90 protein-coding genes and 3 tRNA genes (1 of these 93 running past the window's edge) are annotated in these 115,343 nt (G+C 59.0%); 63 read left to right on the forward strand and 30 right to left on the reverse strand.

The genetic code is table 11. The features are described 5' to 3' along the window. Nucleotides 1-369 precede the first annotated feature (369 nt). The 8 genes from HQL98_07510 to moaA all read left to right on the forward strand — a co-directional run bounded on the left by HQL98_07510 (nt 370) and on the right by moaA (nt 7,356). Nucleotides 370-570 (forward strand): hypothetical protein, encoded by a 201-nt coding sequence (locus HQL98_07510; protein ID MBF0271892.1) that lies wholly within the window; start codon nt 370-372, stop codon nt 568-570. A gap of 38 nt (nt 571-608) precedes the next feature. After that, nucleotides 609-1,046, forward strand: a complete 438-nt coding sequence (trxC, locus tag HQL98_07515) for a thioredoxin TrxC (protein ID MBF0271893.1) — start codon at nt 609-611, stop codon at nt 1,044-1,046. Nucleotides 1,047-1,481: 435 nt separating this feature from the next. Then, nucleotides 1,482-2,330: an MBL fold metallo-hydrolase gene (locus HQL98_07520; protein ID MBF0271894.1), complete on the forward strand. Its 849-nt coding sequence runs from the start codon at nt 1,482-1,484 to the stop codon at nt 2,328-2,330. Then, complete coding sequence (locus tag HQL98_07525) at nt 2,323-3,621, forward strand: HAMP domain-containing histidine kinase (protein ID MBF0271895.1); 1,299 nt, start codon at nt 2,323-2,325, stop codon at nt 3,619-3,621. The genes HQL98_07520 and HQL98_07525 overlap by 8 nt, the downstream gene beginning before the upstream one ends. A gap of 52 nt (nt 3,622-3,673) precedes the next feature. Further along, nucleotides 3,674-4,558 (forward strand): Dyp-type peroxidase, encoded by an 885-nt coding sequence (locus HQL98_07530; protein MBF0271896.1) that lies wholly within the window; start codon nt 3,674-3,676, stop codon nt 4,556-4,558. A gap of 75 nt (nt 4,559-4,633) precedes the next feature. Further along, nucleotides 4,634-5,845, forward strand: a complete 1,212-nt coding sequence (locus tag HQL98_07535; protein ID MBF0271897.1) for a molybdopterin molybdotransferase MoeA — start codon at nt 4,634-4,636, stop codon at nt 5,843-5,845. Next, on the forward strand, nt 5,838-6,350 hold the full coding sequence (gene moaC, locus HQL98_07540; protein MBF0271898.1) for a cyclic pyranopterin monophosphate synthase MoaC: 513 nt from the start codon (nt 5,838-5,840) through the stop codon (nt 6,348-6,350). The genes HQL98_07535 and moaC overlap by 8 nt, the downstream gene beginning before the upstream one ends. Nucleotides 6,351-6,357: 7 nt before the next feature. Then, nucleotides 6,358-7,356: a GTP 3',8-cyclase MoaA gene (moaA, locus tag HQL98_07545; protein MBF0271899.1), complete on the forward strand. Its 999-nt coding sequence runs from the start codon at nt 6,358-6,360 to the stop codon at nt 7,354-7,356. Nucleotides 7,357-7,455: 99 nt separating this feature from the next. Here the strand turns inward: moaA and HQL98_07550 are convergent, their stop codons facing one another. Beyond that, nucleotides 7,456-8,796 (reverse strand): sigma 54-interacting transcriptional regulator, encoded by a 1,341-nt coding sequence (locus tag HQL98_07550; GenBank protein MBF0271900.1) that lies wholly within the window; start codon nt 8,794-8,796, stop codon nt 7,456-7,458. Between the two features lie 338 nt (nt 8,797-9,134). Between HQL98_07550 and HQL98_07555 the strand changes: the two genes are divergently transcribed. Genes HQL98_07555 through HQL98_07580 form a run of 6 tightly spaced genes read left to right on the forward strand, consistent with a single transcriptional unit; the run spans nt 9,135 to nt 15,795 of the window. Further along, nucleotides 9,135-11,912: a molybdopterin-dependent oxidoreductase gene (locus HQL98_07555; protein ID MBF0271901.1), complete on the forward strand. Its 2,778-nt coding sequence runs from the start codon at nt 9,135-9,137 to the stop codon at nt 11,910-11,912. A 38-nt stretch (nt 11,913-11,950) separates the two neighbouring features. After that, nucleotides 11,951-12,550 (forward strand): 4Fe-4S dicluster domain-containing protein, encoded by a 600-nt coding sequence (locus tag HQL98_07560; GenBank protein ID MBF0271902.1) that lies wholly within the window; start codon nt 11,951-11,953, stop codon nt 12,548-12,550. 10 nt (nt 12,551-12,560) lie between these two features. Continuing rightward, on the forward strand, nt 12,561-13,517 hold the full coding sequence (nrfD, locus tag HQL98_07565; protein MBF0271903.1) for a polysulfide reductase NrfD: 957 nt from the start codon (nt 12,561-12,563) through the stop codon (nt 13,515-13,517). Between the two features lie 4 nt (nt 13,518-13,521). Continuing rightward, nucleotides 13,522-14,190 (forward strand): molecular chaperone TorD family protein, encoded by a 669-nt coding sequence (locus HQL98_07570; GenBank protein MBF0271904.1) that lies wholly within the window; start codon nt 13,522-13,524, stop codon nt 14,188-14,190. Continuing rightward, on the forward strand, nt 14,187-14,777 hold the full coding sequence (locus HQL98_07575; protein ID MBF0271905.1) for a DUF3457 domain-containing protein: 591 nt from the start codon (nt 14,187-14,189) through the stop codon (nt 14,775-14,777). The genes HQL98_07570 and HQL98_07575 overlap by 4 nt, the downstream gene beginning before the upstream one ends. 31 nt (nt 14,778-14,808) lie before the next feature. Further along, complete coding sequence (locus tag HQL98_07580) at nt 14,809-15,795, forward strand: ankyrin repeat domain-containing protein (protein ID MBF0271906.1); 987 nt, start codon at nt 14,809-14,811, stop codon at nt 15,793-15,795. Between the two features lie 76 nt (nt 15,796-15,871). Here HQL98_07580 and HQL98_07585 read toward each other — a convergent pair whose 3' ends face one another. Next, nucleotides 15,872-17,002, reverse strand: a complete 1,131-nt coding sequence (locus HQL98_07585; GenBank protein MBF0271907.1) for an FAD-dependent oxidoreductase — start codon at nt 17,000-17,002, stop codon at nt 15,872-15,874. Nucleotides 17,003-17,469: 467 nt separating this feature from the next. Between HQL98_07585 and HQL98_07590 the strand changes: the two genes are divergently transcribed. The 3 genes from HQL98_07590 to HQL98_07600 are packed head-to-tail and all read left to right on the forward strand — an operon-like array spanning nt 17,470 to nt 24,057. Then, nucleotides 17,470-18,291, forward strand: a complete 822-nt coding sequence (locus HQL98_07590; protein MBF0271908.1) for a substrate-binding domain-containing protein — start codon at nt 17,470-17,472, stop codon at nt 18,289-18,291. 8 nt (nt 18,292-18,299) lie between these two features. Beyond that, a complete protein-coding gene (locus HQL98_07595) occupies nt 18,300-21,296 on the forward strand; it encodes a response regulator (GenBank protein ID MBF0271909.1) in 2,997 nt (998 codons plus the stop codon). Then, a complete protein-coding gene (locus HQL98_07600) occupies nt 21,289-24,057 on the forward strand; it encodes a response regulator (protein ID MBF0271910.1) in 2,769 nt (922 codons plus the stop codon). The genes HQL98_07595 and HQL98_07600 overlap by 8 nt, the downstream gene beginning before the upstream one ends. Before the next feature lie 19 nt (nt 24,058-24,076). Here HQL98_07600 and HQL98_07605 read toward each other — a convergent pair whose 3' ends face one another. Together HQL98_07605 and HQL98_07610 are read right to left on the reverse strand one after the other, a co-directional pair. Then, on the reverse strand, nt 24,077-24,874 hold the full coding sequence (locus HQL98_07605; GenBank protein ID MBF0271911.1) for a DUF3050 domain-containing protein: 798 nt from the start codon (nt 24,872-24,874) through the stop codon (nt 24,077-24,079). Between the two features lie 415 nt (nt 24,875-25,289). After that, a complete protein-coding gene (locus tag HQL98_07610; protein MBF0271912.1) occupies nt 25,290-25,604 on the reverse strand; it encodes a hypothetical protein in 315 nt (104 codons plus the stop codon). Nucleotides 25,605-25,996: 392 nt separating this feature from the next. On the opposite strand from HQL98_07610, the gene arsC reads away from it, so the two are divergent. Together arsC and HQL98_07620 are read left to right on the forward strand one after the other, a co-directional pair. After that, nucleotides 25,997-26,359, forward strand: a complete 363-nt coding sequence (gene arsC, locus HQL98_07615; protein ID MBF0271913.1) for an arsenate reductase (glutaredoxin) — start codon at nt 25,997-25,999, stop codon at nt 26,357-26,359. A gap of 31 nt (nt 26,360-26,390) precedes the next feature. Continuing rightward, nucleotides 26,391-26,843, forward strand: a complete 453-nt coding sequence (locus tag HQL98_07620) for a YaiI/YqxD family protein (GenBank protein ID MBF0271914.1) — start codon at nt 26,391-26,393, stop codon at nt 26,841-26,843. 114 nt (nt 26,844-26,957) lie between these two features. On the opposite strand, the gene HQL98_07625 is transcribed toward HQL98_07620, so the two are convergent. Beyond that, a tRNA-Glu gene (locus HQL98_07625) sits at nt 26,958-27,033 on the reverse strand. Between the two features lie 358 nt (nt 27,034-27,391). Between HQL98_07625 and HQL98_07630 the strand changes: the two genes are divergently transcribed. The 4 genes from HQL98_07630 (at nt 27,392) to HQL98_07645 (ending at nt 32,193) form a co-directional block, all read left to right on the forward strand. Beyond that, a tRNA-His gene (locus tag HQL98_07630) sits at nt 27,392-27,467 on the forward strand. A gap of 230 nt (nt 27,468-27,697) precedes the next feature. Beyond that, nucleotides 27,698-27,781: transfer RNA gene (locus HQL98_07635), tRNA-Leu, on the forward strand. A 258-nt stretch (nt 27,782-28,039) separates the two neighbouring features. Further along, nucleotides 28,040-31,279: a response regulator gene (locus HQL98_07640; GenBank protein MBF0271915.1), complete on the forward strand. Its 3,240-nt coding sequence runs from the start codon at nt 28,040-28,042 to the stop codon at nt 31,277-31,279. Further along, nucleotides 31,276-32,193: a response regulator gene (locus tag HQL98_07645; protein MBF0271916.1), complete on the forward strand. Its 918-nt coding sequence runs from the start codon at nt 31,276-31,278 to the stop codon at nt 32,191-32,193. The genes HQL98_07640 and HQL98_07645 overlap by 4 nt, the downstream gene beginning before the upstream one ends. Nucleotides 32,194-32,278: 85 nt before the next feature. Here the strand turns inward: HQL98_07645 and HQL98_07650 are convergent, their stop codons facing one another. Further along, entirely contained in the window at nt 32,279-32,932 is a 654-nt protein-coding gene (locus tag HQL98_07650; GenBank protein MBF0271917.1) for a histidine phosphatase family protein, read from the reverse strand. Next, a complete protein-coding gene (gene cobT, locus HQL98_07655; GenBank protein ID MBF0271918.1) occupies nt 32,929-33,960 on the reverse strand; it encodes a nicotinate-nucleotide--dimethylbenzimidazole phosphoribosyltransferase in 1,032 nt (343 codons plus the stop codon). The genes HQL98_07650 and cobT overlap by 4 nt, the downstream gene beginning before the upstream one ends. A 200-nt stretch (nt 33,961-34,160) precedes the next feature. Between cobT and HQL98_07660 the strand changes: the two genes are divergently transcribed. Both HQL98_07660 and HQL98_07665 read left to right on the forward strand, forming a co-directional pair. Then, nucleotides 34,161-35,930, forward strand: a complete 1,770-nt coding sequence (locus HQL98_07660; protein ID MBF0271919.1) for an arginine--tRNA ligase — start codon at nt 34,161-34,163, stop codon at nt 35,928-35,930. After that, nucleotides 35,927-37,015, forward strand: a complete 1,089-nt coding sequence (locus HQL98_07665; protein MBF0271920.1) for an SPOR domain-containing protein — start codon at nt 35,927-35,929, stop codon at nt 37,013-37,015. The genes HQL98_07660 and HQL98_07665 overlap by 4 nt, the downstream gene beginning before the upstream one ends. 18 nt (nt 37,016-37,033) lie before the next feature. Here HQL98_07665 and HQL98_07670 read toward each other — a convergent pair whose 3' ends face one another. From HQL98_07670 to HQL98_07695, 6 genes are all read right to left on the reverse strand, one after another. Beyond that, on the reverse strand, nt 37,034-37,342 hold the full coding sequence (locus HQL98_07670) for a PilZ domain-containing protein (protein MBF0271921.1): 309 nt from the start codon (nt 37,340-37,342) through the stop codon (nt 37,034-37,036). Between the two features lie 241 nt (nt 37,343-37,583). Beyond that, nucleotides 37,584-39,827, reverse strand: a complete 2,244-nt coding sequence (locus tag HQL98_07675; GenBank protein ID MBF0271922.1) for a hypothetical protein — start codon at nt 39,825-39,827, stop codon at nt 37,584-37,586. A gap of 211 nt (nt 39,828-40,038) precedes the next feature. Then, nucleotides 40,039-40,923 (reverse strand): CoB--CoM heterodisulfide reductase iron-sulfur subunit B family protein, encoded by an 885-nt coding sequence (locus tag HQL98_07680; protein MBF0271923.1) that lies wholly within the window; start codon nt 40,921-40,923, stop codon nt 40,039-40,041. After that, complete coding sequence (locus tag HQL98_07685; GenBank protein ID MBF0271924.1) at nt 40,920-41,510, reverse strand: 4Fe-4S dicluster domain-containing protein; 591 nt, start codon at nt 41,508-41,510, stop codon at nt 40,920-40,922. Before HQL98_07685 ends, HQL98_07680 begins: the two co-directional genes overlap by 4 nt. Nucleotides 41,511-41,588: 78 nt before the next feature. Continuing rightward, nucleotides 41,589-43,811: a hydrogenase iron-sulfur subunit gene (locus HQL98_07690; GenBank protein MBF0271925.1), complete on the reverse strand. Its 2,223-nt coding sequence runs from the start codon at nt 43,809-43,811 to the stop codon at nt 41,589-41,591. Between the two features lie 5 nt (nt 43,812-43,816). Beyond that, entirely contained in the window at nt 43,817-45,076 is a 1,260-nt protein-coding gene (locus HQL98_07695; GenBank protein ID MBF0271926.1) for a CoB--CoM heterodisulfide reductase iron-sulfur subunit A family protein, read from the reverse strand. Nucleotides 45,077-45,384: 308 nt separating this feature from the next. Here HQL98_07695 and HQL98_07700 point away from each other — a divergent pair, with 308 nt between their 5' ends. From HQL98_07700 to HQL98_07725, 6 genes are all read left to right on the forward strand, one after another. Beyond that, on the forward strand, nt 45,385-48,300 hold the full coding sequence (locus tag HQL98_07700) for an insulinase family protein (protein MBF0271927.1): 2,916 nt from the start codon (nt 45,385-45,387) through the stop codon (nt 48,298-48,300). A gap of 216 nt (nt 48,301-48,516) precedes the next feature. After that, nucleotides 48,517-49,767: an ATP-binding protein gene (locus HQL98_07705; protein ID MBF0271928.1), complete on the forward strand. Its 1,251-nt coding sequence runs from the start codon at nt 48,517-48,519 to the stop codon at nt 49,765-49,767. Further along, nucleotides 49,764-50,450, forward strand: a complete 687-nt coding sequence (locus tag HQL98_07710; GenBank protein MBF0271929.1) for an RloB domain-containing protein — start codon at nt 49,764-49,766, stop codon at nt 50,448-50,450. Before HQL98_07705 ends, HQL98_07710 begins: the two co-directional genes overlap by 4 nt. A gap of 58 nt (nt 50,451-50,508) precedes the next feature. Next, a complete protein-coding gene (gene rfbB, locus HQL98_07715; GenBank protein MBF0271930.1) occupies nt 50,509-51,597 on the forward strand; it encodes a dTDP-glucose 4,6-dehydratase in 1,089 nt (362 codons plus the stop codon). A 105-nt stretch (nt 51,598-51,702) separates the two neighbouring features. Further along, entirely contained in the window at nt 51,703-51,972 is a 270-nt protein-coding gene (locus HQL98_07720) for a metal-sensing transcriptional repressor (protein MBF0271931.1), read from the forward strand. Between the two features lie 31 nt (nt 51,973-52,003). After that, nucleotides 52,004-53,437 carry a cation transporter gene (locus tag HQL98_07725; protein ID MBF0271932.1) on the forward strand — a complete coding sequence of 478 codons (1,434 nt, stop codon included), beginning with the start codon at nt 52,004-52,006 and terminating at the stop codon, nt 53,435-53,437. Nucleotides 53,438-53,707: 270 nt separating this feature from the next. Here HQL98_07725 and HQL98_07730 read toward each other — a convergent pair whose 3' ends face one another. The 4 genes from HQL98_07730 to HQL98_07745 are packed head-to-tail and all read right to left on the reverse strand — an operon-like array spanning nt 53,708 to nt 56,357. Continuing rightward, nucleotides 53,708-54,589 (reverse strand): metal ABC transporter substrate-binding protein, encoded by an 882-nt coding sequence (locus HQL98_07730; protein ID MBF0271933.1) that lies wholly within the window; start codon nt 54,587-54,589, stop codon nt 53,708-53,710. Nucleotides 54,590-54,608: 19 nt separating this feature from the next. Further along, nucleotides 54,609-55,478, reverse strand: a complete 870-nt coding sequence (locus tag HQL98_07735) for a metal ABC transporter permease (GenBank protein ID MBF0271934.1) — start codon at nt 55,476-55,478, stop codon at nt 54,609-54,611. Beyond that, the gene (locus HQL98_07740) at nt 55,465-56,244 is read right to left on the reverse strand and encodes an ABC transporter ATP-binding protein (protein ID MBF0271935.1); all 780 of its coding nucleotides are present in this window, start codon (nt 56,242-56,244) and stop codon (nt 55,465-55,467) included. Before HQL98_07740 ends, HQL98_07735 begins: the two co-directional genes overlap by 14 nt. Further along, nucleotides 56,208-56,357: a hypothetical protein gene (locus tag HQL98_07745; protein MBF0271936.1), complete on the reverse strand. Its 150-nt coding sequence runs from the start codon at nt 56,355-56,357 to the stop codon at nt 56,208-56,210. Before HQL98_07745 ends, HQL98_07740 begins: the two co-directional genes overlap by 37 nt. Nucleotides 56,358-56,498: 141 nt before the next feature. Between HQL98_07745 and HQL98_07750 the strand changes: the two genes are divergently transcribed. From HQL98_07750 to HQL98_07760, 3 genes are read left to right on the forward strand one after another with little or no spacing between them, the layout of a single operon-like run. Beyond that, entirely contained in the window at nt 56,499-57,074 is a 576-nt protein-coding gene (locus HQL98_07750; protein ID MBF0271937.1) for a transcriptional repressor, read from the forward strand. Then, nucleotides 57,059-58,183 (forward strand): permease, encoded by a 1,125-nt coding sequence (locus HQL98_07755; protein ID MBF0271938.1) that lies wholly within the window; start codon nt 57,059-57,061, stop codon nt 58,181-58,183. Before HQL98_07750 ends, HQL98_07755 begins: the two co-directional genes overlap by 16 nt. Nucleotides 58,184-58,204: 21 nt before the next feature. Continuing rightward, the gene (locus HQL98_07760) at nt 58,205-58,978 is read left to right on the forward strand and encodes a hypothetical protein (protein ID MBF0271939.1); all 774 of its coding nucleotides are present in this window, start codon (nt 58,205-58,207) and stop codon (nt 58,976-58,978) included. A gap of 77 nt (nt 58,979-59,055) precedes the next feature. On the opposite strand, the gene dnaE is transcribed toward HQL98_07760, so the two are convergent. The 5 genes from dnaE to HQL98_07785 form a co-directional block, all read right to left on the reverse strand. Continuing rightward, nucleotides 59,056-62,577: a DNA polymerase III subunit alpha gene (gene dnaE / locus HQL98_07765; GenBank protein MBF0271940.1), complete on the reverse strand. Its 3,522-nt coding sequence runs from the start codon at nt 62,575-62,577 to the stop codon at nt 59,056-59,058. Further along, nucleotides 62,574-63,407, reverse strand: coding sequence for a sel1 repeat family protein (locus HQL98_07770; GenBank protein MBF0271941.1), 834 nt, complete (start codon nt 63,405-63,407; stop codon nt 62,574-62,576). Before HQL98_07770 ends, dnaE begins: the two co-directional genes overlap by 4 nt. A 209-nt stretch (nt 63,408-63,616) precedes the next feature. Further along, entirely contained in the window at nt 63,617-65,458 is a 1,842-nt protein-coding gene (locus tag HQL98_07775; protein MBF0271942.1) for a protein BatD, read from the reverse strand. Further along, on the reverse strand, nt 65,452-67,272 hold the full coding sequence (locus HQL98_07780) for a VWA domain-containing protein (protein ID MBF0271943.1): 1,821 nt from the start codon (nt 67,270-67,272) through the stop codon (nt 65,452-65,454). Before HQL98_07780 ends, HQL98_07775 begins: the two co-directional genes overlap by 7 nt. Further along, entirely contained in the window at nt 67,269-68,267 is a 999-nt protein-coding gene (locus HQL98_07785) for a VWA domain-containing protein (GenBank protein MBF0271944.1), read from the reverse strand. The genes HQL98_07780 and HQL98_07785 overlap by 4 nt, the downstream gene beginning before the upstream one ends. A 274-nt stretch (nt 68,268-68,541) precedes the next feature. On the opposite strand from HQL98_07785, the gene HQL98_07790 reads away from it, so the two are divergent. Genes HQL98_07790 through HQL98_07805 form a run of 4 tightly spaced genes read left to right on the forward strand, consistent with a single transcriptional unit; the run spans nt 68,542 to nt 70,982 of the window. Then, nucleotides 68,542-69,171, forward strand: a complete 630-nt coding sequence (locus HQL98_07790; GenBank protein ID MBF0271945.1) for a class I SAM-dependent methyltransferase — start codon at nt 68,542-68,544, stop codon at nt 69,169-69,171. Further along, nucleotides 69,168-69,704 carry a cytochrome b gene (locus HQL98_07795; protein ID MBF0271946.1) on the forward strand — a complete coding sequence of 179 codons (537 nt, stop codon included), beginning with the start codon at nt 69,168-69,170 and terminating at the stop codon, nt 69,702-69,704. Before HQL98_07790 ends, HQL98_07795 begins: the two co-directional genes overlap by 4 nt. 48 nt (nt 69,705-69,752) lie before the next feature. Further along, entirely contained in the window at nt 69,753-70,346 is a 594-nt protein-coding gene (locus HQL98_07800; protein MBF0271947.1) for a YceI family protein, read from the forward strand. Between the two features lie 33 nt (nt 70,347-70,379). After that, on the forward strand, nt 70,380-70,982 hold the full coding sequence (locus HQL98_07805) for a nitroreductase family protein (GenBank protein MBF0271948.1): 603 nt from the start codon (nt 70,380-70,382) through the stop codon (nt 70,980-70,982). A gap of 90 nt (nt 70,983-71,072) precedes the next feature. Here the strand turns inward: HQL98_07805 and HQL98_07810 are convergent, their stop codons facing one another. Together HQL98_07810 and HQL98_07815 are read right to left on the reverse strand one after the other, a co-directional pair. Then, nucleotides 71,073-72,212: a SpoIIE family protein phosphatase gene (locus HQL98_07810; GenBank protein ID MBF0271949.1), complete on the reverse strand. Its 1,140-nt coding sequence runs from the start codon at nt 72,210-72,212 to the stop codon at nt 71,073-71,075. After that, nucleotides 72,209-76,123 (reverse strand): response regulator, encoded by a 3,915-nt coding sequence (locus tag HQL98_07815; GenBank protein MBF0271950.1) that lies wholly within the window; start codon nt 76,121-76,123, stop codon nt 72,209-72,211. Before HQL98_07815 ends, HQL98_07810 begins: the two co-directional genes overlap by 4 nt. Nucleotides 76,124-76,223: 100 nt before the next feature. Here HQL98_07815 and HQL98_07820 point away from each other — a divergent pair, with 100 nt between their 5' ends. The 4 genes from HQL98_07820 to HQL98_07835 all read left to right on the forward strand — a co-directional run bounded on the left by HQL98_07820 (nt 76,224) and on the right by HQL98_07835 (nt 85,021). Then, nucleotides 76,224-78,992 (forward strand): response regulator, encoded by a 2,769-nt coding sequence (locus HQL98_07820; GenBank protein MBF0271951.1) that lies wholly within the window; start codon nt 76,224-76,226, stop codon nt 78,990-78,992. Nucleotides 78,993-79,018: 26 nt separating this feature from the next. Then, on the forward strand, nt 79,019-80,383 hold the full coding sequence (locus tag HQL98_07825) for an extracellular solute-binding protein (GenBank protein ID MBF0271952.1): 1,365 nt from the start codon (nt 79,019-79,021) through the stop codon (nt 80,381-80,383). Nucleotides 80,384-80,402: 19 nt separating this feature from the next. Continuing rightward, complete coding sequence (locus tag HQL98_07830) at nt 80,403-83,237, forward strand: response regulator (protein MBF0271953.1); 2,835 nt, start codon at nt 80,403-80,405, stop codon at nt 83,235-83,237. Nucleotides 83,238-83,365: 128 nt separating this feature from the next. Further along, a complete protein-coding gene (locus HQL98_07835) occupies nt 83,366-85,021 on the forward strand; it encodes a diguanylate cyclase (GenBank protein MBF0271954.1) in 1,656 nt (551 codons plus the stop codon). A 35-nt stretch (nt 85,022-85,056) separates the two neighbouring features. On the opposite strand, the gene HQL98_07840 is transcribed toward HQL98_07835, so the two are convergent. Then, on the reverse strand, nt 85,057-85,683 hold the full coding sequence (locus HQL98_07840; GenBank protein ID MBF0271955.1) for a response regulator: 627 nt from the start codon (nt 85,681-85,683) through the stop codon (nt 85,057-85,059). A 388-nt stretch (nt 85,684-86,071) separates the two neighbouring features. Here HQL98_07840 and HQL98_07845 point away from each other — a divergent pair, with 388 nt between their 5' ends. From HQL98_07845 to HQL98_07875, 7 genes are all read left to right on the forward strand, one after another. After that, nucleotides 86,072-87,250, forward strand: coding sequence for a response regulator (locus HQL98_07845; GenBank protein MBF0271956.1), 1,179 nt, complete (start codon nt 86,072-86,074; stop codon nt 87,248-87,250). 23 nt (nt 87,251-87,273) lie between these two features. Continuing rightward, on the forward strand, nt 87,274-87,654 hold the full coding sequence (locus HQL98_07850) for a response regulator (GenBank protein MBF0271957.1): 381 nt from the start codon (nt 87,274-87,276) through the stop codon (nt 87,652-87,654). A 34-nt stretch (nt 87,655-87,688) separates the two neighbouring features. Next, nucleotides 87,689-88,087: a response regulator gene (locus HQL98_07855; GenBank protein MBF0271958.1), complete on the forward strand. Its 399-nt coding sequence runs from the start codon at nt 87,689-87,691 to the stop codon at nt 88,085-88,087. A 2-nt stretch (nt 88,088-88,089) separates the two neighbouring features. Continuing rightward, complete coding sequence (locus tag HQL98_07860; protein ID MBF0271959.1) at nt 88,090-88,500, forward strand: Hpt domain-containing protein; 411 nt, start codon at nt 88,090-88,092, stop codon at nt 88,498-88,500. A 30-nt stretch (nt 88,501-88,530) separates the two neighbouring features. Beyond that, on the forward strand, nt 88,531-89,463 hold the full coding sequence (locus HQL98_07865) for a diguanylate cyclase (protein ID MBF0271960.1): 933 nt from the start codon (nt 88,531-88,533) through the stop codon (nt 89,461-89,463). Between the two features lie 71 nt (nt 89,464-89,534). Next, a complete protein-coding gene (locus HQL98_07870; protein ID MBF0271961.1) occupies nt 89,535-92,012 on the forward strand; it encodes a response regulator in 2,478 nt (825 codons plus the stop codon). 4 nt (nt 92,013-92,016) lie between these two features. Next, nucleotides 92,017-93,957 carry a response regulator gene (locus tag HQL98_07875; protein MBF0271962.1) on the forward strand — a complete coding sequence of 647 codons (1,941 nt, stop codon included), beginning with the start codon at nt 92,017-92,019 and terminating at the stop codon, nt 93,955-93,957. A 12-nt stretch (nt 93,958-93,969) separates the two neighbouring features. Here HQL98_07875 and HQL98_07880 read toward each other — a convergent pair whose 3' ends face one another. From HQL98_07880 to HQL98_07890, 3 genes are read right to left on the reverse strand one after another with little or no spacing between them, the layout of a single operon-like run. Beyond that, entirely contained in the window at nt 93,970-94,755 is a 786-nt protein-coding gene (locus tag HQL98_07880; protein MBF0271963.1) for an ABC transporter permease, read from the reverse strand. After that, nucleotides 94,752-95,732, reverse strand: coding sequence for an ABC transporter ATP-binding protein (locus HQL98_07885; protein MBF0271964.1), 981 nt, complete (start codon nt 95,730-95,732; stop codon nt 94,752-94,754). Before HQL98_07885 ends, HQL98_07880 begins: the two co-directional genes overlap by 4 nt. Then, nucleotides 95,729-96,922, reverse strand: coding sequence for a hypothetical protein (locus HQL98_07890; protein MBF0271965.1), 1,194 nt, complete (start codon nt 96,920-96,922; stop codon nt 95,729-95,731). Before HQL98_07890 ends, HQL98_07885 begins: the two co-directional genes overlap by 4 nt. A 464-nt stretch (nt 96,923-97,386) precedes the next feature. On the opposite strand from HQL98_07890, the gene HQL98_07895 reads away from it, so the two are divergent. The 6 genes from HQL98_07895 to HQL98_07920 all read left to right on the forward strand — a co-directional run bounded on the left by HQL98_07895 (nt 97,387) and on the right by HQL98_07920 (nt 102,827). Further along, nucleotides 97,387-97,923 (forward strand): cytochrome C oxidase subunit II, encoded by a 537-nt coding sequence (locus HQL98_07895; protein ID MBF0271966.1) that lies wholly within the window; start codon nt 97,387-97,389, stop codon nt 97,921-97,923. A gap of 14 nt (nt 97,924-97,937) precedes the next feature. Continuing rightward, a complete protein-coding gene (locus HQL98_07900; protein ID MBF0271967.1) occupies nt 97,938-99,668 on the forward strand; it encodes a cbb3-type cytochrome c oxidase subunit I in 1,731 nt (576 codons plus the stop codon). A 111-nt stretch (nt 99,669-99,779) separates the two neighbouring features. Continuing rightward, on the forward strand, nt 99,780-100,682 hold the full coding sequence (gene cyoE / locus HQL98_07905; GenBank protein ID MBF0271968.1) for a protoheme IX farnesyltransferase: 903 nt from the start codon (nt 99,780-99,782) through the stop codon (nt 100,680-100,682). Between the two features lie 47 nt (nt 100,683-100,729). After that, nucleotides 100,730-101,590 (forward strand): SCO family protein, encoded by an 861-nt coding sequence (locus HQL98_07910; protein MBF0271969.1) that lies wholly within the window; start codon nt 100,730-100,732, stop codon nt 101,588-101,590. 127 nt (nt 101,591-101,717) lie between these two features. Beyond that, a complete protein-coding gene (locus HQL98_07915) occupies nt 101,718-101,909 on the forward strand; it encodes a hypothetical protein (protein MBF0271970.1) in 192 nt (63 codons plus the stop codon). A gap of 39 nt (nt 101,910-101,948) precedes the next feature. After that, the gene (locus HQL98_07920) at nt 101,949-102,827 is read left to right on the forward strand and encodes a uracil-DNA glycosylase (protein ID MBF0271971.1); all 879 of its coding nucleotides are present in this window, start codon (nt 101,949-101,951) and stop codon (nt 102,825-102,827) included. Between the two features lie 12 nt (nt 102,828-102,839). Here the strand turns inward: HQL98_07920 and map are convergent, their stop codons facing one another. After that, entirely contained in the window at nt 102,840-103,631 is a 792-nt protein-coding gene (gene map, locus HQL98_07925; protein ID MBF0271972.1) for a type I methionyl aminopeptidase, read from the reverse strand. A gap of 5 nt (nt 103,632-103,636) precedes the next feature. Continuing rightward, entirely contained in the window at nt 103,637-104,569 is a 933-nt protein-coding gene (locus HQL98_07930; protein ID MBF0271973.1) for a PDZ domain-containing protein, read from the reverse strand. A 196-nt stretch (nt 104,570-104,765) separates the two neighbouring features. Between HQL98_07930 and carA the strand changes: the two genes are divergently transcribed. From carA to HQL98_07970, 8 genes are all read left to right on the forward strand, one after another. Continuing rightward, nucleotides 104,766-105,914, forward strand: a complete 1,149-nt coding sequence (gene carA / locus HQL98_07935; protein MBF0271974.1) for a glutamine-hydrolyzing carbamoyl-phosphate synthase small subunit — start codon at nt 104,766-104,768, stop codon at nt 105,912-105,914. Nucleotide 105,915: 1 nt separating this feature from the next. Then, the gene (carB, locus tag HQL98_07940; GenBank protein MBF0271975.1) at nt 105,916-109,164 is read left to right on the forward strand and encodes a carbamoyl-phosphate synthase large subunit; all 3,249 of its coding nucleotides are present in this window, start codon (nt 105,916-105,918) and stop codon (nt 109,162-109,164) included. Between the two features lie 17 nt (nt 109,165-109,181). Further along, the gene (gene greA / locus HQL98_07945; GenBank protein ID MBF0271976.1) at nt 109,182-109,655 is read left to right on the forward strand and encodes a transcription elongation factor GreA; all 474 of its coding nucleotides are present in this window, start codon (nt 109,182-109,184) and stop codon (nt 109,653-109,655) included. Nucleotides 109,656-109,668: 13 nt separating this feature from the next. Next, complete coding sequence (locus HQL98_07950) at nt 109,669-110,349, forward strand: RlmE family RNA methyltransferase (GenBank protein ID MBF0271977.1); 681 nt, start codon at nt 109,669-109,671, stop codon at nt 110,347-110,349. An 8-nt stretch (nt 110,350-110,357) separates the two neighbouring features. Beyond that, the gene (guaB, locus tag HQL98_07955; protein MBF0271978.1) at nt 110,358-111,824 is read left to right on the forward strand and encodes an IMP dehydrogenase; all 1,467 of its coding nucleotides are present in this window, start codon (nt 110,358-110,360) and stop codon (nt 111,822-111,824) included. After that, nucleotides 111,825-113,387 carry a glutamine-hydrolyzing GMP synthase gene (gene guaA / locus HQL98_07960; GenBank protein MBF0271979.1) on the forward strand — a complete coding sequence of 521 codons (1,563 nt, stop codon included), beginning with the start codon at nt 111,825-111,827 and terminating at the stop codon, nt 113,385-113,387. A gap of 270 nt (nt 113,388-113,657) precedes the next feature. After that, nucleotides 113,658-113,870 carry a cold-shock protein gene (locus HQL98_07965; protein MBF0271980.1) on the forward strand — a complete coding sequence of 71 codons (213 nt, stop codon included), beginning with the start codon at nt 113,658-113,660 and terminating at the stop codon, nt 113,868-113,870. A gap of 511 nt (nt 113,871-114,381) precedes the next feature. Further along, a protein-coding gene (locus HQL98_07970) for a diguanylate cyclase (protein ID MBF0271981.1) crosses the window boundary here: on the forward strand, nt 114,382-115,343 show its 5' portion. It continues 784 nt past the right edge of the window; the window shows 962 of its 1,746 coding nt (coding positions 1-962); the start codon lies at nt 114,382-114,384; its stop codon lies beyond the right edge, outside the window.

Below are 115,343 nucleotides of genomic sequence, written 5' to 3' on the forward strand. Positions count from 1 at the left end.
TGATTGAAAACATTTTTGCAATTTCCGAAAGTCAAAGGCCAAAACCGGAACGGCCTTCATCCATGGACGAGGTGTAGCTTATTTCGGTCCGGTTCCTGTCCTTGATTTGGGGTCCACCTCAGCGTTGCGCGACATCCATGCATTGATCGCGCTTGGAGTGTTGCGCAAGAGGGTCGGTGGCGGGCGCGGCACGGCTTACGAGCTTGTTGATTGAACGGGCAAGAACGTGATCGTCGTGTTTTCAAATTTTCGCTTTGGTGTGTCGTCGCTGTCTGTGTAGAGTATGGGCGGGTTGTGGGTGCGGGTTTGTGGTTTTTGGCATGATGTTGACATCTCTCCAAATGAAAGGTTTTGCCGATGCCTGATCAGATGAACGCCAATGCGGCCTTGAATTTGACCCCTGAAGTCGTGCGGAAGCTGGAAAAGCTCAAGAAAGAGCTGACCATTCTGCAATCCGCCATACAGGACCTGAACGGCAAATCCCCCTATGAAATCGAGGGGAGAATTCGCCAGTATCAGGACAAGGAAGCCGAAATCAAACAACTTCTTCGTGAGATCGGGCTGGGTTGATTCCGGCTGCCTGATCGAGAAAAACAGGATCGATTGCCATGAACGAGACTTTTCAGATTGTCTGTCCCTCCTGTGCCGCGACCAACCGGCTGCGGCGTGACAAGCCCGCCATGCAGAGTACCTGCGGCCGTTGTCGGGAGCGGATTTTTCAAGGCGCTCCGGTCAACCTGACGGCGGAGAGCTTTCATCGTCACGTTTCCAATAACCACATTCCGGTTCTGGTGGACTTTTGGGCGGAGTGGTGTGGTCCCTGCAAGATGATGGCTCCGGTGTTTGCCCAGGCCGCCGCCCAACTGGAACCAAACCTGCGGGTCGCCAAACTTAATACCGAGCAGGAGCGGATGATTGCGACGGAGTTCGGCATTCAGAGCATTCCGACCCTGGTGCTGTTCCGGGATGGCCGGGAGATGGCGCGTCAGTCCGGTGCCATGCCCTTGAATGCCTTGTTGGCCTGGGTGCGACAGCATTTGAATTGATCGGTCAATGTGAACCCACCCCCGCAGGGGCCGGAGGCGTGGGTCGGTCGTAACGTTGCTGTGTGTGGGGGAGATCGCCGGTGGTGTCGTCTTATCTGGACGACCTGGGCCAGCGGGAGACACCACCAAGACCCCGCCTGCACATCCGCCCGCATCAAGCCCGGCAGAGCCATCTGTTTGTGTTTCCCGTCAGACCATCCTGAACCAAAATAAAGAGGACTCAATACGACCCCGCATGACAGGATTTCATCGCGGGAAGCGCGGGTTTTCTTTTGACGCGACTGTCGGTTGGAGGTAAAAAAGAGTATCCGGAAGGCGGTATTGGTCCGGAAGACAGCTATTGCATGATGAATGTTTGTCTGGGTTGATTGTTTTGGTTTCGTATGATCGGAAATATCAGTAAATGGTGATATGATGGTCAGAGGGTCATAAAAAATGATAAAAACAAACATTGATTACAATCGTCCAGTCATGTTGGCCGATAATGTGTATTGGGTGGGTCGTTATGATAAAGCCATTGGGTTTGCCAGCAACCCTTATCTGATTGTTGAGGATGGGGAGGCGGTTTTGATCGACGGGGGCAGTCGTCCGGATTTCAGTACGGTGATGCGCAAGATTTTACAGGCTGGCGCGGCGCCGGGTGCCATCAGTCATTTGATTTACCATCATTACGATCCCGATTTGTGCGGCAGTCTGCCCAATCTGGAAGACATGATTGATAATCCTGCATTGAAGGTGGTTTCCAAGCAGGAAAACAACTCTTTCATCAGGCATTACGGAGGCCGGTTGGAACCCCATTGCATCGACGAGATGGGGCGGGAATTGATTTTGAAATCGGGCCGGAGGCTGCGTTTTATACCAACCCCTTATGCGCATTCATCCGGCAGTTTCATGACCTGGGATGAAAAATCAGGAGTCCTTTTCAGCAGCGATTTGTTTGGCGGTCTTGGAAACGGTTCGGATTGGATGTTGTTTCTGAGTCTGGATGCGGTGTGTCATGACTGTCAGCAATCCATTCCCAAAGGTGCTCAAGATCTTTGCGCGACAGTCAACACCCCTTGTCCTTTGTCCGGGCTTGCCAATTTTCACCGGAAGGTCATGCCTTCAAATGCCGCCTTGCGGTTTTCGTTGGAAAAGGTGCAAGAGTTGGACCCGGAGATGATTGCATCTCAACACGGTTCTGTCTTGTGTGGGAAGGCCGTGATCGGGATTGTGATACGGAAATTGATGGCGTTGGATGATGTGGGAATTGATGGTGTGTTGAAGGAGATTGCCGGTGCTTGAACACCATGCTTTGCTGGTCGAATGCGCCAAACGGGAGGATCCTCTGATTGATCAGGTGTTGTCCCTGATCTTGGAGCAAAAGGCCACGTTGGCGGAAAAGCGTATCAGTGATGCCTTGTTGGTGGAACTGGTCAGGCAATTGGTGGAGTCGGAACGCCAGTTGAGCGAGCATAGAGAGTATTTATTAACAATTAAAGAGGTTTTGGAGCGACAGAACCAGGAATTGATTGAAGCCGACCGATTGAAACAGGATGTGGAATTGATCAGCCGGCACGACATGAAATCCCCTTTGAATGGATTGATCGGCTATTCGGATCTTCTTTTGGAGTCCGGCACGCTCTCCCCGGAACATCAGAACTATGTACGGATGATGCGGAAAGCGGGTGTCACGGTGTTGCATATGGTCAATCTGTCTTTGGGATTGTACCGCATGGAACAGGGCTCCTATCGATTGGAGGCTGAGGACATCGATTTGATTCCTGTGATCCGGGGGATTCGGGATGATTCCCAGGCCTTGATTTCTGGTCATCTGCTGAAAGTGGTCATCAGGATCCGGAATGGTGGGGGATCGGATGCTTTTTTTGTGCGGGCGGAAGAGGTTTTGTGTTACTCGATGCTGGCCAATCTGATCAAGAACGCTTTGGAGGCCTCCCCGGAAGGGGCATGGGTGACCATCGAGCTGAGTGTGGGTGATGACGGTATGGGGGTGATCGAGATTGGCAACCAGGGGATGGTACCGGAAAAGATCAGGGATCGATTTTTCGAGAAATATGTTACCATCGGCAAGAATGCGGGAACGGGACTGGGTACCTATTCCGCCAGGCTGATCGTGGAGACCTTGGGGGGGACGATCCGGATGGAGTCGTCCGCGGACAGAGGTACCCGCATAACGGTGACCCTTCCGTTGGCCGAGCGGACCCGGCGGGATCATGGGACGTGGAGTCGATTGCGGTCCGATGATGCCGAACGCATCGGGCCGGGTGGGGAGTCGCCAGGAGAGATGGAGTCCGGGAGTGTATCCGGGTTTCCGGATGCGGTTTCGCAACGCATGGAAAGGCTGCAAAAGGCTTTGGAGGATCGGCGGCTTGATGACGTGGTGCGCGAAATCATCTGGCTGAGGGGAGCCGCTTCTGAGGTCGGTGCCGGGCGTGTGGCCAGTCAGGCGGTGCGGTTACAGGGGATCGTGGAGATGGAGGCGTGGGATGAAGCCCATGCGGCCTTCTGGAGACTGGAAGCCATCGTGCAAAAGGCCGTCGCGACCCTGAGGGGGCGTGACGGGGGTGCGACGTGACGATTCACGGATATTCAAGTGCTGATGCGGAATTGTGAACAAGGAGACCGATATGGCTGTACCTTCTCAGACCGGCATTCTTGCTCCCTTGCCTGCGCATGGACGGGTTGTGGAGTTTGAATCCATTCCTGGCGCGGATGTCGGGCGTGCGTTGTGCGCCCTGAAGAGCTTGCCTCTGGATGGCTCCTGTGTGATCGGCCTGGGTCCGGGACTGGTGCAGGGTCTGCGACAGGGGATTCCCGGTTTGCACGCGTTTCCGGCCATGAGCGGTCCCGGTTGTTGTGTGCCTTCCACCCAGGCGGACTTGTGGTGTTGGGTGCGGGGCGAGGATCGGGGACATATTCTGCATCATGCCCGCGCGGTCACGGCCCTGGTGCAAGAGGCGTTTCAACCGGTGCGCAGCATCGATCTTTTCAAACACGACCGGGGATTGGATCTGACCGGTTATGAAGACGGCACGGAAAATCCGGATGGAGAGGAGGCCATGGCGGCTGGCATTCTCAGGGATGCCGGGCCTGGACTGGATGGTTCCAGCTTCGTGGCGGTGCAGCAATGGCGTCACGATCTGGCCATGTTCGGAACCTTTTCCAGGGAGACCCAGGATCACATCATCGGGCGGCGTCGGGAGGACAATGAGGAGATCGAAGAGGCTCCTTTGTCGGCCCACGTCAAACGCACGGCTCAGGAAAGTTTCGAGCCGGCGGCATTCATCGTGCGTCGTTCCATGCCCTGGGCGGATCAGTCCGGGGAAGGTTTGGTATTCATTGCCTTTGGACGCTCCCTGAATGCGTTCGAGGCGCAATTGCGGCGCATGACGGGTCAGGAAGATGGGATCGTCGATGGCATTTTCCGTTTTTCGCGTCCTCTGACCGGCAGCCATTTCTGGTGTCCTCCCGCGGGGCCTGACGGATTGGACCTTTCCGCCATCGGTCTTTGAGTGTAAACGTTTTCGGGTCGGGATTGGGGAGAATGATGGGGTGAGCGCCGGGTCCAGGAGAAGGATAGTGGTGAAATGATCTCGTTTCAGGAGGCGTGTTCCTGGGTGCTGGCTGAAACCCGGCCTGTGGAGGAGGGGGTCTGGGTCCGGGTGGAAGAGGCTTTGGGGCGGGTGTTGTCGGCTTCGGTGCTGGCCTCTGCCGACGTGCCCAACCATGACAATTCCGCCATGGATGGTTATGCGGTTTGCAATCAGTCCTTTTCCGATGCCGGGTCGGAGGTCACCCTGACGGTGGTGGCGGATCTGCCGGCGGGGGATCGGATGACCCGGCGGTTGGGGGTGGGAGAGGCGGTGCGGATCATGACCGGGGCGCCGATTCCTCCTGGCTGCGACGGTGTGGTGATGCAGGAGTTGGTGCAACGGGATGGTGATCGGGTTGTGGTGCCGGTGGCCGGTCGGAAGATCGGCGAGAACATCCGACCTGCGGGAGAGGATATTCCCGCCGGATCGGTGGTGTTGAACCGGGGATGTCGGTTGCGGCCCGCCCATTTGGGATTGTTGACCTCGTTGGGTTGCGAACAGGTGGAGGTGTACCGGCGACCGGTGGTGGCTTTGTTATCCACGGGCAACGAGGTGGTCAGGGCGGGGACGCCTCTGCAACCCGGACAGGTCTATGACAGCAACCGGAGCGCCCTGCGCGCCGCTCTGATGGCCCTGGGGGTGGAGGTGCTGGATTTGGGGCTGGTGCGGGACAATCGTGAGGCGATTGCCACCGCTTTGGCCCGGGGCGGGGCCGAGGCCGATGCGGTCATCAGCACCGGCGGGGTATCGGTGGGGGATTACGATCTGGTCAAGGAGGTGCTGCTGGACCAGGGGGCGATCCATTTCTGGCAGGTGGCCATGAAGCCCGGCAAGCCCCAGGCTTATGGCCAATTGGGCCGTGCCCGGTTTTTTGGGTTGCCGGGCAATCCGGTTTCGTGTCTGACGGTTTTTTTGTTGATTGTCCGTCCCGCCTTGTTGCGGCTGATGGGGGCGGCGGATGAGCCTCCGAAACGCATGCGCGCAACTTTTCGCGGCGCTTTGCACAAAAAACATTCCCGGATGGATTTCATTCGGGGGGTGGCCCATTTTGATGAAAACGGGGTCTGGGTGGAGACGACAGGACACCAGGGATCGGGCATTTTGACCAGTCTGTCCAGGGCCAATGTGTGGATTGTCCTGCCGGAAGCCCCGGCCAGACTGGTTGATGGGGATGATGTGACCATTCAATGGATCGAATATGAGTGACGCGGCGGAGTTGACCCATTTCGACGAGCGGGGTGCGGCCCGCATGGTGGATGTGTCGGCCAAGGGGGTCACGGAGCGGGTGGCGGTGGCCGGAGGCGAGGTGATCATGGCGCCGGAGACCTTGCGGCTGATTCTGGATCGGGGGTTGTCCAAGGGGGATGTGCTGGAGACTGCCCGACTGGCTGGGATCATGGCGGCCAAGCGGGTGGACCAGTTGATTCCCTTGTGTCACACCCTGGATCTGACCTCGGTGGCTGTGGCGTTCGAGCCGGATTGGGCGGGCAGTCGGATGCGAATTCGCGCCGAGGTCAAATCCCTGGGACGGACCGGGGTGGAGATGGAAGCCATGACCGCCGTATCCGTGGCCGGGTTGACCATCTATGACATGTGCAAGGCCGTGGACCGTTGGATGGTGGTCGGCGGCATCCGTCTGCTGGAAAAACGCGGCGGCAAGAGTGGACACGTGGTGCGGCGGGACGACAATCCGGCTCCAGAGACGGATTGAAAACGCCATGCCCCTGACCGATTCCTTTGGCCGCGTCATGCGTTATCTGCGGGTGTCGGTGACCGACCGGTGCAATTTGCAATGTGACTATTGCCGTCCGGCGGGCGAACCTTTGTTGCCCAATCACCAGCAGTTGTTGACCCTGGAAGAGATCGTGCGTCTGAGCCGCCTGTTTGTGGAGTTGGGCATCGACCGCATCCGCTTGACGGGAGGCGAGCCTTTGTTGCGTCGCAATCTGGTGATGTTGGTCCGGGAACTGGCGGCCTTGCCGGGATTGCATGAGCTTTCGTTGACCACCAATGCCCTGCTGTTGGACCGCTATGCCGACGCGTTGCGCCAGGCCGGATTGCAGCGGGTCAACATCTCCCTGGATACCCTGAATCCGGAAACCTTTACCCGCATCACCCGGGGCGGGGATGTGAGCCGGGTGCTGGCGGGAATCGAGGCCGCGGTGCGGACCGGGTTGAAACCCGTCAAGATCAATATGGTGGTGATGCGTGACATCAACGACCACGAAATCCCGGATATGATCGCTTTTGCGGTGCGGCATGGCCTGGTGTTGAGATTTATCGAAACCATGCCTGTGGGGCGGGCGGGATTGGGCGGGGCGGAACGTTATGTCCCGGCGGACGAGATTGTCAGCCGGGCCTGTCTCGGGGAAGGTCGGCATTGGATGCCGGTCGCCAACCCCCGGGAGGTGGGATCGGGTCCGGCGCGTTATTTTCGCATGGCCGGGAGCGAGGCGGAGGTGGGGATCATTTCGGCCCGTTCGCGCCACTTTTGCGACACCTGCAACCGCATGCGTCTGACCTCCCGGGGAGAGCTGGTATTGTGCCTCGGAGGCATGGAACGGGTGGATCTGAAAACCCTCCTGCGGGACGGGGCTTCGGATCAAACCCTGCTGGATGGGATCCGGGCCGGCGTAGCCCGTAAACCCCAACGTCATCACTTCGAGCTGGGCGAGGCGGGGGCTTCCTCCTGGAACATGTCCGGGCTGGGAGGGTGAAAGCGTCCGTTTCCTTGCTGGATCGCTGAAGTTTGCGCAACGGCGAGGCAATCTCTGGCCGTTTGCCTCGCATCCGTCCTGTTTTTCAGCCGTGACCCGTCATTCGGGCATGTTTTCGGCGATCCCTTCTCCCAGCTTGCGATACAAGGTGCGTTCGCTGATGCCCAGTCTGGAGGCCAACTCCTTTTTGTTGCCGCGAAAGGTATGGATGAGGTGTCCCAGATACAGAGCCTCCCAGGCTTCCAGGGTCATGATGTTCTCTTCGTGGAGGGAGGGAAAAAGATGTCCCAAGGCGTCGGCAGGTCCACGGGTGGGGGTGATGCCCATATGTTCGGGTAGAATATCGGTTCCGTCGCTCATCAGGCATCCCCGGGTCATCAGGTTGAGCAGTTCGCGTATGTTGCCGATGAAGGTGTGTCGGGTCAGGGCCTCCAGGGCGGCGGCGGTCAGGCGTTTACCCCGGCATTCGTCCAGGCGCAGGATCAGGGTCTGCGCCAGCACCGCGATGTCTTCCCGTCGTTCGTGCAGGGGCGGCAGCACAATGGGAAAGGTGCTGATCCGGTAAAACAGATCCAGACGGAACTCCCCTCGCTCCACCATGGTGGGCAGATCCCGATGGGTGGCGCAAATCAAACGGAAATCCGTGTGCAACGCATCGATTCCCCCCACACGTCGGAAGGTTTTGGTCTCCAGCAATCTCAGTAGCTTCACTTGCAACTGCAATGGCACATCACCGATTTCATCCAGAAACAAGGTGCCATGGTCCGCCAGTTCCACCAGTCCTTTTTTCTGGAGCAACGCTCCGGTGAACGCGCCTTTTTCGTGACCGAACAATTCCGATTCAAATAACGCCTCCGTCAGTCCGGAACACTCCACCGGGACAAACGACATGTTGGCCCGTGGACTCTCTTCGTGAATGGTGCGGGCAACCACCTCCTTGCCGGTGCCGGATTCCCCGGTGAGCAGCACCGATACCCGGCTTTTGGCGACCCGATCAATCAGCTTGAGCATGTTCTTGAACGCCGGAGAGTGACCAACCAGTCCAAGGGGTTTGGGTGACACGCTCGCGATGCGGGTTGGACTGAAGACCTCCAGCAGATGGCTGATTTGACCATCGCTGTCCATCAGGGGGCGCATTTCGACATGCACATACTGTCGTCCCTGGGGGGTGATGTGGATGTGCAGCATGCGTTGCGGGGTTTTGGTTTCGAGACAGGCGGACATCGGGCAAGGTTCCCCCACTTGATCGCAGGGGCGGTCGTATTGATGGGACAACTCGTAGCAATAACGGTGAATTTCCGTGTCGGGTTCATGGTATTGATGGGAATAGGCCCGATTCCAGGCCACGACCCGGTAATTCAGATCCATCAGCAGTGCGGGTGTGCTGTAGCTGTCGAGAAAAGATGATGCTTCTAATAATAGAGATGAATGACCTGACATGTTATCGTTCCTTTAACGTAATTTTGAAAAACTTCGGATGGATTTTGCCATAAATGACAAGCAAAAAGATCGGTCTGACATTTATGGCAGTTTAGCGCATGTCGCCTCCATAAACCAGACCTGGAAAACATGGATGCGGAACCGGAACGGTATTTGTTCAATCCATTGATTTTAATTGCGTTATTTTGGAGTATCCGGTGGGTGGAATCGGGAGGATTCGCCAAGAAAATTCAATTGGTACATTCGTTGCTCTCATGACTGACAAGACTAAGGATCCGGGCGACGGATTGGTCGTTCGTGAGCATGAATCATCCAGGAAACAACGGGAGAAAACGGTTATGACTTGGCGATTACCCAAACTGTCCAGACGTACAGTGATGCAGGCCGGACTTGGCGCGGCAGGTTTGAGTCTGCTTCAACCGGGACGTTGGATGGGGTCGGCGGAAGCCCGTCCCGAAGCCCAGCAGGCCTCACAAAAGACAGTCTACAGCATTTGCAATTTCTGTTCGTCCTTGTGCAATCTGCAAGTCACGGTCAAAACCGAAAACGGCACCAGCCGCATCACCAAACTGGACGGCAATCCCCACTCCACGTTGAACCGGGGCAAACTGTGCGCCCGGGGTCAATCGGGATTGCGTCAGGTCTACGATGTGGACCGCATCAAGACCCCCCTCATCCGGGTGGAAGGCAGCAAACGCGGGGAAGGCCGCTTCCGGGCCGCCACCTGGGAGGAGGCTTGGAGTTACATCGCCGACAAGGCCAAAAAGGCCGACATCAAACCCTGGGAATACACCATGGTGGGCGGCTGGACCTCTTGTGTCTTCTACATGAACTGGGCGGTGCCGTTTGCCCTGTCCAATGGCATTCCCAACATCATCGCCTCTCCCATGCAACACTGCGTGGCCTCGGGCCATCTGGGCACGGACTCGGTCACGGGCAATTTCAATATCCACGACGAGGTGTTGCCGGACTACGACAACGCCAATTACATTCTGTTCGTGGCCAACAATGCCTCCATCGGCGCGGTTTCCACCTCCCGCATGGTCCGTTTCGCCACCGGGCGCAAGAATGGTGCGCGGGTGGTGGCGTTGGACAGCCGTCTTTCCGAAACCGCCTCCAAGGCGGATGAATGGATCATGATCCGTCCCGGAACCGATCTGGATTTCATGATCGCGTTGATCCACGTCATTCTGGAAGAAAAGCTGTATGACGCCGAGTTCCTGAAACGTCACAGCAACATGCCATTCCTGGTCCATCGGGGCGAGGATGGCCAGTGGAAGATCTCCACGGATGAACAGGGCCGTCCCTACGCGATTCAGGCACTCACCGGTCAGGTGGTCACGCTGCCCGCCTACACCAACGACAACAGCCTGGACATCAACGGTCAGCCCACCGCTTTGGCGTTGTACGCCCCCAAGGATATGGTACTGGACGGCAAACCGGTGATGACGGTCCTTCAGGCCCAAGAGGCGGAAATCGCCAACCATACCCCCAAATGGGCCGAAAAGAGTACCGGCATTTCCGCCTTCACCATTCAGCGCATCGCCCGTGAGTTCGCCAGGGCCGGACGACCGATTGTCGATCCCGGTTGGCACGGGGCCCGTTACGCCAACATCAACATGTTGCGGCGTACCCAGGCGATGTTGCAGGCGTTGGTGGGGGGCATCGACCGGGAAGGTGGCTGGATCATGTCCGGGGAGTATCACCACAAGGTCGCCAACTGGCAGGAAGCCAAAAAGGCCGGAAAAGCCATGCCCGGTCCCTTGATGACTTCCATGGCGGGCATTCCGTTTGTCGGGGAGTTGATCAAGGCCTTGTCCAATGGCAAGACCTTTCCCCATGGCAAGCCGGCGTGGGCTTTCGCTTTTTCGGCGCAGGAGCGGGCGGCGGGTCGCGAAGGGGTGGCGGTGCCGGCTCTGGCGGATACCGGTTTCTGGGAATCCTTGAACGGTACGTTGACCTATGGGGGCGAGCCTTATCTGAGTCGGGCGGTTGTCATCAATGCCGCCAATCCGATCCGTCATTATTATCCGGACACCCGTTGGAAGGACATCCTGTCCCACAAAAACATGGAACTGGTGGTGGTGGTGGATGTGCTGCCATCGGATACCATTCTGTACGCAGATGTGGTACTGCCTAATCCCACCTATCTGGAACGGGACGAACCCACCTTGTATGGCAATGGGGTCAATCACGACCTGACCCTCACCACCCGTTTCGCGGCCATCGACCCCTTGTTCGATACCCTGGAAACCCCGGACATTCTGCTGCATCTGAGTGAAATCATCAGCGGCAGCCATGAGCCTTTCATGGGGGCGTTGGAGCAACTCAGTGGCATTCCGGGCAAGGAGACCTGGGCCGCCTATCAGAAATTCCGCAAGCAAAAGGCCCGCAGTCCATTTGCCAAGGCCTGTCGCGAGACGGCTTTTGAATCCACCGCCGCCCGTCTCCACACCCGACCGGAGGTGTTGGAGCAGGAACTGTCCAAACGGGGCATTTTCCTGGAACAAAATCGTGATGACATCCTGGCGCATCACGCCATGCCACGGAAAATGGCCCTGCCCACCACCAGTGGACGCTTGGAATTTTACGGCAATCTGTTTTTGTGGTTGCAGCAGATGGGTGGAAAAGGGCCGTCGTTCAACCTGCTGGCCGCTCCCATGGAGGTGCAATGCCGTTCCGGTCTTGCCATGTCGGATCCGCTGGAAGCCGACGAATTCTATTTCACCTATGGCAAGACTCCCACGGTCTCTTATGGATCCACCAACAGCAACAATCCGGTGTTGGCGGCCATCAACCGTTTCAAGAAGGACATCTATACCGGCATTTGGATCCATCCGGAACGGGCCACGACGTTGGGCATTCAATCCGGGGACCGGATTCTCATCAGCAACACGCTGTCGGGACAAAAAGCCGAGGGTGTCGCGTTTGTCACCCGCCTGCTCCATCCGGATACGATGTTCATGCACTCCTCGTTCGGGGTGGAAAACAAGGCGTTGCGGTTGAGTTACGGCATTGGCACGGCAAGCAACAAGCTGATTCCCAATACGGTGGAGCCCTTGGTGGGGGGATTCCGTTCCCAGGAATTCACGGTTCGCATCGCCAAACTGGCTTGAGGGTGGAGTCCCATGTCGTTTAATCAAGGAGTTTATTCATGACCCGTTATGCAATGGTCATCGACCTGAATACCTGTGTGGGATGCAACGCCTGCATGGCCGCCTGCTCTCTGGAAAATCAGACTCCGGTCTGGTCGGACCAGTGGCGTACCTATGTGCAGGACCGGGAGTTGGGAGAGGGGCGTAACGTATCCCGTCGCATCATGCCCAGATTGTGCAATCACTGTTCCAATCCCCCCTGCATGTCGGTCTGTCCCACGGGTGCGACCTATCAGACCGATACCGGCGTGGTGCTGGTGGACGAAACCTTGTGCATGGGTTGTCAGGCCTGTGCCATGGCCTGTCCGTATGATGCCCGTTACGCCTATACCCGTGAGGATATCAAGACGGGCAAGGAGTATTACGGCGTGCTGAATCGCAAGGCTCCCAGCATGGACAAGTGCACGTTTTGCAACCATCGCCTGGAACGCGGAGAACCGCCGGCTTGCGTGCAAACCTGTGTCGGGTATTCACGTATGTTCTGCGATTTGGACAATCCATCTTATCATGCCACGACTTTGGTAAAAAGTGGCAAGGCCAAACCATTGATGTCCCATCTCGGAACCCGGCCCAACGTTTACTATGTTCCGGAAAGATAAAGGAGATGTTATGGAAGTCATGACCTTCACGACGCAGAGCAACTGGACCTGGTGGTTTGCCATCTATCTGTTTTTGGGGGGGATGGGGGCTGCGGTCATCGCGGTCAGTTTTCTGACCCACATGTATTTGAGTAAGACCAAAGAACTGGTGATGTGGGGCGCTCTCTCCGGTGTGGCGATGATGGCGGTGGGTTCGGGCATGTTGTTTTTGCATCTGCTCAACAAATGGGCCGCCATCTACATCCTGACCCCCTGGGGGGTGTTCCACAAGCCGGACTCCTGGATCGCCTGGGGATCGCAGTTCATCATCTGGTTGCAAATCACGGCGTTGCTTTACGCGTTGCCCTTTATGGTGGAAAAACCCCGCCTGCTGAACTGGCCTTTGGTGGGTACGGTCCTGAAACTGGATCTGGTGCGGGCCGTGGCGGCGAAAGTGGCCCCAATCCAAGGTATTCTCGGTTGGGTTTCGATCCTGACAGGCATCGGCACGGTGGTGTATACCGGTCTGTTGTTGCAAAGTTTTCCGGCTGTGGCCCTGTGGCACAATCCGGCGGTGCCGATTCTGTTCACGGTTTCCGCTTTTTCCACGGCCATGGCGTGGTTGCTGATCGTGATGTATCTCTTTATTTATCACCGGGTGGATCACTCGATCCGCATTCTGTACGAGCGGGTGGACGTGGTGTTGATTACCGCCGAGTTGGTGATTCTGTTCTCGTTTTTCAACTATACCCTGTCCGGCTCCGAAGGGGGCTATCGTTCGGCGGCGATGCTGTGGGGATCCGCGGGCTGGGTGGTGGGCTTCATCGGTTGTGGGTTGCTGGTGCCTTTGGCGCTGGAGTTGAAGTGCGTCTTTGGAAACTGGGGTGGCAAACGGGTGATCGTACCGGCTTCGATGCTGGTGTTGACCGGTGGTTATCTGTTGCGGCACTACTTCATGGCCGCGGGCATCTACGCGTTTCCCTGGTGATGACATGAATGATCCGTGTGAACCCGCCTGTGGTGGTCCCGGAGCGTTGCGTCACGGCTCCGGAGATCCCCACGGCGAGCCATCCGGCCACGGTTCCTTCGGCTGCCAGGAGCCTCGGCTTCTGGCAGCCGAATTGAGTCTGCTGGCCCATCTGCTTTCCCAACCGGTTGCCGAATCCCTGGAAGCCCTGGAAGAAGAGGCGCTCACCTCCGCGCCCTGGTTGGCCGACGTGCTGCCGGAGTTGCGCCAACTGCCGCTGGATGCTTGGCAGGGTGAGCATACCCGATTGTTTGTCAACGGGTTCCCCAAAACCATCTGCCCGCCTTTTGTTTCCTTTTGGCGCCATGGCCAATGGGGCGGACCGCTGGAAGGGGTATTGTTTCAGTTGTATCAGCGGATCGGGCTGGAGGTGGCGGAGGGGCAGCCACTGGATTATCTGGGGGTCTTGTTGCAGGCGTCGTCTTATTGCCTGGAGGTGATGGCCAGCAAACCGGTGGATGTCGTTTCGCCGGAAAGTGAAGTCTTGACCCATTTGTTGCGGGACCATCTGTTGTTGTGTCTGCCTGAGTTCGCGGCGGCGTTGCGTCAGTCCGCCGGGTTGATTTTTTACCGGACCCTGGGGGAGCGGTTTGAACGGCTCGCGGTCCGACTGGCCGCGGGGGGGGTGACATGACCTCCGGTTGGATCCTGCATCCGGCGGATGACGCGGCCCTGCAAGCGGTCACCGTGGAGCGTTATACCCAGTTGTATCAAAGCCATCGGCAGGAGGGGATGGAGAATGGGGTGGATTTCTGGGCCATGCCGCCCCGGGGTTGGCCAGTGGAGGCCCGTTCGTTCCGCCATCTGGATCCCTGGAGGATTTTCTTGTTGCTGACCCCCTGGATGCTCATGCGGGTGCTGATGCCGATGCGGGATCCGGGTCTGCCGTTGCCCCCGGGATGGGGGGAGCCGGATGGTCCGGAGTCCGGCGGCCTGCTGGGGCCGCTGTTGACCGTGTATCTGCTGGGACAAAAACAGATGGCCCATTTGCATCGGGATCCGGTTCTGGGTGACTATCTGATTCAACCTCTGGTACAATCCTTGCATAAATATGCCAATCCCGAGGCGGTGTTTTCCGCCTGGACCGAAACGGTGCAACGCCGTGACGCCTTCGTCCAGGCCAGCAACCGACGTTGCGACTGGCAACAGGATTTGTCTCGCAGGGAGATCTTTTCTGGATTGTTCCGGGAGCGTAAACCTTCCTGCGATACGACAACTTGAATTGTTTGACTTTATGGAGGAGGATCCCCGGATGAACCATTTGCTGCGTTGTCTGGCCGTGGTGGGCCTGTTGGGCGCCACCCCTGTCGCTTTTGCCGCGGACGAAACGCCACCCGCCGAGATCATGCGTTATGCCATCGAGGGCAATCTGGATGGGGTTGTCAAGGCGCTGGAGCAGGGGGCGGCCATCAATCAACCCAGTCAGACCGGCATGACGCCGCTGATGTGGGCGATTCAGGAATCCCATTTCAAGCTGATTGACATGCTGTTGGAAAAAGGCGCGGATGTGAACGCCTTTCATCCCCGGGCCGGATGCACCGCGCTGATTCTGGCCAGCGAGTGGTTGCAGCCCCAGACCGTGGATGCTTTGCTCAAGCGCGAGGCCAATGTCAACTATCAGACCAATCACGGCTGGAGCGCCTTGCTGAAAACCTCCCGGCTGGCCCTCAAGACTCCGGAAGAGCGGGCTCGTCAGAAGCGGGTGGTGGAGAGTCTTCTGGCCCACGGCGCCAAGATCGATGCCCGTGACAACAAGGAGCGGACCTCCCTGATGCTCGCCGCCAAGGTTGGCAATACCGAGCTGGTGGCCCAACTGCTGGAACACAAGGCGGATATCAACGCCCAGGACAAAACCGGCAACAGCGCTTTGATGTTGGCGGCCCAGGAGGGGCAGTTGGAGAGTGTCAAGCTGTTATTGAAGCACAACGCGTCGTTGGAAAAAAATCATATCTGCGGATGTACCGCGTTGCTTCAGGCCGCGGAACATGGGCACACGGAGGTGGTGAAGACTTTGTTGGATCACCATGCGGACATTCACGTCAAAAACGAAGACGGCATGACCGCCCTGATGTTCGCTTCCATGAAAGGCCATCTGGAAACCGTGGCGTTGCTGCTGGAACGGGGATCCCGGATCAATGAGATGAACAACAAAGGGGTCACGGCCCGGTTGATGGCTGTGGAAAACCATCACGAGAAGGTGGAACAACTGCTTCAGGAGTCGGGTGGCCGCTGTTATTGACCTGCGGATTTCCTTAAAGACAGCGTGAATCGGCAAGGGGCGGTGTGAACCGCCCCTTTTTTTATCGCAAGGGGGATCAGGTGTAGGGGCGGAGGCTTTTGTACTCCAGAAATTGCTTGACCCAGTGCATGAGCCGCAAGGGGGGCAGGATCAGATCGAACCACTCCAGCCGCGAGACCAGCATGCCGGAGTTCAAGGAATCGACGATGCAAATCAGTTCGTTGCGGAAGGTGGCCTGTCCCGGTTTTCCCATCAGATCGTCATACAGATTGGCAGCGGCGGCCCGGGCTTGCAGTTCGGCCATATGGGCCTGTTTGGCCCGCCATTCCGGTCCGGGCAGACTGGCGGCATCACCCGCCACATAGACTCGCTCATGGCCTGTCACCCGGCAGTGGGCATCCGCTGTGATGAATCCACCCGCAGAGAGTGGAAATCCGGTCTCCGCATACCAGGGCAGTCCACCCATGCCCGGAATGAACAACGTCAGGTCGGCGGCCAACTCTCCTCCCTCCAGCGTGACCCCGGACGGGGTGAACCCCAGAATTTTTTCTCCCAGTCGGGTGGCGATTTTCTTTTCCGCCATGGTGGACAACAGACCTTGCACCGCCCGGGGGCCAAGCCGTTTGCCGGGTTCCGCCATGGGGGAGAAAAAGACCAGATTGAAACGATCCCGGCGGCCTGTGCGCAACAAATGGGTGTGCATGCCGAACAGATATTCAAACATGGGGCCTCCCCGTACCCCCTGGGGATCCACGGGATTGCCAGCAAACCCGAAGGCGATGGTTCCCCCGGACATCTGTTGCAATCGATCCCGTACCGTTTCTACCATGGGAATGCCGGCGCAGGGATTGATGGTATGCTCGATGCCGGGAAGCTTGCGCAAATAGGTGCCACCGCTGGCGATCAACAGGGCATCGTTGTGGATTGCGCCATCCGCGGTGGTGACGATGCGTCCCTTGTCCCGGATCCCTGTGGCTTCCGCCTGATGATGATGCACCCCCATGCGCTGAAAGAATCCACTCAGATCCGCCACGATTTCCGACCCGTTTCGTTCCCCGGAGGGAATCCAGATCAGACTCGGGTAATAGAGAAATTGTGGTTTGGGAGAGAGGACCGTCAGTTCCAGTTGACGGCCTGGATCTTTTTTCCGGAGTGTCTTGATGGCTTCCAGTGCGGCGAAATTGCTTCCCAGGATTGTTATCCGCATCGTACATCCTTCATATCGATCATGAATGAGGATCCGTCATTCTCTTTGTGCCGCGAAACGATGGCTTTCTTCAGGTTTCCCTCCGGTCTGCACGCTGGCTGAGGGAGGTGTCTTGCATGGGGAGGGCATCGTTTCACGATGGTTTCCCCATCATCAAGCATGCTCCATTTGAGGCAAGTTCGTCAACCCGTGCCACCGGACCGGCGGCTTTGGCTTTGCCATTCGGATGTCGTCGGATGGGGGGATCGCAAAAAGGGGAGGGGGAATGAAAAAAATGGGAATCCGGCCAAATTTCTTGAAATGAATCGGGGAAGTATCCATTATGAATCCACTTCAGCAAGGCGGGCCCGCCGGATGGTGGTCGTGGCCATGAGGGGTCCGGCTTTGTCTGGGAGGGCGGGAGCGCGGGCGGATGCTCGGAAGCGTGTTTGGTGTGTGCCGGTTGCAATCTCTTGGGAATGAGAATCATGAAACGTGCATTATCTGGAAGGGGTGTTGCTGTTTTTTTGGTGTTTCTGGTGATCGGCATGGTTCGTCCGGGTTGGTCGGAAACCTTGAAAGTGGGGGGTACCGGTTCCTCCGCGCCGATTGTCACGCGACTGTTCGACGCCTTCAGCAAACAGGCGCCCGGGGTGAGCCTGGATCAGGTGAGTCCGCCACTGGGTTCCGGCGGAGCCATGAAAGCCCTGGCGAAAGGCAGTCTCGATCTGGCTTTTTCCGGTCGTTCCCCAACCCCGGAAGAGCGGACACGGATTGGCAACTCTTTTGAACTGGCGGTGACTCCGTTTGTTTTTGTCTCGGCGGGAGGGCAGAAGAAAAATGGCTTCACCCTCGACGAACTGGCGACTGTCTTCGATGGCAGTCAGACAACCTGGGATGGGGGCGTGCCGATCCGTCTGGTGCTGCGGGCCAGCTTCGAGAGCGATACGCTGGTGATGAAGTCCATGTCTCCGGCCATGGCCAAGGCTGTCGATGTGGCCGGGAAGCGTCCGGGCATGGTGATTGGTCAAGACGATCTCGATACCCTGGCCTTGCTGAAACAGACCCCGGGTTCCTTTGGACCGACCACCCTGGCCCTGGTGGATGAGCGTCTGACCGTGTTTGCCATCCAGGGCGTGACGCCCTCTCTCGCCACGATTCAGGATGGCAGCTATGCATGGCGCAAAGTCCTCACGGTGGTCGTGCCGCCTCAGCCGAAACCTGTGGTGACGCAATTCGTGGATTTCCTGCACAGCAAGGAGGCCAAAGCCGTGCTGCTGAGTCATCATTATCTGCCGCTCGATCCTTGAGCGTATCCATGTCCCAGGTCTGTTTCTACCACTCCATCTCCCGCACCGTCACCAGACTGGCAGCCGGAATCGCCTTGTTGCTGGTGGTGCTGCCGGTTTTGCTGTACGGCAGTTTTGTGGTTTCCAGCATGGATCGCGCCTTGGAGGCCAGTCTTGTTTTTCAGACCAAGACCATCGAACAATACATTCAAAAACAGCCGGACAACTGGGAAAACAACGCAAGCAGAATACAAGCCATGTATGAGTCGTATGTCGAACCCAGTCAGTATTTTCGTCTGAACGACCGGGATGGGCAGATGGTGTTTTCCGGAGGTCCGGAATGGCGCTGGTATTTCCATGGTCACAGCAAATCGGTGCATGCCTTCGGCCATCCGGTGGGCGTTCTTGTGGTCGGGGTGTCGTTGTGGGACGAGTTGGTGATCGGTGGGGTGGTATTGCTGGTCGGTTGTTTGATTGCCTGGGTCATTTTTGGTCCGGGGCGACGCATTCCCCTGGAGGCCCTGCGTTGCGCCGAAGAGGCGCTGGCGGCGTATCATGGGCATCTGGAGGAGATGGTGCGGGAGCGCACCGCGGAACTGGAAGTCGCCCTCGACCATGCACGCTCCTCCAATCAGGCCAGGCTGGAATCCGATCAGGCCAATCTGGCCAAGAGCCGGTTTCTCGCCAATATGAGCCATGAGATCCGCACCCCCATGAACGGGGTGATGGGCATGATCGATCTGGCCTTGAACACGGACCTTTCGCATCGCACCCGGGATTTTCTGGTTCAGGCCAGAAGATCCGCCCGCAACCTGTTGCGGGTGATCAATGATATTCTTGATTTCTCCAAGATCGAAGAAGGCAAAATGACCTTGGAATCCCTGGAATTTCATTTGTACGAATTGCTGGAAGAGGCCATCGATGCATGCAAGCAGGGCGCCGTCAACAAGGATATCGAATTGATCGTGGTGGCGCCATCCCATGCCATCGGTCTGTTGTTGGGTGATCCATTGCGTCTGCAACAGGTGTTGATCAACCTGATCAGCAACGCCATCAAATTCACCTCCCACGGAGAGATCACCATTCGCGCCGAACCCATCGGGTTGACGGCGGATGCGGCGCGGATCCATTTTTCGGTTCAGGATTCCGGCATCGGCATCGCCCCGGAACAGCAGGTCAGACTGTTTCGCTCCTTTACCCAGGCGGATGACAGCATTACGCGCAAATTTGGCGGCAGCGGGTTGGGGTTGACCATTTGCAAACGTCTGGTGGAAATGATGGACGGTGAAATCTGGCTGGAAAGTGCCGTCGGTCAAGGTAGCACTTTTCATTTCACCGTGCTTTTGGGGCACCGATCGGAGCCTTCCGCCTTGGTTTTGCCCCAGGATCTGAAAAATTTGCGGGCTTTGGTGGTGGACGACAATGCCACGGTACGCATGGTCTATACGGAAACCCTGCGCTCTTTCGGCCTCGTGGCCGAGGCGGTGGACGGTGGCGAGGCGGCGTTGCTGGCGTTACGTGCCGCGTTGGCCGGTGGGCGTTCCTATCACCTGATTTTCATGGATTGGAGCATGCCCGGCATGGATGGGATCGAGGCCATCCGGATCATCCGTGGTGATCCGCAGTTGACCTGGACCGTGCAGGATTTGTCCGGGCATGAGCCGATTGTGCAAACGGATGACAACCCCATTAGCTTGCCAAAAATTGTTCTGACCACGGCCTTTGGTCAGGAAGCCGCCGAACAGGGAGCGGGAGAACTCCAGTTGGACGCCTGTTTGATCAAACCGGTGACCCCTTCCCATCTGTTTGACACCATTCTGGAACTGTTCGACCGGAAAATGGTCCGTTCCCATGCCACCGCTTTGCCGATCATGGACCGGCAGCACATTATTCAGGCCCTGGGGGGTGCCCGGGTCTTGCTGGTCGAAGACAACAGCATCAATCAGCAGGTGGCCCGGGAGATTCTCAGAAGTATCGGAATCGTGGTGGATATCGCCGAGAACGGCCTGGAAGCCGTGAGTCTGGTGATGACCAGAACATACGATCTGGTGTTGATGGATGTCCAGATGCCCGAAATGGATGGCTATGCCGCGACACGCGCCATCCGCGCCGACTCCCGTTGGCAGGCTTTGCCCATTCTCGCCATGACCGCCCATGCGATGCAGGAAGATTATGATAAGAGTATGGAAGCGGGCATGAACGATCACATCACCAAGCCCATCGATCAGCAGCAGTTGATCCTGGCCTTGATGCAATGGATCAAACGCAAGCATAAACCGCTGCAACACGCATCGATCCCGGTACTCAACAGGCCGGAATTGACCGCGGCACCCATGTCCCGGGATCCGGAGCCTGTGGTTTCCGGGATGCGGACCGTCTGTCTGCCGTCATCCCTGCCTGGAATCGGGGTCAATCAGGCCCTGGAGCGGCTGAATGGGAATCACAAGCTGTTGCGTTCCGTGCTGCTGGAATTTGAACGGGAGTTCTCCGACAGCGATCAGCGTATTGCGCAAGCGTTGCGGGAGGATGGTCCGGAGGAGATCCAGTCCGCCATGCGTCTGGCCCATACGGTCAAGGGCATCGCGGGCAATCTTTCCGCGGATGCGCTGTTTATGGCGGCCCAGGCGTTGGAACAGGGCCTTCGCGCCCATGAGCGTCACAACTGGGTGGGATTGACGCAGACGTTTCAGGTTGAGTTGCGTCAGGTGTTGTCTTCCATCGTCTTGCTGAAAGAGGCCTATTCCCAGGGATTGTCTCCGGAAGGGACGTCTTGTCTCGATCTCTGCCGGGATCCTGCGGTTGTTGTCCCTTTGTTGAAACAATTGGTGGTCCAGATCGATCATTACAATCTTTTGTCGCTGGATCTTTGTGCGCAATTGCAGACCCTGTTATCGGGAGGGGAATTGCAAGAGGTGGTGGATCAGATGGCGCAGAGTCTGGATCGATTTGACTTCGAGGAGGCATCGTCCTATCTTGGTCAGATCATTCAGGCACTTCATATCGATCTGGATTTTACCAATGGATAGTAATCGCAAGCAGACCGTTTTGATTGTTGATGATGTGCCTGCCAACATCAAGATCGTCATGGGAATTCTGGAAGACTATTATGAATTGATGGCCGCCAACAACGGTGCGACGGCGTTGAAGATCGCCAGAAGCAGACGCACCGACCTGATCTTGTTGGATGTGGTCATGCCGGGAATGAACGGCTACGAGGTTTGCCAGGAACTCAAGGAGGATGCGAAAACCCGAGAGATTCCGATCATCTTTTTGACCGCCAAAGACAGTGCGGGAGAGGAGAGCTTTGGATTTTCCCTGGGGGCGATCGACTATATCACCAAACCCTTCAAGCCTTCGGTTGTGCTGGCCCGGGTTCGCGCTCATCTGGAATTTGAAAAAAACCGGATGGAGTTGCTGGAACGGGATGCCAATCTTCAGGCCATTCTCGACTACGCCTCCGACGGGATCGTGTCCGTGGATTTGCAGGGCCGCATCGTGGCCAGTAACGAGTCGGCCAAGAAGTTGCTGGGCTATTCCCATGCCCAACTGGATGGCATGCCCATCGAGTCGGTGATCGTCGATCCGGAGATGCAGACCTTTTGGCAGGAGGCGATTGCCCGTTCCTTTCACACGGGCAACGATGCGCGCACCATGCAGCGGCGTATTTCCTGTGTGGGCCACTGTGCGGATGGTCGGATCATCGATCTGGAATTGGCGATGACCATCGGTCAATGGAAAGGAGAGGTGCAACTGACCATCTTCTTCCGTGATGTGACCTCGGAAAAAGCCCTGCTTCACTCGCTCAAGGATACGTTGCAGGCTGCGGAATCCGCCAATCGGGCCAAAAGCAGTTTTCTGGCCAATGTGAGTCATGAGATTCGCAGTCCCATGAATGCCATCATTGGCATGACCGATCTGATGATCCATTCATCGGTTTCACGGGAAGAGAGCGATAATTATCATCAGATCATTCTGAATGCCTCCCTTTCTTTGTTGCAACTGGTCAATGACTTGTTGGATCTTTCCAAGATCGAGGCGGGACAGTATACCATCGAGCACATTCCTTTTGATTTGTGCGGACAGGTGGAGAGTGCCTGCGAGACTTTGGCGTTCAAGGCCCACCAGAAGGGGTTGGAGTTGATTGGCCATGTGCCGCTGGAGTTGCCGGAAACCTTGATGGGAGATCCCTTGCGGGTGCATCAGGTGCTGACCAACCTGATCAACAATGCCATCAAGTTTACCGATCAAGGGTCGGTGGTGGTTGAGGTGGAACAGATCCCGGTCACCGAGGCTTCCGACCCGAGCGGGGTGAGTCTGCATTTTTCCGTGATCGATACCGGCATCGGCATTCCCGCAGACAAGTTCGGTATGGTGTTTGAGAAATTCACGCAGGCCGACGAGTCCACCACCAGAAAATATGGGGGTACGGGTTTGGGGTTGTCCCTGTGCAAGCATTTGGTCTTGTTGATGGGCGGGGAGATCTGGGTGGAAAGCGTGGTGGAACAGGGCAGTGCTTTTCATTTCACGCTTCCTTTTCAGACGGCTTTGGAACAGCGCACGCATCGGCAGGCCTGTCTGGAGCAGCGGGGAAGATCATCCGGATCGGAGCCGCTTACCATTTCCGGGGTGCGGGTGTTGCTGGGGATCGGACATCCCATACTCGGTCGGGTGGTTCAGGAGATCCTGAAGGATTTTGGGGCCACGGTGACGGTGATTCCTGATCTGGCCGGGGTGCAGAGCCGGTTGAAGGAACTGCCGGGGCAGCCGTCGCCTTTTGACATCATTGTGTTGGATGAACCGTTGCTGTGGCAGGATGTGGCGCAGCCGGAGTGGCTGGAAGAGCGGCTTGGGCATTATGGCCGGATTCTGGTGTTGTTGCCCACGACCTTGAGTTCCAATAAACTGGAACGGATTCCGTGGCTGAAACATCCCCTGACCCTCAAAAAGCCGTTGCGCTGTTATGCGCTGAGAAAAAGCATCCTCCAGGTGTTGGGGCACCTCCCCATGGAGCAGACGACAGGAGAGATTCCGCAAGGTCAGCGTTCCTCTGGTTTCATCGCGTTGCAGATTTTGCTGGTCGAGGATTTGGTGCCCAATCAGGTGTTGGCCACCGTCATTTTGCAGCAGGCGGGTCACCTGGTGACGATCGCCAATCATGGTCAGGAGGCTCTGGATCTGCTGATGGCCCGGCAAACCGCCTTCGATCTGGTACTCATGGACTTGCAGATGCCGATCCTGAACGGTTTTGATACCACGGAACGGATTCGTCACGCGACTTCAGATCAAATCATCAATCCCGACATTCCCATCATCGCCATCACCGCCAATGCGCTCCAGACCGAGGAGCAAAAGTGCAAGAATCTGAATATGAACGGGTTTATCCGCAAGCCCTATCGTGCCCATGAACTGCTGAAGGCCATTGAACCGTTTTTGAAATTCCGATCCGGTCCGCTGGTCCACAAGGAGATCGTACTGCAACCGGTGGAGGTGGATTCCTCGACTTTGGCAGAATATCGGGCTGAATTTTTGAAACGGGGTCCGGGTTTGATGTCCGAGCTGCGTCGGGCGGTGCAGAATGGTCATGAGCGGCAGACCGTGAAATCCCTGTTGGATCTGCGTACCGCCGCCGAGATGGTCGGTTCGTCCCGTCTGGCCACCCAGGCCCTGCGACTCAAAGGGAGTGCGGAACTGGGTGACTGGGATGAGGTGTACGCCAAACTCGAAATCCTGGAAATCTTTTTTCAGCAGACCGAACAATTGGTGCGGGCAGCGTTGTCACCGCCGTGATGGTGGTTCAATCCGGGCGTCACACCGGCGGAACACGCCGCCGCAACAAGGCCTGATGCACTCCGTCCCAGAAATGGATCCGGGCCGTCATGGCGCGACGGGCGGCCTCTTCGGCGGCGGCAATGTGCGTCGGATCGTTGGCGCACAGGAGGTGCAGCATTTTCAGGGAGAGGGGACCATGATGGTCTTCGTCCAGGTGGATATGGCGCTCCAGATAATAATGGAAGACCGGAGCCTGTGATGAATCGATGGCCATTTGGCGCAACAAGGCTCTGAACATGGGAGGAATGATGTGCTCCCGACCCAGGGCAAAGGCGGCGGCCACCACATGGGGCTGATCCGAGGCGAGGAAGGAGAAGGTCTCCTCCATGAAATGCCGGGATGCGGCGGGAATGGTCTCTTGGTGCTGGTGCAGGGCGTTCCGGAACCCTTGAGCCGCTGCGGTTTGCGCAAAGTCCAGCGCGCCTTTCGGCGAGGCGCCGATTTCCGCCATGGCTTGAGCATACAGCTCAAAATGGCTGGCATAGGTGGGTTCTCCGGATGGAGTCGGCAGACCAAGATCCGATTCCTCTTCCAATACGATGTCGTTGATGAAGCGTCGAATCGTTGGATGGCCCACCGGTGCCCAGGGCAGAGTGGTGGGAGCGAGACGGTTTTGCAGATATTTCAGCAGTGTCATGAAATCCCACACGGAAAAGACATGATGGGACATGAACAGCCGCAAGTCGTCCAGGGAGTGGACCGCGCCATAGACCGGGTGCGCGTCCAGTTGTGCGCGCAAGGGGTGCAAACTTTCCAGGGAAACGGTCAGGGACATGGCAGCTCCTGTCTCGGGATGGATCATCCCCCGATTCAAATCAAGAGGTTGCGGAATGGGGGGCGGTGATGCGCCATCCGAAAAAATAACGGACGCACATTAACCTCCCTGTGGCCATTTGTCAAAGTTTCAAGGCGGCACGATCAAGTCCGTTGGATCGGGTATCGGGAGTGTTTTTTTGAAGAGGGCAGGCGGTATGAAAATTCGGCAGTTTTTTTGGTATCAGGATGGCGGTCTGAGGCGATTGGTCCCTGGATGGCCATAAAAGGGCGCCGACAAGAGGTGTCAGGGGGCGTGTGATACTCGGAGGCAAGATTTGTATAAAGATGTGCGTGGAACGCGGCCCGGAAAGGCTTTCCGATGGCGGCCCACGCACATCTTGAGAGGCTAGGAGGCTTTCAGGCCGGGATGGACATCAATCACCCCAGTTGGAATACTTGCTGCAAATCTTGTCCAGTCTTTTGCCGGCATCGGTTTCGGAGAATTTGGCCAGATGACCTTTGAAATTGTCCGGGGTTTCGTTCCACATGCAGGTACAAAAGGCTTCGGCTTTCGATTGGCCGGCAATGGGGCTGAGTTCTCCACCGCCTTCCCATCTGGTCATGGAATATTCTTTGCACTGTCTGAACTGGGGATCGTCACCGGGAACGGTGTTGTATTCGTCGGCGGCTTGCAGCGATCCGCTCAACAGCAGGGCTGCTCCAAACAGAGCCATTTTAAGCATTTTCATGATCGTATATCCTTGTTTGATTGGTAACCGGTTGTTTGGTTGAAGGGGAAGAGTGGATTTTTTTCGGATTTTCAGAGAAAAAAACTATGCAACAAAAAAAAGTGCGTATTGATGATGGGGTGTTGTCAAAAGAATCACGGGATCAAGCTGAATTGATCCTGAAATGTAACCGCTTTGATTGGCCTTGTCAAGAGGTGAGCTGATTTGTCATGGTGTTTATCCAGGGCACGTGTTCGTATTGGGGGTGGTGTGACGAGCGTTGACCGGCTGTCCTGCAAAACATGAAGATGAATTGCGTGAGAGGGGAAGGATCGGGACGAGTGACCGGGGGTGTGATGAAGAGGCGCCTCGGAAGGTTGTGTTGGAAAGAGAAATGAATCAAGGAGATTGATATGCAAAACGAGAATGTGGTCATCTGGCACAATCCGCACTGTTCCAAGTCGCGTCAGGCTCTGAAACTGTTGGAAGACCATGGCGTCTCTCCCCGGGTTGTGCGTTATTTGGATGCGCCACCGGACGCTCAGGAATTGGGACGGGTATTGACCGCGTTGGGTTTGGAGCCGCGTCAATTGATGCGCACCAACGAGGTGATTTACAAGGACCTGGGTCTGGCGGAAGCCACGCTGGACCGGTCGCAACTGATTGCCGCCATGGTGGCCAATCCGCGTTTGATCGAACGTCCGGTGGTGCTGGTGGGAAATCGCGCTGTGGTGGGCAGGCCGCCGGAGAAGGTGGTGGATCTGTTGGAATCATGAGGGGAAGCGTCACGTTTGAGCAGGAGTGTGCATGGATATCTATGTGGATGCGGACGCCTGCCCGGTGAAGGGTGAGGTGATGCGGGTGGCCGAACGCCATGGGTTGATGGTCCACATGGTCAGCAACCAATGGATGCGCCTGCCGTCGAGTCCAATGTTGCGGGTTGAGGTGGTTTCGGGGGGCTTGGACAAGGCGGATGACTGGATTGCCGAACGGATTGGCCAGGGGGATGTGGCCATCACGGCAGATATTCCCCTGGCTGCCCGCTGTCTGGCCAAAGGGGCGCGGGTGCTTGGACCCACGGGCAAACCTTTTGATGACGACGGTATCGGCATGGCTTTGGCCATGCGTGATCTCAACGCTCAATTGCGGGATGCGGGAGAAATCCGGGGAGGCGGGCCACCCTTCGGCCCCAAGGACCGGTCACGGTTTTTGCAGGCTTTGGAAGAGGCGATTCAGGCCATCAAGCGCATGACGCGGTGAAAAAGGGGGGGTATCTTCGGCCTGGATGCATAAAAAAAGCCCACGCATGATATCGTGGGCTTTTTCATCTTCCTGGTACGAAATTTTTGATGATTTTGATGATATTTTAAAAAATGGCGTCCCGTACGGGAATCGAACCCGTGTTGCCGGCGTGAAAGGCCGATGTCCTAGGCCACTAGACGAACAGGACTTGGTGTTACTTGGTGTTGCCAATACTTTGTGTTGCAAACTCTTGGGGCTAGTCGAGTGGGAGACGGTGTTTTGTCGATTTCCCTGGGGCCGTGTGTTGCCTTGTTCCTCGATTGCTTCAATCCGGATCTTATAACCGAATTGCCGTATCCATTGCAACCCTTTTTTGTGACCGGATTGCATTTTTTTCAGCAGGGCTTTTCTTGACCGGCATCGGGGAGAAAAAGGAACGATTCTTTCGGGGCGGAGCGAATTACACTTGACTTCGTGTCCCACTGGTTTAAAATCCATCCGCTATGGTGTCTTCCCCTCTTGATGAAAACGTCCTTGGCGCTTTGGCTCCGGGACTGGTCAGCATGGCGGATGTAGCTCAGTTGGTAGAGCCCCGGATTGTGATTCCGGTTGTCGTGGGTTCGAGTCCCATCGTTCGCCCCAAATTCCTTGAAGCACGCCAAGCACCCCAGGTTCAAATTGGTCGGTTCGTCAATTCCCTTTTGTGTGTCCCCATTGCTGTTTTTGAGGCTCACCTGCGAAAGTGGGGGATTGGCCGGATACGGCAAAGAACCACACTCGTTGTTGCTCGGATCGGGTTGACGTCACCACGCAAAATGATCCTCCGGTCCATTGGTGACATACCGATTGGTGAAATGCCCGATTGGTGAAATGCCCGATTGGTGAAATGGTAGACACGCGGGATTTAGGTTCCCGTGCCTCGCGGCGTGAGGGTTCGAGTCCCTTGTCGGGCACCATGGCCACCATGGCCATCGTCGATCACCAGCCCCATTGGTGTCTGAGGTCCGGATTGCATCCAGGTTGTCATCAACGGGATTGGAAGGGGGAACCCCGATGGATTACAAGCTGGTTTTTCGATCCCGCGTCGATCCGGAAGCCGATCACCTCCCAATCAGGCCCATGATTTCCGGACAGGAGCCATTCCCGGCTTCCAAGGATGTTCGGGTTTCCGACCGCCTCCGTCAGACCGCCCTCACCGATTGGATGGGAGCGTGATGAAAGAGAAGCTCGTTTCGGCGCTGTTGCCACTTCTCTGGACCGTCCTGCTTGCCGCATCCTTGTTCTGGAATCTGTGGAATGCCGGGCGTGACTCGGAGTCCATTGTCATGGCGTTTGCCCGCGCCTTCAGTGACGCACTCATCAGCACCCATCTGTGGAATGCCAATCTGGGTGGGGTATACGTCAAGGTCACCGACGACATCCAATCCAATCCATACCTGAATCCCGTCATGCGGGATCTGACCACCCGTGACGGGGTGCGGCTGACCCTGATTCATCCCTCCCAGATGTTGCGACAGATCGCCGAAGTTTCCCAGTATGATCAGAAGGTGCGTTATCATCTCATCGCCCTGCGTCCCATCCGGTCCGCCAACACTCCGGATGGCTGGGAAACGGGGGTGTTGCGCGCCTTCCGGAATCCGGATGATGAACGTCTCGAACTGGTGGCGTCCACCCTGCATTTTCGTTACATGCGGCCACTGCTGGCGCAAGAAGCCTGCCTGAAATGTCATGCGGGTCAGGTGGCCCGGGTGGGTGAGATTCTGGGTGGGGTCTCCTTGACCATTCCGGGCGGGGTGCATCTGAACGCGTTGCGGTCGTCACGGCTGGCGTGGGGGGTATCTCATGGGGTGGTCTGGCTGCTCGGACTGGGGGGGATGTACGCCTTTCGCAGGTTTCGTGATCGACAGAGGCAATTGCTCGATTACAGTCGCGAGGCCTTGTTGCAGGAAAAAGCCTCCGCGGAAAACGCTACACGGGAAAAAAGTGAACTCCTCGGACAACTGCTGCAAAAATCATCCAAGCTGTCCAAACAGAACAAAGAGCTGGAACTGCTCGGACAGATCCGTTCCGTCACCAATCGCCTGTTGATCGATGCCCTGGAGCCTCTTTCCCTGATGGAACATCTGGAAGAGGCCATGTTTCTGATCACCGCGACCCCCTGGTTCGGCATTCAGCCACGGGGATCGATTTTCTTGTGGGACGAGGCTTCCGGAGAACTGGTGCTGGCGGTGCATCATCAGCTTTCCGAGCCGTTGTTGACCTTATGCGCCCGGGTGCCTCTTGGTCATTGTCTGTGCGGTCGGGCGGCTCAGACCCGTCAGGTGGTGTTCACCAGTCATCTGGGGGATCGTCATGAAATCCGCTTCGAGGGGATGGAGGAGCATGGTCATTACTGTTTGCCCATTCTGACCGGGGATCGTCTGCTGGGGGTGCTGAATCTCTATGTGGATCACAACCATACCCCGACCACCGAGGAGGCCAATTTTTTGCGTTCCGTGACCAGCACCCTGGCCGGAATCATCGTGCGGGCCGAACAGGATGAACAACTGGCCGAAGCCAAGCGTCGCGCCGAGGAGGGCACGCGTGCCAAGAGCGCCTTTCTGGCCAACATGAGCCATGAAATCCGTACCCCCATCAACGCCATTCTCGGTCTTGGCCATCTGCTGGAACAGACCATTCTCTCCGGACAGCAGTTGGACTATCTGCGCAAGATCCGTTTCTCTTCCCAGTCCTTGTTGAACATCATCAACGATATTCTGGACTTTTCCAAAATCGAGGCGGGCAAGCTTTCCTTGGAGTCGGTGCCGTTTCATCTGGAGGAGATTTTGGGCCATGTCATCGGACTGGTGGAACACAAAGCCCGGGAAAAAGGATTGGTCATTCTGCTCGACATTCCGCAGGATCTGCCTTGCACCTTGCGGGGCGATCCGTTGCGACTTGGGCAGGTGTTGACCAACCTGATCGGCAATGCGGTCAAGTTCACCGAGTCCGGGGAGATTGCGGTCAGTGTCCAGCCTTATTATTATTCTGAGAGTTTTGTGGTGCACTGTTTTTCGGTGCAGGATACCGGCATCGGCCTGACCCCGGAACAGCAGGCCGGACTGTTTCAGGCGTTCAGTCAGGCGGATCTTTCCACCACGCGTCGTTTTGGCGGCACCGGATTGGGTTTGGCCATCAGTCGGCAGTTGGTCCGCATGATGGGCGGGCGGATCTGGGTGGAGAGTGAACCGGGTCGGGGCAGTCTGTTTGCTTTCACGGCGGCCTTTTGGCGTCAGGATCAGCAGACGGTCTTGCAGGATGCCGATGCCCGCCATCATTCGTTGACGCGGGATCCGGCCAGTGATGAGCGGGCTTTGGCGGCCTTGCGGGGTGCGTCTGTGTTGGTGGTCGAGGACAACGACATCAACCAGCAGGTGGCCAAGGAGATTCTGCAACAATGGGGACTGGTGGTGACGGTGGTGGGGGATGGTCGGGCCGCCATTCAGGCGGTGGAACAGGCCCATCCCCCCTTTGCCGCGGTGTTCATGGATGTGCAGATGCCGGTGATGGATGGTTATCACGCCACCCGCGCCATTCGCGGACTGGCGGTGGGCGGGGATCTGCCGGTGATCGCCATGACGGCCAATGCCATGTCCGGGGATCGGGAGCGGAGTCTGGCCGAAGGGATGAACGATCATCTGGTCAAACCCATCGATGTGGATCTTCTCAAGGCGAGTGTGTTGCATTGGGTCAAGCCGGTCCCTGGTGGTGGAGTTGAGGGGGAGGTGAAAGCGGCTGTCGTCGTGTCGGCTGAGGCGCTCCCGGCGTGTGTCCTGCCCGAGGTGTTGCCGGGGATCGATCTGGAGGACGGTTTGCGGCGGGTGGCGGGCAATCGGGGATTGTTCGCCCGCTTGATCCTGGAATTCTGTCGCAAGTACCGGCGTTCCGGCGAGACCTTGCGCAAGGCTTTGGATGCTGGCGAGGTGGGTGAGGCCCGTCGTTTGCTGCATGCCCTGGGGGGGATGGCGGGCAATCTTTCGGCCCGTGATCTCCATGGCACCATCAACGCTTTGAGAAACGCCATCAAACAGGAACACAGGGGAGAGATTCCGGTTTTGCTGGATCAGTTTGATCAGCACTTGCGGATCGTGGTGGAATCGGCTTTCCTTTTGGAGGGGTTGAACCGGTCGGAACCGTCGACGACCCCCGATGTCGGGACCGAGAATTTCGCCTGGGATGTCTCCGTGGTGGCGCCATTGCTGGAGCAGACCATGTATCTTTTGGGGTCCAACAATTTGGCTGCGAAACGGATGATGCCTGCCATTCGTGAGGCGTTGCCTGGGCCGCGTTTCCAAGAGGAGATCCGCGCCATGGAAGAAAACGTGAATCAACTCGATTTTGCCGCCGCGCGTCCTCCTTTGGAGGCCATTGCCCGCGCGCTTGCTTTGATCCTGACCACGGGTGAGACTCCATGAAAAAAAACCGGGAAAAACCGGTCATCCTGGTAGTGGATGACGAATCGATCAATATCGAGGTGTTGGATGAGATTCTGCGGCGCGATTATGTCGTGTTGTTTTCCACCCATGGCAAGATGGCCCTGGAGATGGCCGTTGTCCAGGATCCGGATCTGGTTCTGCTGGATATCATGATGCCGGGGATGGATGGTCATGAGGTGTGTCGCCGACTGAAGGCCGATAGCCGCACCCGGGCGATTCCGGTGGTGTTCGTGACCGCCATGAGTGGCAAGGAGGATGTGGTCGAGGGATTGCGGCTCGGGGCCTATTATTATTTGACCAAGCCGGTGGACCCTCCGGCCATTCAGGCGGTGATTGCCGCCGCATTGCACGAATACGCCACCCATTGCGCCTTGCAGGAAGAGGTCAACAAGACCGCCAGCATTTTTGGGCTGTTGGAGAGCGGTCGATTCCGGTTTCGCACCATCGAGGAGGCCCGTTCACTGGCGGTGCTGCTGGCCAAGGCCTGTCCCGAGCCGGAAAAACGGGTGCTGGGTTTGACGGAGTTGATGGTCAACGCGGTGGAGCATGGCAATCTGTCCATCAGTTATCAAGAAAAGAGCGCCTTGCACAAGTCGGGCAGTTGGGCCGATGAGATCGAACGGCGTCTGAACCGGCCGGAATATGCCAAGAGAAGCGCGACCGTCGAGTTTGTGCGGGATGGGGGGGAGATCCGGTTTTTGATTTGTGATCAGGGGGAGGGGTTTGACTGGCGCGCCTTCATGAAGATCGATCCGGACCGGGTTTTCGATTCCCACGGTCGGGGCATCGCCATGGCCAACATGCTCAGTTTCGACGCGGTGCGTTATCTGGGCAAGGGCAACGAGGTGATGGCGGTGTTGAGTATCGTCCAGTCCGGGGAGGCGCGGTGGTGATGGCCTGAGAGGGCTGGCGGCAAAGCGCGTTTTTTCCCCCGTCCGGGGCGTGTGGGAGCGTGCGACGGGGGCAGGATCGGGGCGTTTATCCGTTGCGGGATCCGGTGACGCCGCAAAAGATCAGTCTGGGCATGATGGTGTCGCCAACCCGGTCAATGCGGATGCGGGCCATGGCGGCATAGGGCACGGAGATGCGGGAGAGGTGTTCCAAAGGCGTGAACAGCACCAGTCCCAGCAGAACCCGGATCACCCCGCCATGGGCCACCACCAGAATCCGTTCCCCGTTGCCTTGGGGATGGGTGAGGGTATCGTTCCACAAGGCCCGCAGCCGGATCTGCACATCCCGCAGATGGTCACCTCCCGGCGGAGGGTTGTCGAGGGGATTTTTCCAGAAACGGGTGAGACGGTCCGCGTCCGTGGCCAGGATTTCGGCGGAGGTTTTGCCTTCCCAGGCTCCGAAGCTCATCTCCCGCAAGGAGGGATTGATTTCCGGCTGGAGGTGGAGCCGTTCCCCCAGGGCATGGGCGAATTCGGCGCAGCGGCGCAGGGGCGAGGAGTAGATCCGGTCCCAGGGGCCGTGAATGCGGGTGGTGTTCCACATGGCGTCCCATCCTTCCGGGGCCAGGGGGTCGTCCAGGGAACCTCGATACTTCACCCCGCCTACGGGAGCGCCGTGACGCAGCAGATCGATGACCAGTCCGGTGTCGCCGGAGCGATTTTTGTAGTCGGGTGGGATCATGGCGTGGGTGGTGCGGTCTCGTTGAGCAGAGCGCAGGCGGCGCGCAGCAGTGGCAGTGCGGCCAGGGCGCCGGTGCCCTCTCCCAGACGCATATCCAGGTTGAGGAGCGGGCGGGTTTCCAGGCTGCGGAAAACGGCGTATTGACCGGGTTCGGCGGCCCGGTGTCCGAAGAAGAGCCATTGTTTGAGGGGGGGATGCAGAGTCACGGCCACCAGAGCGGCCACCGAGGCGCAGAAACCATCCACGATGGCGGTGATGCCCAGTCGGCCACAGGTGACGTAGGCCCCGCACAAGGCCACGGTCTCGAATCCTCCCAGACGGCGCAGCACATCCAGAGGCGTGGAAAAGAAGCGTTGATGATGATCCACGGCGCTTTGGATCGCCTGGGCCTTGATCACCAGGGTTTCAGCCGGGATACCGGCACCGGGACCGGCCACGGTTTCCGGGGGAATGCCCAACAGGGCGCAGGCCACGGCTCCCGCCGAGGTGGTTTTGCCTGCGCCGATCTCTCCGCCGATGAAGATCCGGCAGCCGTTGTGCGCGGCGCGTTCCACGGCCTCCCGACCGGCGGCCAAGGCGGCGGCGAGTTGCGGTTCGCTCATGGCCGGGGTGGTGCGAAAGTCGGTGGTGCCGTTGCCGACCCGTTGGCGGATCAGGCCCGGCAGGGCGCCCGGATCGTGAAACAGTCCCACATCCACCACTTCGTGGTGAATCCCGAAGGTACGGGCCATCACGGCGCTGGCGCTGGTGCCGTTCAGGCAACTGTGCAGCAGGGTCGGGGTCACCTCGACCGACATGCCCGACACGCCCGCGTTGGCCACGCCGTGATCGGCGGCGAATACGGTGATCTGGCACGGGTCGGCGGACGGATCAGGCCGATGCTGCATGGCGGCCAAGCGTTCCGCGATCTCTTCCAGGGCGCCCAACGCCCCTGGCGGGCCGGGAAGTCGGGCAAAATGGTTGCGTGCCGCCTGCGCCATGGATGCGGAGATTGGTTTGATCGGTTGGTGCAGCCAAGTGGAAGTCACGTTAAAGAAAACTCCAGCGGTCGAAATCATCCAGGGTTTGAATCTTACCCGAATATGGTACCTTCAATCTGGGAAAAAGGCCAGAGGAGGTGGAACGGACGAAATTTTTTCGCGGTGCGTTCGGTCGGTTGCCATGGAAGGCGGCAACCGGGTAAACTAGGGATTCAGTCATTATCGTAAACCGCGCGAAGGGAGTTGCCATGCGGGAGATTGTCATTGGACTCGTGGCCCGCAGTCTGGAACGGCTGGCCGGAGAAGGGGTTTTGTCCAGAGAGTTGGCGGCTGCGTTTCTGGATCGGGGAGCGGAATTCAAGGTGGAGCGCCCCCGGGAGAAGTCCCATGGGGATTTTTCCACCAACGCTGCGTTGGTTCTGTCCCGCATGGCGGGAATGAAGCCCAGGGAGTTGGCCCAGCGGCTGCTTGCTGCCATGCCCACGGATCAGACCGCCGGGGTGCGTTGCGAGATCGCCGGACCGGGTTTCATCAATTTTCATTTCTCCCCGGAGCGGTTGCGTGGACTGATTCCGGAAATCGCCAGCCGTGGTCCCTCCTATGGCCGTTCCCGCAGCGGGGCCGGACAGCGGGTGTTGGTGGAGTTCGTTTCGGCCAACCCCACGGGGCCGATGCATGTGGGGCATGGCCGGGGCGCGGTGACCGGGGATGCCATCGCCCGTCTGTTGTCCGCCATCGGCTGCGAAGTGGAGCGGGAGTATTACATCAACGACGCCGGCGCCCAGATCGACGTGTTGGGCCGGTCGGTGCTGTATCGCTATCGGGAGTGTCTGGGCCGGGAGGTGGTGGCCCCTCCGGATTATTATCCCGGGGAATATGTGATCGAAATCGCCCGCGCCCTGATCGATCGGGATGGGGAGCGGTGGCTGGAGCGTTGCGACTATCTGGCCCGTGACCATGCGGCGGATAAAAGCGGCCTGGAAAGACCCCCCGTGGAGGTGGTGGATTTTGCCATCTCCTGGGTCATGCGGGAGATCCGCGCCGATCTGGAATCCATGCGGATCCACTTCGACCACTGGTTTTCCGAACGCACCCTGCACGCGGAAGGGGGCATCGATCGGGCACTGGCCCATCTGTCGGCCCATGACTGGATCCACGAAGGGGTGCTGGAACCCCCCAAGGGACGGGAGGTGGCCGCGTCTGAGGAGTCGGACAGCCGGGTGCAGTTGCTGTTTCGCTCCTCCCGACTGGGGGATGACTCGGATCGCCCCTTGTTGAAGGCGGATGGCACCCCCACCTATTTCGCCGCCGACATCGCCTATCATTTCCACAAGGCCCAGCGGGGCTATACCCGATTGGTGGATGTGTGGGGCGCGGATCATGGCGGTTATGTCAAGCGGGTCCAGGCCGCCTTGGAGGCCATGACCGGCCAGAAGGATCTGCTGGACGTGGTGTTGACCCAGATGGTCAATCTGACCCAGGGAGGCAAGCAGGTGCGCATGTCCAAGCGGGCCGGAACCTTCGTGACCCTGCGGGAGGTGCTGGACGAAACCGGAGCCGATGCGGTGCGTTTCTGGTTTTTGACCCGCTCGTCGGGTGCCGGACTGGATTTCGATTTGGATCTGGCCAAGTCCAGGAGCAACGACAATCCGGTTTTTTATGTGCAGTATGCCCACGCTCGGGTCTACTCTTTGCATGCGAAGCTCAAGGAGAGAGCGTTGCCGGAGGTGGAGGGGGATTTATCCCGTTTGACCGCCGCCGAAGAGATGGATTTGATTCGTCTGCTCGGGTTGTTCCCCGAAACCGTGGAAGGCGCGGCCTTGAGTCGCGAGCCGCATCGCGTGACCTATTATCTGTCGGAACTGGCGGCGGCGTTTCATGGCTATTATAATAATTATCGCATTCTGGATGAGGATCCGGATTTGCGTGGTGCCCGATTGGCGCTTGTCCGTGCGGCTGGACAGGTGATTGCCAACGGGTTGGATTTGTTGGGTGTTTCCGCTCCGGAATCAATGTGAATCCCCGTTATCCCACTTCCAGGCAGTTCCGGCGTCACCGGAGCCGAAAATTGGGTCGTCCCTTGCTGCTGTTGGGCTTGATGGCGGGCGTGGCTTTGTATTGGATTTTTTCCTCTTCCCCGGCGCCCCGGAAACCGGAGGTGGCTGCGGTTTCGGAGAGCAGAAACCTGGAAGAGGAGATCGCCGCCCATCTCAAGACCACGCAACCGGCTGCGGTGACCCCGCCTCCCGCGGCAGAACACGGACGCCACGACAACAAGGAAAAGGACAAGGAAAAAGAAAAAGCGGGAGCCTCAGGGGATGGTCGCAGAATTGCCATGATCGATCCCCCCTCCCTGACCGATCCCACGGGCCGGCTGGAGGCCCCGGAAACCCCGGTGCCCTCCGAAGGATCGGCTGCGGCCAACCATGCCCCGAAGCCGTTCACGCCAATACCGGTCCAGGCCAGGAAACCCTTCGAGAGTCCCAAGTCGTCGGACGCCGCCAAATCCACCGAATCGTCCAAGAGCGCAGACGCGGCCAAATCCGTCTCTCCGGGGGGCAAATCCGGCGACAAGAACAAAGCGGAACCGGAATCCACCGCAGAGAAAAATCCGTCGGGAGAGCATGAAGCGAAAAAAAGCAGCGAACCCGAAGATCCCCCCATGCCTTCCGCGCCCAAGGAGTTGGCTCCCAAGGCGCGTCCGCCGGATGTGCCGATCACTTTTTATGAAGAGTTGCCCAAACGCAAGGTGATCGTGCCCCTGGAAGAACCGGTGGAAAACGCCAGCAGCGCCAAATCCACCACCAACGTTGCCGCCGATGCGCCGCCCCCCCGTTCTCCCGCCACGCCGGAGAAAAATGGCGCCCGCACGGGTCCTTATGTGGTGCAATTGGCGGTGTTCAACGACGCCCAGCGCGCCGCCACCATGGCCGGAGACCTCCAGAAAAAAGGCGTGCCCGCCCGGGTGGTCAAAAGCAAGGATGGCACTTTGTATCGGATCCGTTTGGGTCCGTTCCCGACCCATGCCGAGGCCACCCGTTCCGTGACCCAATGGAAACTGGGTGGACAATCCACGTTGATTTTTCAAGATAACGAGGGATAAGTCATCCTGTTGCCTCCCTCAGCATGGGAGTGTAGCCGGTTTCAGTTGGGAAATCAGCCCTGGAGGCGGGATGTCGAGAAATTGAATCGCAATGCCCTCTGGAGTCAGGCGTGCCACCTTGCAGGGCATGATGGAGCGCATGATCAGGGGCATCAGGTGAAACAGCCCGATCTCCTCCAGGTCGATTTCGATCGCTGGATAGCCAATCTCAAAATAGACCCCGCTTTCACTGACATCGACCGTGTTGCCGATGTAGGCCCGACGGTTCGGCAATTCCAGCAAAACCCTCGCCAGGACCTTGATGCGTTCCGCCCGATTGAAAGCCATTCCTTGGTTTCCGAGTAAAGAATTGACAATTGTTCATTTATCTCCTGTATGCGCAGTATAGGTGAGTGTCTTTTGAAAATCCATCGTAAATTTTGCTGGTTTGCAATTTTTTCCGATTATCGAGATATCGGGATGGGCGTGCTTGTGAACCAACTGGTTTCAAATAGGCCGGGAATCGGCGTTCCGGCGGTTTCACCAGGGCTGTTGAGGCATCGGGCAGACAAGTGGCAAGTGGCTGTACTCAGCTCGGCTCGTCACGGATGCCCGAGGGGTGGCCGTTGTCCATGGCCAACACCGCAAGCTGTTCGATTTCGTCGTCGGCCAGCACCCGGGCCAACTCCCGATAGGCGTTGAGACCCCGCACGCTGCGCACGCAACTGAACAACGGTCTGGCCTGGATGCGCATGCGGCTGTCTTGCCGCGTGGTCTGAAGAATGCCCCGCAGACGGCTCAAATGTTCGGCGGTGAACCAGGAGCGCCACAAATGGGTCAGGCGGTCCCAGGCCGCCACCCCGTCTTCCCGACTGGCATGGTCCGCTTCGTCCAGGGTCCAGGCATCCGGATCCAGCACCGAACGCAGAATGATCAGATTCAACGAATAGATCGCCAAATGGCCCAACAGTGGCAACGGGTTGAACCAGGGGGTGCGTTCGCCGGTCATCAGGGCCGGAGGCAGATTGCCTTGCAAAATCCAATGGAGCTGACCGTGGACCATTTCGTTCAGGATGATCAGGAAGTTTTCCCGATCCAGGATGGTGCCCCGTTCCCCTTTTTCCGGCATGAAGCAGCACTTCACCCGTTCTCGCAGCATGGCCAGAATGCCGGGACGGTCGAACAGCGGGGTATGGCTCAGGGTGGCCAACCATAAATCCGGCGTGGTGGCCGGATTGCGGAAACGCTCCTCGGAGAGCTTGCGCAAGGTGCGATTGCGTCCCCGTCGTTCCCGGCAGATGCGGGAGGCTTCGTCCCAGGTGGTGCGCAGAATGAAATCCGCGCTCATGAATTCCCCGAAGGCCGCGTGCCAGAAAGAATAGGTGCGCAAGACCTCCTTTTCCCGTCCGACTCCGCCGGAACGGGCGCGCCCCTCCCGTGACGACTCCACATGCACAAAAAACAGCCGGTCCAGAATGTGCCCGTTCTGCCCGCCTGGTCCGCTTTCTTTGGGGGGGGAGAGGGGATCGCCGCCGTCGTTGGGCGGGGCGAGCAGCAGTGCCGCGTCCCGTTCCAGGTCGTCGGAGCGGATGGACAGGGCGTGACGATGAAACATTCCCAACGCCGCCGCTCCCAGGCGCAGCAACTCTTGATTGATGAGTTCGTTCTGGGAGCCGGGGGGCAGACTGCGGGTCACGAACCGTTGGGTGATCTGCTGATAAAGCGCCGCCCGGCTCAAGGGACCGCAGGCCCGCAGCGGATTGCCATCCGCGTCGAATACCGCCAGCAGGGTCAGCAGAAAGGGGGTTTCGGCCAGTTGCAGCACCGCCGGGTTTTCCGGGGGTGTCAGGGGCTGAACGCCGGTGGCGCGGAAATACCCCCGATTGGAGCGGTTCCACAAGCGCATCCAGTGGCTGCGGTGGGCCTCGTCGAAGGGTTCCAGGCGCAAGACCACCGCGCCGGCGGGAATGTCCGCCCGATCGATCACCTCGGTGCGACTGGTGAGAATCAGACGTACCGGACGCCCCAACGAGGCTTCCAATTCCTGAAAGCGTCTGGCTTTTTCCGGATAGTCCCGGAACACCTTCTCGTTGGCCCCCAGCAGATCGTTCATGCCGTCCAGCAGGATCACCGGATTCTGATCCCGCACCGAACGGCTCAGACTGCCCCATTCGATCTTGCGTCCGGTTTCCAGACGCAATTGTTCTTCGATCTGGGCCTGGATGGTGGCTTTGGCGTCCACGCTGCCCAGCACCACGCGCACCGGATGAAAGGCCGACGCGCACAAATGAGCGGCCAGAATCCGGGTCAGGAGGGTTTTGCCGGAACCGGTGGGCCCGAGGATCACCAGAGGCGTGGCCAGAGAGGAGTCCGACAGCAGCCAGGGCAGCAGAAAGCGTCCCAGATCCTCGCGTTTTGGAAATCGCGCCCAGAACAGGTCATCCCCGTAATGCCGTTCCCCGGTTTCGTGACGCACGGCCCGAAAGGATGGGGGAATGAAGGATTGCACCATGCGGGGTGGGGTCATGGCGTGGCCCCGCAGGACCGGCGCCTGGTTGACCGGAAACAGAGGCGCTTCCAGTTGCTGGGTATAGCGTCGGGTCAGCTCCTTCCAGGTGGGATCCGGATCCTTGGCCGGGCTGGCGGCCTGGATCGAGCGGATCGCTTTGCGCAATCGGGAGAATCCCACATCCATGACGGGGTGCCGTCCCGCAGGCGTGGTCTGGGTGTCGTCCAGGGGACGGGAGAGGAGCAGTCGGGCCTTGGGAGGCAGTTTGGACCATTCATCGTCGATGAAGGGTGCGATATCGTAGTGGGGTAAGCCGTGATCCATGAAACGTATTGACTCCGGTCGGAATCGGGATGGGGGATCCATCCCGAGGCACGCTTGGGGTTTGGGTGTGTGCGGAACAGGGGAGTATAACGCAAAAATTGACAGACCAGAATGGTTTGATATCGGAGCGGGTCGGATCGTCAAAAAAAATCGCCCCCGGATGGGGAAACCACCGGGGGCGATGGGGTGCCGAAGGTCGGCGCAAGAAGGGTCAGGCGAAACGGCGCAGGGGTTCAGCCGGGATTACCTGCTGATGCAAAGCCGCTTCCTGCCAGCTTCCGCCCCAGGCCAGGACGAAGAGCTGGGAGTAGTAGAGGATCGGAATGTTGAAATGGGTGCCCAGGGTTTTGTTGATCATGCCCTGATAGACTTCCAGGTTCAATTGGCAGACCGGGCAGGGGGTGATGATCACCTCGGCGCCGTTGTCCACCGCGGATTGCAGGATCTGCTTGGTCAGGACGCAGGCTTTTTCCGTTTCCGAGAACATCAGTGCGCCGCCGCAACAGGCCACCTTCATGGGGAAGGGGACCGCCGTGGCACCGGTGGCTTCGATCATCTTGTCCAGATAGAGGGGATTTTCGTAGCTGTCGCCGCACACGCCGAAGGGGCGGTTGGTCTGACAGCCCACATATCCCGCCGCCTTGAGGCCGGTGAGGGGCTTGGTGACCTTGGATTTCAGGGTCTCCCAGCCGATGTCCTCGATGAGCACTTCCACCATGTGACGGGTCTTGATGTGTCCATCGTAGGAGAGTCCGGCTTCGGCCAGGGCGGTGTTGATGTCCTGTTTGATGCGGGGTTCTTCTTCGATGCGCTCGTTGGTCTCCCGCATGGAGAGCCAGCAGGCGGCGCAGGTGGCCACCAGATCCGTGTTGCCTTTTTGTTTCTGGGCCAGGGCGAAGTTGCGCGCCGACATGGCCATGCGGGGAAGCTGTCCACCGCCGGCGTAGCCGATGGAGGCGCTACAGCAGTTCCAGTCGTCGATTTCGTTGAGCTGGATGCCCAGGATGCGACACATGGATTGAATCGAGTTCTCCATGTTGGCGGCTGAGGCGTTGTGTTCGGAACTGCATCCAGGAAAGAAAGTGTACTCCTTCATGCCTTGTTCTCCAGTTTTGCCTCAAGTTCGGCGGCTTTTGCCAACATTTTCGTAAAGCCGTCATATCCTTTGATCTTGCCCCGGAAGGGGATGGGATTGAGACGGCGGGTCTTGAGCATGCCCAGGGCGGAGTCGCGCATTTCCAGACCGCGTTGAATCCCGGCGCCGATGCCATCCTGGAAATAAAGCCGCATGGTGAGCATGGCTTCGCCGACACGTCCCGTGGCGGTGATGTTCTTCCAGAACACCTCCACGGCGAAGCGACGGGTGGGCTGCATGGGATCGACCGCTTTTTCGGTTTCGGCGTAGCGGGCCAATCCGTGGATGATGTGGGTGATGGGCAGTTCGCGGGGGCAGCGGACAATGCAGTTGTAGCACGAGGTGCACATCCACATGTCGGAGCTTTTCAGCACCTCGTCGCGTTTGCCGGCGCGCACCATCTGGAACAGTTGCCGGGGCGAGTGCTGCCAATGGGCGCGCAGGGGGCAGGAGCCCGCGCATACGCCGCACTGCATGCACATCTTGATCCAGTGGCCCATTTCGGACTTGTTGTAGACGTCTTTGGCGAAAGACAGGTCGTAAGCCATGTGTATTGTCTCCCCTCCGACCCTGCAAGCGTGGCGGTTGGACCGGACGCTTGGCAGGGTCGGTGTGTTGAAAGCGCGTTAGAAACCCTTGTAGGGGTTGGGGTTCAGGTTGCTGATCTGCTCCACGAAATCACCGATCACCCCCGGAAGGGTTTCGGCGTCCATGATGTTCACTTCGACCATTTTCACCCGATTGGATTCCAGTTTCAGGCGTTGCAGGGTCTCGGAGACCTTGCTCAGACGGTTTTCCGCCAGGGCCGAACCGCGCACATTGTGGCACTGGTAGTTGTCGCCGTGACGACATCCCATGAGCAGCACGCCGTCGAAACCCTTGGACATGGCGTCCGCGATCCACACCAAGCTCAACGATCCCATGCAGCGCAGGGGGATGATCCGGATGTAAGGGCTGATGGGGCTGCGCAGACGACCCATCATGTCCAGGGCCGGAACCGCGTCGTTGGTGCAGGCGAAGACCAGAATGCGGGGTTTTTCCTCGTCTTCTTCCGGGATCTCGATTTCCTTGATCATGGTGCTGATCATATCCACCGAGTAGTTGGCGAAGGAGATGATCTTCTGCGGGCAGGCACCCATGCAGGTGCTGCACCGCCGGCACCGGGCCGGATTGAACAAAGGATTGCCCTTGTCGTCTTCGTTGATGGCGCCGAAGGGACACTCCTCGGTGCAGCGTTTGCACTGGGTGCAGCCTTCCGCCCGATAGGAGGGGAAGGAGAGGTCACCGGAGCGGGGATGGACCGCCACACCTTGGGCCACGGCTTCCACGGCCTGGATGGCTTTCAGGGCCGCGCCGGAGGCGTCGGTCATGGTGGCGGCGATGCCCATGGGGCGTCGGGCCGGACCAGCCACATAGATGCCGGTACGCCGGGTCTCGTAGGGAAAACAGATGAAATGGGAATCCGGGAAGCCATTGGCCCCCAGACGGGGCAGGCTAGGTCCCTGGCGATACTGGAGATTGAGGATCGAACCCGGGAGTTCATCCCGTCCCGTGCCCACGGGGGAGGGGGAGTTGGGATCCAGGGTATCCACGGTGGAGACCATGCCTGTGGCCAGCACCAGCAGATCCACATCCAGGGATTCGTTGGCGCGGATCAGGTGATCTTTCACCTTGACCACCACACCGCCCTTGGGATTGCCGGCCACTTCGGTGACATCACCCTTGATGAAGACGCCGCCTTCTTCCTGGACCTTGCGATAGAAATCCTCCATCTGGCCCGGGGTGCGGATTTCCTGATAGACCAGATAGGTGGAGGCGTCCGCCCCGTACTGATCGATCACATACATCGCCTGTTTCATCGAGTAGATGCAGCAGGCGCCGGAGCAGTAATCCAGATGTTCCTTGTCCCGTTGTCCGGCGCATAGGGCAAAGGCGACCCGTTTGGCGGGTTGACCGTCGGATTTGCGGACGATCTTGCCTTCTTTGGCCATTTTTTCGAATTCGTCGCTGGTCACCACATCCGGTGAGGCGCCGTAGCCCAGGGAGGAGGGCAGTTTGGTGGGATCGTACAGGTCGAAGCCCGTAGTCACCACAATGCTGCCGACCCGGACCTCTTTGGTGCTGGTGGCGTTCTTGATGATGAGATCGAACTGGCCCGGCTGTCCGGAGGTCTTGGTGACCGTGGCGTTCTTGAAGATCTTGATGCGGTTGTCCGCTTCCACTTCGGAGATGAGGGCACCGATAAAGTTGTCCGCCAGATCCCGATAGGGCGGTTTGTTGTCCGGGGTGACTTTGAACATGGTGTTCATTTTGCCGCCCAAGACATCGCTTTTTTCCACCAGCACGGCCTGATAGCCCGCTTTGGCGATGTCGCGGGCCGCCGTGAGGCCGGCCAGACCGCCACCCACCACCAGCACATCCTTGGAGCCTTCGGAGTGCAGGAACGGATCCGGGACGTTCATCTTCTTGATTTTGATGGAGCCGAGGCGCAGATAGTCTTCCGCCATCATCTGGCGGTCTTCTTCGGCGGTTTCGTCTCCGTCCTTGACATCCTGCACCCAAAGACATTTGTCCCGCAGATCCACCCGATCCATCAGATCGATGTCGAAGCGGAACTCGGCGCTCTTTTCGCGATGGGAACAGGCGGCGATGATGACGGCGTTGACCGTGCCCTCATCCAGATCCTTTTGGATCATGGCCACCCCTTCGGCGCCGCACAGCAGGGCGTGATCCTTGACCACCGGAATTTTTTGTTCCTTGGAGGCGATCGCCTTGAGGGCCTTGAGATCCAGGGCGTCGCCGATGCCGCATCCGGTGCAGATGTAACAACCGATTTTCTTTGGTTCCATGGTTTCTATCCTCTCTTAACCGCGGCGTGGATCGCCTTCATCGCCATGGCCGTGGCGGACTGGACCGAACTGGCCACGTCCGTCGGCGCCGCCGCGCATCCGGCGGCCAGAACACCTCCGGTGACAAAGCCGTATGCGTCGTGGCTGGCCTGATCCGAGGGCACCTGGGCATCGACCGCCGAGTTGGGCTCCATGCCGGTGGCCAGCACCACCAGATCAAACGGCATCGCGTAGCGTTCGCCGGTGAGGGTGTTTTCGCCGATGACCACCGGGTTGCCGTTGGCATCTTCTTCGATGCGGGCGGGCTTGGATTTGATCCAGGAGATGTTGGCGTCTTCCCGGGTTTTTTGCAGGAAGGATTCGTAACGGTCCATGGCCCGCAGGTCGATGTAGAAGACCGTCACCTTGGAGTCCGGATATTGATCCCGCACATAGGCGGCCTGTTTCATGGAGGCCAGGCAGCAGACGCGGGAGCAAAACGGCAGATAGTTATGATCCCGGGATCCGGCGCATTGAATGAAGGCGACATTTTTCGCCTCTTTGCCGTCGGACGGACGGATGATCTTGCCACCCGTGGGACCGTAGACACTCGCCAGACGCTCGAAGCGCATGTTGGTGGTGACATTGGCGTATTGACCGAAACCGTAGGGCAGAATCTTTTCGGCGTCGTAAGGTTTCCAGCCCGTGGCCCAGACCACGGCCGCGACCTGTTCTTCGATCACGGAGGCTTCCATGTCGGGCTGGATGGCCCCGGCGGGACAGATCTTGGCGACCTGTTTGGCCTCATCGGTTTTGGCGTAGGCCGGATCCATGTAGTACCAGCTCGGGAACGCCATGGCATGGTTGTTGCGGATGGCCTTGACTTTGTTCAGACCGAAATTGAACGGATCCGCAACCTCGGTGGTGCATACCGCCGCGCATTCGCCGCAGCCGGTGCAGGCCTCGGTGACGAAACGGGGATTCTTGCGGATGCGAACCGTATAGTTGCCTTCGGATCCCTGGATCTCTTCCACTTCGGAGAGGGTCAGATAGCGAATGCGCGGATTGTTCTTGATGCGCTGGAAATTGATCTCCAGCCCGCAGACCGGGGAGCAGAGTTTCGGGAAATACTTGTTGTGTTGCGCGACTCGGCCACCGAGGTGTGGATCCTTTTCCACTAAAAGCACGTTGTATCCGGTTTCGGCTGCCTCGACGGCGGTCGTAAGCCCGCTGATTCCACCGCCGACGACCAGGATGGTTTGGCCTGCGGCATGAGCATCCGCCATGGTTTACCTCCGATTGATGGTTTATGATGAGTGTTCGGCCATTTTTTTGTGCTTGTGAACCCCAGAACCCCTCAGTTCGCAAGGACCGGTCTGGCTTTTTGGGCCGGGTTGATGCACCATGTTCAGCATTCTCTTATATGCTGATGTTCTTACACCGTGATGCATCTTAAGCGCAAGGGGTCCAAGATTCAACAGCTTTTTTTATGGCACCATTTTTTTGTGATACCGTCTTTTTTGTTTGTACATTGACAAAAGAACCCTCCCAGAATGGCCAAACGTCACCCATGCCAGAAGAATCAAGGATCGCCATGACCCATCCCGATTTTGAACTGTTGCGCCGCGAACCCGTGACCGCCCTGAAACTGACCGTGGAATCCTACCGGCATCGCATCACCGGCGCGCGACATGTCCACCTGATGGCCGACGATCCTCACAACGCCTTTCTGGTGGCTTTTTTGACCGTGCCGCTGGACTCCTCCGGGGTGGCCCACATCCTGGAACATACCGCCTTGTGCGGCAGTCAACGTTATCCGGTGCGGGATCCGTTTTTCATGATGCTGCGGCGTTCCTTGTCCACCTTCATGAACGCCTTCACCTCCAGCGACTGGACCGCCTATCCCTTTGCCACCCAGTCCCGCAAGGATTTCGACAACCTGTTGCGGGTCTATCTGGACGCGGCGTTTTTCCCCAATCTGCACGCGCTTGATTTTGCCCAGGAGGGGTGTCGGGTGGAGTTCGTGGATCCCAACGATCCCAAGACCGATCTGGTGTTCAAGGGGGTGGTCTACAACGAAATGAAGGGGGCGATGAGTTCTCCGGCGCGGGTGTTGTCCCACACCCTGTCCGAACAGCTCTTTCCCACCACGACGTATCATTTCAACAGTGGCGGCGATCCGGAAGAGATACCCTCTTTGACACTGGAAGGGCTGAAAGGGTTCCATGCCCGTCACTATCATCCCTCCAACGCCATCTTTATGACTTATGGGGATATCTCCGCCCATGAACATCAGACCCGCTTCCAGGATCTGGTGTTGTCTCATTTTCAGGAGAATACCGGGGCTTCCTCCATTCCGGACGAGGTGCGCCACACCGCGCCGCTGCGGGTGGAGGGAACTTATGCCCTGGATGGGGCCGATGAGATCCAGGGCAAGACCCATGTGGTGCTGGGTTGGCTGCTGGGACGCAGCATGGAGCTGGAAACGTTGCTCAACGCCCATGTGCTTAACGGGGTGTTGCTGGACAACAGTTCTTCGCCCCTGCTGAAACTGCTGGAAACCTCGGAACTGGGGGCCTCGCCCTCTTCGTTGAGCGGTCTGGACGATTCGGGACGGGAGCTGGTGTTCGCCTGTGGCCTGGAGGGATCGGAACCGGAACACGCCGATGCGGTGGAACGAGAGATTCTCGACTTGTTGGAGCGGGTTTCCCGGGAGGGGGTGGAGCCGGAACGGCTGGAATCGGTGCTGCATCAGTTGGAACTCTCCCGCCGCGAGATCGGTGGGGATGGCATGCCCTATGGGCTGAAACTGTTGTTGAACGCCTTGACCCCGGTGCTGCACGGCGGGGATCCCGTGACCGCTTTGGCTTTGGATGAGGCTTTGGTGGCTTTGCGGGAGCGGGTGAAGGATCCGGATTTCATCAAGGGGTTGGCCCGTCAATGGCTGGTGGACAATCCCCATCGGGTGCGGGTGGTGTTGACCCCGGATCCGATCCTGAATGCCAGGCGCGCCGAGCAGGAGGCGGAGCGGTTGCGGGTGATTCGTGCCGCCATGGACGACGCGACGCGGCAGCAGGTGATGGAACAGGCCCGCGCCCTGATGGCGCGTCAGGAGTTGGAAGACGATCCGGAGATTCTGCCCCGGCTGGAACTGGGGGATATTCCCGACGACATCGCCATTCCGGAAGGCACGGAAGCCCCGTTGGGTCAACTGCCGGTTTTCTGGTTCAAGGCGGCCACCAACCGGTTGGTGTATCAACAATATGTGCTGGATCCTCCCGCGATGCCGGATGAGTTGCTGGAGTTGTTGCCGATTTTTTCCACCTGTCTGCCGGAGGTGGGATGCGGGGGCCGGGACTATCTGGAGACCCAGGCCCATCAATCCGCCATCAGCGGCGGCATCGCGGCCCGGATCGGCATGCGCTCCTCGGTGGACGATCTGGAGCGGTTTCGCGGTGTGTTTTGCATCTCCGGCAAGGCGTTGTCCCGCAATCAGGATGCGTTATCACAATTATTGAAAGATACCATCGACACCGCCCGCTTCGACGAATGGACCCGTTTGCGGGAACTGGTGGCCCAGATGCGCTCCTCGGCAGAGATGCGGGTGACCGAAAACGGACATGTGTTGGCCCTGTCAGCCGCCGGAGCGGGACTGAACGCCGTGGCGGCCTTGAACGATCGCTGGGGCGGGATGTTGGCGGTCAAGCGGTTGAAGGCTTTGGACAAGGCGTTGGATGATCCAGGCGAGTTGGCGGCTTTCGCCGGACGGCTGGAGGCGTTGCGGGAGGTGTTGCGACAGGCGCCGGGCCGCATGTTGATCGTGGGGGAGGAGGAGGATTTTGCCAATTTCGCCGAGGGATTGTCTCGAACCTGGGGTGGAAGGGAAAGAGTGTCGGATCTGGGGGGCGGCATCCATGCGGGACCCTTGGCCGGACCCGAGCGGCACGCCTGGGCCACGGTCACCACGGTCAATTTTTGCGCCCGGGTTCACAAGACCGTGCCTTATGCCCATCCCGACGCTCCGGTTCTGGCGGTATTGGGGCTGTATCTGAAAAACGGTTATCTGCATCGCGCCATTCGCGAGCGGGGAGGGGCGTATGGCGGCGGGGCCGGGTATGATTCGGACAGCGGACTGTTTCGCTTTTATTCCTATCGGGATCCCCGTCTGGAAGAGACCCTGGCGGATTTCGAGCGTTCCATCGAGTGGTTGACAAGCGGCAAGGCCGACGCCCGCGCTCTGGAAGAGGCGATTCTAGGTGTGGCGGGCTTGATCGACCGTCCCGGCTCTCCGGCTGGCGAGTCCAAACGGGCCTTTCACGACGCCCTGTATGGCCGTCTGCCCGAGGTGCGACGCGCTTTCCGCAAGCGGGTGCTGGAGGTGACCGGGGCTGACCTGCGCCGCATGGCCGAGACCTATCTCTCCCCGGTGGGCGCCGGATACGGTGTGGTGACCCAGGCGGAGATGATGGAAAAAGGGCTGGGCGGGGACTGGATCAAGCGGACGTTGTGACCTGCGGGATGGTTCGGCGGTCAGGATCCAGGATGAAATCGATCAGAACAAGGGGGGGAAAGCCAATCTGGCATGGATTTTTTGCGAGGAGATGCTAAAATCGTCCCTGGAATTTGATTTCTGGCCGATGTGACTGCGAGGGAGTCCGAAAAGATGTTGCTCCGTTTTGGCGTGGAGAATCTGTTCTCCTTTCGGGATTATCAGGAGATCTCCCTGGTGGTCCCGAAACGTTCCAATCAGGATGCGGTCCGTGGTGTGTTGTCGGGGCCGGGGATCAAGGATCCTGTGGTGCCTGTCGCCGCGATCTATGGCGCCAATGCCTCCGGGAAAAGCAATCTGTTGGCTTCTTTGCTTTTTTTTGTGAAGGCCATCCGGTGGTCCCACAGTGAACCGGGAATGCCGAATGCTCGGGTGTCTTTTGGGTTGGATGACGTATCAAAACAGGCGCCCTCCCGGATGGAGTGTGATGTCATCGCCAATGGCGTTCGTTACCAGTATGGTTTTCGTATCGATGATCAAAGGGTGTTGGAAGAGTGGTTGTATGAGTTTGCCGTGGGTTCCCGGCACCGTATTCTGTTTCATCGCAACCATGCTGAAACGGAAGAGTTTTATTTTGGTCCATACCTGAAAGGCAACAACCGGGCCATTCAAGAGCAGACCCGGAAGGACAGTCTGTTTCTTTCCACGGCTGGAATAAACAACCATAAGACATTGAATCCCTTGTGGAATTTTTTCTCTGATGATCTGATTGGTAATCTTGGGATCGATGAAAGGTCTCGTATTTCCTCCAGCATGAATGACTTGGAATCAAACTCTGTTTTGCGCGAGCAGGTGGTTTCTTTCCTGCGGGAAGCGGATACAGGGATTTCGGGTATCAAAATGAGTGATATGCCATCAGAATTACAGGAAAAAATAATCAAAAATGTTGATCGTCAATTCTCAAACAACCAGAGTATGCGAGATATTGCAAAAAGACTCGTTCCGGCTATGAAGAATATCTTGTTTCAGCATTCCATCGGCTCCAAGGATTATACGCTGCACCACGGCCTTGAAAGCCGGGGGACGCAGACCATGCTTGGCCTTGGGATCCAGGTGTGCCGGATTCTGGAGCGGGGTGGGGTGCTGGTGGTGGATGAATTGGAATCCGGTCTGCACCCTTTTGTGGCCAAGCGACTGGTGGATCTGTTTCAGGACAGCAACACCAATTCCACAGGGGCGCAACTGCTGTTTGCCACCCACTACACCCATCTGATGACCGATCTGGCCCCGGCCCAGATCTGGTTGTGCGAAAAGAACGGGCAGGGCGCGACGGAAATTTATCCCCTCACCGCTGCCCAACCCCGCAAGGGGGAGAATCTGGAGCATGGCTATTTGAGAGGCCGATATGGCGGGGTGCCGTACATGGGGCCCATCGAGAATGTGTGGCCATTCAGGAAAAGAATCAAAGCCGGGGAAGTGGTTCCATGACTGCCAGGAAGCCCGTCCGCCCGACCCCTCCCGCACGATCTTTGCGCACGGACCCGCCTCCACGTCCTCCCAGACCCGATTTGATCATCTGTTGTGAAGGCGAGAATACCGAACCTCTTTATCTGGAAGCCTTTGCAGCGCGGCACGGTGTGCATCTGAAGCGCGGTACCCATATCTTTGGGCCATGCGGAGTGCCTGAGACGGTATTTGAATGCGCTCTCAAGAAGAAAAAAGAGAAAGATCATGAGAATCGCCGCAATAGAACAGAATTCAGGGTCTGGATCGTCATCGATGTGGATGAACATGCGCAGAGGATTCCGGGACTCTTGAAACGCGCCGAAAATAAAGGCATTGAGGTGGCCCTGTCCAATCCCTGTGTCGAGGTTTGGGCCTTGTATCATTTTGATCCGCCCCCGACTGCGGAACTTGACCGACATATGGCTCAATCGAAACTGCAACAGCGGATGCCGTCTTATGACAAGGACCAGGGCAAGTATTTTGATCTGGATAGGATGAATCCAGGGTATGAAAAGGCGGTCAGAAATGCCCGTCAGGCCCGGGAATGCGCGGAACGGGAAGGAACCATTCTGGCGAATCCTGCCTCCAGTCTCGATCGACTGATGGAGTTGATTCGCCAGATGGGCAGCAGACCACAACCGACGCCAGCTTCCAATCCAGCGTGATTCGGGTTGCCGGAGGGTTGATCTTGACGCTTTGGTTGCAAGCAAGGAGCGATGACACATGATCCTGGTAACGGGTGGAGCCGGTTTTATCGGAGCCAATTTTGTCCACTCCTGGCTGGAGCGGACCGGTGAGGCGTTGGTCAATCTCGACAAGCTCACCTATGCGGGCAATCTGGCCAATCTCGCCGCCTTGCGGGGGGATGCCCGGCATGTGTTCGTTCAGGGGGAGATCGGCGACCGGGAGCGGGTGGGGGCGTTGCTGGACACGTATCGACCCCGCGCCGTGGTTCATTTCGCGGCGGAGTCCCATGTGGACCGCTCCATTTTAGGGCCGGGGGAGTTCATCCAGACCAACGTGGTGGGGACGTTTCATCTGTTGGAGAGGGTGCGGGACTACTGGAGCCGTCTGCCGGAGACAGCTGCGGAAGGGCCGAACCGGCAGGATTTCCGTTTTTTGCAGGTCTCCACCGACGAGGTGTTCGGCACCCTCTCCCCCACGGACCCCCCCTTTGCCGAAAGCAACCCCTTTTTGCCCAACAGTCCCTATGCCGCCTCCAAGGCCGCTTCCGATCATCTGATCCGCGCCTGGCATCACACTTTCGGCCTGCCGGTGCTGACCACCCATTGCAGCAACAACTATGGGCCGTATCAGTTTCCGGAGAAACTGATTCCGTTGATCATTCACAACGCCTTGGCCGGCAAGCCTCTGCCCATTTACGGGGATGGTCTCCAGGTGCGGGACTGGTTGTATGTGGAGGATCACTGTCAGGCCATCATGCGGGTGCTGGAGGCGGGACAAAAGGGGGAGACCTACAACATTGGCGGATGGAACGAACAGCCCAATATGGATGTGGTTCGGATCATTTGCTCGGTGCTGGATCGCCTGCATCCCAGGGCGGATGGACGCGGTTATGCCGAGCAGATCACCTTTGTCAAGGATCGTCCCGGCCATGATCGTCGTTACGCCATCGACGCGGGCAAGATCGAAAGAACGTTGGGCTGGAAACCCGCCGAAACCTTTGACAGCGGCATTCTGAAAACCGTGCGCTGGTATCTGGATCATGCCGAATGGGTACACGGGGTGACCAGTGGCGCCTATCGTCAATGGGTGCATCGCCAGTATGGGGAGGCATCCTCCCCGGTCTGATTGGTTTGGATGACCCTTTTGGGTGGGATTTCCAGACGCCACGCCAGAAGGTGTACCGGATAAACTCCCTTGCAAGCATCCCCTCCCCCAGGATAGGATAAGGTCATGGACAAGCATACCCATCACCCTGAAATCGTCTCGCGTCTGAAACGGGCCTCGGGCCATCTGGTGAAAGTCATCGCCATGATCGAATCCGGCCAAGGGTGCGAAGCGGTGGCCCAGCAGCTTCAGGCGGTGAGCAATGCCCTGGTGACGGCCAAGCGGCAATATGTTTCCGATCACATCGAACATTGTCTCGATGTCCAGGACGACATGAGCATGCGGGATGTGGTCGCCCAGGTCAAAGCCATGAAGGTCATGACCAAATATTTGTAGCGACAATTTTTTCTCAAGAGGGAGACCACCCATGTCCGATGCCGATGTCACCACCCCGATTCATGGCGATCACGGGGGGCCTTTGTTGCGGCATGCCGATGGGTGGTTGGAACTGTCGGTGTTTGAAACCGGAGTGCCACCCCGTTTCCGGCTGTATTTTTTGGGTGAGTCGATGGAGGCCGTGAATCCGCCCGCTCCGGATACGGTGCGGGTGGAGAGCGAACGGGCTGGCGATGTGCGGCAGGCCTTCACCTTTCATCACGACGGGGCCTTTCTGGAATCCCATGAGGAGATCCCGGAACCCCATGAATTTTTGCTGCGGGTGGAACTGGAACCGGGCCGCCAACGGCTGGCGATTCTGTTCACCGAAGAGGGGCATGATCACGACCATGGGCACGCTTCGGAACCGGCTCATGCCCATCCGGATGAGGACGGGCACGGGCATCCGGAAGCGGCTCATCCGGATGATCATGGCCACCATGGGGATCACGGTCACCACGGAGAGCATGGTCATCATGATCACGGCCATGATCACGGCTCTGGGCTGCTCGGCTGGCTGAAAGGGACTTTCGCCCACTCCCATGACGTGAGCGACAAGGTGGATTCGGTGATGGAATCCAGTGAAAAAGGGATTCGCGCCCTCAAGATTTCGTTGGTGGGGCTTGGCATCACGGCGGTGCTTCAGGTGTTTGTGGTCTTGTATACCGGATCCGTGGCCCTGTTGGCCGACACCATCCACAACTTTGCCGACGCAGCCACCAGCATTCCGTTGTGGATCGCCTTTGCCCTGGCCAAACGCGGCCCCAATCAGCGGTTTACCTACGGCTATGGCAAGACCGAGGATGTGGCCGGCGTGATCATCGTCGGCGTGATCTTTTTTTCCGCCTGTGTGGCGGGTTACGAGGCCTTTGAGAAATTGATCCACCCCGCGCCCATGGCACACCTGGGATGGGTGGCGGCTGCGGCGTTGATCGGATTTGTCGGCAACGAGGCGGTGGCGGTCTATCGCATCCGTGTGGGTCGGGAGATCGGTTCCGCGGCGTTGATCGCCGATGGTCACCACTCCCGTGTGGATGGTTTTACCAGCCTGTCGGTGTTGATCGGGGTGCTCGGTACGTCGATGGGCTTTCCGCTGCTGGATCCGTTGGTGGGCATCGGCATTACGGTGGCCATCTTGTTTATCGTCAAGGATGCGGCCCGTGCGGTTTGGCATCGACTGATCGACGGCATCGAACCGGAAATCCTCGATGAAATCCGGCATGCCCCGGAGCATGTGCCCGGCGTGCGGGCCGTGCGCAGCGTGCGGGCCCGTTGGATCGGACACAAGGTCTACAGCGATGTCACCATTGCCGTGGATCCGGAGCTTTCGGTGCGGGTGGGAACGGCCATCGCCCATGCGGTGGAAAAATCCCTGCGGGATCATGTCCGCCTGCTTGGCGAGGTGGTGGTGCGGGTGCAGGCTTGATGATGACGGAGGGGGTTGGTGCGGGTGCAGACTCGGCGAGCGGAATTTTGACCGCTGGCGCAAGAAGTCGATGTCGAGTGGGGATCTGTCGATGCCGTCTGCGGTGCCGATGTTTTAGCGTCTGGGGAGGTGTTGCCGTCTTCTGCGGTGTCTGGAGGAGGAATCGGTGCGTTGGGAGCGCGCGCCGGGAACCCGACGGCGCTCCTGCCGCGACCGTTTCGTCTGCGGAATCGTCATGACGATGGGGGCGTTTCAACAGAAAAATAAAAATCAGTCGCGCATGGCCTGTTGCAACTGTTCCACATTGTGTCGGAACAGTTGCAGATAGGTTGCCGCCGGTCCGTTGGACGCGGAAAGGGATTCGACATACAAGGTTCCACCGGCCTTGGCGCCGGTTGCTTGGCCGATCTGTCGCACCAGGCGAGGATCGTTGGAACTCTCCAGAAAATAGGCGCTGATGCCTTCCTGCTTGATCTGTCGGATCACCCCGGCAACCGTGGCCGCAGAGCTTTCCGATTCGGTGGAAAGTCCTTGTGGCGCGAGAAAGGTCAAGCCATAGCGGTCGGCAAAGTAGCCAAACGCATCATGCCCGATGAGCAGCTTTCGTTGTTTTGCAGGGATGGCCTGCATGGCCCGACGCGTCTCTTCGTCCAACTGTTGCCACTCTTCTTGATAACGCGTCCCCCTGTCCTGATAGGTTTTGGCGTGATCCGGATCGGCTTCGGAAAGCGCCTTGACGATGTTCCGGCTGTAGATCACGCCATTGGCCGCGCTGTTCCAGGCATGCGGATCGGCAATCTGTTGGCCATCTTTTTCCATCATGCGAGGCGCAATGCCCGTCGTGGCGACTACGGGTTGTCCAGCGAAGCCGGAGGCGGCGACCAATCGCTCCATCCACCCTTCCAGCCCCAGACCATTCATGACCACGACCTTGGCGTTTTTCAGGTGGCGCAGATCGGCGGGTGTCGGCTCGTAAGTGTGGGGATCCCGATCCACGCCGACCAATGTCGTCACCTGCACATGGGGACCACCCACCTGTAAAACGATATCCCCCAGAATGGCGTGGGTGGCCACTACGTTCAGAGGTTTGGCCTGGACGTTTGGCAACATCCCAAAAAATAGACCGGCAGCAACAAGAAATATCATTTTCATGCTCAAGACTCCTGCAAGGTTATTTCGCCAAGGATGGCGAGAAAAGACGCTGCCAGATTCTGCCCGCCGGAGCGGCCAGCAACGACAGCGCGAACAGCAGACCCGCTGTCAGGACAATGGCTGGTCCCGATGCCAGTTGACCATGAAACGAGATCAGCAGACCCAGATAACCGGAGAGCCATCCCACCAGAATGGCCATCACCATCATCGTCTCCAGCGTGCGTGTCCAGAGTCGGGCGATGGCGGCGGGAAGCATGATCATTCCCACGGCCATCAAGGTGCCCAGGGTCTGGAATCCGGCCACCAGATTGATCACGACCAGCACCAGAAACAGAAAGTGGTATCTTTTGCTGCGTCCATCCACCTGCCGCAAGAATTCGGCATCGAAGCACTCAGCCACCAGCGGACGCCAGAACCAAGCCAGCGCCAGCCAGGAGAGCGACGCGATGCTTCCCACCAACAGCAGTGCCGGCGCGTCTATGGCGAGAATCGTACCGAACAACACATGCATCAGATCGACATTCGATCCCCGCCAGGAGACGAGCAGCACGCCGGACGCCAATGAGGTCAGATAAAAACAGGCAAACGCCGCCTCCTCGCCCAGTACGGTGCTGCGGCTGACCTGTCCGGAAAGCAAAGCCACCAGCAACCCCGCCAGCAATCCACCCATGCCCATGGCCGGATAGGAGAGTCCCGCGATCAAGAAGCCGATGGCGGCGCCAGGCAGAATCGCATGGCTCAGGGCGTCGCCCACTAGGCTCATGCGACGCAGCACGAGCATCACCCCGATCGGACCTGCCCCCAGACCCAAAGCGACACAGGCCAGCAGCGCCCGACGCAGAAATCCGAACTCCACGAATGGAGCGATCAGAAGTTCATGCCCTGTCATCATTCCCCCCCGATTCTCCAGCAGAAGTCGATTCCTCCCCGTTTTCCGCCATGTTCTGTGCCCGCAGCAGATTGGTTTCGGTCAGCACCGCGTCGGTTTTTCCCCAGGCGATCCCGGTGCGCGCCAGCAGCAGAGTCTGGGGAAAGTGATGCCGGATCTGATCCAGATCGTGCAAAATGGCAATCACCGTGCGACCTTCTTGTTTCCAGAGGGCCAGCAGGGCGAGCAGATCCCGGGTGGTGCGGCTGTCGATGGCCGCGAACGGTTCATCAAGCAAAATGACCTGCGCGTCTTGCATCATGAGTCGGGCAAACAGAACACGTTGCAGTTGTCCGGCAGACAAGCTTCCGATGCTGCGCTGTTCCAGTCCGGTCAACTGCACGGCGGCCATGGCCGCTTCGGCCCGTTGCGCCAATCCACGAGAGATTGCGCTGAAACCTCCCATCTGCCGCCAAGCGCCGAGCATCACGACATCGGCGACACGCATGGGAAACGAACGATCCAGTTGGGTCGATTGCGGCAACCAAGCTTTTTTCTCCCAGGATTCTTCTCGCCATTGCACGGATCCCGCCGTCAGGGGAAGTTCGCCCAGCAGTGCCTGAAACAGTGTTGATTTTCCCGCGCCATTGGGGCCGGTCATCGCCGTCAGTTCGCCCTGGACAAAACGACCGCTCAAGCGTTGCACCGCCACATGACGCCGATAGCGTACCGTCACTTCCCGCACAGTGATCACGGCACGGCCACAGCCCAGAAAATGCCGATCCATAACATCACCACCACTCCTCCGGCCCAGCACAGGCGAATCATCGCTGGCTTGGCCAACAGCGATCCCCGGAATCCAGGCTCCTTCCGGTCGCGTTGATTGTACGCTTCTTGCATGACGCAGCCCTAATATGAAACGATATAATATATCAATTATTGACAGCGTAGTGGAGACAATCTATCGTGTCAAGCGAATTCTAAGGTGGCGACATCGCGTCGCAATCGCTTAAAAGAGACAACCGCAACCCTTGGAGGCCCATGTCCACTGATGCCATTCCCGCTGATGCCATTCCCGCTGATGCCATCCTCGCTGATGCCATCTCCGCTGATGCCATGCCTGCGGATTTCACTCCAAAGAGCGCCCATTTTCCGGAGAGCGAACACGATCATCAACATTGTCAATCCTGGATTCTACAGCGGGCCGAAGAGCGTTGCCGTCAACAGGGCATGCGTTTCACCCCGCAGCGGCGGGAGGTGCTGAACATTCTGGCGACCTCTCATCGTTCGATGGGCGCCTATGATATCCTGGGGCAAATGCAGACCGGACAATCCCGTCGTCCGCCACCGGCAGCGGTCTATCGGTGTCTGGAGTTCTTGCTGGCGCAGGGATTGATCCATCGCATGGCCGGACGCAACGCCTATTTTGCCTGCACGCGGGAAGGTCATGATCAGGAGATTCAATTCTGGATCTGTCGGCATTGTGGCGTGGTTGGCGAAACAGAGTCGTCGATTCTGGCCGCAGAGTTGCGCAATCTTGCGGGAACGCTCGATTTCGTGGTGCGGTCGGCGAACGTGGAGATTGAAGGGGAGTGTCGCGCATGTCGAACCGCTTAGAGACCGACCACGCCCATCAGACGATGGCGCATGAAAAATGGATCGGATCGCTTCTGCTGCTGGTCTTCGTGTTGGGCGCTTTTCTGCCGGTGTTGGGAAGGAATGCCGACAGTGTGCTTCCCTTCCTGGACCGGGTAAACGCCATGCCCGGAACCGGCTGGCGTGAGAATTTTGTCACCTATTTCGTCTCGATCGTCCTGGAAGGCGCTCCTTACATGCTGCTTTCCGCCTGCGCCGGGGCGGTGATCGAACTGCTGGTGCCGCCCCACTGGTTGCCCCGGACTGTACGCAGGCTGGGCGTCTGGGGAGTGCCGGCTGTGGTGTTGCTGGCGCCACTGTTTCCGATCTGCGAATGCGGCATCGGTTTCGTGGCGCGCCGACTCTTGCGCATGGGTCTGCCGTTGCCGCATACCCTGGCCTATCTGTTGGCGGCGCCCATTCTGAATCCGCTGGTCCTGGCTGGCACCTGGATGGCCTATGGACAGAATTGGCTTTATCCTCTGTTACGCGCCACCGGAGCCATTCTGGTCGCGCTGGCGGTCGCTTCGATTTTTCGCAAGGCCGATGCGCGGGTGTTGACCTTTCAGCCGGAAGCCGCCGCTTCCCCGCCTTCCTGCTCCCACGCCCACGGCGACGCCTGCGCTCATGCCGACCATCGGCAGAGCCTGTTTTCCCGGTTGCGTCATGTGTTGATCCACACCCGGGAGGATTTTCTGGATTCGGCGCTTTATTTTCTGTTCGGAGTCTTCGCGGCCAGCCTGATGAAAAGCTTCATCGATCCGGTCTGGATCAGCGCGTTCGGACAGGAGAGCCTTGCCGGTCCTGGCGTCATGATGATCATGGCCTTTGCCCTGTCGTTGTGTGCCGGTGCCGATGCGTTCGTATCGGCCAGTTTTAGCGGATTTTCGATTCCGGCCCATACGGCCTTTCTGGTTCTGGGGCCGATGCTGGACATCAAACTGCTCTTCATGTATCGCACGATTTTCTCCTCGCGTTTCATTCTGAAGCTGGCCGTGACCATCGTGCTGGGCGTTTCGGCCTATGTCTTCGCGTTGCAACTGCTGCCCAATGGTTGGCTGGCGTTGCTGGGCTTGCCGTTTTTGGGTTGAACTGGAAAAAAAAGGATGGCCATGAACATTCCGTCACGACTCTGGAAAGAGTTGCAACTGCTCGGCTGGTTACTGTTTCTGGGCTACATGATTCTGACCGGCAAGGATCAAAGCTATCTGGCCTCCTTGCAGCATCAGATTCTGCTGGTCGGAGGTGGTTTGCTGTTTTTGGCCTTTTTGATCGGCCTGTTCGGCAGCGTCACGCCCACCGAGACGTTTCACCATCGCGGCGCCGTCCTTGCCCTGGCCTGTGAATCCCTGGGACATTGGGTTCCCCTGTTGATCGTCGGTTTGATGGGCGTGACCACTCTCAACATGGATCTGGCCTCGTTGCGCGACCGGATTCAGATGCGGGTTCTCGATCCCAACCAGACAGTCGAAGATCTCGGCGCCAAATTGCGTTATCTGAAGCCGGGGGAATATCTGGAGGTCACGCACATTCAGCTTTACAACGATTCCCGACTGGAATCGAATGCCCGGATTTCCCTGATCGGACGGGTCGCCCGCCTGAATGCGGAACAGCATCGAAAAGCCTTTCCCCACGACTCCACCAAAGAGAACAGTCTGCTTTTATACCGTTTTGCCATTGCCTGTTGCGCTGCGGACGCCTCGCCTCTGACCGTGATCCTGGAAGGAATCCCGCCTGAGGCAACTTTGTCGGAAGAGGAGTGGTATCGGGTCAGCGGAGTCACCCAAACACCGCAAGAGAGCGGTCCCATCTTCCTTCAGGTGGAACGGTTGGAGACTATGAGCGCTCCCGAAAAACCCTTCCTGAGCTGGTTGGACGCCTTGTGAGCGTCTTGGGTGCAGGCTTGATGGAGGAGATGTGCGGGTGCCGGCTTGATGGGGGAAGGGGAGCGACTGACTGATCCTCAATTCAGTTGAAGTGGCTTGCCGGACTCGATGCGGCGTGCGTGTACCCGCTCCATCCCGAGCAGTCGGCGCAGTTCGTCGAACAGGATGGCGTCCGGGGTGACCCGGAAGGCGTCCCCCAGCAGGAACATCCCCAACCGGTCCGGCAGACGCAACTCCACCACCACCCGGCAGGTTCCGGCGTGACGTTGCAAAATTTCTTTGAGACGGGTGATGGCGGAGTCGGTGAGGGTGAGGGCGTCGGCTTGCAGCAGCAGTTCCCGGCACCACTCCTTGCGCAGGGCGTTGAGGTCCAGAATCCGTTCGGCGGTGATTTTCGGTTCCTCGTCACCGAGTTCCATGTTGCCTTCGATGACCACCATCCCGTCTCCTTCCAGCAGTTCCTGGCAGCCGGAATAGACATCGGCGAAGACCACCACCTCGATCTGGTCTTCCAGATCCTCCAGGGTGACGAAGGCCATGCGATCCCCCTTGCGGGTGCGGTGGAGCTTGCGTTCCGCGACCACCCCCGCCACCCGGGCCTTGGGTGGACCGTCCGGACGGGCACGGGCCTGAAATTTGGCCCGTGAGATGGAATCGATGCCGTATTCCCGCAATTCGGCGGCATCCTTTTGCGCCGGGTGGCCGGTGATGTAGAAACCGATGGCTTCCTTCTCGAAGGCGAGTTTTTCTTCCAGGCTCCATTCCGGGGTTTCCGGCAGGGGTTGGCAGGCCTCTTCGCTGTCGCCGAACAGGTCCAGAAACCCTTTGCCCTTGTCATCGCGTCTTTTCAGGGCCGAGGCCAGAATTTCCGGCAGTCCCGCCAGCATCGACGCCCGACTGGCCTGCAACGAGTCGCAGGCGCCGGATTTGATCAGGTTTTCCATGACCCGGCGGTTGAGTCCGCCGGAGGCGATCCGTTGGCACAGGTCGGGGAGGGAGACGAATTTTCCACCGGTTTCCCGGGCCTGCACCAAAGCCTCCATGGCCCCTTCGCCCACGTTTTTTATGGCCGCCAGACCGTAGCGCACGCTGTGGTTTTCCACGGAGAAGGTGATCCGGGAGTGGTTCACGTCCGGGGGCAGGACCGGCACCTTCATGGCGCGGCATTCGCGGATGAAAGGCGCCAGTTTGTCGGTGTTGAGCATGTCGCAGGTGAGGGTGGCGGCCATGAACTCCACCGGATAGTGGGCCTTGAGCCAGGCGGTCTGGTAGGAGATCAGGGCGTAGGCGGCGGAGTGGGACTTGTTGAAACCGTAGCCGGCGAACTTCTCCATCAGGTCGAAAATGTAGGTGGCCCGCTCCTTGGAAACCTGATTGGCCAGGGCGCCCCGCTCGAAAATTTCCCGTTGGGAGAGCATTTCCGAGAGTTTTTTCTTGCCCATGGCCCGGCGCAGCAGGTCGGCTCCCCCCAGGGTGTAGCCGGCCAGCACCTGGGCGATTTTCATCACCTGTTCCTGGTAGAGGATCACCCCGTAGGTCTCTTTGAGGATCGGTTCCAGTTGGGGCAGGGGGTAGACCACCTCCACGCGGCCATGTTTGCAGTTGATGAAGTCATCCACCATGCCCGAGCCGAGGGGACCGGGGCGGTAGAGGGCCACCAGGGCGATGATGTCTTCAAAGGTGTCCGGGGCGAGTTTTTTGAGGATATCCCGCATGCCGGAGGATTCCAACTGGAACACCCCCCGGGTCTGACCGCTTTGCAGCAGCTTGAAGGTGGGTCCATCGGTCAGGTCGATGGTGTTGATGTCGATGGCCGGGAGGTTTTCGCCGGAGCGGCGGTGATTGGCCAGCTTGAGCACGTCGTCGATGACGGTCAGGGTCTTGAGACCCAGAAAGTCGAACTTCACCAATCCGACCTTTTCCACGTCCACCATGTTGAACTGGGTGACGGGCATGTCGGAACGGGGGTCGAGATACAGGGGTACCATGTCGGTGAGGGGGCCGTTGGCCATCACCACTCCGGCGGCGTGGGTGCCGGCGGAACGGGGCAGTCCCTCCAGGGCCAGGGCCAGATCCAGCAGTTCCTGCACCTCCGGCTCTTCCTGGACCAAGGTGGTGAAACGCTCTTCTTGTTCCAAGGCCTCCTTGAGGGTGATGCCGAGAATGTTGGGAATCAGTTTGGCGATCCGGTCCACCTGACCATAGGGAAACTGCAACACCCGTCCCACATCCCGCACCGCCATGCGGGCCTGGAGGGTGCCGAAGGTGATGATCTGGGCCACCCGGTCGGAGCCGTATTTGTCCTGGACGTAATGGATCACCTTCTCCCGCTTGTCCATGCAGAAGTCCACATCGAAGTCCGGCATGGAGACCCGTTCCGGGTTGAGAAACCGCTCGAAGAGCAGTTGATAGCGCAGCGGGTCCAGATCGGTGATGTCCAGTGCCCAGGCGGCCACGGATCCGGCGCCGGATCCGCGTCCCGGTCCCACGGGGATGCCGTGGACCTTGGCCCAACGAATGAAGTCGGACACGATGAGAAAATAGCCGGGAAATCCCATCTGCACGATGACATCGAGTTCGTATTCCAGCCGTTCCCGATAGATCCGGGAGACCTCCGGCAGGCGTTCCGGTTCGGTCAGGGGGGCCACGGAGCGGGTGAGGCGGATTTCCAGTCCCTTTTCGGCTTCGTTTTTCAGCCAGGAGGCCAGATCCTCCCCCTCGGGAACCTTGAAATCCGGCAGCACGGTTTTGCCCAGTTCCAGCCGGAAGTTGCAGCGTTTGGCGATCTGGAGGGTATTTTCCAGGCTTTCCGGCACATCGGCGAACAAGGCGGCCATCTCTTCCGGGGTGGCGAAGTGGCGCCGGTCGTTGATGCGGGGACGTTTTTCGTCCATCAGGGTGAAACCCGCCCCGATGCAGATCAAGGCGTCGTGGGCGCGATGGTCTTTCTTGTCGAGAAAGTGGACCCCGTTGCTGGCCACCAGGGGCAGATTCAGACGATGGGCCAGATCCACGGTTTGGCGGATCAGGGACTCCTCGTCCGGCTCTCCGTGGCGCATGAGTTCCAGATAGAATCCCGGCGCTCCGGTCTGTTCATCTTGGAAGAGATCCCCGAGCCATTGGGCGGCTTTGTGGGCCAGATCGGTCCGACCCGCGTTGAGCAGGCGTCCCACCTCCCCTTTGGCTCCGGCGGACAGGGCGATGAGGCCCTGTTTGTGGCGGCGCAGGAGTGCCGGGTCCACCCGGGGTTTGTCGTGACTGCCTTCCAGGTGTCCCGCGGAGACCAGACGGGTGAGACTGCGCCAGCCGGTGGCGTCGCGGCACAGCAGGATCAGTTGATCGCGGGTTTCTTGATCGGGTCGGGTGGTTTTGTCGTGGCAATCGGGCACCACGTAGACCTGCGCCCCCATGATGGGTTTGATGCCGGCTTTCAGGCAGGCCAGATAGAATTGCACCGCGCCGAAGAGATTGCCCTGATCGGTAAGGGCCAGGGCCGGCATCTGGAGCTGTTTGGCCCGTGCGATCACGGCCTCCAGCCGGACCGTGGACGCAAGCAGGGAAAAACAGGAGTGGACGTGCAGATGAATGAACGAACTCATTCGCTTTTGGTGCGGGCGGGGGGAGTGGGGGCGGGATCGGTGTTTTTCCCCCCCTGGTGGGCCGGAGAGAGTTTTGTCAAGGCGGGTGGAGTCCACTGTTCGGCCAGGGTGTTGGCCTTCTTGATTTGTTCCGGGGTCATCTCCTTGTGGAGTTGGGCGCGTTTTTTCAAGGCGGCGGGATCCCCCTGGGAGATGGCGAGATTGAACCACAAGGCGGCTTCAACCGGATCCTTTTCCACGCCCTGGCCCGCGGCCAGCAGGCCAGCCAGCGCGGTTTGCGCCTTGGCGAACTCCTGATCGGCGGCCTTGCGCAGCCAGGAGACCGCCTGCTGCGGCTCTTTTTCCACCCCCTGGCCCCCATCCCGCAGGGCGATTCCCAGATTGTACTGGGCCTCGGCCAACCCCTGTTCGGCGGCCTGACGCAGCCATTTTTGCGCCTCTTGGGTGTCGGTGCGACGATGGATCTCCCACAAGGCGACCTGAGCTTCGGCCTGTCCCTGTTCGGCGGACTGGCGGAACCAGCGGATCGCCTCCCGATCGTCCTTGGCGACGCCTTTGCCGTCGTGAAACATCATGCCCAGATGGTATTGGGCCTCCGCGTGTCCTTTTTCGGCGGCCATGCGATACCATTTGATGGCGGCCTTGTAGTCCCGGGGTACCCCCAGGCCGTCCCGATGGATCATGGCGAGATTGTTTTGCGCTTCGATCACCCCCTGGTTGGCGGCGCGTATGGTTTCGTCCAGGGACTGGACTTTTTCGTATTCGGCGGCCAGGGTCGGGGTGGTGGAGAGCAGAGTCAGGAGAAACAACAGTGCCGGTACTTTGAACATCGGCCAGTTCCTGTTCATGATGCGTTGGTGCCACGATAAGGGGAATACGTTGAATGCGGATATAGTGACGTTTTTCGTGCCAAAGAGAAAGGATTTAGTTGCAGCGCTCACGGCCAGGAGTCCGCTTTGGCTCGCATGCTGGGTCACGGTAATGAAACGAACCGCCCTCGGCCTGGCGCCATGAGGGTCGAAAAGGGGTCGGAAGCGGGTCATGAGGGGTACAGGGGAGGCAGAACAAGGGAGTTGGCGGGGGATGTCTGTCCGGCGGTGGCGCGGGTGGATTGCCAGGCTGTCCACAGTCGTTCTCCCTGCCAAGGGAAGGGGGTGGGACCGTAGAGCGTGGCCTGCAGTTGGGCGATGGCGTCGGCAAGTTCCCCGGGCAGGGGTTCGGAAAGGGCGAGCATGATCAGGGCGGCCTGGGCGGCTTTGGGGTCATTGGCCAGACAGGCGGCGCGCAGTCGGGCTTCGGCCTGACGGGCCTGGGTCGCGGCGGCGGCCAGCGGGTCGCTGGAGGGAGAAGCCGGGGCCTTGTGTCGTCGTGTGCCGCGCCACCACAGGAGGGCGGTGATCATCCATCCCAGAATCGCCATCAGGGCCACCCAGGGCCATGTTCCGGTGAGGGTATGGGCATCGGTCGGGGGAACGGATGGGGACGTGGCGCCGGACTGGGGGATAGATGGCGGAGAGCGGTCCGGGTTGACGGGGTTGACGGTCTCCGGGGTGGTGGAACGGTTGCCGGATGCAGGCTCGACCGAACGGGACTCCGGGTTCGGGGTGGCGCGGGTATCGGGCTGGCGGGCCTCCGGGGGAGGGGTGGAGCCGGTGCCGGAGGCGGGCAGCACCGTGATGCGCCGTTCCGGCAAACGGGCGACTTCCTGGCGTTGTTGATCGATGTTCCACCAGGGAATGTCGATGGCCGGCAGCAGATGTTCGCCGGGGGTGGTGGGGATCATGGCGATGGTGTGGATCCGTTTGCCGATGATCCCGGTGGCCTCCTTTTGGTTTTCCAGGATCGGACGGTCGGGATACAGCTTGATCCCTTGCGGATCTTTCAGCGTGATCTCTTCCAGTTGCGCGGCGCTTAAGCCGTCGGCCATCAGGGTGATGGTGCGGGTCACCGGTTCTCCCACCTGAAAGACAGGGGGATCCGGACTCCATTTCTCCATGAGCATGAGCCGGTGGGCCGGAAGCCAAGCGCTGCCCCGTGGCCAGGAGGCGGGTTGGGCCTTGGCATCCAGGTGGATCGCCTGGGTGGCCAGTCGCACGGTCTGTCCGGGACGACCGGGACCGATGGGGAGATTTTGGATGAATGGATCGTTGAAGAACTCTTTCAGCAGGGAATTCTTCCCCTGACCGGGAAGTTGCACCGTCACTGGGACCGGATCGATCACCAAAGGGCCGCTGCGTTGGGGAATCAGGGCGTAGCGTCGTTCCGAGACCAGATAATGACGCTGATGGCGTTCGGTTTCGTAGGCTTGATCCGTCCCCAGTTTTTCGATCACCCCATCCCCGGAGGAGAGTTTGGGTTCGGGCATGGAAGCCCCGGCGATGGGGATCGCGTTGAGAAAACGCACGGTGAGGATGGTCTGTTCCAACCGGTAGGGATTGGGGTTGCTCAACTCCGCTTCGACCAGCAGTTCCGCATCGCTGCCGGGGGTTTGGGTGGCGGTCTTGTTTTTGCCGGGCAGGATTTTCAGGGTAATGGGGGTACTGCGGTCTTTGCCAAAGGTCAACGGCGGAATGGTGACTTCGCCGTTGTGTTTGGGCATCAACTCCAGGGTCCAGGTGATGGAGTGGCTCTTGTGCCCGTTGATGAACTGGAAATTGCTGCTTTTCCCCTGATCCAGAATTTCGAAATCCTTGGACAGGGGAGCGAAATCCGGATCTCCGTCGGGATTTTCGGCGGTGGAGAAGATCAGGGAAAAAGACTCCTCTTGCACCACCGGTTCCCGGGATGCCCGCACTTGGATTTCGGCGGCCCAGAGGGGAAGAGTCAGGATCCAGGTCAACAGGCCGAGCAGCACAGCCGGTTTCTTGAGGGGAGTCACCATGGATTGGCCTCCGGACGGGTCTGTCCGTGTCTTTGATATTGATAGAGAAATTTTCTTCTCAGTAGTCCGCCCGGATCGTCCGGGATGCGGCGCAGCCACTGCTCTTCCGCCTGCCGGTTTTCCTCTTCCGCCTCCTGACGCGCTGCATCCGGGTGATCGGTTTTGGGATCGGCGGCGGGGTCGGGTTTGGGCGTGGCGGATTGTTCTTTATCTTTCGATAATGATTGATCCGCCTCCCTGGAAGCGGCGGAGGCGTCGGGCTTCTCCGGATTGGGGGAGTCCGGAGAGGATTGGGAGTCGGATTTGGGATCTTTGGGATCCGGCTTCCCGGATTGGTCGGGAGAAGAGGAGGCGTTTTGCTGGTCCTTCTCTTTGTCCTTCTCTTTGTCCTTCTCTTTGTCCTTCTCTTGGTCTTTTTGATCCTCGGGTTTGGTGGCGGGTGGGGGGTTGGGGAGGTTTTTTTGCACCAGTTCTCGGTTGTGGCGGGCGTCGGCGTGCTGGGGATCCCGTTTCAAAGCCTCGTCGTAGGCCTGGAGGGATTCTTCCAGGCGGTTGAGTCGGGCCAGGGCGTTGCCTTTGTTGTACCAGGAGTCGGCGTTGTTCAAAGTTTCCAGGGCGGCGAGGGACTCTTCGTAGCGTCTGGCTCGATACAGGGCCGCCGCTTTCCAGGCCGGATCGGTGAACAGGGCCGCCGCCGAGTGGGGATCGTTGGCGGTCCACTTTTCGGCGGCTTTTTGATCCGGGCGTTGCCACGCTCCATCCCAATCCAGAGCGTGGGCCGGGGGGGTGAGCAGAAAGGGCAGCCACCAGAAGATGAGTACTCCCCGCCGGAATCCCAATGCCGCCAACGGCAGGATCAACACCAGCAGCCAGGGGCCTTCTTCGTGCCACAGGTCGGCGGTGAGGGTGGTTTGTCGGGTGTTGTCGTCGAACCGGTCGGAGGGACGTTCGGCGAGCAGCAGATCCAGGTCGGCATCATCCGTCACCAGACGGGAGAATGGGCCGTCTCCCGCTTTGGCCAGTGCCCGCAACGGGGCTTCGTCGAGCCGGGGCACGACGATGGCTCCCCGACCGTCTTGCAGCAATCCCCCTTTGGGCAGCGGGATCGGTGCCCCTTCCGGGGTACCCACCGCCAGTACCGCCAGTCGGTGTCCCTGTTGATTAAAGTGTCGCGCCGCGTCCAGGGTGGCGGGGGGCAGTTCTCCGTCGGTGATCAGCAGGGCTTCCCCCCGGGTGTGTCCCGCCTGGGCCAGCATCCGTTCCGCCAGGGCGATGCCCAGATCCGGACGGCTCCCCTGGGCGGGCATGATGTCGCTGCTCAGGGCCTGAAGATGGGCTTGAATGGTCTCCCCATCCGACGTGAGGGGCGTGACCGGAAACGCCGCGCCGGCGAAGGCGATCAGGGCGGTGCTGCCTTCCCGGCGGCGTTTGAGCAGGTCGGCAATTTTCAGTCGGGCCCGTTCCAGACGGCTGGGCTTGAGGTCCGTGGCGTCCATGGAGCGGGAGAGATCCAGGATGATCACCAGGGCGGTCTGTTTCTGATAGACCGGTTGGGGAAGCTTCTGCCACGCCGGACCCGCCAGGGCCAGGATGGCGAGGGCGGCGGTCAGGGTGACCAGGAGCGGGGCGTGACGGCTGGTGGTGGCGCCTTCCCGGGTGGGCTGGCGCAGCAGACGGGGCAGCAGATGGGGATCGCACACCCGTTGCCAGTCGCTGCGGGCTGAACCGGAGCGTCGCAGCAGCCACCAGAGGGGAACCAGCAGCGGCAGGGTGGCGAGCCACCCGGGGCGCAGCCAGTGGAAGGTTTCGATCATCGCCGTGCCCCTTCTTTCAACCGGGGGAGCAGCAACGACGCCGCCAGCAGCATGGCCGGAATCAACAACCAGAAATAAAGGGCGGTGGTGGGGCGATGGGTTTGTTGTTCCCGGGCGACCGGTTCCAACTGGTCGAGGAGCCGATAGATCTCTTCCAAGGCGGTGGTCTCTTTGGCGCGGAAGTAGCGGCCCTGGGTCAGGGTGGCCATTTCCGTGAGGGTTTTTTCGTCCAGGTCGCTGGAGGGATTGATTTTCTGAGGTCCGAAAAAGGAGCGCACGGTCATTTCGTCCGCGCCTACGCCGATGGCGTAGATTTTGATGCCCGCGTCGGCGGCCAGTTGGGCGGCCTTGAGGGGAGGCACCACCCCGGCGGTGTTGGCGCCGTCGGTGAGCAGGATCAGGGCGCGGCTGTTTTTCGGCCCTTCGCGAAATTTCTTCACCGCCAGTCCGATGGCTTCGCCGATGGCGGTCTCCTTGCCCGCCAGACCGATTTCCGACTCTTCCAGCAGATGGGCGGTGGTTTCCCGGTCCAGGGTGAGGGGGGCTTGCAGATAGGCGTTGAGACCGAAGAGAATTAAACCCACCCGATCCCCCACCCGGCGTCGGATGAAATCGGCGGCCACCTGTTTGGCCACGGTGAGCCGGTCCACGGGTTGATCGTGGAGCCGGAAATCCTTGGTCTGCATGCTGCCGGACAGATCCACCGCCAGCATCAGATCCCGTCCGCTCGCCGGCAGTTCCAAAGGCTCGCCCAGCCATTCGGGTCGGGCCGCGGCCCCCACAAGCAGCAGCCAAGCCACAATGGCCACGATCCAGCGTTTTTTTTCGGTGCGGAGCCGGTTTTCCGGCGAGGAGACGAAACACGCCGCGAAATCTTCCGCAAAGGGAATTTCCAGCACCGCTTCTTCCTGTCGGGGCACGGACGCGAAAAAACGTCTCGCCAGCCAGGGCAGGGGCAGGGCCAAAAAGAGCCAGGGCCATTCAAAATGGAGCATGTTCGCCGCTGTTTCGCGTGGCACGATTTTTCAGGTCATGAAGGAGTACGTCACGGGTGCAACGGGATCAGAATAGCGTTGATCCGACACGAAGATCAACCCCGCAGGAATCCGGTGTTTCATTTGCGTTGGATCGGGTTGTTTTCTCCAGCTTTGTCTTGTCAATTTCCGATCCCTGAGTTACGCTTGACCCGAGAAAAAGGATCGGTTTGGATCCTTGGGATCCACACCCGATTGGCAGACCTTTACCCAATAAAAGGAACACGGTTCCGACATGAATGCACCCCCGCGCCAGATCGGCGAATTCTCCGATTGGGAGAGCCGTTATCAAAGTCAGCCGGTGACCCAGCTTCCCTGGTTCACCACCGATCCGGATCGGGATCTGCTGGCCACCCTGGAGGGGCGTCGGATCGATAGCGGGCGTTTTTTGGATCTGGGAACCGGACCGGGCACCCAGGCCGCGTGGTTGGCGCAACGGGGTTTCCGGGTCACGGGCAGCGACCTGTCCGCCACCGCCATTGCCGCTGCCGGGGATTACTGCCGGGAACGGGGGGTGGAGGTGGCGCTGGTGGTGGATGACATTTTGGCCTCCGCGCTGCCGGGGCCGTTCGAGTGGATTTTCGACCGGGGTTGTTTTCACGTCCTGCCCCCGGAAAGTCGTGGGCGGTATGTTCAGACCGTACACAGGCTGGTTGATCCCAATGGATTGCTGTTGTTGAAGTGTTTTCACGTCAAGGAGACCCTCATGGAAGGGGGACCGTACCGTTTCGCCCCCGAGGATATCGAGGCCATTTTCTCCAGCCATTTCCGGGTGCTGGAAAGCCGTGAAACCCGCTTCGAGGGGACGTTGGACCATCAGCCCGTGGCGTTGTTCACCCTGTTGCAACCCCTGGATCGTCCATGAATCCGCTCCCGATCGACCGTTACGATCCGGTGGCCCGCTGGCTCCACTGGGCCATGGCCGTGCTGTTGATCGGCATGGTGGGATCGGGATTTTATGCGACCAGTCTCACCTATTATGATCCCTGGTATCATCGTTCCGTGTTCTGGCATCGCTCTTTCGGGGTGGCGGTTTTCGCGGTGGCTTGGTTGCGTCTGGGGTGGCGTCTGGGCCATCCGGCTCCCCCCTTTCCCGCCGCGTCCCCGGCCTGGGAACGGTTGGCTGCCACCTGGACCCATCGCATGCTTTACCTGTTGATGATCCTGTTGCCCATCACCGGTTATCTGATTTCCACGGCGGATGGGCGCGGGGTCTCGGTTTTCGGCTGGTTCGAGCTGCCGGCGCTGCTGGAGCCCGACAAGGACCGGGCTTCTTGGATGGGGCGGATCCATCTCGGCGCGGCGGTTTCCTTGGGCGCTTTGGTGCTGTTGCATGTGGCCGCCGCCTTCAAGCATCACCTCATCGATCGCGACGGCACCCTGCGTCGCATGTGGTAATCTGTGGTCATCTTGCGTCAATCACACCCATGGAATGGAGAAACAAGGATGAAGAAAACCCGAATTCTGCCCCAATTTCTGCAAGTAACCGCCCTGGCCTGTGCCCTGTGGATGGGTGCCTCACCCGTCTGGGCCGCGTCGGAAAAATATCAGATCGATCCCACCCACTCGTTCGTCACCTTCACCATCCCCCATCTGGGCTACAGCCTGTTGCAGGGACGGTTCAACAAGGTTTCCGGTCAATTCTCCCTGGATCTGGCCCAGCCCGAAAGCGGCGCCATCCAGATCGCAGTCGAGACCGCCTCCATCGACAGCAACCACGCCGAACGGGATAAGCATCTCAAAGGCAAGGACTTCCTGGAAGTCGAGAAGTTTCCCAAGGCCGAATTCAAAAGCACCCGCATCGTGGAAAACGATGGCAAGGTCAAGGTGGACGGGGATCTGACCCTGCATGGCGTGACCAAACCGGTCTCCTTCGAGGCCAAACTGGTGGGCACCGGACCGGATCCGTGGGGGGGATTCCGTCGGGGCTACGCGGGCAGCCTGCGGGTCAAGCGTGCCGATTTCGGGATCAGCTACAATCTGGGACCAGCCGCCGAGTCGTTGGATCTCGGGCTGTTCATCGAGGGCATTCGGCAATAATACCCAAAGGAAAGATCAGGAAGGATCCCCCCCATGGATGTTGTATCCGCTATTGAAAATCGTCGTTCCGTCAAGCGTTTCGACCCCTCCCACAGCATGAGCCGGGAAGAGGAGACCAAACTCATTCAACTGGCCATGCTCTCTCCCACGGCCTTCAATCTGCAACATTGGCGTTTTGTGGTGGTGCGGGATCGGGGATTGCGTCAGAAGATCCGTGCGGTGGCGTGGAATCAGGCCCAGTTCACCGATGCGTCGATGCTGGTGATTCTGTGCGCCGATCTGCGGGCCTGGGCCAGAAAACCGGAACGGTATTGCGTCAACATGCCCCCGGAAACGCAAGAAAAGCTGTTGCCCGTCATTCGGGGCTACTACGAGGACAACGAGGGGGTGCAACGGGATGAGGTGATGCGTTCCTGTGGCATCGCGGCTCAGACCTTGATGCTGGCGGCCCAGGGCATGGGATACGACTCCTGCCCCATGACCGGATTCGATTTCGAGGCGGTGGCCCGGTTCATCAATCTGCCTCCGGATCACGTCATCACCTTGTGCGTGGCGGTGGGCAGACCCCTTGAACCCGCCCGTCCCCGTGGCGGACAACTCCCGCTGGATGAAGTGATGATTCTGGACAACTTCTGAAGGCGATAGCGGGACCTTGCACGCAACGAAGCTTGCGGATCCATGGCGTTTTTGGTCGAACGTCATGGATCCAATGGGGCATGTTGATGATTATACTTCTATTTCGATCATCGCAATATCATCTTCGTGGGTTTCGCGTCCGCAATGGGCATGGAGACGGGTCAGGATGGTCTCCAGGGGTGCCCCGCCCCACAGCGGATGGATCAGCATCTCTTCCAGCCGTGCGCCGCCGAACATCTCCCCTTGGGGGGTGACGGCTTCGACGATGCCATCGGTGTACAGATAGATTTTTTCTCCCGGTTGCACCAGGATGGGGACTTCCAGGGTCGGGGAGTCGGCCATGAAGCTCACCCCCAGGGGGTGAAAGGTGGAGATGACCCGTCTTGGTGGGATGCTCGGGTGGATCAGCAGGGTTTCCGGCATGGCGGCGTTCAAAATGAGGGCCTGTTGACGGAGGCTGTCCAGTTCCACCAGGGTGGCGGCGAAAAAAATGCCGGTGGGAAGCCGGGCGTGCAACTGGTTGTTGATCTCCCGGAACAGATCCGGTCCGGAGTCGCCACGGGCGGTCATGGACTGGAAAATATAGGCCACCATCGGTCCGCCGATGGCCGCCGTCAGACCGTGACCGGTGAAATCCCCCAGCAAGACCCGTTGTCGGCCATCCGGAGTGCTGGCGGACAACAGCAGGTCTCCGGCGGTCTGTTCCACCGGATGATACAGATGACGTACCCGACGGGTGGCAAAATGATCGGCCCCACGCATGCGCAACACGATGTTTTCGATCATCTCCCGCTCTTCCGTGAGCAGCAGGTTCTGGCGTTCGATAATTCGTGATGCCTCCCGCAGGGCCAGTTGGGTCTGGACCCGCGCCCGCACGATGGCCGGGCGGATCGGCTTGGTGATGTAGTCCACGGCTCCCAGTTCCAGGCCGAGCAGTTCGTCGGCGTCGTCGCTCAATCCGGTGATGAAAATGATCGGAATCTCCCGGGTGACCGGATCCTCCTTGAGATGACGGCATACCGCGTGGCCATCCATTTCCGGCATCATCACATCCAGCAGGATCAGATCCGGTATCGGCTCGATGAGTACCGCCTTCAGGGCGGCCCGGCCATGGATCGCGGGTCGGATGCGGTACAGGTCGCTCAATACCCCCTTGAGGATGGTGATGTTTTCTGGCGCGTCGTCCACCACCAGCAGGGTCTTGGGGCGGGTTTCCTGATCTGTTTTCATGGGGGTGACTCCAGTTCGACCCCGGCCTCGGTGGCCCATTGGCGCAGGGCATCCAGCGCCCCTTCATAATCGTAGCCTTCCAGCAGAATTTTCAAGGTGCGCAAACGTTCTCGTTGTGCATCGGTGGTGATCACCCCTTCCATGGCGTCGATCACGGCATCGGCTCCGGAATCAAAGTGATAGATCAAGGTGTTGGCCTGTCGGAACAACGGGGTCAGCCGTGCCGCATCCGTGGCGTGATCCGGCGGGGGGTGGGGCGCCTGTGGTTCCGGAGTCGGAAAGGCATGGGTAATGGTGGCCACCACGGCTTCCAGTTCTGTGGTGGCCCGTTCCACCAGCAGGGGCAAGGGGGCGTGGTCCTGGCCGCCGCCGGGATGGGTGGCCCGTTCGATGGCTGCGGCGGCGTCCCGCAGACCGCAGGCGCCGATGCTGGCCGCCACCCCTTTGAGGGTGTGGGCGGTCCGTTCCAGGGTGGCGTAATCCGGTTTGGCGAGCAGTTCGGTCATGACCCGTCCCGCCTCCCCCTGATTGTGGACAAAGCGTGACAGAATATTGCGATACAACGTTTCGTCTCCGCCCATGGTGGCCAGTCCCATGCGGGTATCCAGACCGGGCAGGGGAGGCAGGGTCGTGGTTTTTCCGGTTCGGACGGCGGTGGCCTCGGGGAGGGATGGGAGGTGTTCCTCCAGAGACGGGGAGGGTTTTTCCACGGTGTCCGGCAGCCACTTGAGCAGCGTGTCGTAGAGAATATGCGGTTCGATGGGCTTGGTGACATAGTCGTTCATGCCGGCCCGCAAACACAACTCCCGGTCTCCGCTCATGGCGTTGGCGGTCATGGCAATGATGGGCAGGGTTTGCCATTTCTGGTCGGCCCGGATGCGCCGGGTGGCCTCGAAACCGTCCATCACCGGCATCTGCACATCCATGAGCACCAGATCGAAACCACCGGTTTGCACCTTTTCCACCGCCTCGACCCCGTTGACCGCCACCTCCACCCGGCAGCCCGCCATGGCCAGAATGCCTTTGGCCACCTCTTGATTGAGTTCATTGTCTTCCACCAGCAGCAGTCGTCCGCCGATGACGGGTTTGGTGTGGATCTCCCGGACCCGGGGCAGATTGCGTCCTCCCTGGGCGTGGGCGATCATCTCCAGGAGCGCCGAGGCGGTGAAGGGTTTCATCAGGAACCAGGGCACCTCCTCGCGGCTGGAGGAGGTGTTGACCTCATCATGGCCGAACGCGGTCACCAGGATGACTGGCGGCGCCTCGGTGCCCAACGTTTCCCGGATGCGACGCATCGCCTCCAGGCCATCCATGCCGGGCATGCGCCAGTCCATGAGCACCAGATCGAACGGATCGTCCGGGGCGGCGCGCAAGACACGATCCACGGCCTGGAGGCCGTTTTCCGCCTCCTCGATGCGGCAGGGATAGGGGGCGAGCATCTCCCGGCATACCCGGCGGGCCATGGGATGATCATCCACCACCAGCATGCGGGAGGCGGTGAGCCGCAAGGGGATTTCCGGGGTGTCGGGGAGGGTGTCGTTGTGTTTGCCGGCGAGGGGAAAGGGAAGCTGGAAGGAGAACTGACTCCCTTGACCCGGTTCACTGGTCAAGCGGATTTCTCCACCCATTTGTTCCACCAGATGACGGCAGATGGCCAGACCCAGCCCGGTGCCCCCATAGCGGCGGGTGGTGGAAGAGTCAGCCTGGGTGAAGGCGTTGAAAAGACGTGCTATTTGATCCGGAGTCATGCCGATGCCGGTGTCGCGTACCCGGAAGTCTACCCGGGCGGTCTGATTGGTGATCCCGGCGCACAGGATTTCCAAAGAGACCTCCCCCGACTCGGTGAACTTGACCGCATTGCTCATCAGGTTGAGCAGGATCTGTCCCAGTCGCAGAGGATCCCCCATCAGCACCGAAGGGAGTTGGTGATCCACGAAGACGATCAGTTCCAGGGCCTTGTCCTGGGTTTTGGGCGCCACCATGGCGGCCACCCGATCCGCCACCTTGTCCAGGGCGAAGGGGATGGATTCCAGGGAGAGCTTGCCGGCTTCGATTTTGGAGAAGTCCAGAATGTCGTTGATGATGTGCAACAGGGTGCGTCCCGCCTCCTCGATGCGGGCGAGATAATGGCGCTGCTGGGTGTTGAGATTGGTCTGCAAGGCCAGATGGATCATGCCCATGACCGCGTTGATGGGGGTGCGGATTTCGTGGCTCATGTTGGCCAGAAAATAGGATTTGGTCTGGCTGGCGTCTTCGGCCATTTTGCGGGCGTTGAACAGCACCGTGGTCTCCCGGTGGAGCACCAGATAATAGGTGAGCATCAGAATGCTGACCAGCAGAGCGATGAGAATGCCCAGCATGCGGTTGACCCGGGTGGTTTTTTCGGCTTTCAGCAGCAGGATCGACCACCCTTCCTGGTTGATGGCCAGACGCCCGACGATATACGGGGTATGCTCGATTTCCAGCCGGGTGTCATCCAGCAGTTCTTTTTTGAAGACCGATTTGTGTTCGTTCAAGGGGCCGAATTGTTTGGAGGTTTCCAGATGGTTCAGGATGGCGGCATCCAGGGGCCAGAGGGGTCTGGGGGTGAACCCCTCCTGGCCGGAGAGCAGCGCCACGCCATGCGGATTGAGCAAAAAGGCGTGGGAGAATTTTTTGAATCCCAGTTCGGATTCGAGGAGTGTTTTTTTGATCACCGCCACCGCGATGATCTCCTGGCTTCCTCCACGGGCGCGAATGGGGGCGCCGGCGTAATAGCCCGGTTCGCCGGAGGTAACCCCGTAGGCGAAATAGTGTCCGATCCGGCCTTCCATGGCTTCCTGGAAGTAGGGACGGAAACGGTAGTTCTGGCTTAGAAAGCTGCCGGGGGTGTCCCGGTTGGAGGCGGAGAACACCACCCCTTTGGGATCCATCAGATAGGCGATGCCTTTGACCGACGAGGCCAGTTGATCCAGGGTGCTTTGGATTTCCCAGGCATGTTCCGATGGCGTCATGTCTGAGTGCAGCATGGGCTGGATGATGCCCGCCAGGGCGATCACGCTGCCTTCGATGGCGAAGGTTTCCCGATTGAGCCGGTTGGCCAGTCCTTCCAGGTCATTGCGCAGGGCTGTGGACTGATCGGTTTGGTAGAGCTTGCCCAGATGTTCGGTCAGACCCCATCCGGCGCCGAGCAGGAGCAGAAATCCGCCGATGAACAGGGAAAAATAGCGTTTTTGTTTCTGGAATAGCGGGTTGATTTCCGGTTGATCCGTGGCCACCCCCCACAAGGAAATGGTGAGCAGCATGGCCGCTATCGCCCGCAGCAGTTGAATGGGCACCCCGGTGGTGGCCAGGAAGCTTTGAGTGTTGAGTGCCGTGGCGGGCCAGACAGTCATCGGGGGTACCACCAAGCCGCTGGCCAGTCCATAAGCCAACATGCCCAAGGCGCCAAAACGCAGCCAGAGCCGTTTGCCGCGCGTGGATGTGCTCCCGGCCTGCCAGAAAAGTCCCGCGCCGATCAGGCAGGAGGGTAGAACCAGCCCATAGCGCATCCAGGCAGGAAAATATTCCACTCCCTGAATCCAGGCCACCACCCCGACCCCGGTCAGGGGGACCAGGGAGAGTCCGGGTGCCCAGTGGCGTGCCAGTCGCGTCGCCAATCCAGACAGGGCAAACTCCGCCAGAAAGAGGAAAGAGACTGCATGGATGAAAAAACGTATGGCATAGAATTCGGGGGAGTCTCCGAAGATCATTTCGAGCAGTTCCAGCCACTCGCTCACCCCATGGCACAGGCCGAATCCCCCCAGAAGACGCCAGGAAAGTCCGGAAGGGTCATCCCGGGGCATGGATTGACAGACTACCCCCAGAATGAGAAAGCTCAGTCCGTAGACAAAAAAGATGTAATCCATCTGTTGTGAGAACCAATCGGCCATTGACTTTTTCCTTGATTTGATCTACAATATTTGCATATATTGCAGAAATTGCAGAAGAGCGTCAAGTATCAAACCGTGACAGGCAGATATGAACGAATCCATGCGACCCCGAATCCTCATCGTTGACGACAAACCGGCCAACCTCAAGGCGATGCGCGCCCTGTTGACCGGTGTGGCCGCCGAGATTCTGGAGGCGGGTTCCGGCAACGAGGCTTTGGGCCTGATGCTGGAACACGAACTGGCGTTGGTGCTTTTGGATGTGGATATGCCGGGCATGGACGGTTTCGAGGTGGCGCGGACCGCTTTCAAGCTGGAGCGGACCCGGAACTTGCCGATCTTGTTCGTGACGGCGGCTTACAAGGATGAATTTCATCGCCTTCAGGGGTATGGGACCGGGGCGGTCGATTACATCGAAAAGCCGGTCAACGATGTGATGTTGCACGCCAAGGTATCTCTTTTTCTCAATTTATACAATGCACGTGCCGAGTCCGAGCGGTTGCGCCAGGAGTTGCAGGTCACCGAGGAGCGGTTCAAGCTCGCTCTGGAAGGCAGCGATGACGGCTTGTGGGATTGGGATGTTCCCTCCGGAGCGGTCTATTTCAGTCCCAGACTCATCAGCATGCTGGGCTACGGGTCGAACGATCTGGAACCCCATGTGCGCGCCTGGGAGCGTTTGGTTCATCCGGATGATCTGCCCGGGGTCATGTTGGTGCTGGATCAGCACATGGCGGGTCGCACGCCATTTTATCAAACCGAACATCGGTTGCGCACCCGCAACGGAGCGTGGTTGTGGATTCTCGACCGGGGCAAGGTGGTGGCCCGCAACCGAAACGGCGCTCCGGTCCGGATGGTTGGCACCCACCAGGATATCTCCCAGCGCAAACGGATGGAAGAGGAGATCCGTCAGGGCAAGGAGCGTTATGAGGAGTTGACCTCACGGATTCCGGTGGGGGTGTACAAATTCCGCTACAGCACCCAGGGGGCCATGTCTTTCGATTATGTCAGCCAGCCTTTCTGCACCCTGCTGGGTCACGAGCGGGAAGCGTTGATGAAGGATCTGTCCCTGGTATTCCGTTCCGCCCACCCGGACGAACAAGAGGAGATGATCCGGCTCAATCTGAGAGTGGCGCGCAACAAGGAGCCTTTTTTGTGGATCGGGCGGTTTGTCGTGTCGGGCAACACCCGTTGGTTGCAGATCCAGTCCACGCCCCACGAGGAGTTGAACGGGGATACCACCTGGGATGGCGTGGTGATCGACATCACCGACCGGCAACTGCTGGAAAACGCCCTGCGGGTGGCCAAGCAGGAGGCGGATCGGGCCAGTCGGGCCAAGAGTCGTTTTCTGGCCACCATGAGCCATGAGATTCGTACCCCCATGAATACCATTCTGGGCATGGGGGAGATGTTGCGGGAGTCTCCCCGTCTTTCACCCCGGGAGCGGCAGTTTGTGCAGATCGCCAATCGGGCCGGGGATGCCCTCATGGCGTTGATCAACGATATTCTGGATTTGTCCAAGATCGAGGCGGGTCAACTGCGTCTGGAACAGATCACCTTTTCCCCGGAGGCGGAGATCCGTCAGGCTGTGGCCATCACCCGTCCCGGGGCCGTGGGCAAGGGGATCGAGTTGGTCTGCACGGTGGATCCCGGCTTGCCGCGCCATGCGTTGGGGGATCCCCAGCGATTGCGTCAGATCCTGTTGAATTTATTAGGTAATGCGGTCAAGTTTACCCAGCAGGGGCAGATCGTGATGCGGGCCAACGCCCTGGAAGGGGAGATGGCCCATTTCAGCGTTCAGGACTCCGGCATCGGCATTTCCGAAGATCGGCTGGAAGCGATCTTTTTGCCGTTCATGCAGGCGGAAGACTCCACCACCCGCCGTTTCGGGGGAACCGGACTGGGGTTGAACATTTGCCAGCAACTGGTGACGCACATGGGCGGGCGGATCTGGGTGGAGAGCCGGGTGGGGGTGGGGAGTGTGTTTCATTTCACGGTGCGCCTGCCCAACGCCATGCCTGTGGAAGAGGTGTCGGCGGCGGGAGGGCATGGCCCGGGTCCGGAGACCGGAGAGCGGGTTTCCAATCCCCGCATCCTGCTGGTGGACGATACCGAGGACAATCGCTTGGTGGTCGGTGCGTTTCTGGAGGGCGGACCGTATCAACTGGTGGAGGCGGCCAGCGGTGCCGAAGCCTTGTTGCAGGTGGAGTCGTCCCGGTTCGATCTGATTTTCATGGACGTGATGATGCCGGACATGGATGGCCTGGAGACCACCCGTCGCATTCGGGCCCTGGAAGGGTTGCGGGGCATGAAACGGACTCCGGTGATCGCCCTGACCGCCAACGCCATGAAAGAAGACGTGGAACAGACCCTGGCCGCCGGTTGTGATCAGCATCTGTCCAAGCCCTTGCGACGCGGGGATCTGCTGGAGGTGTTGGGTCGGTATGTCGGGCATGGGCCGTCGCTCTCCTCCGACGTTCCCCTCCTGGCCAAACGGCCTGCGCCGCTTCCCTTTCCAGCGCGGGTGGTGATCGATCCGGATACCCTGGCCCAGCTCAAGGAGGAGACCGGACGGGGATTCGTGCGCGTCCTGGAGATGTTTCTCAAGAATCTGCCGGGTCGTCTCGATGCGTTGCGCACCGCCTGGGAGATGCACGATTCCGAAGGGTTGCGTCAGGTATCCCACAAGCTCAAGGGCACCTCCAGCACCTTCGGGGCGGCGCGTTTTTCCGGGTTGTGCGCCGAACTGGAGCAACTCGTCGTCCGGGAAGCGGCCCTCGCTTTGCTTCAGGACTCCTTGAACCAAGTGCTGGAAGAGGGCAGCGCGGTTCAAAAACAATTGGAAGCGGTATTGCGTGAATTCCAGCTTCCATGATCCTTGCCTGAATTCGGGAGGTTGTCATGTCCAGCCCGAGTCTGAATCCCGGTCCGAATCCCGGTCCGAATCCCGGTCCGAATCCTGGTCCGAATCCTGATCCGAATCCCGTTTTGCAGCCAGCGCCGGAATCGGGGCTGTCCCGGCGGCAACTGCTGGGTGCGGCCGGCGTGCTGGGTGCCGGAGCCTTGTTGCGCGGCGCCCCGTTTGTCCATGCCTCCGAGCCTCCGGTGTTGCGGGTGCTGGGTACCCACGTCACCCTCCGGGAGGCGATCCGCAAAAAGGCCGAAGAGGATCTGGGATTTTCCATCCGTTTTGAGCCGGGGGGGGATGCCCTGGTCCAGCAGAAGGCTTCCGCCCGTCCCCAGGACTTTGATCTGTACGAACAGTGGAGCAACAGCATTCACATTCTGTGGCGTGCCGGTTCCATCCAGCCCATCGAAATCGAACGTCTGCATCGTTGGGACGAAGTCAACAATCTCACCAAAATCGGTCGTCTGACCCCGGAAGCCCGTATTGGACTGGGTGATGCGCCCCATACGCTGCTTTATGTCCAGCCAAATGGCAGGCTGGGGTCCACGCCGGGCAAGGGGATCAGTTTTTTGCCTTATGTCCACAATGTGGACTCCTTTGGCTACGACAGCCGCGTCATTCCCAAGGGGATCGCCTACGAAACCGAAAGCTGGGGATGGCTGCTGGATGACCAGTGGCATGGCAAGGTGGCGGTGATCAATGAACCGACCATCGGCATTTTCGATCTGGCCCTGGCCGCCGAGTCGAAGGGGCTGATGCGGTTCCGGGATATGGGCAACATGACCGAAGACGAGGTGGATCAACTGTTTGAATTGTTGATCGGCCTGAAACGGCGGGGACACTTCAGCGGTTTCTGGACCTCGGTGCCGGAGTCCGCCAGCATGCTGGCCACGGGTCGGGCCGTGGTGGCGAGCATGTTTTCCCCGGCGGTGGCCGACCTCAACGAACAGGGGATTCCCGCTGTCTATGCCGCGCCCAAGGAGGGATATCGGGCCTGGCATGGGGTGATGTGCCTGTCGTCTCGCACCGGGGGACAGCGCAAGGAGATGGCTTATGACTTCATGAACTGGTGGCTCTCCGGCTGGCCGGGGGCTTTTGTTGCCCGTCAGGGTTATTACATCTCCAATCCGGAGCGCTCCCGTCCCTTCATGAGTCCGGCGGAGTGGGACTACTGGTATGAAGGCAAACCGGCCCGGGAGGATCTCACGGGACCGGAAGGCCGCATCTCCGTGCGTCGGGGCATGGTGCGCAACGGCGGCTCGTATTGGCAACGCTTCGCCAATGTGGCGGTTTGGAACACGGTCATGGATACCTATGAGTATTCCTTGCCCCGTTGGCACGAATTTCTGCTCTCCTGAGGCATTAAGGAAAACGGCGATGTTCAAACCCGCATTTCGCATGCCACGCACCATCGGGGTGCGGATTTTCGCCGGATTCGGCGTGATCCTCCTGATTGTGGTGGCGGAGGCGGTGGTCGGCAAGCTGGGATTCGATAACGCGGTCTTCTATTTCAACCGGCATCGGGAAGCCAACCAGGTGGTGCGGGAGATCCTGGAACTGGAACGCAATGTTTTGGAGTTGCAACGGGGGGTGCTGGCCTACACCTATTCGGGTTACGCCGGTGTGGCGGCCCGGGTCAAGGAGCAGCGTCAACTGTTGACCACCCAGATGACCCGGGCCAGGGAGTTGATTCACGATCCGGCGCGTCTGGCGATTCTGGATCGCATGGATGCCCATCTGGGGATCTATTCCGACAGCTTCAGCTCCGCCATCGAGGAGCGCACCCTGCGGGATGAAATGGCTTTTTCCCAGATGGCCCGGATTGGCGACAGTACCGTGGAGATTCTGTCACGTCTGAGCGAGGAACGGCGCTCTCTGCCGGATCCGGAAGGATCGTTGCTCTCCAGTCGTTTGCAGGAGAAACTGCTCTACGCCCAACGGGACGCGCTGCGTTTTTTGATCAAACCCAACTCCCGGTTGGTGCGGGAGAATCTGGAACAACTGCCCCGCATCGAACGACTGCTGACCCAACTGGGAACCCACCTGGGGCAGGGCGGTCCCGACACGGAAATCGTCCAGGCGCTCCAGACCGGGATCGCCCGTTTCGATCAGGCTTTCAATGGCATGGTGCAGGCCACCCGCGCCTACATGCATCTGGTCTATGTGGTCATGGGGGGCGAGGCGGCGGAGATCGCCTATCTGGCCCGGGAGCTCAAGGATTATACCTTGCGGGATCAGGCCCAAGCCGAAGCGGACATGACCACGGCCATCGTGCAATCCCAGACCATCGCCCGTTGGGTCTCTTTCGGGGCCTTGCTGCTTGGTCTTTATCTCGCATGGCGGATCAGCCGGGACATCTCGAATCCCATCCGCGCCATGACCCTCACTTTGCAACATTTGGCCCGAGGGCGCATGGATGCGGAAATTCCCGGCACGGGCCGCTCCGACGAAATCGGCACCATGGCCCTGGCGGCCCACGTCTTCAAGGAAAAAGCCCACGAACTGGCCAATGCCAGCCGCTATAAATCCGAATTTTTGGCCAACATGTCCCACGAGTTGCGCACGCCCCTCAACAGTTTGTTGATTCTGGCCAAGATGTTGGCCAAAAACGAAGAGGGCAATCTGACCCGGGGGCAGGTGGATTCGGCCCAGGTGATCCACGAAAGCGGCAGCGATCTGCTGCGTCTGATCAACGATATCCTGGATCTTTCCAAGGTGGAGGCCGGGCGCATGGAGGTGCTTTGGGAAAACCGGGGATTCGAGTCGTTTTTACGGAGCATCGAACGGCTGTTCCGTCCGGTGGCCGAGCAGAAAGGCCTTGCCTTCCGGTGCGACATCGAGCCGGGAATGCCCACCGAACTGCGCAGCGATTGGGCCAAGGTGGAACAGGTGATCCGCAATTTTCTTTCCAACGCCTTCAAGTTCACGGCTCAGGGTCATGTTCGGGTGCAGGTGACTCGGCCCCGGGTGGGCACGGTGTTTCTCAATCCCGGACTCTCCGTGGACAACTGCGTGGCCATTGCGGTGAATGACTCCGGAATCGGCATTCCGGAGGACAAGCAGGAGCAGATCTTTGAGGCGTTCCGGCAGGTGGATGGCACCACCAGTCGCCAATATGGTGGCACCGGATTGGGGCTTTCCATCTCCCGCAAGTTCGCGGAGTTGATCGGCGGCGAGATCCGGGTGGAAAGCCATTTGGGGCAGGGGTCCACGTTTTCGCTGCTGATTCCCACCCTGCCCCCGGAATCTCTGGATCCACGATTCCGCCATGCCCTGGTGTCCCCGGAGGGGGAAAACGACGTCACCGCGTCGGAGTCCACCTTCCGGGATCCGACCCGTATCCTGTTGATCGTGGATGACGATTCGCGCAATCTTTTTGCGTTGCGGCAGTTGCTCGAAAGTCGGGTGGGGGCCATCCACACCGCCCGCAACGGACGGGATGCCATCGAGATGTTGGAAGCCCATCCCGATGTGGATCTGGTGTTGATGGACATCATGATGCCGGAGATGGATGGTCTGGAGGCCATGCGTCAGATTCGTTTGCAGAGCCGGTTCAGTCGTCTGCCCATGCTGGCCTTGACCGCCAAGGTCATGCCTGGGGATCGGGATCAGTGCCTGGAGGCGGGTGCCAGCGACTATCTGTCCAAACCGGTGGAGCCGTTCAAGTTGTTCAGCGCCTTGTCCGACTGGCTGGGTACGCCCAAGCCGGTTTCCATCCTGCGGCCCCGTGGCGGGGAGTCGCCCGAATCGGGAGAGGAACCACCGTCCGGTGAGCCTCTCCGGGAGGTGCTTGCCGTCACGGTGCTGATCGTGGATCCGGATATGCGCAGTACCTTCAGTCTGGCCCAGGTGCTGGAAAAAAGAGTCGGACGGATTCTGGTGGCGCGGGATGAGGGCAAGGCCCTGGAGATGCTGGAGCGGGAACCGGCCATCAATCTGATTTTCATGGACAGCCAAATTTTCCAGGCTGGAGGTTTGGAAGCTTTGTGCGCCGTGCGACAGCGTGAAACAACCCGTGCGCTGACGGTCATTGTCTTGCTCGCCGACAGTCAGCCCGACGCTGTTGTCTCTTCGATCCTACAGGCGGGAGTCGATGATTGCCTTATCAAACCCGTGGCTCCGGACGTTTTGCTGCGGATTTTGAATCAATGGCGTCCGCAGGGCAATCCGCTTGATCCGGATCCGTGCAATACGCCCGAATCGGTGTCATGATGCAGATGTGATGATATGATCGTGTTTTGCGTCTACCATTTGGGACAATTTGAGATCATTCGGGACACGTTCCTATGGCGATTCCGCGACCTGCGTCTCTCCGTGACAGGGCTCCCTGGCTGACCGGCATGTTGACGACGCGTTTTTTGCGTTCGAGTTTTTTTTTGAGCGTGATTCTGGTGGTTTTGATTCCGGTGCATGCCCTTTGGGTCACCCATCCGGCCTTCCGCGATCTGTTGATCCGGTTCACCGAAGAGAATGCCGTGCGGTTGGCCAACCGCATGGCCGATTCGGTGGTGTTTGATGCCTCCACCGGCAAGCCATTGATCACGAATGCGTTGCGGGCCGATATGGCGCAACTCGCCAAAGGGTTTCAGCTTTACAAGTACCGGCTTTTTGATGCCCAGGGATCCATTTTGCTCTCTTCGGTCGAAGGCGATGTGGGTACTATCAACAAACATGATTATTTTCATCAGATTGTCGCCCAGGGGCGCACCCACAGTCTGACCGTGAAAAAGAATCACCCCACCCTGGAACAAGAACGGTTTCAGCGGGATGTGGTGGAGACTTACGTACCCATCATGCGTGACAACCATTTTTCTGGGGCTTTCGAGCTTTATTCCGACATCACCGAATGGCTTTGGGCCATGGAGTGGATTGTGTCCAGAACCTCGTGGGTGCTGGGGGGCATGGCCATGGTGTTGTTGTTGGTCATTGTGGTCACCCGTTCTCAGGTGATGCGCCGTGTGGGTCTGTTCACGCACGCCATGGCCGCAACCGCCTTGGGAGAGTTTCAGCATCGGCTTTTCCTATCCGGACGGGATGAGTTGACCGATATGGCCCTGAATTTCAACCGTATGAGCGATGAGTTGCACAAGCTCCATTGGGGATTGCAAAACGAGAAAAACAAGTTGACCACGATCATCCTGAGTGCCCGGGAGGGGATCGTGGTGACCGATGATCAAGGACAGGTGGTACTGGTCAATCCCGCGGCGGAGCGGTTGCTGGGCAAGTCCGGGGAGCAGGTCCAGCGGGAGGGCTTTGTGCGGGTGGTGGATGATCCGGAGTTCGTGGGCCGCTTCTTGGAACAAGAAGGGGTGGATATGCCCGAAACGCTGGTCTTCAATCAACATGTGCTGCAATTTTATGCCTCCACCATTCGCAACCGGGAGGGGGAGAGGATCGGATCGGCGGCTTTGATGCGGGATATCACCGAGGAAAAGAAGCTCGAAGAGAAATTGCGTAATCAATCCATCACCGATGCCTTGACCACGTTGTTCAACCGTCGCCACGCCATGGATATCCTGGGCATCGAATGGCAACGCTGTCAGCGTACCGGAATCGGATTTGCCTTCGCCTTGTTGGATGTGGATTTTTTCAAGCGGTTCAATGATGAATACGGTCACGACCAGGGCGACCGGGTGTTGAAGGCTGTGGCCAGGAGTCTGCTTTTGTACTATCGGCAGATCGATGTCTGCTGTCGTCACGGAGGGGAGGAGTTTTGCGTCATCATGCCCGGCACCACCCTTGCAGGGGCGGTGCTGGCGGCTGAACGGCTACGGCAGGGGATCGAGAGGATGCGGATCGATGGCCTGCAGGTGACCGTGAGCATCGGGGTGACGGTCAGTGATCCGTCCATGTTGCAGCATGATGATGTGGTGAAACGGGCCGATGTCGCCCTGTATGCGGCCAAGCATGGGGGGCGTAACCGGGTGGTCGAGTGGAACGCATCTTTTGAGCCAACCGGAAAACCATGTGTGGCCCCGTCAGGGGAGTGTGTTTGACCCCCCCCCGTCAGTGGGTTTTGACGATGATGCATTTACACGTTGCTTGCGTTGGTTCGCCGGTTGCGTTGATGGGTGAAAAGAGACTCCATGACCACGATTTTCAGACGATCATAGGGGGTTGGCTTTTGGAAGACCTCCACATCTTCGGGCATGCCGCCTTTGGCGGCGATTTGGGTTTCGTCCATGGCGGTCACCACGATGATCCGGGTGCGGGTCAATTCCGAGGACTCCCGCAGGGCGCGGATCATCTGGAATCCATCCATGGCCGGCATCATCAGGTCGGCGATGATCACTTCGGGTTTGTGCAGGCCGGCCTGGATCAGGCCGTCGTAGCCGTCCTCCGCCACCACCAGTCGCACCGGCAATCCCCAGTTGGCCACCACTGCTTTGGTGATTTCCCGCAGATTTTCATCGTCTTCCACCAGCAACAGGGTCAGTTCCAGAAGATCGGGATCCTGGAGTTGTTCGCGGCGTTTGGCCAGCAGTTGGTTGATGGAACTCATGGGGATACGGCAGTGGCCCCCGGCGGTTTTCCAGGATTTGATGATTCCCCGTTCCATCCAATAGTGGATCGTTCGTTGGGAAACCCCCAACATCTGGGCCGCCTTGGAGGTGGTGACCACTGGATCGGCAACTTCCGGTGTCCGTGACAATGGCATGGTGTTTCCATCGAATTCAGGAGGTGGATCGGAGAAAATGCAAAAATTACAAAAATTGCAAGAATTCCGCTAATTCCAATTTTAAATGGTAATCATACTCCGTCTAGAAAGCTTGGGCAAGGAAAAACTTGACCGATTAACACATAAACGTTAATTAATGTATTCGTGCCTAAAGTTTGGGCGGACAGCTTTAAGGAAAAATATGCAAAAAAAGCAAATCACGAATGGAAAAATCTTGCAATATACGAAAAACGGGAAAATAATATGAGCCATGCCGTAGGTGCTGGCGGTGCTTGATCAGGAAGCAAGCAGAAATCCCTTGGATTCGGTGTGGCCAGGATGGCCAGTCACCCCTATCCTTTTGAATCATGAAGAGTGGAGAATACCCATGGAACCCAATATCGGAATCGGCAGTGTGGTCAGGTCAGGGCTTTTCACCGGGAGCCTGAAAAATGATGGGGTGGTCGAGCATCATCCCATCGTGGTCACGGTTTCGCGGAATTTTGGTTGCAATGGAGGCAAGATCGCGGAATTGTTGGCGGAACGGCTGAGTGTGAACTGCTATGGCCATTCGATGATCGATGATTTGATGAATAAAACGCATACGACCAAAAAACTCATGTCGCTGATGGATGAAAAATTGCCCCGCGCCATCGACAGTTTTTTGTATTCGTTGCTCGTCAAACCCGAACAGTCCGTGACCGGTTATTACAAAAATATCATCAAGACCATTCTGAACATCGCCAAGAGTGGTGGCGTGATCGTGGGACGGGGAGCCCGGTTGATTCTGGCCCATGATCCCCGGGTGTTCCGGATCCATCTGGAAGGCTCCAAGGATGTGTGCGTCAGGCGGGTCGCGGAACGGGAGGGGATCGATCCCAACGCGGCCAAACGCAAGATCGCCGAAATCGAAAAGGAACGCTCCCGTTTTCTCAAGGGCTTGTTCAAACGTTATCCCAATACCCGCACCTATTATGACCTGGTGCTCAACACGGATCGTCTCGACCCGGTACACGCGGTGGAGATCATCATCAACGCCATGGAGAAAATGGGCTATATCGACCATCTCCAGTCCGATGCCCAACCCCATCGGGAGACGGTCCCCGAATGCAAGTCTTTGCCGCCTTTGCATTTGGGACTGCATCTGCTGGTGGTCGAAGACGAGATGGAGTTCTTTTCGTTGATCAACGGCTGGCTGGAAACCTGGCCTGGCTCCGGTGGCAAGGAGTCGGGACAATCTCCGCCATTGCATTTGACCCATGCGAAAAGTTACAAGGAGGCGGAGTCGTGTCTGGATCACAATCAATACGATTTGATTCTGCTCGATCTCAATCTGGCCGACAGCCAGGGTTTGGAACAGACCTTCGGACGGATCAACCAGAAAATTCATGACACCCCGATCATTGTTTTCACCGGCATGGATGATGACCAGAAGGCCATCCAGGCGGTGGAGCAGGGGGCGCAGGATTATCTGGTCAAAGGACAGGTGAACAAGAAAACTCTGGTGCGCTCCATCAAACACGCGCTCTCCAGGTACAGGATCATGAAAACGTATTCCAAGAAATAAACCACGTTCATGAGGAGTTGGCCATGGCCCGGATTCTGATCATTGACGATGATGAACCCTTTCGGGTCCACCTTGGAATGCTGTTGAGAAATGCCGGTCATATGGTATTGGAGGTCGAGTGCGCTCTACATGCTTTGGACAAGATCGCACTCGATCCTTTCGATTTGCTGATGACCGACATTTTCATGCCGAAGATGGATGGGTTTGAATTGCTCTCCACCTTGCTTCGGAGGCATCCAAGCATCCGGGTGATCGCCATGAGTGGCGGTGGTTCGGGGATGACCCCGGCTTTGGCGCTCAATGTGGCGCGCAAACTCGGGGCGGTCGAATGGATCAGAAAACCGTTTCAAACAAGCGAGGTGCTCCGGGTGGTGGATCGCGCCTTGCTGTCAACTCCAACTTGAACCAAGCTGTATTTATTAAGAAAGGCGCACGATCATGGCACACATTCTGGTGGTGGATGATGATGAGAGCTTCCGGATCTATCTGGTGACCCTGCTCCGGCAGGCTGGCCACACGGTCTTGGAGGCGGACAATGGGCAGACAGGCTTGGAGTTGTGTGCGGCTTCGCCTGTGGAACTGATCATCACCGATATCTTCATGCCCAAAATGGATGGGATCGATCTGCTCGCGGCGGTGCGGACAGAGCGTCCCCAGGTCAAGGTGATCGCCATTTCCGGGGGGTACAAGGCGATGAACTCCCGTTTGACTCTGGAAATGGCCACCTCTTTTGGCGCCATGGACATCATCACCAAGCCATTCCAGGCCGGAACGGTTTTGCAGAAAGTCACCAGGGCGCTTGAATCCACGGATGCTGAACCAACAAAGGATAAGTGAAGATGGAAACCGTTTTCCCATATCAAGAGTTGCTCGACTTGCAGAAATTGAGCGAAATGAAACAGGAGCTGGAAGGCGGATTCCAGACCGTGGTGCGTCACTATCAGGCCGGGATTCTGCATCGGCCCGAAAGAATCCGTCAGGCGATCCGCGACCAGGATGCCGAACGGGTCGCCATGGAAAGTCACTCCTTGAAGAGTGTTTGTCGTCAGGTTGGTCTGGTGCGGATGGGTGAAATGGCCGCCGAGTTGGAAGCCATGGGGGTGGCCGGCAATCTCGCACAGGCCGAATCCCTGGTCGAACGGTTGATCGCCGCCAGTGTCACGGCCAACCAGGAGTTGACTTGTCATTGTGCCGGGGTCGAGTTGCCCCGACCGTTTTTCGAGAAAGGGGAAAGTTCGTCCAACCCGTAGCCGTGACTGTTGCTGAAAGTTGAGGTCGAGATGAATACCACCGCTCCGGCGGGCCGGAAAGGTCTTATTCTGGTCGCTGATGACGACATCTTGATGCGTGAGGCTCTGGTCGTCTTTTTCCAAAAGAATGGCCATGAGGTCGTCGTGGCCAAAGATGGCCAGGAAGTCTTGCAGATTCGCGCCCTGACCGTGCCGGATCTGATCGTTTTGGACGTGTGCATGCCCAATCTGGACGGCTTCGAGACCTGCCGCGCCCTGCGCAGGGATTGGGTCGCCCCCCGGATTCCGATCATCATGCTCACGGGCCTGTTCGACACCCAATCCGTCGATCAGGCTTTCGAGGCGGGCGCGGATGATTATGTCACCAAACCCATTCATTGGGCGATCCTGCGACAACGGGTGTTGCTGTTGCTGCATCGCAGCGATGTGGAGGCCAGAATTCGCCATCAGGCCAATTTCGACGGCCTCACCGATCTGCCCAACCGCGTCTTGTTTCTGGATCGGCTGACCCATGCCCTGTCGTTGGCCTGTCGCAATGGTGAGTCCCTGGCGGTGTTGTTCATCGATCTGGACCATTTCAAACCGATCAACGATACCCTGGGTCATGGGGCCGGGGATGAACTGTTGCGTCAGGTCGCCCAGCGACTGAGGCAGTGCGTGCGTCAATCCGACACGTTGGCCCGGCTGGGTGGGGATGAGTTCACCATCATCGTGGCCAATCTGTGTCAACCGCCGGATCCGGAGATCGTGGCGGAAAAGGTGCTGGCAGCCCTTTCCAGACCGTTTTGTCTGCATGGCACCCACGCCATCATTTCGGCCAGTGTGGGTATCGCCTTGTATCCGGATCATGGCACCGAACTGGAAATCCTGCTCAGGAATGCGGATCAGGCCATGTATCAGGCCAAAAGCTTGGGCAGGAACCGGTATCAACGCTTCAAGCACTCGGGAGGGCCGGCTGCATGAGCGGACGCCAGGGGCGTCCGGGATTCAAGAAACAGCACGCGTGATTGGCTTCAAGGGGGAGGAGAGGGATCATGCCAGATCCGTTTCGGGGTTTGTTGGGGGGGTGTCAGACTCCCATGCGTTTTTTTCTGGGTCTGGCTTTGATCGGACTGGGAGAGACGGCGGTGACGGTTTTGCTGTTTCCGGATCATGGTGGTCTCATTTCACCGGTCATGCTGTTGACCCATTTTCTGTGCATGACAGCCTGGAATCTTCTGATTATTCTGATCTTTTTTCATCTCCCCCTCTTTCGGGAGCTGAGAGACCGGCAGTGGATCCACGCCACCCATCACGCCTTGAGCCGTCGCATGCGGGATGTCGGAGTGGTGCAATCCCTTGGCGAAATGACCCTGCAATTTCTCCTCGAACATCTGGGCGCCCTCAATGGGGTGATCTATCTGGCGGAAGAGGGGAATCGTCTCCAGTGGCTGTCCGGGATCGGCATCCCTTCGGAGCGGGAACTGTCCCAAACTCTGGAACCGGGTGAAGGACTCCTCGGACAGGTGGCCATCACCCGTAAACCGGTACGGCTCAAGGATGTGCCGGTGGAGCCGTTGCGGCTCAAGGCGGAACTGCTGGCGGGCTGGCCCCGGGATCTGATCATCACCCCTTTGATCCACGACGACCAATTGCAGGGAGTGTTGGCTCTGGGCAATCGGGAGCTTTTCCAGGATCGTCACCGGTGTTTCCTGGAGCGGGCCGGCGAGACCATCGCCCGGGCCATTGCCGGGGTGCGGGCCAACGCGGTGCGGCAGCAACTCCTGGAAGAAAGTCGCATGAAAACCCAGGAGTTGGCCATCAATCAGCAGGTGCTCCGGGATACCATCGAACTGTTGGAACAGACCAGCGGTTTCAAGTCCCGTTTTCTCGCCAACATGTCCCACGAATTGCGTTCCCCCCTCAACAGTCTGTTGATCCTCGCCCAACTGCTCAAGGAAAACAAACAGGGCAATCTCACCCCCAAACAGGTGGAGTTCGCCTCTACCATCCATGCCGCCGGATCCGATCTGTTGACCATGATCGACGAAATTCTCGATCTGGCCCGCATCGAGGCGGGACGGATTCGCGTTTTCAAGGATCCGGTCAAGCTTTCCGAATTGGCCATCGGTCTGGAACGGCTGTTTGTGCATGTGGCCCGGGAGAAGAAACTGGATTTCGAGGTGTTGTTGCAAGGCATGTTGCCCGTGGCCATCCGCACCGACCGGATGCGGGTGGAACAGATTCTTAAAAACCTGATCACCAACGCCATCAAGTTCACCCATGCCGGCGGGGTGACGGTGACCATCCGACCGGTGCCAGATGGGGTCGGCACCCTGATCGCCATGTCCGTGGCGGATACCGGGGTGGGCATTCCCAGGGATCAGCACGCCGAGGTGTTCGAGCCGTTCCGCCAGTTGGATGACGGCTCCAATCGGAAATACGGTGGCAGCGGATTGGGTCTGGCCATCAGCAAGGAGTTGGCCCAACTGTTGGGAGGACGCATCGAACTGGTGAGCGAACAGGGACAGGGCAGTCTGTTTACCTTGTATCTGCCCCTGGAAAGCGTGGAATCTTCCCCGTTGCCCCAGGCCACTCCGGTGACGCCCCGGAACGAAGAGCGCAACCAGGGTATCGACGCCATCCCGGATGACCGGCGTCGTTTGGGACCGGATGACCGTTCGGTCTTGCTGGTGGGCATGGATTATCACCGGATTCGCGCCATCGGGGAAGCGGCCCGGGTCTTGGGACTCGGGGTGATTGTTGCCGGGGATCAGAGCGCCGCGCTTTTCCTGGCCAATTTTTTGCGTCCGGTGGGTTTGATCATGGTGGGGGATCTGCCCGGCGTGGCTACGTTTCCCCTGGTGAAACGGTTGCGGACCACTGCGGATCGGGATGCCCTGCCGGCTTTGTATCTTCATCCCGCCAACGCGACCCTGGAAATCGATGGTGCCGCAGAAGAGGTCCAACTGGTTCCTTTGCTGCGGGAGAGTGATCAAACCAGCCCGGAGTGCCAACGATTCCTGCAATCCGTTCTGGCGGTGCCCGCGGCTTGTGCGCTGGAAGATTCCGGAGCGGATCCGACGCGTGATCGTGGGGGCGTGGGCTTTCCGTCCGACCCGCTCCTCAAGGGGCATCCGGCTGTGTGCAATCTGGTTGGTCGGCGTGTTTTGTTGATTGATGATGATATCCGCAATATTTTTGCTCTGACCAGTTTTCTGGAAGAGCAAGGATGTCAGGTGATCATGGCGGAGAGTGGTCGGGTTGGGATGGAGCGGTTGCGTCAGCAACCCTTGCTTGACATGGTATTGATGGACATCATGTTGCCCGACATGAATGGTTATGATTGGTTGGGAGAGATTCGCCGTCAGCCGGCCTGGCGTCATCTTCCCTTGCTGGTTCTGACCGCCAAGGCCATGCAGGGGGAGCGGCAACGCTGTCTGGAGGCCGGGGCGTCGGACTATCTTTCCAAGCCGGTGGATACATTGAAACTGCTTTCCATGATGCGTCCTTGGCTCGATAAGAATCGGTGACTCAATGAAACCTTACATCCTGATCGTGGATGACCTGGACAACAATCTGACCGCCACCGCCGGTTTGCTGGCCGACATGGGCGCGGAGATGGTGTTGGCGCGCAATGGCCGCGAGGCGTTGCTCCAGATGACCAAACACGATTTCGCCGTGGTGCTGCTCGACGCCCATATGCCGGACATGGATGGTTTCGAGGTGGTGCGGCTCATGGCGGGGGTAAGCCGTACCCGGACCATTCCGATCATCTTCATGTCGGCGGTTTTCAAGGATGACCAACACGCTCTGGTCGGTTACGACCTCGGGGCCGTGGATTATCTGGTGAAACCCTTTCCCCCGGAGTTCTTGCGGGCTAAGGTCAAGGTGTTTCTGGAACTTTTCCGCCAGAAGGAGCGGATTCATGCCCAGGATCAGGCGTTGCGGCTGTTTCGCAATCTGTTGGACGAGTCCAGTGATGAGATTCTGATTTTTGATCTTGATTCCGGGTTGTTGCTCGATGCCAATGTGACCGCCTTTGAACGTCTGGGCATGCCCCGGGAAGAGTCCATCGGGGCGTTTCATCTGGAGGATTGTCATCTCATCATTGGCAAGGACCGGCAGATGGATCTGCTTGTGGAGCGCATCCGCGCCCATGGCCGTTTGATCGTGGAAGGGGAGTATTTCGACCGGAGTCGGCAACTTCACTATACCGAAACCAATCTCCAGTTGTTCGAGCAGCCCGGTCAGGCGCTGCTGTTGGCCATGTTACGGGATGTGACCCAGCGCAAGCAGATCGAATTGGCCTTGTGTCGCGCCCAGGCTGAGGCCGATCAGGCCAATCAGGCCAAAAGCGATTTTCTGGCCGCCATGAGCCATGAAATCCGTACCCCGATGAACATCATCATCGGCATGAGCGACGTGTTGCTGGAAACCCATCTGGGGCCGGAGCAAAAATATTATCTGTCGATGTTGCGCACCGCCGGGGACAATCTGATGGTGCTGATCAACGATATTCTGGATTTGAGCAAGGTGGAGGCCAATAAATTGCAAATCCTGGTGGAGCCGGTTCATGTGCGGGCCGTGGCTACCGAGGTGATCGACATGCTGCGGGTGTTGGCCGGCAACAAGGGGATCAGTCTGGAGATGCGTCTGGATCCGACGTTGCCGGAATGGATCCAGTCGGATGGGATGCGGGTTCGGCAATGTTTGTACAATCTGCTCAGCAATGGTTTGAAATTCACCGAGCGGGGATGGGTGGTGGTGGATATCGGTCGGAAGCCGAACGATGCCGACACCCTGTTGGTGGTGGTGGCGGACAGTGGCATCGGGATTCGTCCCGACCATTTGGAGCGCATCTTTGAGAGTTTCACCCAATCCGATTCGGGCATCTCCCGGCGGTATGGCGGCACCGGGCTGGGGCTTTCTCTGACCCGGCGGCTGGTGGAGATGATGGGGGGACGGATCTGGGTGGAAAGCCGTTTTGGCGAGGGGAGCCGGTTCTTTTTTACCTTGCCCCTGCGACCGGCGGCGGCTCCGGATCAGAGCCGGGAGTATCCCGGAGGCGGGCGGGGCAAGCCGGATGGGGTGGTGCGTCCCTTGAAGATTTTGCTGGTGGAGGATATGGAGGAGAACCGGGAGCTGGTGAACCTGTATCTGGAGAGTTCCCCCCATCATCTGAGCATGGCCACCAATGGGGCCGAGGCGTTGGATCGGGTCATGCGGGAGGCGTTCGATGTGGTGCTGATGGATATCGAGATGCCGGTCATGAACGGTTTGCGGGCCACGACCCTGATTCGCGCCTGGGAAAAAGAGAGCCGGCGGGAGTCATCGCTTGTCATTCTGGCCCTGTCCGCCCACTCCATGGAAGGGGAGGCGAAGCTGTGTCGGGAGGCGGGTTGCAACGACCATCTGGGCAAACCCATCAGCAAGAAGAATCTGCTCGCCGCCCTGGAACGGTATGGCAACCGGTGAGAACAAGGGGGATCAGGATGGCATGTCGATCCCTTTTTCCACCCGGTTGACCCGCCATAACGCCAGCCAGAGACAGACCACCGCCCAGGTGACGGCGATGAGCAGGGCATTCCAGTAGGCCGGGGTGGCGAGAAAGACCGACGGGGCATGGTACAAAGGGGTGCGGATCAGGGTCAGGGCGTGGGTGACCGGATTGACCACCATCAAGGCCCACAGCCAGCCCGGGGCGTGATCCAGGGGAAACAGGGCGCCGGAAAGCATCCACATGGGCATCAGCAAGATCGACATCACCGCATGGAACCCGGCGGTGCTTTCCATGTTCCAGGCGATGAGGAATCCCAACGCCGTGAACCCCAGACAAGAAACCAGAAAACCGAACAAAATCCATACCAGCCCGCCCCACTCCAAAGGAATGCCCAGAAAGGGCGCGGCCAGCAGCAGGGGTGCGGCCTGGATCATGGCGATGGCGATGCCTCCGGCCACCTTGCCCAGCACGATGGCCATGCGGGGGGCCGGAGAGGCCAGCACCCCTTGCATCAGCCCCTGGGCCCGATCCTCGATCAAGGTGATGGTGGAAAAAATCCCGGCAAACAGCATCAGCATCAACAAAACGCCCGGATAGAAATATTCGGCGTAGGAGAGGTGTTCCATGCCCGGCGCCCGGAACGAGGGGGAAAAACCCGCCCCGAGAAAGGCCCAGATCAGCAGGGGTTGGGCCAGACTGCCCACCACCCGGTGGGGTTGGCGGAAAAAACGCACCAGTTCCCGTTTGGCCAAAGAGAGGGCGGGACGGATCATCGGTTTTGCTCCTCCTCGTCGCTGAAGAGATCCCGACCGGTCAGGTGGATGTAGACATCCTCCAGGGTCGGCTGTTTGATGGCCAAGGCATGGATCCGTTCCCGATGGTCTTGCAGGAGTTTGGCCATCAGTGGCAACAACTCCCGGCTTTCCCCCTGGATGCGCAGTTCATGATTCTGGACTTGCAGGGTGATGCCGGCACGAGTGGTCAGGCCCTGGGCCACGGTTTCAAGCCCCTCACCCTGGACCACCAGAATCTCCGCCCCCAGTTGGCGGGAGAGATGAGTTGGCGAGTCCAAAGCCAGCAGTTTTCCTTGGCGCAGGATTGCCACCAAATCGGCTTGTTCCGCTTCGGCAAAGACGTGACTTGTCATCAGAATTGTGACACCATGTTTTTTCTGTAGCCTCTTCAAGGTGGCCAGAAAGGCCAGTCGTCCGCCGGGATCCAGTCCTGCCGTGGGTTCGTCCAGCAGCAACAGGGCCGGCGCGTGCAGCAGCACCTTGACCAGTTCCGCCTGTCTGGCCAGTCCCCCCGACAGGGTTTCCACCCGATCCCCCAATCGTTCCCGCAGATCGCTCCAAGCCAGGGCGTCGGGCAGGCGTTGCCGGAACAGATCCGGGGGGATGTCGTGCAGATCCGCGTGGATTTTTAAGTTTTCCTCGACTGTCAGATATTTGTCCAGGGCCGGTTTTTGGAATACCACCCCCATGGCGCTTCGGGCCGCATTCGGGTTGGCGATCAGATCGTGGTCGAAAATGTGAATCGTTCCGGTGCTGGGTCGGGTCATGCCGCACAGGATCTTGAACAAGGTGGACTTGCCGCTGCCATTGGGGCCTGTCAGGACAAAAAAGGTGCCTGTCGGAATGGTGAGATCCAGCCGGTCCAGCGCCTTGCGGGGTGCTTGTCGACGGGTGGCCCGATAGCAGTGGCCAAGTTGGCGGATGACGACCGCCGGTGAAGAGTCGTCAGGGATCATGGTGTGTCTCCCAACCGTTCGGCGCGGATGAACAGAATGGCGGACCCGAGCAGCGCCCCCCCTCCGGCCCGCCAGAGGAGGCCATCCCACGACAGGAACAATCCCGCCACGGGCAGGGCCACGCCAAGCAAGTGGATGACCCGGTGCAACAGGCCCAGACGGCCTGATCGTAGTCGGTCGTATACCCCGAAGAATTGGCTCAAGGTCCAGCCCGGCAGAATCAGCAGCCCGAACACAAAACGCCACCGTTCATCCGGCCACACCGGCCAGGAACAAGCGGTCAGGATCGCCAACAGCCCAAGCAGATCCCCGATCCGTCCGTAGTGGTTGTGGGTATCCAGGCCGTGACTCCGTGCGGCCCAGGTGATGGCCACCAGGGCAACAAATCCAGGGAGCAGGGCGGGCCAGAGCCAGCGGGGATCGGCCTGGGGGGTGAACAGCACCAGGGGAATGAAAACCAGGGAGAAAAACAGTCCCGGCACCACCAGGGGGGAGAAGGAGGGAAGTTGGACCGGGTGGGTATCGGTTCCCATGCCGGTCAGGCGCGTCACCATCAAGAGGATGCCGGCCCAGCCGAAAATGCCCCAGGTCAGATGGGTGCCCACCATGGCGAAGCGGTCATGGGGCAGGAATCCATGGGCATACTCCCCCAAGAAGATTCCCCCCAGCACAAACACGCCGGTCAACGACAGAATCGACAGGGCCAGCAGGGCCATCACCCGATCCCGACGGGGACTTCTGAACAACAGCACGTATGCCTGAAGCAGAAAAAAAAGACAGGCCAGTCCCACCCCCAGGGAGGCCGCCAGCAGGTTCCAGCGGTGCAGATTGGTGCCGACTCCCAGAAAAACCGTCAGGGCGCCCAAAGCCAGGAATCCCAGGATCCAGGGGGTCAGGCGCGGCCAAGGGAGGGGAACCCGAGTCCAGAGGGGCAGTTGGCGCAACGCCACCCCCATCAGTCCCATGGTCAACACTCCCAGGACAAACAGATGCACCGTGGCCACTGTGCCCGGAAACAGGGGGTGTTCGTGCAGGGTGGTGCCCCAGGCCAGCATCACCGAACCGGTGAGGCCCAGAAAAAAGGCCGCAACCTGGAAAAAACCGTGTTCCGGACCCCGGGGAGCCGGGATCGGGTGGATGTCGGGACGGATGTCCAAAGTGTGGGTTTCCCGTGGGTTGATGAATGACAAGCAGAGGGCTGCGTTTTTCGTGGATCCAGTCTCGCAAAATGGGTGGCGGCGCGTCAAGTCCCCGGCATTTTCACATTTTTTGGGTTGGATCGATTTTCTTGATTTTTCTTGATAGAGGTCAAGGAAGGCCAATCACAATCCCGTTAAATTGCAATGATACAGTGCGGATTTTTTGCGGATGTTTCACATTGACCGTTTTTTTAGTCCACTTCCACTACTTCCAGATGAGGGAAATCCCATGCAAAGAAACGAGAATCAGGAGTCGAATTCGATAGAGGAGCCGGTGCCAGGAATGCAGCAGTTGTTGGACAATCCATTTATGTTGTTGTTCATTGGTGTGCTGTTTCCAACGGTTTTCTATATCTTGTGGGGGATCATGGAGATCATTTCAATCCCTGCGGTTAAATAAAATTTAACAAACAAGGAACTTCTATGCGCAACAATCAAGGAAGGAGGGTTACCGTATGAGCATTCTGCCTCCCTCGCAGAAAATCTGGTGGAAAGAACCGATCCACGGCATCGAAATGATGTGGATCATCCTGGCATTGATCTGGTGTCTGGTGCTGTTCTTGTGGATGCCTTATTGGCATGTGTATGGAAAACAGAATCTTTCCAATGAATCCTACAAGACCTCCCCCGAGAAATTCGAGTCCAAGGCCAACGCCATGGCCAAGGAACACACGGTGCGGACCGATACCAAATCCAACATTCCAGTGGTGCATCCTCCTGCGGGTAGCGATGTCTATCTGTTGGGTCGCATGTGGCAGTGGTGGCCGATCCTGGAGCTGGAAAAAAACAAGACCTACCGCCTGCACATCTCCTCACTGGACTGGCAGCATGGTTTTTCTTTGCAACCCACCAATATCAATCTGCAAATCCTTCCGGGATACGAGACGGTGGTGACCATTACCCCAGACCAATCCGGTGAGTTCGCCGTTGTCTGCAATGAATTTTGCGGCGTCGGCCATCACACCATGTTGGGCAAGATCTACGTGAAATAGGGAGTCGATCACACATGGCCGCCAAGATGTTTCGTCAATGCCCGGATTCGGGCCTGTTCTTCCACAAATCCGCCGAGTCCCTCATGAAGGCCCACGCCGTTTTGGGTGTGGTCTATCTGCTGGTCGGTGGCTTCCTCGGGCTGCTGGTCGCGTTGACCCGCATGCCCTCGTTGCATCTCCTGAGTGCCGAGGATTTTTATCTGGCTCTTTCCATCCATGGAACGGCCATTCTCATCTTCTGGATCATCTTTTTTGAAATGGCGGTGCTTTATTTCGCCGCCTCGACCCTGCTTCGCTGTCGTCCGGCCACCCCGGGCATCGGCTGGGTCGGGTTCCTGCTCATGGTGATCGGCTCTGTCCTGGTGATGACCGCCTTCTTCCGGGGCAACTCCAGCGTCATGTTCACCTCCTATGTGCCCATGCCCGCCGAGCCGATCTTTTACCTGGGCTTGATCCTCTTCGCCGTGGGGGCGTTGATCGGATGTTTCATCTTTCTGGGTACTCTGGTCATCGCCAGACAGGAAAAAACCTACGACGGCTCCGTTCCTCTGGTGACCTTCGGCGCCTTGACCGCCGCCATCATCGCCATCTTCACCATCGCCTCCGGCGCGGTCATCCTCATCCCCACGTGGCTGTGGTCGTTGGGTTTCATCAATCACATCGATCCGTTGATGTACCGCACCGTCTGGTGGGCTTTGGGTCACTCCTCCCAGCAGATCAACGTGGCGGCTCACGTCTCCATCTGGTATGCCGTCGCCGCCATTCTGTTCGGCGCCCGGCCCATGTCTGAAAAGGTCAGCCGTACCGCCTTTCTGCTTTACATCCTCTTCCTGCAACTGGCCAGCGCCCATCACATCCTGGCCGATCCCGGCGTCAGCTCCACCTGGAAGGTCTTCAACACCAGCTATGCCATGTATCTGGCCGTGCTCGCCAGCATGGTCCATGGCTTGACCGTTCCGGGCTGTATCGAAGTGGCCCAACGCAAGAAAGGCTTCAACAACGGCCTGTTCGAGTGGCTCAAAAAGGCTCCCTGGGCCAATCCGGTCTTCTCCGGCATGTTCATCGCCATGATCATCTTTGGCTTCATCGGCGGCATCACCGGTGTGGTCATGGGTACCGAACAGATCAACCTGATCATCCACAACACCATCTTCGTGCCTGGTCACTTCCACGCCACCGTGGCGGTGGGCACGACCCTGACCTTCATGGCCATCACCTACTTCCTGATCCCGGTCTTGTTCCGTCGTGAACTGATCTGGCCCACCGCCTGCAAATGGCAACCCTACATCTTTGGCGGCGGCATGTTGATCTTGAGCCTCTTCCTGTTGGGTGCGGGCACCTTGGGGGTTCCCCGTCGTCACTGGGACATCAACTTCTCCGACGCCCTGTTGCAGTTCCAGTTCGCCGGAACGGCCATCACCATGCTGGGCATCGCCGGTTTCGGTGGATTCCTGGCTGCGGTGGGTGGTGCCCTCTTCTGCCTGATCGCCGTCGGTTCCCTGATCTTCGGCAAACGCCTGGATCCGGGCGCCAGCCTGTTCAGCAGCTTTGGCTTCCCCATGGCTTCCTCCTGCTACAACGTCGAACGTCCGGGCAAACTGGGGCTCGCCCCGGTGGAACAGACCGGTGACGGCGGAGTCCAGGCCAAGGGTACGTTCGTGTTGGCTCTGGTCTTTCTGGCTTCCTTCGTCGTATACTTCTTCATCAATGCCAAGTATCTTTCGTCCATCTGGCCGATGGGCTGATCTTGTCAAATCCGGGGTGGGTTTCGGCCCACCCCGGGCCTGTTTGCCTCCAGGAATGGTGTGATTGATTTTTCCATTTTTATGATGATCGGGAATGTACGGAACATGGCCATGTTGTCCTCGCTCAGGCAGATTCTCGTTTTGTTCAAGCTGCGCATCGGCGTGGCCATGGCCATGACCGCCGGGGCCGGGATTCTGGCCATGCCCGGACCCGCGCCAGCGGCGGGACAGATCACCTTGTTGATTCTGGCTGTGCTGCTCTCCGCGGGGGCCGCGGGGGGGCTGAACCACTATCACGACTACGACATCGACCGCTTGATGGATCGGACCCGCAATCGACCCTTTGTCACCGGAGCTTTGCGCCGTTCGCCTTTCTGGCTGCTTTTTTTCGCCCTGTTGCTGCTGGTCCCCGTGGCCCTGGTGTGGCACTATATCAATCCGGTCGCCGCGATCCATGTGTTCATGGGAGCCTTTTTTTATGGTGTGGTCTATACCGTCTGGCTCAAGCGTCGCACTTGGCTCAACATCGTCATCGGTGGATTGGCGGGCAGCTTCGCCATTCTTTCCGGAACCGCGATTCTCCATCCCCAACCCACTCCGTTGGCCCTGTCGTTGGCCTTCATCCTGTTTTTGTGGACGCCGCCCCATTTCTGGAGTCTGGCCATCGCCTTGAAGAAAGACTATCTGGATGCGGGCATCCCCATGCTTCCCGTGGTGGCGGGGGAGGCCCGGGCCGCCCGTACCGTGTTTTTCAATACCGTGTTGCTGGCGTTGGCCTCTTTGCTGCCGCTCTTTTTCGGCATGGGGTGGATCTATCTGGTGGGCGCCCTGATGGGCAGCACGGTCTTTCTGATGAAAAGCTGGCTGTTGGTGCGTCATCCCACGTCGGATCAGGCCATGATCAGCTTTCGGGCCTCCCTGATTCAACTGGCGCTCTTTTTGACGGCCATCTATATCGAAGGGGGTTTCTTCCAGACGCCACCCGCCAAGGGTGTGTTGGTGGCACTGCTGTAGGCTGTGCTGTCTCGCTTTTTTCTCCTTTGTCTGCAACGTGGTGGATCGTGCCCTGGTTAGACTCCTCCCCTTTCTGGCGGCGTCGGAGTGTGGTGCCGACCCTGCTCCTCGGATGGCTTTGCGTTTTTCCGGCCTGGGCCGAGGCCCCGGTCGGGAAGGGACGTGATCCGGTCTTTGAGAGCCGGGTGGCCCTGGAGACCAGTCAGGCCGCCCTGGGTCGCACCCTCGAAGCCTATACCTTGACCGATCCCGAAGGCAAAAAGGTCGAATTGTCCTCTTTTCTGGGCAAGCCCCTGGTGATCAGCCTGATCTATACCAGTTGCTACCATACCTGTTCGGTCTCCACCCGGTTTTTGGCCTCGGTGGTGGACAAGGCCCGGGAGACCTTCGGGGCGCAAAGCTTTCAGGTGGTCAGCATCGGCTTCGACACCCGCTACGACACCCCGAAAGCCATGGCCGCCTTCGCCCGACAGCAGGGCATCGCCGCGCAACCCGACTGGAGCTTCCTGAGCGCCTCCCCGGAGACCATGGTACGCTTGACCCATCAATTGGGCTTTGTTTTCGCCCCCTCTCCCAAGGGATTCGACCATCTGGTGCAAGCCACCATCGTCGATGCCAAGGGGGTGGTCTATCGTCAGGTGTATGGGGAGTCCTTCCAGACCCAACTGCTTACCGAACCCTTGCGAACCCTGATCCTGGGAACCCCTCCCACGGAGGCCGAAACCCCGGTGGACGAACTGGTGCGCCGGGTTCGGTTCTTCTGCACCACCTATGACCCCAATACCGACTCCTACCGTTTTGATTATTCACTGTTCATCGGGCTTTTTTGCGGCGGATCGGTCATTCTGGGCACCTTCTTTTTTCTGCTGCGGGAGTGGTGGTATGCCCGCAAAAAGAGGCGCGACTGACAGATTCGGGCTGGACGTTTTTGACGCCTTGTCGGTAACTGCTTGACAATCCAACCGAAGACTGCTTGGCAGGGAAAATGCTATCTATTAGCTCGAACAGCGTAACCCTTGCCTTGCGGAGTCAATCATGGAGACTTTGAGGATTATTTCAAAGAAAAACGATTACGAAATTTACGATACTATAGAAAAAATGACCGTGATTAAAGGAATAGAGACGTATCAGACCGCTCTGATACTGCAAAGAAAGCTGATGAAACTCAAGCAGGATGCGGCTGTTTATTCCGTGCGTCCGACCCACCACCGCGCCAACATGGGCTAGCCGATTTCAAGAACCGTTCGACTCCCAAGGGAGAGTGATATGGACCTGGGGGCTGCCTTGCTGGCCACCCTGCGGTATTGGCGGGAGTGCGGAATCGACCGGCTCTCCGGAGAGAGTTATGGCTGGAAAGAGGCCAATCGTCTGACCGGTCCTCTCTTCCCTGCCAGACCGCAACCCCAGTTCATGCCTCCCGCCACCCCGGCGCCACGGGTGGTCGCAGTTCCAGCCGTTCCGGTTGTGCCTGGATCGCTCCAGACTCGGGTTGCTCCCCGGGTGGAGCCTGTTCCCTCTGCCGCCTCACCCTCATTGGATCGATTTCTCACCCCCGCGGTGGCGGTGGAGGAGCGGGGAGTGCTGTTTCAGGGGTGGGCGCGTCAGGTTTCCCAATGTCAGCAGTGCGGGCTTTCCTTGACCCGTCAGGGGGCGATTTATGGCGCCGGCCCTCCGGATGCCCCGGTGGTCTGGATCGCCGACGCCCCCAGCGCAGCGGATGAACGGGCCGGTTTTCCCTTTGGCGGGGAGACCCGGGAGCTGTTTTCCGGAATGGTCCGGGCCGCCGGATGGCAGCGGGGAGAGGTTTATACGACCTATATAATCAAATGTCGCCCCCCCGGGGATCGCACCCCCCGGTCCGACGAGATCCGCCAGTGTCAGGGATACTGGATTCAGGAGTTGGAGACCTTGCGCCCCAAAGCCATCGTGGCCTTGGGCAAGGTGGTGGTGGAAACGTTGCTGGGACCGACGGATCAACTGGCCCGTGCCCGGGGCAAGGTTCACTCCTGGCGGGGGGTGCCGTTGATCGTCGCCTATCATCCCGCCTACTGCCTGCGTTCCCCTCTGGCCAAACGGGCCATGTGGGAGGATTTGATCCGGTTGAGAAAGGTTTGGGAAGGCTTGAATCCTGCGGAATATCCTTAGAAGCGGCTGTTTTTAGCTTTTTTCGTATTCCCCATCCAGATCGGTCAGCACCTCATAACCGGTGGGGGTGATCAGGATGGTATGCTCGAACTGGGCCGAGAGGGAGTGGTCTTTCGTGACCACGGTCCATTTGTCAGGCATCAGGCGGATGTCGGCTTTGCCCAAATTGATCATCGGTTCGATGGTGAAGATCATGCCGGGTTTGAGTTCCGGGCCTCGTGGAAGTTTGTCGCCGTTTTCCTTGGTGATGTAGTGCAGCACGGCGGGTTCTTCATGGAACTCCCGACCGATGCCATGGCCGCAGTATTCCCGCACCACCGTGCAGCGATAATAGTCGGCCACCGCCTCGATGGCCGCGCCGATATCCCCGAAGTATCCCTTGGGACGCAACGCCCGGATGCCGGCATCCAGACATTTTTTGGCGATCTGGACGATTTTTTCCCCTTTGGGGGAGGGGGTGCCGACGTGATAGGTCTTGTTGGTATCGCCATGCACACCGTTCAGGTAGGCGGTCACGTCGATGTTGACGATATCCCCGGCCCGTAGCGTTCTGGGTCCGGGAATACCGTGGCACACCTGCTGGTTGACCGAGGTGCAGATCGACTTGGGAAAACCCCTATAGTTGAGAGGGGAAGGACGGGCATTGTTGTCGATCAGAAAATCGTGACACAGATCATTGAGTTGCTGGGTGGTGACGCCCGGCTGAACATGGGGTTCGATCATCTTCAAGGTGAGCGCCGCCAGTTGGCAGGAGGCGCGCATCAACTCGATCTCTTCGGCGGTTTTGATCTTGATGGCAGGCATGATCTTTAAGGGGTTCCTCTCACGGGGTCGGCATCGGGGTGTTGTGTCGCGGGGGGCGCGGCCAATTGGGCCTGGGAGTCGATCAGTTGGCCGTTGCGGTTGAGGGTCACTTCGATCAGATCGCCGGGACGAAAGCCGCGCAGAATGCGCGCCATGGCCCGGGGGGAGGAGACCGATTGTCCATTCAAGGAGATGATCATGTCGCCGGCTTTCATGCCGGCCTTTTCTCCGGGTCCGCCGGGGGCCACTCTGGTCAGCACCACCCCATGGGTCGAAAGTTCCGGGGCCACGCCCATCCAGGCGGTGGGGGGCGGTTCCGGCGGTTCGGCGGCGGGAGCGGCCCGTTCCCGGAGCGCAGGTTCGGACAGAGGCGGGGGTTGATGGCCTTCCGACCGGCCCGGTGGAGTGGCAGCCTGGGGGGGCGGGGATTCGGGTATGGGCGCGGGGGGCGGCAACGCGCCCGGTGGCGGTTCACGGCCCGGATCCTGGAGGGAGTTGGGGGGGGGGAACGGGGGGGAAGCGGGCCAGGGTTCGGAACGGTGCCAGATCTTTCCGGAGTTGGATTCCAGGGGTTCGACGGGGCGCCCTTCCGGAAACCGGGAGGGGTGATTGTTGCTGTCGTCCGGGATGATTTTGATCTCTTTTTCCTCCCCTTTGCGCACCACGGTCAGGCGCAGTTCCTTGTCGGGGGTGGCGTTTTCCACAACCGTCAGGAAGTGGGGCAGAGAGGTGATGGGTTTGCCGTCCGCCTTGATCAGGATGTCGTTTCTGGCCAGACCGGCCTTGTCCGCCGGACCGTCTTTGAGGATCTCGCCGATCTGCACCCCTTCCGGGGTTTGAACCGTGATCCCCAGCCATCCCCCGGCCAGGGCCGGAGAGGCGATCCCAAGGGACAGAATCGAAAGCACGGATGCAATCCGGGTGGAAAAGCGCGTCATGGGTGGGGCCTCCGGTGCGTGAGCAACGATGGATCGGGTACGATGGATTCGGCGCGCTTCAAAGAATAGAGGGATTTTTGAGGCGCGTCCACCCGCGTTGACTTTGGGGTGGTGCAGGGGTATAAATGATAGTTGATCCAAGGAATGGCTTGGACCATGGATGGGGATTCCGGCAACGATTGCGAAGGATGGTCGCATGGCAAACGACAACGGGCGGGCTGTGCTGGTGCTGGAGGATGGAACCCGATTTGACGGGGTCTCCTTCGGCGCGAGCGGCGAACAGGTGGGAGAGGTCTGTTTCAACAGTTCCATGACCGGCTATCAGGAGATCATCACCGATCCTTCCTATGCGGGTCAGATCGTGACCATGACGGCGCCGCAGATTGGCAATGTGGGGGTCAACCCCGAGGACATGGAGTCGGAACGACCCAGGATTCGCGGGTTTGTGGTCAAAGAAAATGCCCGGCTGCTCTCCAATTGGCGCGCCGCCGAGACCTTGAGCGCCTTCCTGACACGACACGGCGTGCCGGCCATCGAGGGGATCGACACCCGGCGTCTGGTGAATCACCTGCGGGAAAACGGCGCGCAACGGGGTGTGCTGTCCACCGTGGATTTCGACACCGGTTCCCTGGTGGCCAAGGCCCGGGCTTGGCCGGGTCTGACCGGGATGGATCTCACCCCGGAGGTGACCTGTGGGGCCGCTCACCACTGGACCGATGGGCCGATTGCCTGGAAAAGCGACATCTGGAGTACAGCCGAAAGCCGAAGCGCGGACCAGCCCGCGGCGGGCAAACGGGTGGTGGCCCTGGATTTCGGGATCAAGCGCAACATCCTGCGGGGGTTGGTGTCGGTGGGATGCGACGTGTGGGTGCTTCCGGCCACAGCCACCCTGGAGGAAATTCTGGCCTTGCAACCCGCTGGGGTGTTTCTGTCCAACGGTCCCGGAGACCCGGAGGCGGTGCATCACGGCATCGGGGTGATCCGGCAGGTGCTCCAGCGTGATCTGCCTGTGTTCGGTATCTGTCTGGGGCATCAAATGCTCTGTCTGGCCCTGGGGGCCAAAACCCGAAAATTGAAATTCGGTCATCGGGGGGGCAACCATCCGGTGAAAAATCTTCAGACCGGCCAGGTGGAAGTCACCTCCCAGAACCATGGCTTCGTGGTGGAATCCGACGGATTGCCGGCGGATCTGGAAGTGACCCATCTCTCTTTGTTCGACGGGACCGTGGAGGGGGTGCGGTTGCGTTCGGCCCCGGTTTTTTCGGTCCAATACCATCCCGAGGCCAGTCCCGGACCCCATGATGCCCATTATCTGTTCCGTCAATTTGCGGAGCTGCTAGCGTAACATGCCAAAACGCACTGACATCCAAAGCATTCTCATCATCGGGGCCGGTCCCATCGTCATCGGGCAGGCCTGCGAGTTCGACTATTCCGGGGTTCAGGCCTGCAAGGCCCTCAAGGAGGAGGGATACCGGGTCATTTTGGTCAATTCCAATCCGGCCACCATCATGACCGATCCGGAGTTGGCGGACCGCACCTACGTCGAACCCCTGACCGTGGACTCTTTGGCCTGCATCATCCGCCAGGAGCGCCCGGACGCTCTGCTGCCCACCATGGGTGGTCAGACCGCCTTGAATCTGGCCATGGCTTTGGCGGATGCCGGTATTCTGGAACAGTATCAGGTGGAGCTGATCGGGGCTTCCCGCAAGGCCATCGCCAAGGCCGAAGACCGGATGCAGTTCAAGGAGGCCATGACCCGCATCGGTCTGGGACTGCCCAAGTCCGGCTTCGCCCACACCCTGGAAGAGGCCCTGGAGGTGCTGGAGGTGGTGGGATTTCCCGCCATTCTGCGCCCGAGCTTCACCCTGGGGGGGACGGGTGGCGGTGTGGCCTACAACCGCCAGGAGTATGTGGAGCTGATCCGCCTGGGACTGGCCGCCTCCCCGACCCGGGAAGTGTTGGTGGAAGAGTCCCTGCTGGGCTGGAAGGAGTTCGAGATGGAGGTGGTGCGGGATCGCGCCGACAACTCCATCATCATTTGTTCCATCGAAAACCTCGATCCCATGGGGATCCACACCGGCGACTCCATCACCGTGGCCCCGGCTTTGACCCTCACGGACAAGGAGTTGCAGGAGCTGCGTGACGCCTCCATCGCGGTGTTGCGGGAGATCGGTGTGGACACCGGCGGCTCCAATGTGCAGTTCGCCCTCCATCCCACCACGGGACGGATGATCATCATCGAGATGAATCCCCGGGTCTCCCGTTCGTCGGCCTTGGCCTCCAAGGCCACCGGGTTCCCCATCGCCAAGGTGGCCGCCAAGCTGGCGGTGGGTTATCTGCTGCCGGAGATCATGAACGATATCACCGGAGTGACTCCGGCTTCGTTCGAGCCGTCCATCGATTATGTGGTCACCAAGATTCCCCGTTTCACCTTCGAGAAATTTCCCCAGGCGGAAGCCATTCTCACCACCCAGATGAAATCGGTGGGAGAGGCCATGGCCATCGGGCGCACCTTCAAGGAGTCCTTGCAGAAGGCGTTGCGCTCCATGGAGACCGGTCTGACCGGATTTGATCCGGTATTCGATCCCGGTACATTTTCTTCCGTCGGAGAGATGGAGGCGGATCTGGCCTACCGTTTGAGCCATCCGGGGCCGGATCGGCTGTTGCTGCTGGCCGACGCCTTGCGTCTGGGCAAGAGTACCCAATGGCTCCACGAGACCACCGCCATCGATCCATGGTTTCTGGATCAGATCCAGCAAATCGTCGAAGCCGAACAGTCCCTGGCGGGGGTCACCCCGGAAAGCCTCCCGCCGGAGCGGTTGCGGGCCTTGAAGAGCATGGGTTTTTCCGATCAGCGATTGGGTGCGCTGCTGGGCTGTCCCGCCTCCGGGATTCGTTCCGCCCGTCAGGATCACGGGATCGTGCCGGTGTTCAAGCGGGTGGATACCTGCGCCGCTGAGTTCGCCTCCCAGACCACCTATCTGTACTCCACTTACGAGCAGGAGTGCGAGGCCCGTCCCAGCGACCGGCGCAAGATCATGATTCTGGGAGGGGGACCGAACCGCATCGGTCAGGGGATCGAGTTCGATTATTGTTGTGTGCACGCGGCCTTCGCCCTGAAGGCGGCGGGGTTTGAGACCATCATGGTCAACTGCAACCCCGAGACCGTCTCCACCGATTACGACACCTCGGACCGGCTTTATTTCGAGCCGTTGACCTTCGAGGACGTGATGGCCATCGTGGAGACGGAAAAACCCGAAGGGATCATCGTGCAGTTCGGCGGACAGACCCCGCTGAAGCTCGCCAAGGCGCTGGAAGCCGCCGGAGCGCCCATCATTGGCACCTCCCCGGATGCCATCGACGTGGCCGAGGACCGGGAGCGGTTTCAGGTGCTGTTGCAGGATCTGGACCTGAAACAGCCGGAGAACGGGCTGGCCCGTTCCCAGGCCGAGGCCCGGGAGGTGGCGGCGCGGGTTGGTTATCCGGTGGTGGTGCGTCCTTCCTATGTGCTGGGGGGACGGGCCATGGAGATTGTCCACGATCCGGCCAATCTGGATCGTTACATGGTGTCGGCGGTGCGGGCCTCTCCGGATCATCCGGTGTTGATCGACCATTTCTTGAGCGACGCCATCGAGATCGACGTGGATTGCGTCTCCGATGGCCATGAGGCGGTGATCGGCGGTATCATGGAGCATATCGAAGAGGCGGGGGTCCATTCGGGGGATTCGGCCTGTTCGTTGCCGCCGTATTCGGTGGAAGAGGGGTTGCTGCAGGAGATCGAACGTCAGACCCTGCTTTTGGCCAACGCCTTGAAGGTGGTGGGCCTGATGAATGTGCAGTTCGCCATCAAGGATGGGGAGATCTATCTGCTGGAGGTCAATCCCCGGGCATCCCGCACGGTGCCGTTTGTTTCCAAGGCCACCGGTGTGGCCCTGGCCAAGGCGGCGGCGCGCATCATGGCCGGTGAAACCCTGGCACAGGTGGGATTGACCCATTATCCACGGATGGATCACGTGGCGGTCAAGGAGGTGGTGTTTCCCTTCCAGAAGTTCCCCGGGGTGGATACCGTGCTCGGACCCGAGATGAAATCCACCGGTGAGGTGATGGGGTTGGCAAACGATTTCGGACGGGCCTTCGCCAAGGCCCAGGAGAGCGCCGGAACTTTTCTGCCTCGTTCCCCCAAGGATGGGGGAGGCTCGGGAATGGTGTTCATTTCCGTCAAGGACGCGGACAAACAAGGCGTTACCGCGCCGGCCCGCAGTCTGTTGGAAATGGGTTTCCGTCTGTGCGCCACCCGGGGCACGGCTTCCCATCTGATCCGGGAGGGTCTGGTGGTGCGGGTGGTCAACAAGGTGCTGGAAGGCGGCAGGCCCGATATCGTGGACATGATGAAAAATGGCGAAGTGGCCATGGTGTTCAACACCACTCAGGGCAAACAGGCTCTGGCGGCCTCTTTTTCTTTGCGTCGCACCGCGTTGATGACCGGAATACCCTATTTCACCACCGTGGCCGGAATGCGTGCGGCGGTGGAGGCCATGGCCGCTGTGCGTGAGTCCGATCTTCAATGCAAGGCTTTGCAGGATTATCATCCGTAAGGGATCCAGGGGGCACCATGTTAAATAAAGTACCGATGACCCTGCAAGGGGCGGAAAAACTTAAAGCCGAGCTGAAGCGTCGCAAGACCGAGGATCGTCACCGGATCGTGGAGGCCATCTCCGTGGCCCGGGATCATGGGGATCTGTCGGAAAATGCCGAATATCACGCGGCCAAGGAGCAGCAATCCTTCAACGAGGGGCGCATCCAGGAGATCGAAAGTTCTCTGGCCAACGCCGAGATCATCGACACCAGCCGGATCCGTTCCAGCAAGGTGGTGTTTGGCGCCCAGGTGCGGGTGGTGGACGAAAAAAGTGATGTGGAAAGCCTGTATCGCATCGTGGGAGAAGACGAGGCGGATCTGGAACAGGGCATGATTTCCATCACCAGTCCCATGGCCCGTGGCATGATCGGCAAGGAGGTTGGCGACTCCATCGAGGTACGGGCGCCGGGTGGCGTGCATCGTTACGAAATTTTGTCGATTCAGTTCTGACCGGCTTGACAGGATGAGCAATCGTCGGCCCTCCAGCGCCCGTTGGCTCGAAGAACATCGCAACGATCCGTATGTGGCGGCGGCCAGACGGGATGGCTATCGTTCCCGGGCGGCCTACAAGCTGTTGGAGATCGACGCTTCGGTGGCGGCGCGCAACGTGGGCAAGGGACTGTTCCGCAACGGCGACACGGTGGTGGAGTTGGGCGCGGCCCCCGGGGGGTGGACTCAGGTGGCGGCGCGTCGGGTCGGAGAACAGGGGCGCGTGGTGGCGGTGGATCTGCTGCCCATGGATCCCATTCCCGGCGCCTTGATTTTATGCGGGGATTTTCTGGACGATGCCATCCTGGAACAACTCCAGGCCGGTTTTGGTCCTTCCGGGCGGGCGGACGTGTTGCTATCGGACATGGCCCCCAACATGACCGGAGTCCGGATCGCCGATCAGGGGCGTGGCGCGTTGCTGGTGGAAGCCGCCCTGGATTTTGCATTTTCGGTGTTGCGGCCAGGAGGACGGGTGGTGCTGAAGATGTTCCAGGGTCCGGATTTTCACGACCTGGTGCGTACAGCCCGACTCCGGTTTGCCCATGTCAAGGTGGAGAAGCCTCCGGCCAGTCGCGACCGGAGCGCGGAACTCTATCTCATCGGAACCGGCTTTCGCGCCGACCCGGTGGCTTCCCATGAGGATTTCTTAGACTGAGGCGTGCCATGCGAGTCATAAAACAGGCATTGACGTTCGACGATGTACTGCTGGTCCCGGCCTATTCCGAGGTGCTGCCGAATGCGGTGGACCTTTCGACCCGACTGACCCGGACAATCCGTCTCAACATTCCCCTGATCTCCGCGGCCATGGATACGGTCACCGAGGCCCGGGCCGCCATCGCCATGGCCCAGGAAGGGGGCATGGGCATCATCCACAAGAACATGAGCATCAAGGAACAGGCCGCCGAAGTCCGCATCGTGAAACGTTTCGTCACGGGGTTGGTGCTGGACCCCTGGACCGTGACCCCGGAAGCCCCCTTGCAAACCGCCATCGAACTGATGCGCAACCGCAATATTTCCGGCATTCCCGTGACCGAGGAGAATGGTCGCCTGCATGGCATTCTCACCAACCGGGATGTCCGTTTCGCCACAGACCTTTCCCAGCCGGTCAAGGAGTTGATGACCCCCCGGGAGAAACTGGTCACTGTGCGTCAGGGAGTATCGATGAGCGAGGCCAAACGGCTGCTGCATCAACACCGCATCGAAAAATTGCTGGTGGTGGATGACACCTTCCGCTGTGTGGGGCTGATCACCGTCAAGGACATCGAAAAATCCCAGACCAATCCCAATGCCTGCAAGGACGAAACTGGCCGTTTGCGGGTCGGGGCGGCGGTGGGTCCGGGCCGGGACGGACGCCGACGGGTGGAGGCGCTGGTGGAAGCCGATGTGGATGTGGTGGTGGTGGATACCGCCCATGGACACTCCAAGGGGGTGTTGGAACTGGTCTCCTGGGTCAAGTCCCGTTATCCCGCCTGTCAGGTGATCGCCGGCAACGTGGCCACGGCGGATGCCACCCGCGCCCTGATCGACTCCGGAGCGGACGCCATCAAGGTGGGCATCGGACCCGGTTCCATCTGTACCACCCGCATCGTGGCCGGAGTGGGCATGCCCCAGATGACCGCCATTTCCGACTGCTCCGAAGAGGCGGACAAAAGCGATACCCCGATCATCGCCGATGGCGGGATCAAATATTCCGGTGAAATCGCCAAGGCCATCGCCGCCGGAGCCTCTTGCGTCATGATGGGTTCCATGTTCGCCGGCGCGGATGAGGCTCCCGGAGAGGTGTTCCTCTATCAGGGGCGCAGCTACAAGACCTATCGGGGCATGGGTTCGTTGGAGGCCATGGCCAAGGGATCCAAGGATCGTTATTTCCAGGCCGGGGTCGAAACCCGCAAGCTGGTACCCGAAGGCATCGAGGGCCGGGTGCCCTACAAAGGCCCCATGTCGTTGCTGATCCATCAGATGGTCGGCGGCCTGCGCGCCGCCATGGGCTATGTGGGTTGCCCGGACATCCCGACCTTGCGCACCAAGCCGGTTTTTGTCCAGATCACCAGCGCGGGTCTGAAAGAGTCCCATGTCCACGATGTCACCATTACCAAGGAAGCACCCAACTATCAGTCGGGGTTAGTGTAAATGGACGATCTGCTCCACTCCCAGAAAATCCTGATTCTGGATTACGGCTCCCAGTACACCCAATTGATCGCCCGTCGGGTGCGGGAAACCGGGGCCTATTGCGAAATCCACTCCTGGCGCATGGAGCCGGAAGAGCTGCGCGCTTTTGCGCCCAAGGGGATCATTCTGTCCGGCGGACACCATTCGGTCTATGACCCCGGCGCCCCCGACATGAACGAAGCGGTGCTGGCCCAGGCGGTGCCGGTTTTGGGGATCTGTTACGGCATGCATCTGCTGGCCCGTCATTTCGGTGGCGAGGTGGCTCCCTCCGCCACCCGGGAGTATGGGCACGCCACCATCCAAATGGTCGGAAAGGAACATGCCCTGCCCGGCGGTTTCCTCTCGCAGGGCGAGGGGCGGGTGTGGATGAGTCACGGGGATCACGTCAGCCGGGTGCCTTTCGGTTTCCAGCCTCTGGCCACGAGCGACAACGGCATCCTGGCCGCCATGGAACACGAGGATCTGGCCATTGTCGGGGTGCAGTTCCATCCCGAGGTCAACCATACTCTGGATGGGGAGAAGTTCATTCAGGGGTTCGTGCGTGATGTGTGCGGTTGTTCGGGTCTGTGGACCGCCGGCAATGTCATCGAACACGAAATCCAACTGGCCCGGGAGAAGGTCGGTGCCGACCGGGTGATTCTGGGGCTTTCCGGGGGTGTGGATTCGGCGGTGACGGCGGTTTTGCTGCATCGGGCCATCGGCGAGCAGTTGACTTGCGTGTTCGTGGACAACGGCCTGCTGCGCATGAACGAAGGCGAGGAGGTCATGGCCACCTTCGCCAGTCATCTGGGGGTCAAGGTGATTCGCGTCGATGCCGAGGAGCGTTTTCTCTCCCGTCTGGTCGGGGTGACGGATCCGGAACAGAAACGCAAGATCATCGGTCACACCTTCATCGAGGTGTTCGAGGAAGAGGCCAGAAAGATCGAAGGGGCCAAATGGTTGGCACAGGGGACCATCTATCCGGATGTGATCGAGTCCGCCGGCGCCAAGACCAAGGCGGCCACCAACATCAAGTCCCATCATAATGTCGGCGGTCTGCCGGAACGCATGGGCTTGAAATTGCTGGAACCTTTACGGGAGTTGTTCAAGGACGAGGTGCGCACCGTGGGGCTGGAATTGGGTTTGCCGGCCCGCATGATCCTGCGCCATCCGTTTCCGGGTCCGGGTTTGGGGGTGCGGATTCTGGGGGAGGTCAAAAAAGAGTTCGCCGACCTGTTGCGTCGCGCCGACGCCATCTATCTGGAAGAGCTGTACACCACCGGACACTACGACAAGATCGCCCAGGCTTTCGCGGTCTTTTTGCCGGTCAAGAGCGTGGGGGTGATGGGGGATGGTCGCAGTTATGACTACGTGGTGGCCCTGCGGGCCGTGGAGACCCGGGACTACATGACCGCCTCCTGGTATCCCATGCCCCATGACCTCCTCTCCCGCATTGCCAACCGGATCATCAATGAAGTCAAAGGGATCAACCGGGTGGTCTACGACATCACCTCCAAGCCGCCGGGAACCATCGAGTGGGAATAAAGCGGATTTTGTGATCATGCCTTGACCGGGTTTGTGGAATGTTGTAGCCTGTCAGGCAACAATTGGGTGGTTTCGTGTTGGAGACAAGCCTCATCTTGCGTGGAAAGTTAAGCCTGACAGTCGGTTCGCACACCCTCCGTGGTTTCTGGAATCCTCTCGCGGTTTTTTTCTCCTCAATCGTGGCCCCTGTTGCAAGTTTTTCAGTTGAATCTTGTGACAGGGCGCGTCACCCAATCCACACCTTTTTTCTTTCGCAGGGAGTTGTTAAGAATGTCGGATCGTGAAACAGGCACAGTGAAATGGTTCAACGACAGCAAAGGCTTCGGTTTTATCGAGCGGGATCATGGCAAGGGTGATGCTTTCGTGCATCATAGCGCCATTGTGATGGAAGGGTTCAAGAGCCTGGCCGAGGGTCAGCGCGTGGAACTCAGTGTTTCCCAGGGTGAGAAAGGCCCCAAAGCGGAGAATGTCCGGGTGATCTGATCACCCCGGAGCCGTTCCCGATCCGGCTGAGGCGCTGTTGTTTGTTTGGCCCTCGCCTGGATTCCACCGGGGTTTTCGCACGTGGCGAATCTGTTTACAGGTTCTTGAGTGCGGAAACCCCGGCTGGTGATACAATCCGGCGTTTCTTGAAAAGCCGGTTCAGCAGGTTTCAAACAGAGATCCCCACGTTTTTTGTTCACGTTTCCCCGGTTTGACAATCCCGCAAAATTTTGTGTTGTTTTCCGATCCCTGCGACCTTGTTGCAAGAGGTGTCGTCCGCATTTTTGTGACCGTTGCACAGAGAAAAAACGAGACTTTTGACCGGGTGTCTTGAAAAAAATCCGGATCCCATCCATGATGGTTCCGAATGGGGCGTGGCCACCGGTTGAGGAGGGGGTGACGACCCATGGCTCGGACTATTCATTGCGTTTGCTTTGTACGTACTTGTTTCGTGGATTTTTGATGGCCATGATTTTTTTGGTTTGCATTGTCGCGTCTCGGGGCCAACACCATGTATATCGACCACAAACTGGGATTGGGATTCGGAGGCGTTGTCAGCCTGGTTTTGCTGTTGGCCATGCTGGCTTGGCAGAACATGCAGATTCTGGTCGGCATGGAAAAGGGGCACGAACGTTTGCAATTGATGCATGCATCGCTGCTGGAAGCCAGACGGCACGAAAAGAACTTCTTGTTGCGCCATGAGGAGACCTGGGCGGTTCAGACCCGGGATTGCATGACCCGTCTGATTCCGATGATCCGTGACGAAGAGGGATTGGCCGGGGCTGCGGAGTTGGATGTCTGGCACGAGGCGGAACGGTTGGTCCAGGAATATCTGGATCGTTTCGAGGATATGGTCAAGGATGAGGGGGCTTCCCAGACAGAGCGCATCGAGATCGTGGAGCGCTCGGTGGTTCCTGTGGCGCGACGACTGCATGAACTGTTCTCTGCCCGCATGAAGGTGCGCGCCAGTACCCAGGAGGCCCATTTGGAGCGCACCGAACGGTTTTATGCCGGTTTTGTGGTGCTCTCGATGCTTCTGTCGGGGTTGTTGGTTTTTTTTCTCACACGTTCCATTCTGACCTCCTTGCGTATCGGCGTTCGTTTTGCCCGGGAGATTGCCGCAGGCAATCTGCGCGCCACCATTCCGGTGGTCCCCCAAGATGAAGTCGGTGTTCTGCTGACCGCCATGCAGCAGATGGGGCAGGGGCTGCAACGTCTGGAAGATGCCAATGTTCGTGCCCAGACCTCGCGGCTGGCCTTGAGCGCCCTTTTGGAAAGTTCGTTGGAACCCCTCTCTTTGCAACGACAATTGGAAGTGGCTTTGCAGATCGTGCTGACCGTTCCGTTTTTGCACGTCGAGCGCAAGGGGGCCATTTTCTTGGTGGACGAACACGATGGTTCGTTGCGCATGATGGCCTCTTATGGGTTGTCCACACCGATTCATCAGGCCTGTCAGGTGGTGGCGTCGGGTTG

It is taken from the genome of Magnetococcales bacterium, assembly GCA_015231755.1.
Classification (GTDB): domain Bacteria; phylum Pseudomonadota; class Magnetococcia; order Magnetococcales; family Magnetaquicoccaceae; genus Magnetaquiglobus.

Bases quoted from the DNA above. Each gene is read 5' to 3' on its own strand.
- HQL98_07510 (MBF0271892.1), top strand. From the start codon at position 370: ATGAACGCCAATGCGGCCTTGAATTTGACCCCTGAAGTCGTGCGGAAG.
- trxC (MBF0271893.1), top strand. From the start codon at position 609: ATGAACGAGACTTTTCAGATTGTCTGTCCCTCCTGTGCCGCGACCAAC.
- HQL98_07520 (MBF0271894.1), top strand. From the start codon at position 1,482: ATGATAAAAACAAACATTGATTACAATCGTCCAGTCATGTTGGCCGAT.
- HQL98_07530 (MBF0271896.1), top strand. From the start codon at position 3,674: ATGGCTGTACCTTCTCAGACCGGCATTCTTGCTCCCTTGCCTGCGCAT.
- HQL98_07535 (MBF0271897.1), top strand. From the start codon at position 4,634: ATGATCTCGTTTCAGGAGGCGTGTTCCTGGGTGCTGGCTGAAACCCGG.
- moaC (MBF0271898.1), top strand. From the start codon at position 5,838: ATGAGTGACGCGGCGGAGTTGACCCATTTCGACGAGCGGGGTGCGGCC.
- moaA (MBF0271899.1), top strand. From the start codon at position 6,358: ATGCCCCTGACCGATTCCTTTGGCCGCGTCATGCGTTATCTGCGGGTG.
- HQL98_07550 (MBF0271900.1), bottom strand. From the start codon at position 8,796: ATGTCAGGTCATTCATCTCTATTATTAGAAGCATCATCTTTTCTCGAC.
- HQL98_07555 (MBF0271901.1), top strand. From the start codon at position 9,135: ATGACTTGGCGATTACCCAAACTGTCCAGACGTACAGTGATGCAGGCC.
- HQL98_07560 (MBF0271902.1), top strand. From the start codon at position 11,951: ATGACCCGTTATGCAATGGTCATCGACCTGAATACCTGTGTGGGATGC.
- nrfD (MBF0271903.1), top strand. From the start codon at position 12,561: ATGGAAGTCATGACCTTCACGACGCAGAGCAACTGGACCTGGTGGTTT.
- HQL98_07570 (MBF0271904.1), top strand. From the start codon at position 13,522: ATGAATGATCCGTGTGAACCCGCCTGTGGTGGTCCCGGAGCGTTGCGT.
- HQL98_07575 (MBF0271905.1), top strand. From the start codon at position 14,187: ATGACCTCCGGTTGGATCCTGCATCCGGCGGATGACGCGGCCCTGCAA.
- HQL98_07580 (MBF0271906.1), top strand. From the start codon at position 14,809: ATGAACCATTTGCTGCGTTGTCTGGCCGTGGTGGGCCTGTTGGGCGCC.
- HQL98_07585 (MBF0271907.1), bottom strand. From the start codon at position 17,002: ATGCGGATAACAATCCTGGGAAGCAATTTCGCCGCACTGGAAGCCATC.
- HQL98_07590 (MBF0271908.1), top strand. From the start codon at position 17,470: ATGAAACGTGCATTATCTGGAAGGGGTGTTGCTGTTTTTTTGGTGTTT.
- HQL98_07595 (MBF0271909.1), top strand. From the start codon at position 18,300: ATGTCCCAGGTCTGTTTCTACCACTCCATCTCCCGCACCGTCACCAGA.
- HQL98_07600 (MBF0271910.1), top strand. From the start codon at position 21,289: ATGGATAGTAATCGCAAGCAGACCGTTTTGATTGTTGATGATGTGCCT.
- HQL98_07605 (MBF0271911.1), bottom strand. From the start codon at position 24,874: ATGTCCCTGACCGTTTCCCTGGAAAGTTTGCACCCCTTGCGCGCACAA.
- HQL98_07610 (MBF0271912.1), bottom strand. From the start codon at position 25,604: ATGAAAATGCTTAAAATGGCTCTGTTTGGAGCAGCCCTGCTGTTGAGC.
- arsC (MBF0271913.1), top strand. From the start codon at position 25,997: ATGCAAAACGAGAATGTGGTCATCTGGCACAATCCGCACTGTTCCAAG.
- HQL98_07620 (MBF0271914.1), top strand. From the start codon at position 26,391: ATGGATATCTATGTGGATGCGGACGCCTGCCCGGTGAAGGGTGAGGTG.
- HQL98_07640 (MBF0271915.1), top strand. From the start codon at position 28,040: ATGAAAGAGAAGCTCGTTTCGGCGCTGTTGCCACTTCTCTGGACCGTC.
- HQL98_07645 (MBF0271916.1), top strand. From the start codon at position 31,276: ATGAAAAAAAACCGGGAAAAACCGGTCATCCTGGTAGTGGATGACGAA.
- HQL98_07650 (MBF0271917.1), bottom strand. From the start codon at position 32,932: ATGATCCCACCCGACTACAAAAATCGCTCCGGCGACACCGGACTGGTC.
- HQL98_07660 (MBF0271919.1), top strand. From the start codon at position 34,161: ATGCGGGAGATTGTCATTGGACTCGTGGCCCGCAGTCTGGAACGGCTG.
- HQL98_07670 (MBF0271921.1), bottom strand. From the start codon at position 37,342: ATGGCTTTCAATCGGGCGGAACGCATCAAGGTCCTGGCGAGGGTTTTG.
- HQL98_07675 (MBF0271922.1), bottom strand. From the start codon at position 39,827: ATGGATCACGGCTTACCCCACTACGATATCGCACCCTTCATCGACGAT.
- HQL98_07680 (MBF0271923.1), bottom strand. From the start codon at position 40,923: ATGAAGGAGTACACTTTCTTTCCTGGATGCAGTTCCGAACACAACGCC.
- HQL98_07685 (MBF0271924.1), bottom strand. From the start codon at position 41,510: ATGGCTTACGACCTGTCTTTCGCCAAAGACGTCTACAACAAGTCCGAA.
- HQL98_07690 (MBF0271925.1), bottom strand. From the start codon at position 43,811: ATGGAACCAAAGAAAATCGGTTGTTACATCTGCACCGGATGCGGCATC.
- HQL98_07695 (MBF0271926.1), bottom strand. From the start codon at position 45,076: ATGGCGGATGCTCATGCCGCAGGCCAAACCATCCTGGTCGTCGGCGGT.
- HQL98_07700 (MBF0271927.1), top strand. From the start codon at position 45,385: ATGACCCATCCCGATTTTGAACTGTTGCGCCGCGAACCCGTGACCGCC.
- HQL98_07710 (MBF0271929.1), top strand. From the start codon at position 49,764: ATGACTGCCAGGAAGCCCGTCCGCCCGACCCCTCCCGCACGATCTTTG.
- rfbB (MBF0271930.1), top strand. From the start codon at position 50,509: ATGATCCTGGTAACGGGTGGAGCCGGTTTTATCGGAGCCAATTTTGTC.
- HQL98_07720 (MBF0271931.1), top strand. From the start codon at position 51,703: ATGGACAAGCATACCCATCACCCTGAAATCGTCTCGCGTCTGAAACGG.
- HQL98_07725 (MBF0271932.1), top strand. From the start codon at position 52,004: ATGTCCGATGCCGATGTCACCACCCCGATTCATGGCGATCACGGGGGG.
- HQL98_07730 (MBF0271933.1), bottom strand. From the start codon at position 54,589: ATGAAAATGATATTTCTTGTTGCTGCCGGTCTATTTTTTGGGATGTTG.
- HQL98_07735 (MBF0271934.1), bottom strand. From the start codon at position 55,478: ATGACAGGGCATGAACTTCTGATCGCTCCATTCGTGGAGTTCGGATTT.
- HQL98_07740 (MBF0271935.1), bottom strand. From the start codon at position 56,244: ATGGATCGGCATTTTCTGGGCTGTGGCCGTGCCGTGATCACTGTGCGG.
- HQL98_07745 (MBF0271936.1), bottom strand. From the start codon at position 56,357: ATGCAAGAAGCGTACAATCAACGCGACCGGAAGGAGCCTGGATTCCGG.
- HQL98_07750 (MBF0271937.1), top strand. From the start codon at position 56,499: ATGTCCACTGATGCCATTCCCGCTGATGCCATTCCCGCTGATGCCATC.
- HQL98_07755 (MBF0271938.1), top strand. From the start codon at position 57,059: ATGTCGAACCGCTTAGAGACCGACCACGCCCATCAGACGATGGCGCAT.
- HQL98_07760 (MBF0271939.1), top strand. From the start codon at position 58,205: ATGAACATTCCGTCACGACTCTGGAAAGAGTTGCAACTGCTCGGCTGG.
- dnaE (MBF0271940.1), bottom strand. From the start codon at position 62,577: ATGAGTTCGTTCATTCATCTGCACGTCCACTCCTGTTTTTCCCTGCTT.
- HQL98_07770 (MBF0271941.1), bottom strand. From the start codon at position 63,407: ATGTTCAAAGTACCGGCACTGTTGTTTCTCCTGACTCTGCTCTCCACC.
- HQL98_07775 (MBF0271942.1), bottom strand. From the start codon at position 65,458: ATGGTGACTCCCCTCAAGAAACCGGCTGTGCTGCTCGGCCTGTTGACC.
- HQL98_07780 (MBF0271943.1), bottom strand. From the start codon at position 67,272: ATGATCGAAACCTTCCACTGGCTGCGCCCCGGGTGGCTCGCCACCCTG.
- HQL98_07785 (MBF0271944.1), bottom strand. From the start codon at position 68,267: ATGCTCCATTTTGAATGGCCCTGGCTCTTTTTGGCCCTGCCCCTGCCC.
- HQL98_07790 (MBF0271945.1), top strand. From the start codon at position 68,542: ATGAATGCACCCCCGCGCCAGATCGGCGAATTCTCCGATTGGGAGAGC.
- HQL98_07795 (MBF0271946.1), top strand. From the start codon at position 69,168: ATGAATCCGCTCCCGATCGACCGTTACGATCCGGTGGCCCGCTGGCTC.
- HQL98_07800 (MBF0271947.1), top strand. From the start codon at position 69,753: ATGAAGAAAACCCGAATTCTGCCCCAATTTCTGCAAGTAACCGCCCTG.
- HQL98_07805 (MBF0271948.1), top strand. From the start codon at position 70,380: ATGGATGTTGTATCCGCTATTGAAAATCGTCGTTCCGTCAAGCGTTTC.
- HQL98_07810 (MBF0271949.1), bottom strand. From the start codon at position 72,212: ATGAAAACAGATCAGGAAACCCGCCCCAAGACCCTGCTGGTGGTGGAC.
- HQL98_07815 (MBF0271950.1), bottom strand. From the start codon at position 76,123: ATGGCCGATTGGTTCTCACAACAGATGGATTACATCTTTTTTGTCTAC.
- HQL98_07820 (MBF0271951.1), top strand. From the start codon at position 76,224: ATGCGACCCCGAATCCTCATCGTTGACGACAAACCGGCCAACCTCAAG.
- HQL98_07825 (MBF0271952.1), top strand. From the start codon at position 79,019: ATGTCCAGCCCGAGTCTGAATCCCGGTCCGAATCCCGGTCCGAATCCC.
- HQL98_07830 (MBF0271953.1), top strand. From the start codon at position 80,403: ATGTTCAAACCCGCATTTCGCATGCCACGCACCATCGGGGTGCGGATT.
- HQL98_07835 (MBF0271954.1), top strand. From the start codon at position 83,366: ATGTTGACGACGCGTTTTTTGCGTTCGAGTTTTTTTTTGAGCGTGATT.
- HQL98_07840 (MBF0271955.1), bottom strand. From the start codon at position 85,683: ATGCCATTGTCACGGACACCGGAAGTTGCCGATCCAGTGGTCACCACC.
- HQL98_07845 (MBF0271956.1), top strand. From the start codon at position 86,072: ATGGAACCCAATATCGGAATCGGCAGTGTGGTCAGGTCAGGGCTTTTC.
- HQL98_07850 (MBF0271957.1), top strand. From the start codon at position 87,274: ATGGCCCGGATTCTGATCATTGACGATGATGAACCCTTTCGGGTCCAC.
- HQL98_07855 (MBF0271958.1), top strand. From the start codon at position 87,689: ATGGCACACATTCTGGTGGTGGATGATGATGAGAGCTTCCGGATCTAT.
- HQL98_07860 (MBF0271959.1), top strand. From the start codon at position 88,090: ATGGAAACCGTTTTCCCATATCAAGAGTTGCTCGACTTGCAGAAATTG.
- HQL98_07865 (MBF0271960.1), top strand. From the start codon at position 88,531: ATGAATACCACCGCTCCGGCGGGCCGGAAAGGTCTTATTCTGGTCGCT.
- HQL98_07870 (MBF0271961.1), top strand. From the start codon at position 89,535: ATGCCAGATCCGTTTCGGGGTTTGTTGGGGGGGTGTCAGACTCCCATG.
- HQL98_07875 (MBF0271962.1), top strand. From the start codon at position 92,017: ATGAAACCTTACATCCTGATCGTGGATGACCTGGACAACAATCTGACC.
- HQL98_07880 (MBF0271963.1), bottom strand. From the start codon at position 94,755: ATGATCCGTCCCGCCCTCTCTTTGGCCAAACGGGAACTGGTGCGTTTT.
- HQL98_07885 (MBF0271964.1), bottom strand. From the start codon at position 95,732: ATGATCCCTGACGACTCTTCACCGGCGGTCGTCATCCGCCAACTTGGC.
- HQL98_07895 (MBF0271966.1), top strand. From the start codon at position 97,387: ATGAGCATTCTGCCTCCCTCGCAGAAAATCTGGTGGAAAGAACCGATC.
- HQL98_07900 (MBF0271967.1), top strand. From the start codon at position 97,938: ATGGCCGCCAAGATGTTTCGTCAATGCCCGGATTCGGGCCTGTTCTTC.
- cyoE (MBF0271968.1), top strand. From the start codon at position 99,780: ATGTTGTCCTCGCTCAGGCAGATTCTCGTTTTGTTCAAGCTGCGCATC.
- HQL98_07915 (MBF0271970.1), top strand. From the start codon at position 101,718: ATGGAGACTTTGAGGATTATTTCAAAGAAAAACGATTACGAAATTTAC.
- HQL98_07920 (MBF0271971.1), top strand. From the start codon at position 101,949: ATGGACCTGGGGGCTGCCTTGCTGGCCACCCTGCGGTATTGGCGGGAG.
- map (MBF0271972.1), bottom strand. From the start codon at position 103,631: ATGCCTGCCATCAAGATCAAAACCGCCGAAGAGATCGAGTTGATGCGC.
- HQL98_07930 (MBF0271973.1), bottom strand. From the start codon at position 104,569: ATGACGCGCTTTTCCACCCGGATTGCATCCGTGCTTTCGATTCTGTCC.
- carA (MBF0271974.1), top strand. From the start codon at position 104,766: ATGGCAAACGACAACGGGCGGGCTGTGCTGGTGCTGGAGGATGGAACC.
- carB (MBF0271975.1), top strand. From the start codon at position 105,916: ATGCCAAAACGCACTGACATCCAAAGCATTCTCATCATCGGGGCCGGT.
- greA (MBF0271976.1), top strand. From the start codon at position 109,182: ATGTTAAATAAAGTACCGATGACCCTGCAAGGGGCGGAAAAACTTAAA.
- HQL98_07950 (MBF0271977.1), top strand. From the start codon at position 109,669: ATGAGCAATCGTCGGCCCTCCAGCGCCCGTTGGCTCGAAGAACATCGC.
- guaB (MBF0271978.1), top strand. From the start codon at position 110,358: ATGCGAGTCATAAAACAGGCATTGACGTTCGACGATGTACTGCTGGTC.
- guaA (MBF0271979.1), top strand. From the start codon at position 111,825: ATGGACGATCTGCTCCACTCCCAGAAAATCCTGATTCTGGATTACGGC.
- HQL98_07965 (MBF0271980.1), top strand. From the start codon at position 113,658: ATGTCGGATCGTGAAACAGGCACAGTGAAATGGTTCAACGACAGCAAA.